The sequence below is a fragment of the Edaphobacter bradus genome (genome assembly GCF_025685645.1).
In the GTDB taxonomy this organism is placed as follows: domain Bacteria; phylum Acidobacteriota; class Terriglobia; order Terriglobales; family Acidobacteriaceae; genus Edaphobacter; species Edaphobacter bradus.
Genome location: NZ_JAGSYF010000001.1, coordinates 1 through 115,343, shown reverse-complemented (window position 1 = coordinate 115,343; position 115,343 = coordinate 1). Strand labels below are relative to the sequence as shown.

At 60.5% G+C, this 115,343-nt stretch carries 96 protein-coding genes and 1 tRNA gene; 37 read left to right on the top strand and 60 right to left on the bottom strand.

Annotation, left to right across the window (positions count from 1 at the left end; translation table 11 throughout):
* Positions 1 to 38 precede the first annotated feature (38 nt).
* The 3 genes from rpoN to OHL16_RS00475 form a co-directional block, all read right to left on the bottom strand.
* The gene (gene rpoN / locus OHL16_RS00485; protein WP_263365117.1) at positions 39 to 1,721 is read right to left on the bottom strand and encodes an RNA polymerase factor sigma-54; all 1,683 of its coding nucleotides are present in this window, start codon (positions 1,719 to 1,721) and stop codon (positions 39 to 41) included.
* 203 nt (positions 1,722 to 1,924) lie between these two features.
* Positions 1,925 to 2,653 carry an LPS export ABC transporter ATP-binding protein gene (gene lptB / locus OHL16_RS00480; protein WP_263365116.1) on the bottom strand — a complete coding sequence of 243 codons (729 nt, stop codon included), beginning with the start codon at positions 2,651 to 2,653 and terminating at the stop codon, positions 1,925 to 1,927.
* A gap of 3 nt (positions 2,654 to 2,656) precedes the next feature.
* A complete protein-coding gene (locus OHL16_RS00475) occupies positions 2,657 to 5,194 on the bottom strand; it encodes an LptA/OstA family protein (RefSeq protein WP_263365115.1) in 2,538 nt (845 codons plus the stop codon).
* Between the two features lie 79 nt (positions 5,195 to 5,273).
* Between OHL16_RS00475 and OHL16_RS00470 the strand changes: the two genes are divergently transcribed.
* Complete coding sequence (locus OHL16_RS00470) at positions 5,274 to 5,930, top strand: hypothetical protein (RefSeq protein WP_263365114.1); 657 nt, start codon at positions 5,274 to 5,276, stop codon at positions 5,928 to 5,930.
* On the opposite strand, the gene OHL16_RS00465 is transcribed toward OHL16_RS00470, so the two are convergent.
* From OHL16_RS00465 to OHL16_RS00455, 3 genes are read right to left on the bottom strand one after another with little or no spacing between them, the layout of a single operon-like run.
* The gene (locus OHL16_RS00465; RefSeq protein ID WP_263365113.1) at positions 5,902 to 6,885 is read right to left on the bottom strand and encodes a TIGR01777 family oxidoreductase; all 984 of its coding nucleotides are present in this window, start codon (positions 6,883 to 6,885) and stop codon (positions 5,902 to 5,904) included. The genes OHL16_RS00470 and OHL16_RS00465 overlap by 29 nt on opposite strands.
* A gap of 28 nt (positions 6,886 to 6,913) precedes the next feature.
* A complete protein-coding gene (locus OHL16_RS00460) occupies positions 6,914 to 7,405 on the bottom strand; it encodes an SRPBCC family protein (protein WP_263365112.1) in 492 nt (163 codons plus the stop codon).
* A 22-nt stretch (positions 7,406 to 7,427) separates the two neighbouring features.
* On the bottom strand, positions 7,428 to 8,381 hold the full coding sequence (locus OHL16_RS00455; RefSeq protein WP_263365111.1) for a catalase family peroxidase: 954 nt from the start codon (positions 8,379 to 8,381) through the stop codon (positions 7,428 to 7,430).
* A gap of 139 nt (positions 8,382 to 8,520) precedes the next feature.
* Here OHL16_RS00455 and OHL16_RS00450 point away from each other — a divergent pair, with 139 nt between their 5' ends.
* From OHL16_RS00450 to OHL16_RS00440, 3 genes are all read left to right on the top strand, one after another.
* The gene (locus tag OHL16_RS00450; protein WP_263365110.1) at positions 8,521 to 8,745 is read left to right on the top strand and encodes a hypothetical protein; all 225 of its coding nucleotides are present in this window, start codon (positions 8,521 to 8,523) and stop codon (positions 8,743 to 8,745) included.
* A gap of 260 nt (positions 8,746 to 9,005) precedes the next feature.
* A complete protein-coding gene (locus OHL16_RS00445; RefSeq protein WP_263365109.1) occupies positions 9,006 to 9,536 on the top strand; it encodes a GNAT family N-acetyltransferase in 531 nt (176 codons plus the stop codon).
* Positions 9,537 to 9,641: 105 nt separating this feature from the next.
* Positions 9,642 to 9,818 carry a hypothetical protein gene (locus OHL16_RS00440; RefSeq protein WP_263365108.1) on the top strand — a complete coding sequence of 59 codons (177 nt, stop codon included), beginning with the start codon at positions 9,642 to 9,644 and terminating at the stop codon, positions 9,816 to 9,818.
* A gap of 34 nt (positions 9,819 to 9,852) precedes the next feature.
* Here OHL16_RS00440 and glyS read toward each other — a convergent pair whose 3' ends face one another.
* Both glyS and OHL16_RS00430 read right to left on the bottom strand, forming a co-directional pair.
* The gene (glyS, locus tag OHL16_RS00435; RefSeq protein WP_263365107.1) at positions 9,853 to 11,976 is read right to left on the bottom strand and encodes a glycine--tRNA ligase subunit beta; all 2,124 of its coding nucleotides are present in this window, start codon (positions 11,974 to 11,976) and stop codon (positions 9,853 to 9,855) included.
* Between the two features lie 91 nt (positions 11,977 to 12,067).
* Positions 12,068 to 13,036 (bottom strand): glycine--tRNA ligase subunit alpha, encoded by a 969-nt coding sequence (locus OHL16_RS00430; protein WP_263365106.1) that lies wholly within the window; start codon positions 13,034 to 13,036, stop codon positions 12,068 to 12,070.
* Between the two features lie 129 nt (positions 13,037 to 13,165).
* On the opposite strand from OHL16_RS00430, the gene OHL16_RS00425 reads away from it, so the two are divergent.
* Positions 13,166 to 14,428 (top strand): glycosyltransferase family 87 protein, encoded by a 1,263-nt coding sequence (locus OHL16_RS00425; protein ID WP_263365105.1) that lies wholly within the window; start codon positions 13,166 to 13,168, stop codon positions 14,426 to 14,428.
* Between the two features lie 23 nt (positions 14,429 to 14,451).
* On the opposite strand, the gene recO is transcribed toward OHL16_RS00425, so the two are convergent.
* From recO to OHL16_RS00405, 4 genes are all read right to left on the bottom strand, one after another.
* A complete protein-coding gene (recO, locus tag OHL16_RS00420; RefSeq protein ID WP_263365104.1) occupies positions 14,452 to 15,189 on the bottom strand; it encodes a DNA repair protein RecO in 738 nt (245 codons plus the stop codon).
* A gap of 3 nt (positions 15,190 to 15,192) precedes the next feature.
* Positions 15,193 to 15,642 (bottom strand): DUF1569 domain-containing protein, encoded by a 450-nt coding sequence (locus OHL16_RS00415; RefSeq protein WP_263365103.1) that lies wholly within the window; start codon positions 15,640 to 15,642, stop codon positions 15,193 to 15,195.
* A 71-nt stretch (positions 15,643 to 15,713) separates the two neighbouring features.
* A complete protein-coding gene (locus tag OHL16_RS00410) occupies positions 15,714 to 15,974 on the bottom strand; it encodes a 4Fe-4S dicluster domain-containing protein (protein WP_263365102.1) in 261 nt (86 codons plus the stop codon).
* Between the two features lie 123 nt (positions 15,975 to 16,097).
* Entirely contained in the window at positions 16,098 to 16,973 is an 876-nt protein-coding gene (locus tag OHL16_RS00405; protein WP_263366196.1) for an inositol monophosphatase family protein, read from the bottom strand.
* A gap of 164 nt (positions 16,974 to 17,137) precedes the next feature.
* Here OHL16_RS00405 and OHL16_RS00400 point away from each other — a divergent pair, with 164 nt between their 5' ends.
* On the top strand, positions 17,138 to 17,413 hold the full coding sequence (locus OHL16_RS00400; RefSeq protein ID WP_263365101.1) for a DUF4242 domain-containing protein: 276 nt from the start codon (positions 17,138 to 17,140) through the stop codon (positions 17,411 to 17,413).
* 9 nt (positions 17,414 to 17,422) lie between these two features.
* Here OHL16_RS00400 and OHL16_RS00395 read toward each other — a convergent pair whose 3' ends face one another.
* The 4 genes from OHL16_RS00395 to lon form a co-directional block, all read right to left on the bottom strand.
* The gene (locus OHL16_RS00395) at positions 17,423 to 18,406 is read right to left on the bottom strand and encodes a VWA domain-containing protein (protein WP_263365100.1); all 984 of its coding nucleotides are present in this window, start codon (positions 18,404 to 18,406) and stop codon (positions 17,423 to 17,425) included.
* A complete protein-coding gene (locus tag OHL16_RS00390; protein ID WP_263365099.1) occupies positions 18,403 to 18,984 on the bottom strand; it encodes a molybdenum cofactor biosynthesis protein MoaE in 582 nt (193 codons plus the stop codon). Before OHL16_RS00390 ends, OHL16_RS00395 begins: the two co-directional genes overlap by 4 nt.
* Positions 18,985 to 18,988: 4 nt before the next feature.
* Complete coding sequence (locus tag OHL16_RS00385) at positions 18,989 to 19,372, bottom strand: MoaD/ThiS family protein (protein ID WP_263365098.1); 384 nt, start codon at positions 19,370 to 19,372, stop codon at positions 18,989 to 18,991.
* Between the two features lie 163 nt (positions 19,373 to 19,535).
* Complete coding sequence (lon, locus tag OHL16_RS00380; RefSeq protein ID WP_263365097.1) at positions 19,536 to 21,977, bottom strand: endopeptidase La; 2,442 nt, start codon at positions 21,975 to 21,977, stop codon at positions 19,536 to 19,538.
* 375 nt (positions 21,978 to 22,352) lie between these two features.
* On the opposite strand from lon, the gene OHL16_RS00375 reads away from it, so the two are divergent.
* Positions 22,353 to 23,816, top strand: coding sequence for a GH1 family beta-glucosidase (locus tag OHL16_RS00375; protein WP_263365096.1), 1,464 nt, complete (start codon positions 22,353 to 22,355; stop codon positions 23,814 to 23,816).
* 144 nt (positions 23,817 to 23,960) lie between these two features.
* Here the strand turns inward: OHL16_RS00375 and OHL16_RS00370 are convergent, their stop codons facing one another.
* A complete protein-coding gene (locus OHL16_RS00370) occupies positions 23,961 to 24,932 on the bottom strand; it encodes a zinc-binding alcohol dehydrogenase family protein (RefSeq protein WP_263365095.1) in 972 nt (323 codons plus the stop codon).
* A gap of 173 nt (positions 24,933 to 25,105) precedes the next feature.
* Here OHL16_RS00370 and OHL16_RS00365 point away from each other — a divergent pair, with 173 nt between their 5' ends.
* The 3 genes from OHL16_RS00365 to rimO all read left to right on the top strand — a co-directional run bounded on the left by OHL16_RS00365 (position 25,106) and on the right by rimO (position 29,399).
* Positions 25,106 to 25,744, top strand: a complete 639-nt coding sequence (locus OHL16_RS00365) for a CGNR zinc finger domain-containing protein (RefSeq protein WP_263365094.1) — start codon at positions 25,106 to 25,108, stop codon at positions 25,742 to 25,744.
* A 350-nt stretch (positions 25,745 to 26,094) separates the two neighbouring features.
* Positions 26,095 to 27,417 (top strand): DUF5666 domain-containing protein, encoded by a 1,323-nt coding sequence (locus tag OHL16_RS00360; protein ID WP_263365093.1) that lies wholly within the window; start codon positions 26,095 to 26,097, stop codon positions 27,415 to 27,417.
* A 350-nt stretch (positions 27,418 to 27,767) separates the two neighbouring features.
* Positions 27,768 to 29,399, top strand: a complete 1,632-nt coding sequence (gene rimO / locus OHL16_RS00355) for a 30S ribosomal protein S12 methylthiotransferase RimO (RefSeq protein ID WP_263365092.1) — start codon at positions 27,768 to 27,770, stop codon at positions 29,397 to 29,399.
* 16 nt (positions 29,400 to 29,415) lie between these two features.
* Here rimO and OHL16_RS00350 read toward each other — a convergent pair whose 3' ends face one another.
* On the bottom strand, positions 29,416 to 30,150 hold the full coding sequence (locus tag OHL16_RS00350; protein WP_263365091.1) for a hypothetical protein: 735 nt from the start codon (positions 30,148 to 30,150) through the stop codon (positions 29,416 to 29,418).
* A gap of 176 nt (positions 30,151 to 30,326) precedes the next feature.
* On the opposite strand from OHL16_RS00350, the gene OHL16_RS00345 reads away from it, so the two are divergent.
* From OHL16_RS00345 to OHL16_RS00335, 3 genes are read left to right on the top strand one after another with little or no spacing between them, the layout of a single operon-like run.
* The gene (locus OHL16_RS00345; RefSeq protein WP_263365090.1) at positions 30,327 to 30,563 is read left to right on the top strand and encodes a DNA gyrase inhibitor YacG; all 237 of its coding nucleotides are present in this window, start codon (positions 30,327 to 30,329) and stop codon (positions 30,561 to 30,563) included.
* On the top strand, positions 30,563 to 31,072 hold the full coding sequence (locus OHL16_RS00340; protein ID WP_263365089.1) for a phosphatidylglycerophosphatase A family protein: 510 nt from the start codon (positions 30,563 to 30,565) through the stop codon (positions 31,070 to 31,072). The genes OHL16_RS00345 and OHL16_RS00340 overlap by 1 nt, the downstream gene beginning before the upstream one ends.
* A 52-nt stretch (positions 31,073 to 31,124) precedes the next feature.
* On the top strand, positions 31,125 to 32,159 hold the full coding sequence (locus tag OHL16_RS00335; protein ID WP_263365088.1) for an NHL repeat-containing protein: 1,035 nt from the start codon (positions 31,125 to 31,127) through the stop codon (positions 32,157 to 32,159).
* Between the two features lie 10 nt (positions 32,160 to 32,169).
* On the opposite strand, the gene OHL16_RS00330 is transcribed toward OHL16_RS00335, so the two are convergent.
* Positions 32,170 to 33,558 (bottom strand): dihydrolipoyl dehydrogenase family protein, encoded by a 1,389-nt coding sequence (locus OHL16_RS00330; RefSeq protein ID WP_263365087.1) that lies wholly within the window; start codon positions 33,556 to 33,558, stop codon positions 32,170 to 32,172.
* 228 nt (positions 33,559 to 33,786) lie between these two features.
* Between OHL16_RS00330 and OHL16_RS00325 the strand changes: the two genes are divergently transcribed.
* The 12 genes from OHL16_RS00325 (at position 33,787) to OHL16_RS00270 (ending at position 48,386) form a co-directional block, all read left to right on the top strand.
* Positions 33,787 to 35,109 (top strand): Gfo/Idh/MocA family protein, encoded by a 1,323-nt coding sequence (locus OHL16_RS00325; protein ID WP_263365086.1) that lies wholly within the window; start codon positions 33,787 to 33,789, stop codon positions 35,107 to 35,109.
* Positions 35,110 to 35,237: 128 nt separating this feature from the next.
* Positions 35,238 to 35,945 carry a 2OG-Fe(II) oxygenase gene (locus tag OHL16_RS00320; RefSeq protein ID WP_263365085.1) on the top strand — a complete coding sequence of 236 codons (708 nt, stop codon included), beginning with the start codon at positions 35,238 to 35,240 and terminating at the stop codon, positions 35,943 to 35,945.
* 108 nt (positions 35,946 to 36,053) lie between these two features.
* Positions 36,054 to 36,722, top strand: a complete 669-nt coding sequence (gene alkB, locus OHL16_RS00315) for a DNA oxidative demethylase AlkB (protein ID WP_263365084.1) — start codon at positions 36,054 to 36,056, stop codon at positions 36,720 to 36,722.
* A gap of 152 nt (positions 36,723 to 36,874) precedes the next feature.
* Positions 36,875 to 37,303, top strand: coding sequence for an Rrf2 family transcriptional regulator (locus OHL16_RS00310; RefSeq protein ID WP_263365083.1), 429 nt, complete (start codon positions 36,875 to 36,877; stop codon positions 37,301 to 37,303).
* A gap of 73 nt (positions 37,304 to 37,376) precedes the next feature.
* Entirely contained in the window at positions 37,377 to 38,360 is a 984-nt protein-coding gene (locus OHL16_RS00305) for an NmrA family NAD(P)-binding protein (protein WP_263365082.1), read from the top strand.
* A 91-nt stretch (positions 38,361 to 38,451) separates the two neighbouring features.
* Positions 38,452 to 39,399 (top strand): NmrA family NAD(P)-binding protein, encoded by a 948-nt coding sequence (locus OHL16_RS00300; protein ID WP_263365081.1) that lies wholly within the window; start codon positions 38,452 to 38,454, stop codon positions 39,397 to 39,399.
* Positions 39,400 to 39,615: 216 nt separating this feature from the next.
* The gene (locus tag OHL16_RS00295) at positions 39,616 to 40,869 is read left to right on the top strand and encodes a competence/damage-inducible protein A (RefSeq protein WP_263365080.1); all 1,254 of its coding nucleotides are present in this window, start codon (positions 39,616 to 39,618) and stop codon (positions 40,867 to 40,869) included.
* 59 nt (positions 40,870 to 40,928) lie between these two features.
* Positions 40,929 to 41,540 carry a glycerol-3-phosphate 1-O-acyltransferase PlsY gene (gene plsY / locus OHL16_RS00290; protein ID WP_263365079.1) on the top strand — a complete coding sequence of 204 codons (612 nt, stop codon included), beginning with the start codon at positions 40,929 to 40,931 and terminating at the stop codon, positions 41,538 to 41,540.
* On the top strand, positions 41,537 to 42,529 hold the full coding sequence (locus OHL16_RS00285) for an NAD(P)H-dependent glycerol-3-phosphate dehydrogenase (RefSeq protein ID WP_263365078.1): 993 nt from the start codon (positions 41,537 to 41,539) through the stop codon (positions 42,527 to 42,529). The genes plsY and OHL16_RS00285 overlap by 4 nt, the downstream gene beginning before the upstream one ends.
* 45 nt (positions 42,530 to 42,574) lie before the next feature.
* Positions 42,575 to 43,498 carry a 2-dehydropantoate 2-reductase gene (gene panE, locus OHL16_RS00280; RefSeq protein ID WP_263365077.1) on the top strand — a complete coding sequence of 308 codons (924 nt, stop codon included), beginning with the start codon at positions 42,575 to 42,577 and terminating at the stop codon, positions 43,496 to 43,498.
* Positions 43,499 to 43,552: 54 nt separating this feature from the next.
* Positions 43,553 to 44,548, top strand: a complete 996-nt coding sequence (gene ftsY / locus OHL16_RS00275) for a signal recognition particle-docking protein FtsY (protein ID WP_263365076.1) — start codon at positions 43,553 to 43,555, stop codon at positions 44,546 to 44,548.
* A gap of 346 nt (positions 44,549 to 44,894) precedes the next feature.
* A complete protein-coding gene (locus OHL16_RS00270; protein ID WP_263365075.1) occupies positions 44,895 to 48,386 on the top strand; it encodes a carboxypeptidase regulatory-like domain-containing protein in 3,492 nt (1,163 codons plus the stop codon).
* Between the two features lie 479 nt (positions 48,387 to 48,865).
* On the opposite strand, the gene OHL16_RS00265 is transcribed toward OHL16_RS00270, so the two are convergent.
* The 12 genes from OHL16_RS00265 to lptE all read right to left on the bottom strand — a co-directional run bounded on the left by OHL16_RS00265 (position 48,866) and on the right by lptE (position 66,422).
* Positions 48,866 to 50,128 carry a penicillin-binding transpeptidase domain-containing protein gene (locus OHL16_RS00265; protein WP_263365074.1) on the bottom strand — a complete coding sequence of 421 codons (1,263 nt, stop codon included), beginning with the start codon at positions 50,126 to 50,128 and terminating at the stop codon, positions 48,866 to 48,868.
* Between the two features lie 151 nt (positions 50,129 to 50,279).
* Complete coding sequence (ftsZ, locus tag OHL16_RS00260) at positions 50,280 to 51,713, bottom strand: cell division protein FtsZ (protein WP_263365073.1); 1,434 nt, start codon at positions 51,711 to 51,713, stop codon at positions 50,280 to 50,282.
* A 199-nt stretch (positions 51,714 to 51,912) separates the two neighbouring features.
* Positions 51,913 to 53,292, bottom strand: coding sequence for an FAD-containing oxidoreductase (locus OHL16_RS00255; protein ID WP_263365072.1), 1,380 nt, complete (start codon positions 53,290 to 53,292; stop codon positions 51,913 to 51,915).
* Positions 53,293 to 53,354: 62 nt separating this feature from the next.
* Positions 53,355 to 54,587 (bottom strand): cell division protein FtsA, encoded by a 1,233-nt coding sequence (ftsA, locus tag OHL16_RS00250; RefSeq protein ID WP_263365071.1) that lies wholly within the window; start codon positions 54,585 to 54,587, stop codon positions 53,355 to 53,357.
* The gene (locus OHL16_RS00245; RefSeq protein ID WP_263365070.1) at positions 54,584 to 55,813 is read right to left on the bottom strand and encodes an FtsQ-type POTRA domain-containing protein; all 1,230 of its coding nucleotides are present in this window, start codon (positions 55,811 to 55,813) and stop codon (positions 54,584 to 54,586) included. The genes ftsA and OHL16_RS00245 overlap by 4 nt, the downstream gene beginning before the upstream one ends.
* A 179-nt stretch (positions 55,814 to 55,992) precedes the next feature.
* Positions 55,993 to 57,396 carry a UDP-N-acetylmuramate--L-alanine ligase gene (gene murC, locus OHL16_RS00240; RefSeq protein ID WP_263365069.1) on the bottom strand — a complete coding sequence of 468 codons (1,404 nt, stop codon included), beginning with the start codon at positions 57,394 to 57,396 and terminating at the stop codon, positions 55,993 to 55,995.
* An 89-nt stretch (positions 57,397 to 57,485) separates the two neighbouring features.
* On the bottom strand, positions 57,486 to 60,770 hold the full coding sequence (locus OHL16_RS00235) for a TonB-dependent receptor (protein WP_263365068.1): 3,285 nt from the start codon (positions 60,768 to 60,770) through the stop codon (positions 57,486 to 57,488).
* 133 nt (positions 60,771 to 60,903) lie between these two features.
* The gene (locus OHL16_RS00230) at positions 60,904 to 62,001 is read right to left on the bottom strand and encodes a YeiH family protein (RefSeq protein ID WP_263365067.1); all 1,098 of its coding nucleotides are present in this window, start codon (positions 61,999 to 62,001) and stop codon (positions 60,904 to 60,906) included.
* A gap of 6 nt (positions 62,002 to 62,007) precedes the next feature.
* Positions 62,008 to 62,133 carry a hypothetical protein gene (locus tag OHL16_RS00225; RefSeq protein WP_263365066.1) on the bottom strand — a complete coding sequence of 42 codons (126 nt, stop codon included), beginning with the start codon at positions 62,131 to 62,133 and terminating at the stop codon, positions 62,008 to 62,010.
* Between the two features lie 535 nt (positions 62,134 to 62,668).
* Positions 62,669 to 64,516, bottom strand: coding sequence for a phosphoenolpyruvate carboxykinase (GTP) (locus OHL16_RS00220; protein ID WP_263365065.1), 1,848 nt, complete (start codon positions 64,514 to 64,516; stop codon positions 62,669 to 62,671).
* Positions 64,517 to 64,680: 164 nt separating this feature from the next.
* Positions 64,681 to 65,826: a DNA polymerase III subunit delta gene (gene holA / locus OHL16_RS00215; RefSeq protein WP_263365064.1), complete on the bottom strand. Its 1,146-nt coding sequence runs from the start codon at positions 65,824 to 65,826 to the stop codon at positions 64,681 to 64,683.
* 80 nt (positions 65,827 to 65,906) lie between these two features.
* Positions 65,907 to 66,422 carry an LPS assembly lipoprotein LptE gene (lptE, locus tag OHL16_RS00210; RefSeq protein ID WP_263365063.1) on the bottom strand — a complete coding sequence of 172 codons (516 nt, stop codon included), beginning with the start codon at positions 66,420 to 66,422 and terminating at the stop codon, positions 65,907 to 65,909.
* A 79-nt stretch (positions 66,423 to 66,501) separates the two neighbouring features.
* Here lptE and OHL16_RS00205 point away from each other — a divergent pair, with 79 nt between their 5' ends.
* On the top strand, positions 66,502 to 68,196 hold the full coding sequence (locus OHL16_RS00205) for an MFS transporter (RefSeq protein ID WP_263365062.1): 1,695 nt from the start codon (positions 66,502 to 66,504) through the stop codon (positions 68,194 to 68,196).
* Between the two features lie 9 nt (positions 68,197 to 68,205).
* On the opposite strand, the gene OHL16_RS00200 is transcribed toward OHL16_RS00205, so the two are convergent.
* From OHL16_RS00200 to OHL16_RS00190, 3 genes are all read right to left on the bottom strand, one after another.
* Positions 68,206 to 69,147 (bottom strand): porin, encoded by a 942-nt coding sequence (locus tag OHL16_RS00200; RefSeq protein ID WP_263365061.1) that lies wholly within the window; start codon positions 69,145 to 69,147, stop codon positions 68,206 to 68,208.
* Positions 69,148 to 69,150: 3 nt separating this feature from the next.
* On the bottom strand, positions 69,151 to 69,342 hold the full coding sequence (locus tag OHL16_RS00195) for a porin (protein WP_263365060.1): 192 nt from the start codon (positions 69,340 to 69,342) through the stop codon (positions 69,151 to 69,153).
* Between the two features lie 453 nt (positions 69,343 to 69,795).
* On the bottom strand, positions 69,796 to 70,755 hold the full coding sequence (locus OHL16_RS00190; RefSeq protein WP_263365059.1) for a hypothetical protein: 960 nt from the start codon (positions 70,753 to 70,755) through the stop codon (positions 69,796 to 69,798).
* A 335-nt stretch (positions 70,756 to 71,090) separates the two neighbouring features.
* On the opposite strand from OHL16_RS00190, the gene OHL16_RS00185 reads away from it, so the two are divergent.
* Positions 71,091 to 73,583 carry a 2-oxoglutarate dehydrogenase E1 component gene (locus OHL16_RS00185; RefSeq protein ID WP_263365058.1) on the top strand — a complete coding sequence of 831 codons (2,493 nt, stop codon included), beginning with the start codon at positions 71,091 to 71,093 and terminating at the stop codon, positions 73,581 to 73,583.
* 183 nt (positions 73,584 to 73,766) lie between these two features.
* Here the strand turns inward: OHL16_RS00185 and OHL16_RS00180 are convergent, their stop codons facing one another.
* The 4 genes from OHL16_RS00180 to OHL16_RS00165 form a co-directional block, all read right to left on the bottom strand.
* A complete protein-coding gene (locus tag OHL16_RS00180; protein ID WP_022845525.1) occupies positions 73,767 to 73,967 on the bottom strand; it encodes a cold-shock protein in 201 nt (66 codons plus the stop codon).
* Positions 73,968 to 74,232: 265 nt separating this feature from the next.
* Positions 74,233 to 74,985, bottom strand: a complete 753-nt coding sequence (gene cmk, locus OHL16_RS00175; RefSeq protein WP_263365057.1) for a (d)CMP kinase — start codon at positions 74,983 to 74,985, stop codon at positions 74,233 to 74,235.
* Positions 74,982 to 77,024 carry a YML083C domain-containing protein gene (locus OHL16_RS00170; RefSeq protein ID WP_263365056.1) on the bottom strand — a complete coding sequence of 681 codons (2,043 nt, stop codon included), beginning with the start codon at positions 77,022 to 77,024 and terminating at the stop codon, positions 74,982 to 74,984. The genes cmk and OHL16_RS00170 overlap by 4 nt, the downstream gene beginning before the upstream one ends.
* A gap of 201 nt (positions 77,025 to 77,225) precedes the next feature.
* Positions 77,226 to 78,422: a pyridoxal phosphate-dependent aminotransferase gene (locus OHL16_RS00165; protein ID WP_263365055.1), complete on the bottom strand. Its 1,197-nt coding sequence runs from the start codon at positions 78,420 to 78,422 to the stop codon at positions 77,226 to 77,228.
* A gap of 212 nt (positions 78,423 to 78,634) precedes the next feature.
* Between OHL16_RS00165 and OHL16_RS00160 the strand changes: the two genes are divergently transcribed.
* On the top strand, positions 78,635 to 79,513 hold the full coding sequence (locus OHL16_RS00160) for a hypothetical protein (protein WP_263365054.1): 879 nt from the start codon (positions 78,635 to 78,637) through the stop codon (positions 79,511 to 79,513).
* A gap of 84 nt (positions 79,514 to 79,597) precedes the next feature.
* On the opposite strand, the gene mutL is transcribed toward OHL16_RS00160, so the two are convergent.
* Positions 79,598 to 81,589, bottom strand: coding sequence for a DNA mismatch repair endonuclease MutL (gene mutL / locus OHL16_RS00155; protein WP_263365053.1), 1,992 nt, complete (start codon positions 81,587 to 81,589; stop codon positions 79,598 to 79,600).
* A 57-nt stretch (positions 81,590 to 81,646) separates the two neighbouring features.
* Between mutL and OHL16_RS00150 the strand changes: the two genes are divergently transcribed.
* The 3 genes from OHL16_RS00150 (at position 81,647) to OHL16_RS00140 (ending at position 84,803) form a co-directional block, all read left to right on the top strand.
* Positions 81,647 to 82,198 carry a methyltransferase family protein gene (locus tag OHL16_RS00150; RefSeq protein ID WP_263365052.1) on the top strand — a complete coding sequence of 184 codons (552 nt, stop codon included), beginning with the start codon at positions 81,647 to 81,649 and terminating at the stop codon, positions 82,196 to 82,198.
* A gap of 228 nt (positions 82,199 to 82,426) precedes the next feature.
* Positions 82,427 to 83,776, top strand: coding sequence for a Gfo/Idh/MocA family protein (locus OHL16_RS00145; protein ID WP_263365051.1), 1,350 nt, complete (start codon positions 82,427 to 82,429; stop codon positions 83,774 to 83,776).
* The gene (locus OHL16_RS00140) at positions 83,769 to 84,803 is read left to right on the top strand and encodes a DUF6807 domain-containing protein (RefSeq protein ID WP_263365050.1); all 1,035 of its coding nucleotides are present in this window, start codon (positions 83,769 to 83,771) and stop codon (positions 84,801 to 84,803) included. Before OHL16_RS00145 ends, OHL16_RS00140 begins: the two co-directional genes overlap by 8 nt.
* A 64-nt stretch (positions 84,804 to 84,867) precedes the next feature.
* Here the strand turns inward: OHL16_RS00140 and pyk are convergent, their stop codons facing one another.
* The 4 genes from pyk to OHL16_RS00120 all read right to left on the bottom strand — a co-directional run bounded on the left by pyk (position 84,868) and on the right by OHL16_RS00120 (position 89,276).
* Positions 84,868 to 86,403 carry a pyruvate kinase gene (gene pyk, locus OHL16_RS00135; protein WP_263365049.1) on the bottom strand — a complete coding sequence of 512 codons (1,536 nt, stop codon included), beginning with the start codon at positions 86,401 to 86,403 and terminating at the stop codon, positions 84,868 to 84,870.
* Between the two features lie 93 nt (positions 86,404 to 86,496).
* Positions 86,497 to 87,405, bottom strand: a complete 909-nt coding sequence (locus OHL16_RS00130; protein ID WP_263365048.1) for a YihY/virulence factor BrkB family protein — start codon at positions 87,403 to 87,405, stop codon at positions 86,497 to 86,499.
* Between the two features lie 39 nt (positions 87,406 to 87,444).
* Complete coding sequence (locus OHL16_RS00125; protein WP_263365047.1) at positions 87,445 to 87,930, bottom strand: thioredoxin family protein; 486 nt, start codon at positions 87,928 to 87,930, stop codon at positions 87,445 to 87,447.
* Between the two features lie 137 nt (positions 87,931 to 88,067).
* A complete protein-coding gene (locus OHL16_RS00120; protein ID WP_263365046.1) occupies positions 88,068 to 89,276 on the bottom strand; it encodes a VWA domain-containing protein in 1,209 nt (402 codons plus the stop codon).
* Positions 89,277 to 89,449: 173 nt separating this feature from the next.
* On the opposite strand from OHL16_RS00120, the gene OHL16_RS00115 reads away from it, so the two are divergent.
* Entirely contained in the window at positions 89,450 to 90,463 is a 1,014-nt protein-coding gene (locus OHL16_RS00115) for an alpha/beta hydrolase (protein ID WP_263365045.1), read from the top strand.
* Positions 90,464 to 90,664: 201 nt separating this feature from the next.
* The gene (locus OHL16_RS00110) at positions 90,665 to 92,917 is read left to right on the top strand and encodes a sensor domain-containing protein (RefSeq protein WP_263365044.1); all 2,253 of its coding nucleotides are present in this window, start codon (positions 90,665 to 90,667) and stop codon (positions 92,915 to 92,917) included.
* A 37-nt stretch (positions 92,918 to 92,954) separates the two neighbouring features.
* On the opposite strand, the gene OHL16_RS00105 is transcribed toward OHL16_RS00110, so the two are convergent.
* The gene (locus OHL16_RS00105; RefSeq protein WP_263365043.1) at positions 92,955 to 93,683 is read right to left on the bottom strand and encodes an ROK family protein; all 729 of its coding nucleotides are present in this window, start codon (positions 93,681 to 93,683) and stop codon (positions 92,955 to 92,957) included.
* A gap of 338 nt (positions 93,684 to 94,021) precedes the next feature.
* Here OHL16_RS00105 and OHL16_RS00100 point away from each other — a divergent pair, with 338 nt between their 5' ends.
* Positions 94,022 to 94,480: an energy transducer TonB gene (locus OHL16_RS00100; protein WP_263365042.1), complete on the top strand. Its 459-nt coding sequence runs from the start codon at positions 94,022 to 94,024 to the stop codon at positions 94,478 to 94,480.
* A 121-nt stretch (positions 94,481 to 94,601) separates the two neighbouring features.
* Here OHL16_RS00100 and thpR read toward each other — a convergent pair whose 3' ends face one another.
* Positions 94,602 to 95,153, bottom strand: coding sequence for an RNA 2',3'-cyclic phosphodiesterase (gene thpR, locus OHL16_RS00095; RefSeq protein ID WP_263365041.1), 552 nt, complete (start codon positions 95,151 to 95,153; stop codon positions 94,602 to 94,604).
* 557 nt (positions 95,154 to 95,710) lie between these two features.
* Between thpR and OHL16_RS00090 the strand changes: the two genes are divergently transcribed.
* Positions 95,711 to 96,277: a DUF417 family protein gene (locus tag OHL16_RS00090; RefSeq protein WP_263365040.1), complete on the top strand. Its 567-nt coding sequence runs from the start codon at positions 95,711 to 95,713 to the stop codon at positions 96,275 to 96,277.
* Positions 96,278 to 96,318: 41 nt separating this feature from the next.
* Here OHL16_RS00090 and OHL16_RS00085 read toward each other — a convergent pair whose 3' ends face one another.
* From OHL16_RS00085 to rplA, 8 genes are all read right to left on the bottom strand, one after another.
* A complete protein-coding gene (locus tag OHL16_RS00085; RefSeq protein ID WP_263365039.1) occupies positions 96,319 to 96,855 on the bottom strand; it encodes a hypothetical protein in 537 nt (178 codons plus the stop codon).
* Positions 96,856 to 96,857: 2 nt separating this feature from the next.
* On the bottom strand, positions 96,858 to 97,259 hold the full coding sequence (locus tag OHL16_RS00080) for a hypothetical protein (protein ID WP_263365038.1): 402 nt from the start codon (positions 97,257 to 97,259) through the stop codon (positions 96,858 to 96,860).
* Positions 97,237 to 98,205, bottom strand: a complete 969-nt coding sequence (locus OHL16_RS00075; RefSeq protein ID WP_263365037.1) for a hypothetical protein — start codon at positions 98,203 to 98,205, stop codon at positions 97,237 to 97,239. Before OHL16_RS00075 ends, OHL16_RS00080 begins: the two co-directional genes overlap by 23 nt.
* A gap of 136 nt (positions 98,206 to 98,341) precedes the next feature.
* The gene (rpoC, locus tag OHL16_RS00070; protein ID WP_263365036.1) at positions 98,342 to 102,532 is read right to left on the bottom strand and encodes a DNA-directed RNA polymerase subunit beta'; all 4,191 of its coding nucleotides are present in this window, start codon (positions 102,530 to 102,532) and stop codon (positions 98,342 to 98,344) included.
* A gap of 159 nt (positions 102,533 to 102,691) precedes the next feature.
* Entirely contained in the window at positions 102,692 to 107,164 is a 4,473-nt protein-coding gene (rpoB, locus tag OHL16_RS00065; RefSeq protein ID WP_263365035.1) for a DNA-directed RNA polymerase subunit beta, read from the bottom strand.
* 662 nt (positions 107,165 to 107,826) lie between these two features.
* Positions 107,827 to 108,204, bottom strand: coding sequence for a 50S ribosomal protein L7/L12 (rplL, locus tag OHL16_RS00060; RefSeq protein WP_263365034.1), 378 nt, complete (start codon positions 108,202 to 108,204; stop codon positions 107,827 to 107,829).
* Positions 108,205 to 108,349: 145 nt separating this feature from the next.
* Positions 108,350 to 108,970: a 50S ribosomal protein L10 gene (rplJ, locus tag OHL16_RS00055; protein WP_263365033.1), complete on the bottom strand. Its 621-nt coding sequence runs from the start codon at positions 108,968 to 108,970 to the stop codon at positions 108,350 to 108,352.
* Positions 108,971 to 109,046: 76 nt separating this feature from the next.
* Positions 109,047 to 109,757, bottom strand: a complete 711-nt coding sequence (gene rplA, locus OHL16_RS00050) for a 50S ribosomal protein L1 (RefSeq protein WP_263365032.1) — start codon at positions 109,755 to 109,757, stop codon at positions 109,047 to 109,049.
* Between the two features lie 172 nt (positions 109,758 to 109,929).
* On the opposite strand from rplA, the gene OHL16_RS00045 reads away from it, so the two are divergent.
* Entirely contained in the window at positions 109,930 to 110,922 is a 993-nt protein-coding gene (locus OHL16_RS00045; protein WP_263365031.1) for a DUF4424 domain-containing protein, read from the top strand.
* 4 nt (positions 110,923 to 110,926) lie between these two features.
* Here OHL16_RS00045 and OHL16_RS00040 read toward each other — a convergent pair whose 3' ends face one another.
* Positions 110,927 to 111,523 carry a Uma2 family endonuclease gene (locus tag OHL16_RS00040; RefSeq protein ID WP_263365030.1) on the bottom strand — a complete coding sequence of 199 codons (597 nt, stop codon included), beginning with the start codon at positions 111,521 to 111,523 and terminating at the stop codon, positions 110,927 to 110,929.
* Between the two features lie 143 nt (positions 111,524 to 111,666).
* Here OHL16_RS00040 and OHL16_RS00035 point away from each other — a divergent pair, with 143 nt between their 5' ends.
* Positions 111,667 to 112,734, top strand: coding sequence for an SPL family radical SAM protein (locus OHL16_RS00035; protein ID WP_263365029.1), 1,068 nt, complete (start codon positions 111,667 to 111,669; stop codon positions 112,732 to 112,734).
* Between the two features lie 383 nt (positions 112,735 to 113,117).
* Here the strand turns inward: OHL16_RS00035 and rplK are convergent, their stop codons facing one another.
* The 6 genes from rplK to OHL16_RS00005 all read right to left on the bottom strand — a co-directional run.
* On the bottom strand, positions 113,118 to 113,552 hold the full coding sequence (gene rplK / locus OHL16_RS00030; protein WP_263365028.1) for a 50S ribosomal protein L11: 435 nt from the start codon (positions 113,550 to 113,552) through the stop codon (positions 113,118 to 113,120).
* A gap of 71 nt (positions 113,553 to 113,623) precedes the next feature.
* The gene (gene nusG, locus OHL16_RS00025; protein ID WP_263365027.1) at positions 113,624 to 114,259 is read right to left on the bottom strand and encodes a transcription termination/antitermination protein NusG; all 636 of its coding nucleotides are present in this window, start codon (positions 114,257 to 114,259) and stop codon (positions 113,624 to 113,626) included.
* A gap of 57 nt (positions 114,260 to 114,316) precedes the next feature.
* On the bottom strand, positions 114,317 to 114,574 hold the full coding sequence (gene secE, locus OHL16_RS00020) for a preprotein translocase subunit SecE (RefSeq protein WP_263365026.1): 258 nt from the start codon (positions 114,572 to 114,574) through the stop codon (positions 114,317 to 114,319).
* A 65-nt stretch (positions 114,575 to 114,639) separates the two neighbouring features.
* Positions 114,640 to 114,715, bottom strand: a tRNA-Trp gene (locus OHL16_RS00015).
* A 51-nt stretch (positions 114,716 to 114,766) separates the two neighbouring features.
* Positions 114,767 to 114,916, bottom strand: coding sequence for a 50S ribosomal protein L33 (rpmG, locus tag OHL16_RS00010; protein ID WP_013579310.1), 150 nt, complete (start codon positions 114,914 to 114,916; stop codon positions 114,767 to 114,769).
* 280 nt (positions 114,917 to 115,196) lie between these two features.
* Positions 115,197 to 115,343 (bottom strand): EF-Tu C-terminal domain-related protein (locus tag OHL16_RS00005; protein ID WP_449506057.1); only part of this gene is annotated, 147 nt, incomplete at its 5' end.

Below are 115,343 nucleotides of genomic sequence, written 5' to 3'. Positions count from 1 at the left end.
CTGCTCACCTCGTCCTGATTGCAAAACTTCTGCTCGGGTCAGCGTACACGACGTTGGTGGGTACTTGGAATCTGCATATCTTCGCGGTACTTCGCCACCGTCCGGCGAGTCACCTGGATTCCCTGTCGCTGGAGCTCTGCTGCGAGCTGGTCATCCGTCAGCGGCTTGCGCTGATCCTCTTCCTCTATCAGCTTCTTCACCTTGCGTTTCAACAGCACCAGCGGCAGATCGCCGCCTTCGGGCCCATTCACTCCCTCAGAGAAGAAGAAGCGAAGCTCGTAAACCCCCTGCGGCGTGTGCACATACTTATTGGCGACTGCTCGGCTAACCGTCGAAGGATGCACGCCGATCTCCTCCGCCACCTCTTTGATCATCATCGGCTTCAGTGCCTCGACGCCGTTTTCCAGAAACTCCGTCTGCCGCCGGACAATCACCTCGCAAGTCCGCACAATTGTATTCTTCCGCTGCTCGATATTGCGCAGCAGCTGAATCGCGGACTTGTACCGCTCCTTCACATACTCTTTGACTTCTTTCTCCGTCTGCTTCTGCTCCAGCATCTTCCGGTATCCCTGGTTCAGCCGCAGCGTGGGCATGTCCTCGTCGTTGATCAGGACCACATACTTGTCGTCGCGTTTCACAAACGCCACATCCGGCTCAATCAGCCGCGTCTCGCTCTGGTTGTAGCGCTGTCCGGGTCTTGGGTCCAGCGTCCGGATAAACTCCACCGCCGCCTGCACCTCCTCAGCCGAGCGGCCGCAGTTGCGCGTCAGCTCGCGCATATCTTTCTTCTGCAACAGTGACAAGCAGTTCGCCACGATCTGCCGTGCAATCGCGAAGACATCCATCGTCGCTGCGCGGTCCGCCTTGCGCCCTGCTCCATTCGACGAAGCAGCCCTGCGCCGCAGAACGATCGCCGCCTCGGCTTCCTGCGCATTGATCTGGATCAGCAGGCACTCGCGAAGGTCCAGCGCTCCCACACCTACTGGGTCCAAATTATTGACCACGCCCCGAGCCTCAGCGACCGCTGCCATCAGCGCCTCACGCTCCTCATCAGCCGATGCGGCAATCTCCACTTCGCCCGGCTTTGCTGCGCCATTGTCCTCATGACCTGCCTGCGGCTCGGTCCACACCGCGCTTCCCTTGCCCTTGCCGCGCTCAAAGGGAATCGGCTCTTCCCGCGGAGGAGCCTTCAGCTGCAGCAACGACTCCACCAGCTCCTCATCCGTGGCCGTCAGGTAACCGTTCTCGTCCAGGTTCCCGATCACCAACTCCGCCGCAAGGTTCACCTCCGGCGACAGCGTCAGTGAGCCGAGCTGCCACATCAGGTGATCGCTCAGCGTGCTCGGTGCCGAAAGAAAGTTCTCAAACGAGGGCTTATCGTACTCTTCAAAGTTCGACGGTACCCGGAATCCCGGATCGAGATACTCCTGGAAGTAGCTTCCGAAGTCGATCTCCTCAAACGGGTCCTTCTCCACCCTCTCGTTCTCCGCTGCGACCTCCTCGGCCGAGCGCTCGCGGTCGCCTTCGATGCCCGTCCTCTCCTCAAGCGATACGCCTGAGAGCTCCAGCTCCTCCAACACGGGATTTTCCACCATCTCCGTGTTGATCATCTCCTTCAACTCAAGCTTGTTCAGCGCAAGCACACTGACCATCTGCACCAGGCCGGGTGTCAGCACCTGCCTCTGGGCGACCTTCAGGTTTAGCTTGGGTTGCAACAACACGTTAGAGACTCTCCTGTTTCATGCTTGCGTTTGAGGGGATGCGCCGTTTCGCGCCGCTGCTGTCGCGGGGCCGCGCCGCCCCATTCTCGGTAGGCCACAGTCTACACGTCTCAAACCCTTTTCGCTGCTAAGTCTACTCTGAGTGCGTTACTCACACGCTCTCACGATGGTCGCCTCCTCTTACAACGTTAGTTGTACAGGGGTTAGTCCATCGAGAACTTGTTACCCAGGTAGATCCTCCTCACCTCGCCATCGCGCCCAAGGTCACCTGGAGTTCCCGTTCGAAATATTTTTCCTTCGTTGATGATGTACGCGCGGTCCGTCACCGAAAGCGTCTCACGCACGTTGTGATCCGTAATCAACACTCCGATTCCACTCTTCTTCAAACCAAAGATAATCTCCTGAAGGTCCAGCACCGCGATCGGATCGATCCCCGAGAACGGCTCATCCAACAAGATAAACGCTGGCTCGATCGCCAGACATCTGGCAATCTCCACCCTCCTGCGTTCGCCGCCGCTCAACGCATAGCCTCGCGTCTTGCGAACATGCCCCAGGTTCAACTGCTCGATCAGCCGCTCCGTCTTCGTCCTTCGACTCTCCCAGCTCAACTGCTGCGACTCGAGCACCGCCAGAATATTGTCCTCAACCGTGAGCTTACGAAACACCGAAGGCTCCTGCGGCAGATAGCTGATCCCGTAGTTCCTCGCTCGCAGATACATCGGCAGCCGCGTGATGTCGTGCCCATCCGCCATCACCCGCCCGCTTTCCGGCCGCACCAGGCCCACAATCATGTAGAAGCTCGTCGTCTTCCCAGCTCCGTTCGGGCCCAGCAGTCCCACCACTTCACCCTGCTCAATCTTCAGGCTGACGCCGCGAACCACCTGGCGCCCGCCGTACGACTTACCTAACTCTTCGGTCGATAGCGTCTTCATTCGTTACCGTTTCACTCGCGTCTCGGTATGGACCCTCTGCCCGCTACCGTTGTCCTCTCCATTTGAGATTACGATGCTCTCGTCCCCCGTGTGGAATCGCAGTTCCGTTCCCGTCACTGTGCCTCTCGTCTCATCCACCACTTTTGGCGGAGTCCCCGGCCCTCCCGTCAGCACAAACATCCCATCCGCGGCCGTATAAACCAGCCGCTCTCCGGTCGCGCTTCTGCCCGGCTGCTCCATCCTGATCTGTCCCGTCACAACAACTCGCTCGACGCTTCCGCCCAGCAAGCCATCCTTTCCAGCCGCTGCCCCGGCCATCTTTGCGTCCACTGGCTGCAGATGAGCCACTGCCTGCTGCCCATGCATCCTGCCGTCCGCGCTCTCCACCAGCACGCCGCCGGTAAAGTCGGCCTCTCTCTTCTCATCCGAGTACGTCATCTCGCGGCTCGCTATCCGAACCACACTTGGCCCCCGCAGCCCCGCCGGAGCCACCGACTTCACCATCGTCGCCGGAGCCTTCGTCTGCGCAGGCGTTCCGCTGCTCACAAGCACCGTATGCACTGCCATCGGCGCTCCCTGCCCCGCGCCATGGGCCACCAGACGCTTCGCCTTCTGTGAGAACTCCAGCACCGGAGCCTCGACCTGCGATCCGCCCTGCCACAGCCGCGCTGGCTGCTCCGCAGCCCCGTAGAACAGCGCCTCGTTCGCGGCCTTCTTCAGCTCCGCGCGCTGCGCCATTACATGCACAACCTCGCCCTGCGCGCTCTGCCGGTAGCTCGCCTTCACGCCGCCCTCAACCGTTGCGTCGCCCGACACTCGTTCCATCGTCGCGTGGTCGGCCCAAAGCACACCGCCGTTGTCCGAGAGCGCAATGCCTCCGGTCAGCGTCATCGTCTGCGTGTCGCCGTCATACGCGGCACGCTTCGCCGTGGCCCGCTGCGGATCCGGCGATTCTCCGGCCTTCGCAACAGGCCTGCGCGTCAGAACGACATTCCCCTGCTGCACCGCGGAAGCGATCTGACCTCCGCCCTGCACCCCTGCACTCCCCGCAGCCGCCGCGCGCCCTCGCCCCGCCTGCGCAGCGTCCTTAAACTTCACCTCCAGAGAGTCTCCCGAGCTCGTGTCCTCCACACCCGTCTCGCCCACCTGCTTCAGCGCCGTATGCCCGTCGCCATGCACCTCGCTCAGACGCTGCCGGCCATCGCCCTTCACAAAGTGCGCCGTCAGAACATCCCCGGCCATCGCGCTGCTCGTCGTCCCACTCGACGTCCCATTTCCCTTCTTCGCCGGATCGATCACACTCAGCCGTGCATCCCCGCTCGCCTTCGCATCCTTCAAGAGCGACCTACCAGCTTCATCCGAGGCCAGAGCAAGTTCCACCGTCTCGGCCTGCAGTTCGCGCTCACTCCACAGCGGCTTCGCATCGTCGGCCTGCTTCGCCGCCACGCTCTCGCGCTCATGCAATGCCACCGCGCCGCTCAGGACCACCTGCTTAATTCGCCCCTGTGCATCAAATGTCCCCCGCGCCTCCTTCGCCTCACCCTGGGCCTTCCGCTGCGCATCCTCCTCGACGTACTTCACCCCGCCGAACATCCTCCCCGACTGCAGCCGGCTCTGCTCATTCAGCAGAACATCAGCCCTCTCGGCCACCACGTGCCCCGTGTTCGCGCTCACCAGCGTCACCGCACCCTGGGCCTCCACGCGCTCGGCCGAGCCATCGTTCCGCGTGTGCACAACGACATGCTGCGCCTCGGCAGTCTGCCCCGCCGCACCCACCGAGACATACTTCGCCTGCGTCAGCACCGCACTATGGTTCAGCCTGTCCAGCTCCGCCCGCGCCGCCGTCAGGACAACCGGCCTGTCATGCTCCAGCCCATTCATCTTCACCGCCGACTGCAGCACCAGCACGCCCGAGTCCGCGTTGTACTCCGCTCCTCTGGCATGTCCCGTCAACCCGCCGTATGCAAACTCGATGTCCTGGTCGGTCGCCGCCACTCCAAGCTCCCGCATGAAGACCAGCCCGCTCGTCTTCACATGGATCAGACGCTCATCCTTCTCCGCGTCGTCCTCTCCTTTGCCCCACTCATTCCCGCTCTTCAGGTCTGCACCTGCCGCATAGTCCATCTTGCCCTTGGCGTCCGCCGCCGCCGGAGCCTGAAGATCGATATGCACCTCGCCCATCGCTTTAATCACGCCCGCGTTCTGGTCGTACTCAAACTCCTTGCCGTAGATCCTGTCCACACGGTTCGACTGCCCTTGGCCATACAGCACAATTCCCACATCATGCAGCGTGTACGCCCCGTTCTGATGCTGCACTGCCTTAGCCGCATGAAGCGTAAAGACCGTTCTGCCCTTCACGGTCTGCGACCATGTAATGGCATTGGTCTCCTGCCGGATGTCGGCCCCCAGCTTCTTCGGCAGCTCCGTCAGAAAGCGATGCGCCCGAAAGTGCCCGTACCCCAGAAAAACGGCAGTCACTCCCACCAGCAGGCCCGCCCCCGCCAGCAACCCAACCCGCAGCCTCTCGACTGAAACACGCATCGTCCGTTCTCTCTATCATCTCACCTATGGCGCAAAGCTCCCGCCGCTCCTATAATTTCGCCGGCGTACACTAATCCCTATGGCCGACCAGCTCTATCTCAGCCTCTGGTTCCCCAACTTCCGCCTTGAGACCCTGCGGATCGTACTCGCCTCCGTCATGCGGCAGTTTGCCGCCATCAGCGGAGAGAAGCGTGTCTCCGCCGCCACCGTCTACGCCCTCAGCTTCAACGAAGCCCCCGTCTACCAACGCATCTACGTCAACGACGACCGCGCACAAGCCTCCGACGCCTCTCTCATCGAAAACGCCGTCCCCGAGGCCACCGAGCAGCTCCACGACGACATGGCCTACGAATTCGAGATGAAGTGGAACCTCTGGGCCCCGGCCCCCGCCAACGGCCCCGCCGGCGAGGCCGCCCTCGACACCCTCTGGCGCCCCACCCCCACCACCGTCCGCATCATCGGTTTCGGCCCCCGGTTCGATCACGCTGCCTACGAGCAGAACGGCCACGTCCGCGTCGACTTCGGACTCGACACCCCCTGGGTCATGGACGACACCCTCGAAGAAGGCGAGCTCGACGCCGAAGCGCGGCAGCACATCCAGCAGAACGTCGAGATGCTCCTGGCCTTCACGCTCCTGGTCGAAAAGAAGAGCAACATCTCCAGCCGCCTTCTCTGGACAGAGTCCGGCGAGCCCCTGGCCGAAAAACTCATCGCCCGCCTGCAGCGTTTGAACTGATTCGGCCGCGGCTCTCGCGCCACCGCGCAACCAGTTCGCGAGCCGCAGCAGGCCACTCATCAAACTCAAACCGAAACCCGGCCGCCAGTAATCTGCCCGGCACCACGCGCCTGCTCTTCAGCACCAGCTCCGACTCCGTCCGCATCGCCCGCGTACCGATTTCAATCATCCACCACGCCGCCGGCAGCCCCACTCCGGTCCCCCATGCCTCCCGCAGTGCGCGCATAAATTCGCGATTCTGCAGAGGATTCGGCGCCGTCAGATTCACCACGCCGCTAAGACTCGCATCGGCGATCAACAGCTCAACCGCACGCACAAAATCGAACTCATGAATCCATGAGACGTATTGTGTCCCCGCGCCCATCGCGCCTCCCAATCCATGCCGCACCAGCCCCAGGAAGACGTCAAACACTCCCCCGCGATCCGGGCTGAACGTCATAGCGCTCCGCAGTGCCACCTTCCGCGTCCGCGGCGTTGCTATCGCAAAGAACGCTTCCTCCCAGCCCTTCGCCACCTCGATCGAAAACCGCCACGTATCCGGAGCGCCCGGTTCCCCTCCGCCCAGCTCTCCTGTGGTCTCATCCATCGGTCGATCCAGCGCGTGCCGATAGATCGTCGCCGTGCTTGCATTCAGCCACACCGGCGGCGGAGCCTCCAGCGAGCCGATCACCTCATTCAGCAGCCGCGTCGACAGCGCACGCGAGTCATGAATCTCTCTCCGGTTCGCTTCCGTATACCTGCAATTCACGCTGCGCCCAGCCAGGTTGATGCAGACGTCGCTCCCCTCCAGCGCCGAGACCCACGCGCCTCGCGTCCGTCCATCCCACGCCACCACTCGCCACGGAGCCTCCGTCACCCTCCGGCTCAACACCGTCACCGCATGCCCCTGCGCATGAAAGTGCCGCGCCAGGATCTGCCCTACTTGCCCACTGCCGCCCGGAATCACAATTCGCATGACGCGAGTCTACCTTGCTGTTCAGTAATCAGGAGGCATCCAGCAGATACTTCCGCCACTCATTCGACTCCGCCACCTGCTTCACCACGGCGTTCCGCTCACGCAGCAGCGTCGTCATATATTGCCTCAGCAGCAACACCTCCGCCACGCGCCCCAGAACACCCAGTGGAGCCGCAAAGCAGAACACATCCCTCATCTCCGTCGCTCCATCCGCCAGCGTCCGGAAGTGATGATCGTGCTGCATCGACTTGAACGCACCGCGGATCATAGTGTCCTGAAAAAATCGCGGTGCATCCATCGCCGTAATCTCGCTGATCAGCGTCTGACGAACCCCAAAATGCCGCGCCTGCCACGTCACTCGCTCTCCCAGCCCAACGAGGCCCGACGTGACTCCACTCAGAGCCACCGCCTGCTCACCCCAATGCCTGTTCCCTTTGACGTGAACCTCAACGCTCCGCGCCAGATCGAAGCACCGCTCCAGCGGAGCCCCGATCACCGTCACCTCTTCCAGTCTCACCATGGCGCTTGCACGCAATCGTCCATCACATCGCCTCCGGAGCAGCTCGCCGGCGCCGTCCGCTGATCAGATAAACGGCCGCCCGCAACTCCAGCAGAGGATCATCCGACGCATCAATCCCATCCACTCGCGGAATCGGATCGAAGATGATGTGCTTCTGCTCGTGGGGATTCTCCGCAACCATCTTCGTTAGAGCGATCGCGCCTAACTCAAGCAGCTTCCGCCCCTCAGGCCAATGGATCGTAGCGTCGTTTACAACATCGCCATCGTTTGCAATCTGAACCAGCAGGCGATACTTCACCGGCCCCTTCGCGATTCTCTCCGCCAGTTCATCAAAGAGGAAGTCCGCGCTCTTACCAGCCACAGCCCCGTCACCCAGATAATCGTTCCCTGCCTCGGGAAGTATCCGGTAGCGCCCAAACCCGCTTACGCCATCCTTGTTCGTAAACTTCATCGCGGTCACGCCGTAGTACGTCTCCCGCGCAAAACTCGAAGGCGTCGGCTTCGGTGCCTGCACGAACGCCAGCGCCGCCGGATGCGAGCCCAGAAACGCCTCCAGAGGCGAGCCTGCCAGGTTCGTCGGATCGCTCGCCGCCAGCGCCCTCAAGAACTCCAGAAACTCCTGTCCCGTCCGCGTCGGAAACCCATCCGTCGAATGGCTCACGATGTCCGTGTGCACATGCTCCGCCAGGTTGAATCGCACGGCCAGCCCTCGCGGATTCGCATTCGGGTCGTTGTCCGGGATCAACGGAACTCCCGTCGAGTTCGAGAACCTTACCGTCACCGGCGTCGACGAGCGTGTCATATGCGGCGCACGCGTAAGCGAAGCCGCATCCGCCGACGGAGTAAAGGTCCCCGTCACCATCACGCCCTTCGCATGGGCCGGCCGGAAGCCCGGATTCAACCCAAAGATCGCATCAAACTGCTTGATCAAATCGTTGCTGAGCGCAATCAGCTTCTCGTCGCTTGGCAGAGGCATTTGCTAGATCTCCTTTGCTAAGACACTAACCCAATCCCACAAAGCCACTACGTCTTTTTTACGAGTACCATACATCTTTTTTACGCGCGCAGGAGTGAGATAGACATCGTCGGCTGAACAACGCCGCAGGGAGAACAGATTGAAAACCTTTCGCACCCGCAGACCCATCCTCGTAAAAGCGAAACAATGCACGCATTCCACCGTCATCTTCACCGATTCCGGGGAGCGCAAAGTCCTTCCAGGTGACTGGATCATCGAAGGCGAAAACCACGAGTGCTACGTAGTCGATAACACCTTCTTCCAGCGCACCTTCGCCCCCATCCCCTGGGAGCCCGCGAACGAAGGACGCAACTACGGCGGCTAGCCGTACTGCCGCCTCTCGAACTCATCACAACCAACCTGGCCCAGCACCACCGGGAGGCCAGTGAAAGAAAAGCGCAGTGGCATATGCCCCTTTTATGCGAACCGCATAAACCTCGCACCTTGTCTCGAATCTCGCAGTCAACTCGAGACATATCAAGAGCCGGGTCTTCTCCTCTCGCCGTAACAAACAGCCGATCGACCGCTACCTTCTCGCAGTTTCCTCCCCTCCAACGGATAACGCACAAGCGGAAGAATCCATCGATGCAAATCCGCAAAGCAGAGCTGAGCGACGCCAGGGCTATCCATCGACTCATCGATAGTTTCACCTACGACGGCACTCTTCTTCACCGCTCATACCTGGAGATCTGCGAAAACATCCACACCTTCACCATCGTCGAAACAGAAGCGAAGCAGTTCATCGGCTGCGCCGCGCTCCACGTCTATGGTTCGCATCTCGCCGAGATACGCTCCATCGTTGTCCGCCCAGGCACAGCAGGGCACGGAGCAGGCAGCCTGCTCGTCCAATCACTCCTCCATCAAGCTGAGCAGGCCGGCACCAAATGCGTCTGTCTCTTCACGCGCATCCCATCCTTCTTCGAACGCTTCCACTTCCACGTGGCCGAACACCGGTTGCTCCGCGACAAAGTATGGAAAGACTGTCTGCATTGCTCAAGACGTAACGCCTGCGACGAAACCGCCATGGCCATTGGAGAGTTGCCCCCACTTCACGACTCTCCTTCAACCACACCCATCCATCCGCAACAAGGAGGCCTCGTGCAGTTACAACTTTGATCACTTGCTCGCCCAAGTTAATCGCAAGGCACCCAACAAATGTAAAGTCGGTGAAAACCTCGAACACCTCGTGCAATCGCACGAACCCCTCGAAAGGAAGAACGGATGAACTACAGCAAATTTGAAAATGACGTTTCGATCTACCAATCCAACATACGGGCCGAAGACGGACTACAGAAGCGCAGTTCCTGGAACTCCTTCTGTGAAGGAGTTCTCATCCCGGTAGGATCGCTTTTTGCAGTCTTCCTCGCGATGCTGGGCCTGATGCTGATCTGCGACTAGAGCCTGCTCAACAACGGAATGGCGCCTCCGCGGACTACCCCGCGGCCACGATCTCCGAAAAATCCGCAATCCCCGAGAAATCCCCAAGCACCCGCTCCAGCAATGCCAGCCGGTTCGCCCGCACATTCTCCTCTGGAGCCATCACCATCACCGAATCGAAGAACGCGTCCACCTGCGGCCGCAGCGTGGCAATCGCCTCCAGCGCGGCCCTGTAGTTCTTCTCCGCGCGCAGCGACTTCACCTGCCCGGCAAGCTCCCTCGAACGCTCCGCCAGCGCCTTCTCGGTAGGCTCCTTCAGCAACGCGGCATCCACACGCTCGCCCGCGGCAATGCCCTTCTCCTCCGCCTGAGCCAGAATGTTCTTCATTCGCTTGAACGCCGCGCTCACCGCCTCAAAATCAGCCGAGCCACGCTCCGACGTCACAGCCTCGGCCCTCGCAAGAGCATCGTGAACATCGTCCGCGCCAGCAGCCAGCACGGCCTTCACAACGTCGTACGCCTGCCCCCTTGTCTCGCGCAGATAGAACTCCAGCCGCTCCACAAGGAACGCCCGCACCCGCTCCGCTACGCGCTCTTCCGCTGTCGCCCGACGCGCGACCTCGTCCAGCGTCAACGGCAGCGACACCGCACTCTCCGCCAGGATCTTCACAATCCCATTCGCCCCACGCCGCAAGGCAAACGGGTCCTTCGAACCCGTCGGCTCCATCCCCAGCCCGAACATCCCGGCGATCGTGTCCGCCTTGTCCGCGATCGCGAGCAAGCAGCCTTCAACCGTCCGCGGAACCGCGTCCTCCATCGACTCCGGCTTGTACTGGTCATAGATCGCCGCCGCCGTCGCCTCGCTCAAGCCCTGAGCCCGCGCATACAGTCCGCCGACGATCCCTTGCAGCTCCGTAAACTCCTTCACCAGATCGCTCGTCAGATCGGTCTTCGCCAGCTTCGCGGCCTCATCCAGCGCAACAGCGTTTACGCCGCCGCCTCGCTCCACCAGCAGCTCCGCCAGGCCCAGCGCCAGCTCTCGCACCCGCGCCGACTTCTTCGCATAGCTGCCCAGATCTTTCTGGAACGTCACATGCTCCAGCAGCCCCACCCGCTCCTTCAGCGACACCCGCTGATCGAACTCCCAGAAGAACCGCGCATCGTTGAACCGCGCCTTCAGCACCCGCTCATTTCCATGCCGAATCACCGCTAACCCAGCTGCATCAGCCTCAGTATTTAACACCGCCAGAAAGTGCGGGGCTAGCTTGCTGTCCTTATCTTCCACCGCCAGGTACTTCTGGTGATCGCGCATCACCGTCACCAGAACCTCCTCCGGCAGGTCCAGATACTCCCGGTCAAATCCACCCGCAATCGCCGACTCGGGCGATGCCCACTCCGTCAGGTGCGTCAGCGCATCCACAAGCTCGTGGTCCTCACGCCACCGCACTCCCTCGATCGTCCTTGCTGCCGCATCCAGCGCCTTGCGAATCTTGTGCCGCCGCGCCTCCACATCGGCAATCACAAACCCACGCAGCAGCGCCGCTTCATACTCCCCGGGTACCTTCAGCGCAATCGCCTCTTCGCCAAACAGCACGCGATGCCCATACGTCACCGAGCCCGCCGTCTTGCCGCCAAAGCTCACCGGCACAACCTCGCCGCCCAGCAGCGCGACCATCCACCGCACCGGCCGCACAAACCGCTCCGGCTTGCCTGGACGCCAGTACATGTTCTTCGCCCAGTAGATCCCCGCCAGCTCCTTCGGCAACTCTTCGGAGATCACCGCCGCAGCCGCGCGCCCCTGCTTCACCGTCGTCGCCGCCAGATACTCGCCCTTCGGTGTCGTCACGGTCTTCAGCGCGGCAACCTCCACGCCCGCCTTCCTCGCAAACGCCGCCGCCGCCGGAGTCGGAGCGCCATCCTTGAACGCCACCTTCACCGAAGGCCCCACGGCCTCCTCGCTCACATCCTCCTGCCGCTCAGCCACACCGGCAACCAACACAGCCAACCGCCTCGGAGTCGAAAAACTCTTCGCCGCCAAACTCTTCGCAGTCGTACCAGCAGCCATCAGCCGTTCCCGCTCCAGCAGCGCCACAACACGCCGCTCCAGCTCCGCCTGCGCCCCGGCAATCATCCGCGCCGGAATCTCCTCCAACCCAATCTCAAAAAGAAAATCCACCATCGTCCTCAACTCGTCTCTCGTTCAACCAGACACAACTGTCCGGGTGCCCCATCCTTCGCAGCTTCATCGCGAAGGGTGGGAGTGTAGTCCGCTAACCAGCTACCACTTCCTTCGTCTCTGCCGCCAGCAACTCACCCTGCGCCGCGTACGCCTTCGCCACGCCGATCACAAGCGCCCGGATCCGCGCCATAACACCCACGCGCTCCGTCACCGAGATCGCGCCGCGAGCATCCAGCAGGTTGAAAACATGCGAGCACTTCAGCGCCAGCTCATAGGCTCCCAGTACCGGAAACCGCTTCAGCGTCAAGGCATCCATGTCCTCGAAGCCCTTCGCCTTGTCGAGCAGTTTCAAGCACTCCGCCTCATACAGGCCGAGGTGCTCCCAGAGTTTCTTCACATCCGCATAGTCGAAGCTGTATGCCGAAAATTGTTCCTCCTCGGCCAGCCGCATCTCGCCATACGTCACCTTCCGGCCCGTGTCCGGCTCCACCGCCCACACGATGTCGTAGATCGAATCCACATCCTGCAGGAAGCCGGCAATCCTCTCCAGCCCATACGTAATCTCACCGCAGATTGGGTCCAGGTCCATGCCGCCGCACTGCTGGAAGTACGTGAACTGCGTAATCTCCAACCCGTCCAGCATCACCTGCCAGCCGACGCCCCACGCGCCGCCCACCGGCCACTCCCAGTTGTCCTCTTCAAACTTGATGTCATGCTCGCGCAGGTCAATCCCAATCGCCTGCAGCGACTCAAGATAGATCTCTTGAATTCTCTCCGGTGGAGGCTTCAGAATCACCTGCAGCTGCGTATGCCGAAACAGCCGATTGGGATTCTCCCCATACCGCCCATCCGCCGGCCGCCGCGATGGCTGCGCATACGCGATCCGCACCGGCTTCGGCCCCAGCACACGCAGAAACGTATCCGGCGACATGGTCCCGGCGCCCACCTCCACGTCGTACGGCTGCTGCAGCACACATCCCTGCTCCGCCCAAAACCGCTGCAGCCTGAACAAAAGCTCCTGAAACGTCAGCGCCTGCTTCTTCTCACTCGTCGCCTGCATGTATTCCCTTGTAGGTCGTTTGTATGACTTTGCGTATACCTCCGATTCTAAATCGAGCCTTTCCCTCTTCCCCGCGAATGTATACTCCAGCCACACAAATAGCTGTCATAGAAATACCCCTGGAGCCGGATGTTCCTTACCAAGAAGCGTCTGAGACTCTACCTCGGTGGCCTGCTCATCCTGCAGGTCTTTACCTGTCTCGGCTGCCTTCCCTTTCTGCGTGGCGGCTTTATCGACCTACGCACCTTCTATACCGCGGGCTACATGGTCCGTACTGAGGACGCGGCGCACCTCTACGATTACAAGACAGAACAGCGTCTCCAGAGCAGCCTGGTCGCACCCGACGAAAGGGCGCTACCGATGATGTCCCCTGCTTACACCGCGATCCTCTTCACCCCACTCTCGTTAGTGCGTTACCGGATCGCCTATCTGATATTTCTGGCCGTCAACCTTCTTCTGCTCGCTCTTGCAATCGCCACGATGCGCCCGCATCTCGACTCACTGGCCGGCCGCTGGAAGCCACTTCCCACCCTCCTCTTCCTCTCCTTTTTGCCGGCCGGCATTGCATGGATGATGGGCCAGATCTCCTTCGTCCTGCTGCTCATCTACTGCCTCTGCTATATCGCGCTGCAAAACGAAAGGCCGTTTATCGCGGGCCTGTTCCTCTCATTCGCGCTCATGAAGTTCCAGATCGCACTGCCGGTCGCATTCCTCTTCCTTGCCTGGAGACAGTGGCAGTTCTTCGTAGGCTTCCTCGTCGGTACCGCGGGGCTAACGGCACTCTCCGCGCGCGTCATCGGCCTGGCCAATTTCATACCGTACCTGCGCTCCCTGTTCTTCATGTCGAGCACCATCTCCGCCAGTCCCTATGAACAGCTCAAATACTCGATTCTCCCCCAGCGTATGCCGAACCTCTACGGGCTCTTCTTTTCCCTCTCCGGCGGGGCGCACTGGGGACAGATCCTGACCATTTTGGCCTCCATTCTTCTCCTCGTCTGGGCCATCTTTCAGCGGCCTTCGCTCCCCTTTGCGCTACTCGTCGGCATGCTGGTCAGCTATCACTTCTATCTCTACGATCTGACCCTTCTTCTCCTGCCACTGTGTCTGATTGCGAATCGATATATCCGCGAAGATACCGATGATTCTTACCCCGAATCGAGTCCTCTCACCCGGACCGGACTGGTCAAATGGCGAAGGCTGTGCGCAGCGTACTCTACCGCCTTCCTTCTCATCGCTCCGATAGAGAGATTCCTGATCGCCTCTGACCTCATCTATCTCCTCGCGATTCCCGTCGCAACCCTCGCCCTCACTCAGGCCGAGTGGACAAGCCCTCGCAGCGGCAAGCCGCAAGCCTCCGCTGAGCCGCCCCTGGCGCAGCTCGCTCAATCCTGAGAGGTTCATAGCCGTCGGCAATCTCACGCTCGCCCCAACGCCCGCGCGCTACGCAGCCGTCGTTCCAGATGCCTCTCGAGCAACTCCACCGCGAACCTCCGCAGATCAGCCGCTCGCCCCCTCGGCCAATCCTCCTTCGCCAGCTCCCCAACCGTCACCCGGAACATCCTCCGTGCCTCCTCAACTGCGCCCGCCGCCAACGCCACGCTCCCCGCCCGCCTGTCGTCCTCGCATGTCACTCCATCCGCAGCCGCCGAATACCACACCGCACCGCTCTTCAGATCAAGTCCGCACACCCCACAGTGTCCCAGCTCCGGCATCCACCCCATCAACCGGTTCATCCACAGCGCGAAATACGTCACCGGCATCCACGCCCTGCCCACTTGCATCTCCTCCATCACCGCCACCGCCAGCCGAAACACCGCGTCCTCCGGGGCCTGGTCCGGCAGCGCCTCCTCCAGCACCTCAGCCACAAACTGCAGCGCCGCCGTCCGCATATAGTCCACCGGCTTTGCCAGCGGCGAGATCAAAATCTCGAACGCATCCAGCCGCACCAGTTCCTGCCCGCGCTTCTCCGAATACCGCGCCCGGACATACGTCATCGGCTCCAGCGCTCCGCCAAACCGACGCCGCGACTTCATCGCATGACGCGCCACGCCCTTCACCCTCCCCTGCTCGCGCGTGAAAAGGCTCACTAGCAGGTCGGCCTCCTCAAAGGGCCACGTCCGCAAAACGATCGCTTCTCCAATGTGCTGAATCATCCTCTACCGGCCGAACTGCCGCAGATGATGATCCGCATGCAGATATCCCCACCGCATCCAATCAGTCGCACTCATCGTCCCGAACATCGGATGACGCGGAGCCAGGTGCGTTCCGCTCGCCACAGCCTCCATCGTTTTGATCGCCTCGCACACCAGCTCATCAAATGTACCCTCTGAAGGCTCTTCCAGCGCGCGCGCCAGCTCTGGAGTCGTCGCTAAATTCTTTGGCCAGCGCAGGCCCGAGCGAAGCGCGACCCACTTCACCACCACCGGCGCCGGCACCTTCTGCGCCTCCATAGTCCGATCCCCCAAAGCCATCTGGCACGAACAAACCAGATGCCGCGCCATCTGTGACGCTGTCATCTTCCCCCACAGCGCCCTGTCCTCTGCCCTGAGCCGAAGCAACCGCCCTCTCATCTCCGACAGCACCTCAGCAGAAGCAAGGCTCTTCATCGTGATCGCTCCACAAAGCAAAAAGCGCGCAGCCCAACGGCCACGCGCTCTGCGCAAACTTCAGACTGAACTTACCGCCCGTAGTGGTCGGCGTTCTTCTGCTGGAAGGCCGCCCACTTCTCCGGCAAGTCGTCCCCGGCGTAGATCGCCGACACCGGGCACACCGGCACGCACGCGCCGCAGTCGATGCACTCCACCGGATCGATGAACAACTGCTCCGCGTCGCCGTGTCCGGACTCGTCCTTCTTCGGGTGGATACAGTCCACCGGGCAGGCATCCACGCAAGCAGTGTCCTTCGTCCCGATGCACGGTTCCGCAATCACATAAGCCATCTCGCTAAATCTCCCTTTTCCGCCTCTGAATCCTTGTCAGTTGTGGGGCGATGCTTCGATTCTAGCAGCAATCCTCGCCCGCTCTGCAAGCCACATCCCGCGCAAATTGCGACTCTTTCGGGCCTACTTCTCCTCCGCCGCCCGCCGCGCTGCAAACTCCGCCGGGGTCGGGATCGGCTCCAACTCCTTCCCTGCAAACATCTCCGTAAAGATGTGCACCATCTCCCCCAGAATCAGCCCATTCGTCGCCAGTACCTCGCGGCTGTCCAGCGTGAACTTGCTCCCGTCAAAGTGCGTCACCGTCCCGCCGGCCTCTTCCACCAGCAACACCCCAGCCGACGTGTCCCACGGATTCAAATTGAACTCCCAGAACCCATCCAGCCTCCCGCTCGCCACATAAGCCAGGTCCAGCGCAGCCGAACCAGCCCGCCTCACCCCATGCGACCGCAGCGTCATCTGCTGGTAGAAGTGGATATTCGGACTCCCATGCCGCTTCTGGCTGGGAAATCCTGTCGCCGTCAGCGACTCCTGCAGTGTCTTCGTCTTCGAAACATGGATCGCCCGCCCATTCAGCCAGGCCCCCTTACCGCGCTCGGCCACGAACATCTCATCCCGCAGCGGATCGTAGATCACCCCGGCCGTCATCTCGCCATCCTGATCCGCCTTCAGCCCCGCCGGCCGCCGTTCCAGCCCCAGAACCACGCAGAACGCCGGAAACCCATGCGCGAAGTTCGTCGTCCCATCCAGCGGATCGACATACCACCGATACTCGCTCTCCAGCCGGTCACGCGTCCCCTCCTCGCCATAAATGCCATGCTCCGGAAACGCAGCCTTCAGCCTCTCACGGATCAGCTTCTCGCTCGCCCGGTCAGCCTCCGTCACCAGGTCAACGTCGCCCTTGTACTCCGTCGCGACGCCCTTGTCATAAAACCCCTTCAGCAGCGCGCCAGCCTCGCGCGCAATCCCTTCAGCAGCTTGTGCAAACTCAAATTGGCTCACCGAATCCCCTTTGTCTCTCGACTCTTCTTTCTCACCAGTGTAGTTCGACACTCTCATCTCCCGGCCAACCGCGCCGCCACCCTTTTGACACGCATACACTGCACAGGCATACTCTGTCTCCGCAGCCTACGCCCACCTCAGGCACACTCCCCAGGAGAACCGAAATGCCGAAATTCCTGATCGAACGGTACATCCCCAACGCAAGCAACCTCACCCGCGAGGAACTCAACGCCCTCTCGCAAAAAGCCTGCTCCGTGCTCAAGAGCATGGGCTACGAGATTCAGTGGGTCAACTCCTACGTCACTACTGACAAGATCTACTGCATCTACATCGCCCCCGACGAGGACGCCATCCGCCGCCACGCAGCCCTGGGAGGCTTCCCCGCCAACGTCATCACCCCGATCAGCTCCGTCATCGACCCCACCACCGCCGACGCCTGATTCCACGGCCTACCGCGTATCCGCGAAGTACCCGCTGCGATGCCGCAACCCGTACTTTCCCTGCAGCGCTGTGTCTTTCATCCTCACCGCAATTCTGCGAAACGCCGTGTCCCGCACCCCCTGCGGCGCATAGTACCCCAGTACGTACTGCGTCCGCAGATCGTCCGACACATGCGCAAACGCCGGCTCCAGGTCTTTCCTGTCCTCCACGTAGTAGTACTTCCCTCCCGTGTCCGTCGACATCTGGATCAGCGCGTGCTCCCCGCCTGTATTCCGCCCCGCATCCGCCCACACCGGCACAATAATGATCGAGTAGATCATCGCCCCCGCACGCTGCGCCTGCTCCAGCGCCTCCCCGTAGCGCGTCTTCCTCTTCGTGTCCTCGCCGTCAGTGATCAGCACCATCACGCGCCGCCGCCCCGCATCGTTCCGTGTCGTGGCTAGCTTGTCCGACGCCAGATAAACCGCGTCATACAGGGCCGTCTCCGACCCGCGCATCAGATCATTCAAACCGCCCTCAATCTGCTTCTTCTGATTCGTAAACGGCACAATCTCCCGCACCGAATCCGAAAAATCCATCAGGTCCAACTCATCCTGCTCACGCAGCGTCGCATCCACAAACTTCTTCGCGGCATTCTTCTCGAGGCGCTCATCCCGCAACACGCTCTCGCTCGCATCGATCGCCAGCACAATCGACAGCGGCGTCGAAGACTCCTTCTCGAAGTAAGCAATCTTCTGCGGCTTGCCATCTTCGAGAATCTCAAAGTCCTCCCGCCCCAGCCCGCCCACCGGAGCCCCATGCTCATCCACCACATTCACCGCCACATTTACCAGCCGCGTCTGCACATGAATCGTCGGCACGTTATCCTGCGGCACCGGCTGCGACTCCTCATCCGGCTCCATAATCTTCGTCGGGGGCTTCCTCACGATGGGAGCCTGAGCCAGCAGCGTAGCCCCAAACACCCACACCGCCGCCGCACTCCTCCACCTCACGATTGCTCACCCCGCTGACTCGTTGACTCGCCAACTGGCTGTTCCGCTGACTCGCTGACTCGCTGACTTGCTGACTTGCTAACTGTCATCTCCTCCGGAAACGCCTCCCCATCGGCCGATTGCCCAACTGCCTCAGCCGCCGTCCGGAGACCGATACCCTCTGGAAACGCCTCCCCATCGGCCCAAACTGCCCCATCGACAAAGTGCTCTTTCTTCCAGATCGGCACCGTCTTCTTGAGCGTATCGATCAGCCACCGGCAGGCCTCAAACGCCGCCCCGCGATGCGCCGAGGCCACCACCACCAGCACGCTCGTCTCGCCCACCTCCAGCCGTCCCAGCCGATGCACCAGAGCAACATCCCTTACGCCAAACTTCGCCACTGCCTCATTCGCAAGCGACTGCATCTGTCCCAGCGCCATCTCGCGATAGGCCTCATAGTCCAGAAACAGCGTCTTCCGTCCGCGCGTATTGTCCCGCACAATCCCGTCGAAGACGCACACCGCCCCATCGGTCCCCGCCTTCAACCCAGCCACAATCTCCGCCGCCGGTATCACCCCGTCCGTGATCTCTACCCTCATTGCCTCACCCCGCGAAAATGATCGTCATTCTGAGCGAAGCAGCCTGCCCTGAGCGAAGTCGAACGGGAAGAACCCCCGCATTTTGCCCGAACCGCCGGCAAACCCAAGAGCGGGATTGCAGTTGCAGCTGCTCTGTACCGGAACAACCTCCACTCACCGGAGGCAGCAGCGCCACCTCATCCCCATCGCGCAGCACATCCTCCCCGCGCGCATACTCCTGGTTCACCGCCACCGCCAGCGACTCCCACAAATTCGCCGGCCCCAGCCCGCGCTCCCGAAACATCGTCAGCAACCCGGCAACACTCGCGCCCTCGGCCATCTCCACCATCTCGTTCTCGCGGCTGAAGATCTCCTTCAGCACCCCAAAGTACAACACCTGTACCCGCATATCCTCAAAAGAATACGCGACTACGGCTCTTTGACTCCCCACCCTGCAAAAACATCACCCAACAAACCCTTCCACGCAAACAAATATGGCGGCCCAGCCTAAGCTAGACCGCCGCCCTCAAAATTAATTCCGTGCTTCTCCGCGTCAATCCGCGGTCGAACCGTTAGGCCGTAGCGTGCAGCACCTCTTCACGCAGGGCCTCGTCCTCCACCGCCTCCTGCACTGTCTTCGGCAGGGCCACGGCGAGCACCTCCTCGATCTGGGTCGCATAGTGGATCTTCACGCCCTCAATCTGGTCCGGTGTAAGGTCCTCTTCCACCTGCTGCTTGCACTCCAGAGGCAGAATCACATCCCGCACTCCCGCGCGCTTGGCCGCAAGGAACTTCTCCTTGATCCCTCCCACCGGCAGCACATTGCCGCTCAGCGTGATCTCACCCGTCATCGCCGTCAGCGGATGCACCGGAGTGTTCGTCAGCAGGCTCACCAACGCAGTCGCCATCGTGACGCCCGCCGAAGGCCCGTCCTTCGGAATCGCTCCCGCCGGCACATGGATATGGATGTCCGTGTCCTTCGTGAAGTCTTCCTCCAGCCCGAACCGGCCCGCATTCGACCTGACCCACGTCAGTGCCGCCTGCATGCTCTCCTTCATCACATCGCCGATCTGCCCTGTGATCGTGAAGCCGCCCTTGCCCTTCATCTTGTTCGCCTCGATAAAGAGCACATCGCCTCCAACCGGAGTCCACGCCAGCCCGACAGCAACGCCAGCACGCTTCGTCCTCTCGGCGATCTCCGTGTCAACGCGGACCTTGATCCCGCCCAGGAACTCATGCACCACCTCAGGCGTGATCACGATCTTCTCCGTCGCGCCCTCGGCAATCCTGCGGGCCACCTTCCTGCAGATCGTTCCAATCTGCTGCTCGAGCCTGCGCACACCGGCCTCACGCGTGTAATGCCGTGCAACCAGCGCAACGCTCGCCGTCGGAAACTCGATCATCGCCGGATCGACCCCGTTCTCCTTCACCTGCCGCGGAACCAGGTACCGCTCGGCGATGTTGACCTTCTCCTCCTCCGTGTAGCCGGTCAGCTCAATGATCTCCATGCGATCGAGCAGCGGCGCCGGAATCGTGTCCAGTTGGTTGGCCGTGCAGATAAACAGCACCTTGCTCAGATCGAACGGCTGATCGAGATAGTTGTCGCGGAAAGTATTGTTCTGCTCCGGGTCCAGCGTCTCAAGCAGCGCGCTCGCCGGATCGCCCCTGAAGTCGCGTCCCAGCTTGTCGATCTCATCCAGCATGAAGACCGGGTCGTTCACCTCCACCCTCTTCAGGTGCTGAATGATCTGCCCAGGCAGCGCGCCAATATACGTTCTCCGGTGCCCGCGAATCTCCGCTTCATCGTGCATGCCGCCCAGCGAGATGCGCGAGAACTTCCGTCCCAGCGCCCGCGCAATCGACCTTCCCAGCGAGGTCTTACCCACGCCCGGAGGCCCGACAAAGCATAGAATCGGACCCTTCATATCCGGCTTCAGCCGCCGAACCGAGAGGTAGTCCAGAATGCGGTCCTTCACCTTCTTCAACCCATAGTGGTCCGCGTCCAGAATCTCCTTCGCCTTCTTGATGTCCACCTCGGTCGCTGAACTCTTCGACCACGGCAGCACCGCCAGCCACTCCACGTAGTTCCGTGTCAGGCTGTAGTCCGCCGCCATCGCATTCATCCGGCTCAACCGGCTCAACTCTTTCAGGGCGTCCTTCTTCACCTCATCCGGCATCCCGGCGGCTTCAATCTTCTCCTTCAGCTCCGCGATATCCTTCTGGCTCTCATCAATGTCGCCCAGTTCCTTCTGAATCGCCTTCAACTGCTCCCGCAGGTAGTAATCCCGCTGCGACTGCTGCACCGAATCCTGCACCTCGGTCTGGATCTTGGCGCGCAACTGCTGCACCTCGATCTCCTTCGCCAGGTGCTGGTTGATCCGCTCCAGCCGCTTCGTTATATCCGGGGTCTCCAGCAGCTCCTGCTTGTCCGTCGTCGTCAAAAACGGCACCGACGAAGCAATAAAGTCTGCCAGCCTACCCGGCTCTTCAATATTGATTGCGATCGTCTGCAGATCGTCCGACAGCGTCGGCGAGCTCGTCACAATCTGCTGGAACTGGCTGACCACATTCCGCTGCAGCGCCTCAGTCTCCGGACCCTTCTCCGGCTCCACCTCCGCGACCGCGTCGTATTCCGCCATCATGAACGGGGTCGTCTGCGAGAACACACCCAGCTTCACCCGCTCGTTGCCCTCGGTAAACACAAAGAGGCTCTGGTTGGGCATCTTCACAACCTTATGCACCGTCGCCCGCGTTCCAATCGCGTACAGGTCTGACCCCTGCGGAGCATCCTGCCGCGCATCGCGCTGCGCCACCACCAGGATCTCCTTGTCCTCGCCCAGAGACTGGATTAGCTGGATGGAACTCTCACGTCCCACCGTCAGAGGCAGCACCGCGTGAGGAAACAGGACCGTGTCGCGCACCGGAAGTACCGGAGTCGATCTCCCCCCGGAGCTTTCGCCCCCCTCATTCTTGGCTGCCGTCGGTTGAATCACGCTTACAAAGTCATTTGCCATGGAGTTTCCCTCTACCTGAGTGACTTGCTATCAAGTTATCAAACATTGGATGCAGCATACTCAGTTCCGGTCGCAATCGCCCCATCACCCAAACAATCCCCTGTGACTCGTGACCCTCAACCACATCCCATGCCCATAAGACGCCTCCGCAACCACCTCCGTCATCGGCTTCCCCTCCTTTTTCATCAGGCCACACCTCCAAAATGGACGGTTTTCCACAGAAGTCCCTATTCATGTGCCCAAACGACATAACCAACACAAAACAAACCAAATACCCACGGCCTACGCCGCAAACTTCCTTCACGGCGACGACCACGTAGAATTCAGAGTCAGAAGCAGCTAAACTTCCCTGACGTCAAAGGTGGAGATTTCCCAGTGATCAATCGTTTGTCTCGCCGCTCCTTCGCTCGCCTCTTCGGCACCGCCGTCCTCGCCCCCACAGCCCTCGCCACGCTCTCCACAACCGCGCAGGCCGAGGGCACCCCATCGACGCCAACCGCGCGGCGATTCCCGCAGGGCTTCCTCTGGGGCTCGGCGACTGCCTCTTATCAGGTCGAAGGAGCGGCCAACGAAGACGGCCGCGGTCCCTCCATTTGGGACACCTTCTCCCACACCGCAGGCAAGACCAACAACGGTGACACCGGCGACATCGCCGACGACCACTACCACCGATACAAGGAAGACGTGCAGCTCATGAAGGCCCTCGGCCTCAAGACCTACCGCTTCTCTGTCGCCTGGCCGCGCGTCTTCCCGCAGGGCACCGGAACCCCCAACCCCAAGGGCCTCGACTTCTACAACCGCCTCGTTGACGAGCTCCTCGCCAACAACATCCAGCCCTACTGCACCCTCTTCCACTGGGACCTCCCGCAGGCCCTCGAAGACAAGGGCGGCTGGCAGTCCCGCGACACCTCCGAGGCCTTTGCCAACTACGCCGGCTACGTCGCCCAGCATCTCTCCGACCGCGTCAAGCATTTCATGACACTCAATGAGATGAAGTCCTTCGTCGACATCGGCTACCGCGACGGCCGCCACGCCCCCGGCCTCACCCTCTCCGTCGACAAGGTCAACCAGGTCCGCCACCACGCCGTCCTCGCCCACGGACTAGGCGTACAGGCCATCCGCGCCCACGCCAAGCCCGGCGTCAAGGTCGGCCTGGCCGAAAACGCCGAGGCCTGCGCTCCCATCATCGAAACCGCCGAGCACATCGCCGCCGCGCGCAAGGCCATGCGCGAGGAGAACGCCGGCTACCTCACAGCCATCATGGAGGGCAAGTACACCGACGCCTACCTCGCCCACCACGGCGCCAACGCCCCGAAGTTCACCGTCGCCGACATGAAGGCCATCGGCACGCCCATCGACTTCGTCGGACTCAACAACTACACCACCACCTGGGTCCGCGCCGACAACTCTTCGAGCGGCTACGCCGTCGTCCCTGCCCCAGCCTCCTATCCGCACATGATGAGCCCCTGGCTCCGCGTCGGCCCGCAGGGCCTCTACTGGGGCCCCAAGCTCATCGCCGAGATCTGGGGCTTCAAAGAGATCTACATCACCGAAAACGGCGCCTCCTCCACCGACACCCTCACTCCCGACGGCCACGTCTACGACTCCGACCGCGTCATGTACCTCCGCAACTACCTCACCCAACTCCACCGCGCAGTCTCCGAAGGCGTCCCAGTGAAGGGCTACTTCTGCTGGTCCTTCATGGACAACTACGAGTGGGCCGACGGCTACGCCTACCGCTTCGGCCTTCACTACGTCGACTTCCAAACCCAGAAGCGCACCCCAAAACTAAGCGCCCAGTTCTACAAAGAAGTCATAGCCCGCAACGGCCTCGCCTGAAGCGGAACAACAATCCATCCTCAGCCTCTTTTGAGGATGATGGTGATGAAGACGGCGAACGCGCCACCAGAGATTGCTGCTAAATGTTTGGCGTAGTCTTCTTCATCGCCATGACCCCTCCCTCACAACGGTTGCGACTGGTCGTCAGAGCTTGACGACCAGCTTTCCGTTGGCCTCGTTGGCCTCCATCACGCGATGTGCCTCACGAATGTCTTCGAAGCGGAAAACTCGTGACGGTTTCGCATTGAACCTGCCTTGCTCCACCTTCTTCGCGATCTCCTGCAGCGGAACATCCGAAAGAGGAAAGCCCGGCGTTCCAAAGACGAAGCTGCCAAAAAAGGTGAGGTAGACGCCGCTTGGCATCTGCAATAGCGGGTTGAAGTCCGCGATTGGAGCCAGGCCTCCCAGCCATCCGGCGAGACAGGCTCGTCCTCCGCGGCGCAATATCCGGAGAGAATCGAGGATCACGCTGTTTCCGACGAGGTCGAGAATCGAGTCGATCTGCTTGGCCTCGGCGATGCGCGTCGAAAGATCCGGCCCCTCCAACTCCACCCGGTGAGCGCCCAGATCTTCCAGCTGTTTGAATCGATCCTTGTTGCGGGTCGTGGCGATAACCTTTGCGCCCGCATCTACCGCCATGTTGAGCGCAGCGCGGCCGAACGCTGACGTGGCGCCGCGAATGAGCAACGTCTGGCCCTTCGCAAGCTCCAGATTGCGAAAGAGGCACGTCCAGGCTGTGGCGTAAGACTCGGGAAGCGCCGCGAGCTCCTCCCAGGGAAGGTCCGACTCGATCTGCGCTACGCCGCCGACAGTGGCGCGGGTGTACTCGGCATAGCTGCCATTGATCGTCCTCCCCAGTCCGCCCATCAATGCGGCCACCTTGCTGCCGACTGCAAACTCCCCGCCGGGGCACGACTTCACGATACCAACGCATTCTATTCCGCTGACCGGCATTGATTCGGCCCATTCTCCCTTGCGCATGTGCGTCTCGGCATGGTTGATCCCGAAGGCTTTCACCTGAATGACTACATGGCCGGGCAACGGCTCAGGTTCGGGAATTTCCTTAATGACCAGGGCGTCCAGGCCGCCAAAGTGGTCGATTACGATAGCTCGCATATGATTTCTCCTTTTCTATTCGGCGTATTTGGGAACGCCGGTTGACCGTTTGATTCTTGCTCACGACTTTGGGGCCGCGTGCGCTTCTCTTGTTCATGAGATTACTCAACACCTGTAAAAGTTTCAATAACGGTGTTATTATTTTATGGGACGGTCTGTGCAGAGGGGGTCTTATGCGGGCAACGGCTCAAGAGGCGAATGAATGGGTCGATGGGTTCCTGTTCATTGCAAATAGGACGATCCTGGATTTTCTGAACACAAAACCGGAACTGGCGGCAGGACTTACCGAACTGTTGCCGGACGCTCACGCGCTTGAAAGATGGTTGATCGCTGCGGGGATTGTGTCTTCGCCTCGCGCTAAGACGCTGGTGCGGGGCTGGCGGGATTCTGCCGAGGCAGCGTCTTTCCTCAAAGAACTAACGGCCTTCCGGGAACGTCTGCGGACGGCTGTTATGCGGATAGAGGACGGTTCTTTGCCGTCCGATGCTTTCCTCGCCGAAGTCAATTCGCTCTTGCGTAAATACCCTCGTCATACGTCGCTCAATAAGCGCGACTCGAAGCTCGTCAGGGAAGCGGTATTCGAGCCTCGCAAGCCTACAGATCTTTGGGCGCCGGTCGCTGATGCCACGGCCGACTTGCTTACAGAAAATGAACCTTCGCGTATTCGCAAATGCGAGTCCTGTGTCTCTCACTTCTTCGATACGAGCAAGAAAGGCTCGCGTCGGTGGTGCAGCATGAATATCTGCGGTAATAAATTGAAAGTGGCCGCTTATCAGCGAAGACGACGTGGCACGAGCGCCTCGACAGACTAGCCTTAGGAAATGCGCGTCGACCGATGAACAGCGGGAACCTTCTAAAGTTAGTACCGCGAATGTCGGCATAAGGGAAGCGTGCAGGTTCTCACATCGCCACCCAAAAGCGAACCCCCAAACTAAGCGCCCACTTCTACAAAGAAGTTATCTCCCGCAACGGCCTCGCCTGAGCACTCAACAGTCGGCTGAAACTCGGGGTGCCCCATCTTCGCGGCCGCAGGCCGATAAGGTGGGCAATCGCGCTCTGCGCGATCCGTTTTCCTCTGAGTCCATCAACGCCGGAAGATGAGCAGGTACATACGTCGATTTCTCTTGTCCAACACCAGTGTCCCCTTTATCTTCGGGGACATATGGTTCGTCCCCCTGCTCTGCTTGCAGTTTTCTCTGCCCTCATCTCTATCTCTTCCGCCACAGCCCAGATGCCGGAGCCAGACCCCGCAGTCGACGGGTACGTAACCCGCGCCTCCTCCCTCACTGACTTCGACGTCAACGGCTATCGCATCTTCACCAACGCCAAAACTGTGTTCAAAACCACTCTCAACGGTCCCGAACCTGCCACACGGAGCGGCGGCAATGCCTTCTTCGGAGAAGCCGTCGCCGTCTTTGGCAAGATCGACGATCGCCACCACACCATCACGGCAACAGAGGTCCTCTTCCGCCAGCCCCGGGACCATCGGCTCAGCGGCTTCGCCGTCATCGACCGCATCCTCGCCACCAAGCAAGGAGAGCTCCTTGTCCGCGCAGACGGCTACCTCATCCGAATCAACGCCTCCACCCAAACCACCTTCCAGGCGCCGTGCACCTCGCTCGCTGAGGTCAAACCCAACGTCTGGCTGAAGTATCACGGCACCCTGCACTCCGACGGTGTCCTCGTAGCTGACGCCGTCACTTTCCAACCCAACGTCATTTCCGATAGCGAGGACAAACTCCTCGCCAAAAACGACTACGACCCCTCAACAGTTCCCGCAGACTCCAAACAAAACGTAGTCAAGAAATATTTCCTCGGCATCGATCCCAAAAAAATTCCTCCCTACAAGGACCCCGTCATGCAGGCGCGCATCAACCATATCGGCGCCAGCCTCATCCCCTCCTTCCAGCGAACCCTCGCTAAGGACGACGAGTCCCGAATCTTCTTCCAGTTCCAGCTCATCGATGACCAAAAGTTCCACGACGCCCTGACGCTGCCCAATGGCATCATCCTCGTGCCGTATCAAATAATCAGCCGCCTACAGAACGATTCGCAGGTCGCCGCTGTCCTCGCCGACAACATCGTCCAGGCCATCGAAAAACAGAACTACCGTGCAGCACCAGAAAGAAAGAAGCTGATAGCGGCGGAGATCGCGAGCGGAGCCTTCGGCCTGAGCGGGCTTGGCATCGGAGCCTTGGTGAAGGACCGGGTCACTGCTTCAATGCAGCGTGATGCCGAAGACCAAAGCGGTCGAGTCAGCCTCGGTCTCCTCCACGATGCTGGCTACGACATACAGCAGGCGCCCGTTGCATGGTGGCTGCTCGCTGCAAAACCAAAGAAAGCCCTAACCAGCACACCCCTTCCACCACGCGCGTCCAATCTCTACCGAACCATCGGCCTCGTCTGGCAAAACTACCCGGACACCACCCAGACCCAATCCTCCCCATCGGCGACAGCGTCGCCAGCAACCGCGCCCACAAGCTAGCCGCCCGTTCCGCGACGAGGTTTTCCCGAGGCTTGACCCTTGTCAAGTCTTTTCACCCTGCATCAAAGCTCAAGAATCACGACAACACAAGCAAAAACAATCATTTGCGCGAAGAAAATAAACTACGGCAAAGTGGCATAACAGTTCCGCTCAATCACGTAAAATAGAACCTGAAGAAGGAGATAAGGCCGGGACAAAAGCCCGGCCTTATCTCTTATGAAATGAAGACTTTGCGGGAAGCAAGCACGAAATAACAGGACTTTAGCGGCAGGACCAACCGGAAGTCCAAGCCTAACTCGCAACGAATGAGTACTTTGCACAAAATACACGGGGTGGAGGGGAGGGACCGAATGCGAGCCGTACAGGCCACAGAACTGGTAAACTATGAGACTGTGACTCCCCCCGCTACAACAGAAACCACAGGTGTGCTCGAAGCCGCTCCTGCAAGGCCAAAGATCGGCTTCGTCTCCCTCGGCTGCCCCAAGAACCTCGTCGACTCCGAGGTCATGATGGGCCTCCTCCACAGCGCCGGCGGCGAACTCACCCCCAGCGCCGAAGACGCCGAGATCCTCGTCGTCAACACCTGCAGCTTCATCGACTCGGCCAAGCAGGAGTCCGTCAACACCATCCTCGAGATGGTGCAGCACAAACAGGCCAACGGCGGACGCGCCCAGCGCCTCATCGTCGCCGGCTGCCTCGTCGAGCGCTACCGCGACGAGATCCAGAAAAACATCCCCGAGGTCGACGCCGTCGTAGGCACTGGCGAGCTCGAAGCCATCCTCAACGCCGCCGGCCTCTCCCCCAAACCCGCGTCGCAGCCCAACTCGCCCTTCAACATCCTCCCGCAGTCGCTCGCTGCCCGCGCCCACAGCGCCGTCCACCAGCACTCGCGCCCTGAAGACGCCGCACCACAGCTCCAGATCGAACAGGCAACAACCTCCCGCCCCGAAGGCGACCTCCGCCAAAAACAAGGCCGCTTCTCCCGCGACGCCTGGGACGGAGCCACCGCCGCGCTCCCCGAGTACCTCTACTCCGACGACACCCCGCGCATCCTCTCCACTCCCCGCGCCAGCGCCTATATCAAGATCGCCGAAGGCTGCGACCACCCCTGCAGCTTCTGTATCATCCCGCAACTTCGCGGCAAGTTCCGCTCGCGCCGCATGTCCTCCATCGTCGCCGAGGCGGAAAACCTCATCGCCCAGGGTGTCCGCGAGATCACCCTCATCGGCCAGGACACCACCTGCTACGGCGAAGACCTCGGCCTGCAGGACGGCCTCGCCCAGCTCCTCGAAGCCCTCGCCGCCCTCCCCGGCCTCAGGTGGCTTCGCTTCCTCTACACCTATCCCAACAAGGTGACGACGCGGCTGCTCGAGACGATGGCGAAGCACGACAACATCGCCAAGTACCTCGACGTCCCGCTGCAGCACGCCAGCGCCAGCGTCCTCAAGCGCATGAAGCGCGGAGGCAACGCGCAGATCTTCCTCAACCTCATCGAGCGCGCCCGCCGCATCGTCCCCGGCATCGTCATCCGCACCAGCTTCATCGTAGGCTTCCCCGGCGAGACCGAAGCCGACTACAAGGAACTCGAAGCCTTCATAACCGCCGCGCAGATCGACTGGCTCGGCGTCTTCACCTACTCCGACGAAGAGGGCGCCAAGGCCTTCGAACTGGCCGACGAGCTCAAAGTCCCCACACGCACTATCCAGTCCCGCCGCAACAAGCTGATGAAGCTCCAGCAGAAGATCAGCGCCAAATCCAAGGCCGCCTGGGTAGGCCGCGAGATCGACCTCCTCGTCGAAGGCGAATCCGAAGAGACCGAACTCCTCTGGGAGGGCCGCACGCTTCTCCACGCCCCCGAGATCGACGGCAAGGTCTTCATCAACGACTTCGGCCCCCACGAAGAGCTAGTCCCCGGAACCTTCTACCGCGCCGAGATCACCGAGTCCCACGACTACGACGTCGTCGCCCGCATCATCGAGTAAAGCCGTTCGGCTCCTACTATCGGGCAAGAACCTCAAGCAGAAGGTTATCCCCATTACGAATCGCGAGATGCTTCTCTGGACTCGTGACGGTGATCAATCCTCCGGACGACTCTAAAGTTGCCCCCGGATCGTACGCATAGAGCCCCTTAGCTGTAGTCGAGAAGACCCCCATAGCCAGCGGGACCTTCTCACCGTCGATCTTTACCGGCAGGCTGTAGACCCCGTAATAGTCGGCGTTGCCAACTTTATGCGTCGTCACATCGTTCACATCGCCGACCCAACCGGAACGGTATACTTCATCTCCTCCAACCTGCCTCGTCGTCCAGTTCGTCGCGGTGAAGTTTCCGCAGTCTGCGCTTCCTGTCGCAGGCACATACGTATACTCCACCGCCATAAGATTGGCGATTGCAATTGCCCTCGTCACCAGCGGGACTGTCTTCCCTCGATAGTTCAGCGCAGTAAATCGAATCGTCAGCATGGAAGGATGTGCCGCCGTCCCATCTCCGGCGGCTGACGCCACGACCTCGCCGCGAACTTTGGCGCCTTTGTTGAGATAGGAGGTCTCAGAGACAGGAACTCGTTGCGTTGTCTTGACCACGAAGACAGTTCCGGGTTTCGTCTTCCCCGCGCGAAGCGTTCGCCCCATCTGCACTGGCAAAGTAATTCCCGCTGGCAGCGGCTGCAACTCCGATACGCCGGAACTTCGCTGCCAGGCCCTTGATGCTTCGGCCAAAATAAAGAGAAAGGCCATCAACAAACTGGTTCTACACCAGAAGCTCATCGTTCTACATGGAGTCGGTGCTACGAGCATAAGGCGGCCTTCACCTTTGTTTAGACGTAAGATATCCGCTGGCTGCTACCAGCTTCTTATCTTCCGAAATCTCGGGTGTGCGTCGTCTGCACAACAACGATTAAAATGGACTTGTCATGGCAAAGAACTCCACACCTAAAGCGAAGACCCTCCGCTGCCCCACCTGCCGCACCCTCGTTCTCGAACAGAACGAAGACTTCCCTTTCTGCAGTGACCGCTGCCGCCGCATCGATCTCGGCAAATGGGCCAGCGGCGACTACAAGGTTTCCACACCAATTCAGGACCCTGATCTTCTCGAAGAACTCGCCCGCTCCAAACGCACTAAAACCAACAACGACGACGAAGTGAACTAGTGGCAAACTCCGGCACGCAACTCCACCCGCCGTCGGAAAAGAAGACCCTCTGGGCCTGGACCCTCGGAACCTTCTTCGGCTCCGGCCTGCTCAAGCCCGGCCCCGGAACCTACGGCTCCATCACGGCGCTGCTGCTCTGGTACGGAGCCGCACACACGCTCAATCCTTCGCCAGTCGCCCTCGCGATCGGCACCGCAATCGCAGCCATCGCGGTCACGCTCATCGGCATCCCCGCAGCCACCATCGTCGCCCGCGAATCCGGCCGCAAAGATCCCGGCCACGTCGTCATCGACGAGGCCGCCGGCCAGCTCATCGCCCTCATCGCAATCCCGGCCGACTGGAAGCACGCCGCACTCTCGCTCCTCCTCTTCCGCGCCTTCGACATCCTCAAACCGCCGCCCATCCGACAGCTCGAACGCCTCCCCGAAGGCACCGGCATCATGCTCGACGACGTCGCCGCCGGCCTCCTCGCTCTTCTCTGCGCACAGATCGCTCACCTCTTTTTCTAGCCAGCAAATCATTTACACACTCCACCGCCAGCGCATACCTTAGTAGGAGCGCATGAGCCTCTTTCGCAATACCGACGCCTCCCCGCACATCGAGCATCTCTCTCCCGCCGCAGCCATGCCCGGCGGCACCATCGAGCTCCACGGCTCACATCTCGATCCTGCCGGCCACCGCATCCCCCACGCGACAATAGGCGATACCTTCGCGCCCGTCACACTCAGCCGCCACACGAGGGCCACTGTCCAGGTTCCAGACGGTTCCATCTCCGGCGACCTCATCCTCCACCGCAACGACAGCGCCAGCAACCCGCTCCACGTCCGCATCGCCGTCCCCATGGCCGAGAACCTGCACCCCGTCGCTAATCCGGCCGTAGATGCCACCGGCCAAGTCTTCGCCACGCTCTCCGGAGGGCGCGGCCAGGCCGTTCCCGTCTCCATCTTCCGCATCCAGCGCGACTTTCAGGTCACTCCTTTCGTCCGCGACCTGCTCAACCCCACAGGCCTCGCCTTCGACCGCGAAGGCTACCTCTACGCCAGCTCCCGCGCCGAAGGGACCGTCTACCGCATCTCTCCGCTAGGCGAGATCTCCACCTACGCCGAAGGCATGGGCATCGCCACCGGCATCGCCTTTGACGACGTCGGCAACCTTTACGTCGGCGACCGCTCCGGCACCATCTTCAAGATCAACTCCAACCGCGAGATCTTCGTCTTCGCTACTCTCGAGCCCTCCATCGCCGCCTACCATCTCGCCTTCAACAGCGAGGGCACCCTCTTCGTCACCGGGCCAACGACCTCCAGCAATCAGGCCGTCCACGCCATCGACCGGGACGGTGACACGACCGTCTTCTACCAGGGCCTCGGCCGTGCGCAAGGCATCGCGTTCGACGTCGACGACAACCTTTATGTGGCAGCCAGCCTGCGCGGCCAGCGTGGCATCGTCCGCATCACGCCCGCGCGCGAAGCATCGCTCGCCGTCTCGGGCAACAACCTCGTCGGCCTCGCCTTTCTGGAAGACGGATGCGCCGCACTCGCCACACGCGACTCTCTCTACCACGTCGATCTCGGCATCGAAGGCCGTCCGCTCATCTAAGTCCGCTCATCTAGGCCCGCTTGGGGATTGCAGAGAGCAGCGGCACAAATGCCTCACTTATCGTCGGGTGCGTGAAGATCATCTCCCGCAGCACGGGATAGGATACCCCCCCGTTCATCGCAAGCTGCACTGTTGGCAGTAGCTCACCTGCTTCTGCGATGAAGGCCGTGAAGCCGAGGATGCGGTCATCAGTCGCTCCCACCACAACCTTTAGAAATCCCCTCGTCTCACCAAGCGTTCTCGCCCGCAGCACAGCCACGGCCGGAATCTTCGCCGTCCTGCACGCAATTCCCTGCTGCTTCGCCGCGCTCTCATTCAACCCAACTCGCGCCAGCTCAGGATCGGTGAACATACACGACGGCACGAGCCTTCCCGTCGTCGTGCGCTTTGCTCCGTGCAGGTTGTCCCGCACAATCCTGAAGTCGTCGAACGCAATGTGCGTAAAGAGAGGGCTCCCCGCACAATCGCCGAGTGCCCACACATTCGCGGCGGTCGTCTCCAGCCGATCATTCACCTGCACGAATCCTTTCGCCGTCGTCTTCACTCCGGCGAGATCCAGCCCAATGCCATCTGTGTTCGGCGTTCGCCCTGTAGCCGCGAGGAGATGGGATCCCTCCAGGACGGCTCCGCCCGCAAGCCACACCTTCACTCTCGCGCCCGACCGCCCTTCAACGCGCTCCACGTGCGCGTTCATCACAACCTCGATCCCCTCATCACGAAACAACTGCAGCAGGGCCTCCGAGACATCTTCATCTTCGCGAGGCAACAGCCTCGCGCTCCGCTCCAGCACCGTCACGCGGCTGCCAAACCGCCTCATCGCCTGCGCAAGCTCGAGCCCCACATATCCGCCGCCCAGCACGATCAGATGCTCAGGCACAGCCTCCAGATCAAGCGCCTCAACATGCGTCAGCGGAGCAGCGTCCGCCAGCCCTGGCGTCTCGATCCGCTGCGCCCGTGACCCCATGTTGAGGAAGACCATCTCTCCCTCGATCACGCGAGTGCCGCCCGCCTGCAGCGCGACCTCCAGCCTGCGCTCGCCGACGAACTTCCCCGAGCCCATCAGCAGCTCCGCGCCGCTCTTCGCAAAATTCTCACGGTGCATCTCAATCAACCCATCAACCATCTTCCGCTTGCGCGCGTACACCTCCGCCATATCAACGCGCCACCCATCGGCGACCACCATCCCGAACTCCTTGCTCCGCTGGAGATACTTCGCCACCTTCGCGCTCTGAACCTCATTCTTGCTCGGCAGGCACGCAATGTTCGGGCACGACCCGCCCACATATCTCCGCTCGATCACCACTGCCCGCTTGCCCTCTTTGGCCAGCGTCCATGCAATAAATTTGCCGGCTTCACCGCAGCCAAGCACCACTACGTCGTAACGCTCAATCGCCGCCATCTTCACCTCCAGCGCGTTCAAATCAGGGTAGTTTTGAAGGAGGGACCGCAATCCGGGCCGACACGCATTTACTATACGCTCAGCCCTTTGCCCTTGAAAAAACGCTTTTGCACTGGAGAATTGTTGTGCTGCTCGTGTACATTATCTTCGCGCGGGTAGAAGCCCTTGTTCAGGGAAGCAGCCGCCCTATTAGGACAAAGATCGAACTAACTCCTCAGGAGGAGAGACGTGATAACCCGACGTGAATTTCTCGACACTCTCGCGGTAAGCGCTGCAGGCTTAGCCGTCAGCTCAACCGCCAAAAGCTATGCCCAGATCATGGGGGCGAACGACCGCGTCAACTTCGCCGTCGTCGGCCTGAACAGTCGTGCCTACGCCCATCTCGCTTCGCTCAAAGCGAATGAGAAGGACATACGCATCACGCATGTCTGCGACGTGGACACACCTATCCTCGAAAAGTTCTCTGGAGCGGTCGAGCAGAAGCTCGGCTACAAGCCCGCCACGGACAAAGACTTTCGCAAGGTCCTCGCCTCAAAGGACGTCGATGCCATCACGATTGCCACCCCCGACCACTGGCACGCGCCGATGGCGATCGCCGGGCTCGAAGCAGGCAAGAACGTCTACGTCGAAAAGCCCTGCAGCCACAACCCCGGGGAAGGCGTCATGCTGGTTGCCGCCCGCGACAAGTACAAGAAGCTTGTGCAGATGGGAAATCAGCGCCGCTCGGCCCCACATATCATCGAGATCGTCGGCAAGATCCACGAAGGCCTGATCGGCCGCGCCTACTACTCGAAGGGCTGGTACAGCAACACCCGCAAGTCCATCGGCACAGGCAAACCTGTCGCAGTTCCCGCCACACTCGATTGGGACCTCTGGCAAGGTCCCGCGCCGCGTAAGGCCTACATGTCCAACTACCACCCCTACAACTGGCACTGGTTCAAGCACTGGGGTACGGGCGAGACGCTCAACAACGGCACTCACGAGATCGACGTCTGCCGTTGGGCCCTGGGGGTCGACCTGCCCAATCATGTCTCAGCCTCCGGCGGCCGCTATGCGTACAAGGACGACTGGCAGTTTTACGACACTCTCGTCACCAGCTTCGAATACGACGATAAGACGATCTCGTGGGAGGGACAGTGCTGCAACGGGATGAAGCAGCACAACCGCGACCGCGGCTCAGTCGTGGTAGGTACGAACGGGTCGGTATTCGTCGATGGCGGCAGCTACGAGGTCTATGACCTCAAAGGCAACAAGATCGACGAGCGCCAGGCCGGCAGCGCTGCCCACGGCTCCGCCGATCTTACTGGCGCCGACAACATGACCGATCTCCACTTCGCCAACTTCATCGCCGGTATCCAGAAGGGCGAGAAACTCAACTCGCCCGTCGAAGTCGGCAACGTGGCCGTCACGATGCTGCAGCTCTCCAACGTCGCCTGGGAGCTCAACCGTGGCCTCAAGCTCGATCCAAAGAATGGCCACGTCCTCAACGACCCCGAGGCTATGAAGTACTGGGATCGCGAGTACGAAAAGGGCTGGGAGCCCAAGGTCTAACCGCTTCCCATCAACTGCACCACCGAAGCTGCTCTTCCATTTTCCAGGGAGAGCAGCTTCTTCATTTGTCCACACATCTGCGAACAAACCGGAGTGTCTCCTCCTGCATATCCTGAAAGAGTCAAGACATGACCACGCAGGAACAGATCAGATGTCTCAACTGGGACGAGCTCCAGACCAGCCTCAACGAACGCGGCTACGCTACCACCGGTCCGCTGCTCACTCCATCCCAGTGCTCCGAACTCGCCGAAGGCTACAACAACGCTGCGCAGTTTCGCAGCCGCGTCATCATGGCCAAACACGGCTTCGGACGCGGAGAATACCAGTACTACAGCTACCCACTCCCGTCCCTCATCCAGACACTCCGCGACAATCTCTACCCGCCACTCGCCCGCATCGCGTCTCAGTGGAGCCGCGACCTCAACAGTCCCATCGACTACCCACCCACGCATCAGCAGTTCCTCGCTCAGTGCCACAATGCTGGGCAAGATCGCCCCACGCCGCTGCTGCTGAAATACCAGCCCGGCGACTACAACTGCCTCCATCAGGACCTCTACGGCGATCTCGTCTTCCCCATCCAGGCAACATTCCTCCTCAGTGCACCATCCACCGACTTCACCGGCGGCGAGTTCGTCCTCACCGAGCAGCGCCCCCGCATGCAGTCGCGCGTCGAGGTCGTCCCGCTCCATCAGGGCGAGGCCGTCCTCTTCGCCGTTAACCACCGCCCCCAGCGCGGCACGCGCGGCGTCTATCGAGTAGCCATGCGTCACGGAGTCAGCCCCATCCGCTCCGGCCAGCGCTTCACCTTAGGAGTGATCTTTCACGATGCACGGTAGAACACTGTCAAAATGAAGCATGTGTCATCCTGAGCGGAGCGCACCGGGGTCCCCAGCGAGCTTGCTCGTTGGGGTGTAAGCGGAGTCGAAGGATCTGCGGTTTGCTTAATGGTGGCGAAGATTCACGACATGAACCCACTCTGGCCATCCGAAACCGCTCCCACCATCGACCATCCCGCCGGAGGCGTCACCCTCCTGCGCGCCTTCTGCCTGCAGGAAGCCCCAGAACTGCTTCGCGCGATTGAAGCCATCACCGAATCCTCGCCCTTCCGGCGCATGATCGTCCCCAGCGGCCACACGATGTCCGTCGCCATGACCAACTGCGGCGCACTCGGCTGGACCACCGACCGCACCGGCTACCGCTATACCTCGCTCGACCCCATCGTCAACAAGCCGTGGCCCGCCATGCCACGAATCCTCCAGCACCTCGCCACACGCGCCGCGACAGCAGCGGGCTTCGCGCACTTCACTTCCAACGCCTGCCTCATCAACCGCTACGAGCCCGGCACGCGCCTCTCGCTCCACCAGGACAAAAACGAGCGGGACTACACCCAGCCCATCGTCTCTGTCTCGCTCGGCCTGCCCGCTACCTTCCTCCTCGGAACCCTCCGCCGTGCCGACACTCCCCGCCGCATCCGCGTCGAGCACGGCGACGTCTTCGTCTGGGGAGGTCCCGCGCGCCTCATCTTCCACGGCGTCGCGCCCATCGCCGCAGGCACGCATCCCCTCACCGGCGAATGCCGCATCAACCTCACCTTCCGCCACGTCGCACTCTAACCGCAACGATCCTCCGCGCTATTGGGCCATCAGGTCAATATTTGTCTGAGGCTTCCAGCACGTGAGATCCCCCGCGACCACTTCCGGTCGATTGGAAAAAGCTTGCAACCGAATTGTGCTAATCAACATCACATATACTGTGAGGAGGTCCGATGCCCGCGAAGAGCGTTCAGTTCACGGTTGCAGCCCATATCATGGCCCTGCTCGGTCGTTTTCGCGACAAGGAAATTTCTTCGGCAGCTCTTGCTGCAAGCGTGAATGCAGACCCCACATTCGTGAGGAAATCGCTTTCGAAGCTCTCCAATGCTGGTCTGATCACCACTACGCGCGGTAAGAACGGCGCGAGCACCCTTACGCGTTCTCCTGAAGCGATAACGCTACTAGACATTTATCGGGCCAGCGCGGCGCCACCGACATTCGCGATTCATAACTATCCTGTCGAGAAGAGATGCCCGGTCAGCCGCAACATTAAGGGGTCTATGTCGTCGGTCCTGAAAAAAGCGCAGAAAAGTTTCGAGGATAGTCTCGATCGAATAACCCTCGCCGATGTCGTTGAGGAAATTCGTCAGGCGAGCCAGTGAGTTTTTTTGACCCAATATGTGCTTATTATCATCACATAAACAGAGAGACATTCGAGAAGGGGAGATAGCATTTATGAGTTCAAAAATCCTGGTTACTGGGGCAGCCGGCGGTACTCAAGGAGCCACTGGCAATCGTTTAACCCGTTTACTACGGGAAAAGGGCGTCCCGGTTCGAGCCTTCGTTCGCAAAGTGGACGAGCGATCCGACGTCCTGCACGAGATGGGCGCGGAAGTCTTTGCGGGCGACCTTCTCGACATTCAATCCGTTCGCCAAGCCTTAAAAGGTATCGAAAGCGTCTATTTCTGCTATCCGGTTCAGGCCGGTCTTTTGGAAGCCACGGCAATCCTGGCTCAAGCAGCCAAGGAAGCGGGCGTGAAATTCATTTTTCACATTTCTGCGGGAGCATCCTCGGATCAAAGCCCCAGTCCTTGGGGTCGCAAAAATTGGCTTTCTGAACAAATCCTGGAGTGGTCTGGAGTTCCGAGCTTCCATCTTCGTCCGGCCCTGTTTTTTGAAAGCCTACTCCGCCAATCCGCAAAGGCTATTAGCCAAGACTCTGAGATCCGAGCCCCGTTCGGATCGGGTGACGGAAAAGTACCATCCATTGCGGCAGAAGACGTTGCACGACTCGCATTGAAAGTGCTGCTGAACCCCGAGCCGTTCATTGGAAAGGCCTACCAGCTTTTCACCTCAAACCCGAGTCTCAATGAACTGGCGCAAGAACTGACGAAGCTTCTAGGGAGGCCCGTCCGCTATCGCGAAGTTACGCCCGATCAATGGATCAAGGAATCGATCGATCGCGAAGGTTCGGCAAATCAAGAAGGAACGGATTACCTCAGCAGACAATGGGAGAACTTTCTTAACTTGAATCGGGACCGAGAATTTATGGCTCGCATGGCTAAAGGATACGGCCTGTTTAAGATGATGACCGGCGAGTCACCCACTCCTCTGATCGAATGGCTGAAGCTCAATCAAACGGCCATCGAAGGCGATGGGCCCTTCCAAGCGAGTCTCAAGCGGGTGAATTCGGCGTTGATCGATACCATCGTCCAATAGGCCGATCATCATCCGAGTAATCAAATCAAGTTGGGCGGAGACATTGTTCACGTTCACTATTCATTTTGCTCGTTAATACAAGGAGAAAATCATGTCCCAAGAAACCATCTTCGTCACCGGCGCCGCCGGCGGCGTCGGCTCGACCGCGCACACGGCCATCGCGATCCTGCTTGAACAAGGCCATCACGTACGCGCCATGGTGCGCAAGCTGGACGGCCGTGCCTACAAGCTGCGTGACATGGGATCCGAAATCGTTGTGGCCGACATGCTCGACATCATCGCTGTGCGCGCGGCCATGCGAGGTTGCTCAGTGGTGTATTTCACGATGTCGATCTCGCCCACCTACCTGGAAGCGGCCACCAACATCGCGGCCGCGGCCAAAAGCCTGGGCGTGAAGGCCTTCGTCAACCTGTCACAGATGACGGTGTCGCAGATGAGCGAGACAGAGACCACAAGCAGCCCGCAACAGAAGCAGCACTGGCTCGCAGAGCAGATGCTGCGCTGGTCCGGCCTGCCGGTGGTGTACCTGCGTCCCACCGCTTTCTTCGATGGCATGTTCCTGGTGCAGGGCGCCAAGGCCATCCGCGACGACGATGCCATCCGCCTGCCGTTCGCCGACGGCAAGACCGCGCTGATCGCCGGCGCCGACGTAGGGACTGCCGCCGCTGCCGTGCTGGCCAACCCGGAACCGCATATCGGTAAGGTCTACGACCTCACCGGCCCCCAGTCGCTGACGATGACCCAGTATGCGCAGGAGTTCAGCGGCGCTCTGGGCCGTACCATAAAATACGTCAACGTGCCGCCACAGATCTGGGAAGCCAAGCTTCAGGAGGCCAAACTACCCGCGCATCTGATCGCACATTTGAACACCATGGGCCAGTTGCATCGCGAGAACCGCTACGACCGTATGACCGACTCCTTCGAGCAGTTGGTCGGCCGTGCACCGATTTCCGCCGCCGAATTTGCACGCCGCCATGCGGACGTGTTCACGCCTCAAAGCGAGCGATCGAACGTGCCAACAGGAGGAGGACGGATATGACCCTATCGCTGCAGGCTCCCACCCACTCACCTGAACAAAGCCACCCTTGACACCCCTGATATCCTTAAATCAGGAGAATAGAAAGCCCGGCAACCTGCCGGGCTTTCTGCTTAAATGGAAAATGGCATAAGACGTGCATCGGAAAGTCCAGACTTAACGTTTCTATTTTGAAGACTTTGCCTACTTCCAGTAGGGGAGGGGGACTACTACCGCACCATGCAAGCTGAGATCATCGCCGTCGGCTCCGAGATGCTCACGCCGCACCGGCAGGACACCAACTCTCTCTACCTCACCGCCGGCCTCAACGACCTCGGCGTCACCGTTGCCTTCAAGACCATCGTTGGCGACAACCTCCAGCACCTCACCTCCGCCGCGCGCACAGCACTCTCCCGCGCCGACATCGTCATCTTCTCCGGAGGCCTCGGCCCCACCGAAGACGACCTCACCCGCGAGGCTGCAGCCGCCGCGCTGGGACTTCCCCTGCGCTCCGACCCCGCCGTCATCGAAGCCATCGAAAATCGCTTCGCCGCGCGCAAGATAGCCATGGCGCCCAACAACCGCAAGCAGGCCGACGTCATCGAAGGCGCCACGATCCTGGCGAACATCAACGGCAGCGCTCCCGGTCAGTTCCTCGACACGACGCACGACGGCAACCGCAGAATCGTCCTCCTGCTCCCCGGCCCACCCTCCGAGCTCAAGCCCCTCTTCGATCAGGCCGTCAAGCCGCGGCTCGCCGCCACGCTCCCGCCAAACTTCCTCGCCCGCCGCATGCTCCGCATGGCGCTCATCCCCGAGTCGCAGGTCGACGCCCGCACCGCGCCCATCTACCAGCAGTACACCGACGTCGAGACCACGATTCTCGCCGGCAGCGGCGAGATCCAGCTCCACTTCGTCTGCACCAAGCCCACCCTCGCCGAGGCCCAGGCCCGCGTCGACGAACTCGTCGGCCGCATCGAGGCCGAGATGCAGGACGATATCTTCTCCTCGCAGGGCGAATCGCTCGAAGAGATCGTTCTCCTCATGCTTGGCATGCGCCACCTCACCCTCGCCGCCGCTGAGAGCTGCACCGGCGGCCTCGTCGCCGAGCGCCTCACCGAAGTCCCCGGCAGCTCCCGCACCTTCCTGGGCGGAGCCGTCGTCTACACTGATGCCCTCAAGACCACCTTCGCCGGCGTTCCCCCTGATCTGGTCGCCACTCACGGAGCCATCAGCGAGCCCGTCACCCGCGCACTCGCCGAAGGCATACGCGCCCGCACCGGGGCCTCCCTCGGCGTCGCCATCACCGGCATCGCCGGCCCCACACGCGGCACTGGCCTCGACGCTGAAAAGCCCATCGGCCTCGTCTACATTGCTCTCGCCGACGGCCACCAGACCCGCATCAAGCAGCTCAACATCGTCGGCGACCGCGACCGCATCCGCCTGTGGGCCAGCCAGCACGCGCTTGAGCTCATCCGCCGCGCCCTGCTCTGACGCTCGCCGTATTTCGCTGCTCCTGGCCAAGTTGATAGACTCAGAGTTCGACGAACGACATGAACCCCTGGATCCCCTCCATTACGATCGCCTACCTCCTTGGCTCCATCCCCTTCGGCTATCTGCTCGTAAAGACCTTCCGCCACCAGGACATACGGGCCACGGGCAGCGGCAACATTGGAGCCACGAACGTCGCCCGCTCCGGAGCCAAGGGCCTCGGCCTCGCCACACTCCTGCTTGATCTCCTGAAGGCGTTCGTCGCGGTTAAGATCGCCCAGTATCTCGCTCCCGGCAACATGGACCTCGCCGTCGCGGCAGCCGTCGCCGCCATCCTCGGCCACGTCTTCCCCGTCTGGCTCGGCTTCCGCGGAGGCAAGGGAGTCGCCAGCGCACTCGGAGTCTTCCTCGCCCTCACTCCCCTCTCCGCGCTCTCGGTTCTGGTCATCTTCATCATCATCTTCCTGATTACCCGCTACGTCTCGCTGGCGTCCATCCTCGCCTCGGCAGCGTTCCCCTTCATCGCGCTTCACTTCATCACCGCACGAACCCCCATCGTCCTTGGCGGCCTTATCTTCATCCCGCTCCTCATCATCGTCAAACATCACCAGAACATCCGCCGCCTGATCTCAGGCACTGAAAGCCGCTTCGGCTCCCGCAAGGTGGCCGCTTGAGCCGCATCAGCGTCCTTGGAGCCGGCGCCTGGGGCACGGCCCTCACACTCTCACTCGCCCACCGCGGCGGACACGACCTCTGCCTCTGGTCACACTCGCCCGTCCACGCGAAGCGGCTCGACAGCGCTCGTGAAAACCTCACCTACCTTCCCGGCTTTCCCATTCCGGCAGACATCCAGATCACCTCCGACCTGCCTTCCGCCGTCCTCGACGCTGACGTCCTCCTGTGCGTCACTCCCTCGCAGCATCTGCGCGGCATCATCGCCCAGATCGCGCCGCTCCTCACTTCCCATCAAGTCATCCTCACCGCGAGCAAGGGCATCGAAGAGACGACTTATCTCCGCATGTCGCAGGTCATCGCCTCCATCACGAGCAACCCCTGCGCCGTGCTCTCCGGCCCGTCCTTCGCGCAGGAGGTCGCCGCCGGCGCGCCCACAGCGATCGTCGCCGCCGCCCACGATCCCGACCTCGCCCTCGTCCTCCAGCGAGACTTCTCTTCCCCCTCGCTCCGCCTCTACACCAACGACGACGTCACCGGCGTCGAGCTCGGCGGAGCCCTCAAGAACGTCATCGCGCTCGCTGCCGGAGTCGTCAGCGGTCTCGAACTCGGCCACAACTCCGCCGCCGCGCTCATCACTCGCGGCATCGCTGAGATGACGCGCCTCGCCGTCGCCTGCGGTGGCCGCCGCCAGACCCTCGCCGGACTCTCCGGCGTCGGCGACCTCATCCTCACCTGCACCGGCTCTCTCTCGCGCAACCGCTCCGTCGGCATCGAGCTGGGCCGCGGCCGCCGTCTCGACGACATCCTCAACGGTATGGGCGGCAAGGTCGCCGAAGGTGTCCGCTCGACCACCGCCGCTCTAGGCCTCGCCGCACGCTACGGCGTCGAGATGCCCATCACCGAGCAGGTCGACGCCATCCTCCACCACGACAGGAGCCCCAAAGACGCCATCCGCGAGCTCATGTCCCGCCCCGGCCGCGACGAGTAATCTCCCTCGCATCTAAACCGCTCAGAAGACGTACAGGAGGCCAGCATGAAGATTCTCGTTGTCGGCGCAGGAGCCGTAGGCGGCTACTTCGGAGCGAGGCTTGCGCAGACAGGCCGCGACGTGACATTCCTCGTAAGACCCGCGCGCGCCGCGCAGCTTCAGCGCGACGGCCTCCAGATCCTCAGTCCTCACGGCAACCTCACCTTCAAGCCACAGACCATCACCGCGCAGGAGATCCACGAAACCTACGATCTCGTCCTGCTCAGCGTAAAATCCCTCGCGATCGATCGGGCCATCGCCGACATGAAGCCGGCCATCGGCCCCGAGACCATGATCTATCCCGTCCTCAATGGCATGCGGCACCTCGACACCCTCTCCCGCGTCTTCGGAGAGCGCGCCGTGCTCGGCGGCGTCTGCATGGTCTCCACCGACATCGACGAGCAAGGCCGCATCGTGCAGCTTCACGAGACGCAGAAGCTCGTCTACGGCGAGCGCAGCGGGGAGATCACCCCTCGCATCAAAGCGCTCGACGAAGCCATAAGCAACGCGGGCTTCGATACGGAACTCTCCCCCGGCATCATGCAGGCCATGTGGCAGAAGTGGGTCTTCATCGCCACTCTCGGCCTCGTAACCTGCCTGCTCAACGGCTCCATCGGAGAGATCAACACGGCCCCCGGCGGCGAAGCCACCGCTCTCCAGTGTCTCGACGAGTGCGTAGCCATCGCCGACGCCTCAGGCTTCCCCATCCCACAGCCGTTCCTCGATCAGATCAAGCCGTACTACACCGCCAAAGTCTCCAAACTCACCTCTTCCATGTTCCGCGACATGCAGCGGGGAGCCAGCGTCGAGGCTGAAGCTATTCTGGGCGATCTTCTCAAGCACGGCCAGTCCCACCAGTTGAAGACGCCGCTGCTGCAGGCTGGCTGCGTCCGCATGCGCGTCTATCAGAACTCCAGATCCGCCTCCTGAATCGCCTACCCGTGCGCTCGACCAGCCCGCTGGATTGGATAAACTAGACCCAGCATGGTCTTTTCTTCTCTCTTCGGAAAGCGCGACAAACCCGAATCCCTAGCCGAATCTCCGGTCGAGGAGTCCCCCGCTCCAAAGCTCGGCCTCTTCGACCGCATGAAGCAGGCGGTCACCCGCACGCGCGAGTCCTTCTCCGAGTCCATCAGCTCCGTCATCGCGCTCACCCGCGAGATCGACCAGACCTCGCTCGACCATCTCGAGCCCATGCTGCTGGCAGCCGACATCGGCAGCGCCACCACAGCCATCATCATGGAGAACCTCCGCCAGCGCGCCCTCCGCACCGGCATCGAGAGCGGAGCGCAGCTCAAGCGGCTCCTCAAGGCCGAACTGAAGCAAATCCTCGACGGCGTAGCCCACCCCATGCAGCACCCCGCAGCACCTCCCGAGGTCGTCATGATGGTCGGGGTCAACGGCACCGGCAAGACCACCACCACCGGCAAGCTCGCCGCCTTCTATCGCAATCAGAACCGCAGCGTCCTGCTCTGCGCCGCCGACACCTTCCGCGCCGCCGCCATCGAACAGCTCGAAGTCTGGGCCCAGCGCTCCGACGTCCCCATCATCAAGACCAAGCAGGGCGGCGACCCTTCGGCCGCGCTCTACGACGCCTGCACCGCCGCCAAAGCGCGCAACATCGACGTCCTCATCGCCGACACCGCCGGCCGCCTCCACACCAAGACCGATCTGATGAAGGAGCTCGACAAGATGCGCCGCACCGCCGAGAAGTTAGTTCCCGGCGCACCACACCAGACCTTCCTCGTCATGGACGCGACGACAGGCCAGAATGGCCTGCAGCAGGCCCGCCTCTTTACCGAAGCCGCCCGCGTCACCGGCATCATCCTCACGAAACTCGACGGAACCGCCAAGGGAGGCATCGTCCTGGCCATCGCCACCGAACTCAAGCTCCCCGTCATCTATGCCGGGGTCGGCGAAAAGATCGAAGACCTCATCCCCTTCGACAGCAACTCCTTCGTCGACTCGCTCCTCGACTAATGCGCGAACGTCAAATCTCCGCATTTTTGTAGCCGGAATCTTTCCCCCCTACAAAACAGTAGAAATGCGTAACTAAAGAAAATGCGAGCAGGCGAGCGACTGCTCGGAACAAGCCTGCTTTCAAGCATCTAGCCAACGCTCCCTGCCAATACCACATTGGCACTAAACTTGCAACTTAAATCAAGTGCTCGGTCGTCCTTTTCCGCTGAGGCTGCGCGGTCAAGACTGAGTACGAGTGCGCTTCTGCATCCATCCCCTCCGGGTCGGGCCGCAAGTAATGAGTAGGTAATCGGACATGCCCACCCCGCATGGACGCTTGCAGTCAATGCTTTTGAGGAGGTTCCATATGAAACCCCTGATCAATCTGCTCAGTAAGATGAGTCTTCTTTGTGGCATAGCGATACTTCTTGCTCTATCTGCTTCCCATCGGTCTGCATTCGCCCAGGAGGCCGGACAAATCACAGGAATCGTGAACGACCCCAGCGGTGCGGTCGTCCCCAATGCCACCGTCACGGTCAGGAACATGGGCACAAATGCGATTCGTTCCGTAACGGCCGGCAAGAGCGGTGAATTTGTGGTCCCGGGTCTGGAGCCTGCCACCTATGAGGTCGTTATAAAAAGCAGTGGCTTCCAGCCTTTCACGGCACGCGTTGAGGTCACGGTTGCAGCCAAAGTAGCGCTGGATGCCAGGTTATCGGTGACGGAAGCCACCAGCGTCGTAGAGGTGACCGCTGCGGGTGGCGCACAGGCAAATACGCAGACACAGGAGTTATCGCAGGTCATCAACTCAACCCAGGTCTCGCAAATGCCGAGTCTTACCCGCAACCCCTATGACTTCATTGCCCTCGCGGGCAACGTGTCCGCTGGAGACAGCACAAACAGCGGCGATTCGAGAGGCGTTTCAGGTGGCACCAGCGGAAACCAGCAGAACGCCGCCACTCGTGGCGTTGGATTTAATATCAACGGTCAGCGCTCAAGCGGAACCGAGATCCTTCTGGACGGCGTTGAAAATATCAGCGTCTTCACCGATGGCATAGGGGTCTTCGTGCCGATCGATGCTACCCAGGAATTTCGCGTCCAGACCAGCAACTTTGAGCCCCAGTACGGCCGGGCATCCGGCGGTATCATCAACGTGACGACCAAGAGCGGAACCAACTCGTACCATGGCACCGTATGGGAGTTCAACCGTCTCTCCGAATACACATCGAATACGGTGCTAAACGCCCAGAGTGGCCAGCCCAAAGGGCAGTACACACGCAACCAGTTTGGCTTTGCGGTGGGTGGCCCAGTCCTCAAAAACAAGTTGTTCGCCTTCGGCAGCACGGAGTGGACACGGGTTCGCAGTACCGGCGTCGCTTTTGCCGGCGTTCCCACGCCTCAGTTTCTCGCCCTTTCCGCGAAAAACACGCAGGATTTCTTTAACCTTTATGGGGGCGGGACGAACTTCAACTTCACGAAGATCTACACCGCCAAGGATATGGGCATTACGGGGATTCCGGACAGCACCCCAGCTTTCGGTACCGTGGCGTATAGAGCAGCGATAAATGCCGGCGGCAGTGTCCCGCAGAACACCCATAACATCGTCCTGCGGGGGGACTTTAACCTGAGCGACAAGACCCTGATGTTCTTCCGCTATGCCGACTATCAGGAATCAGATTTCAGCGGCACAGCGTTCGCGTCGCCTTACTCTCAATACAATGTAGGCGCGGCCAACAGTGCCCGGGCCTATCTCTACAGCTTATCGCACGTGTTCAATCCTTCCATAGCCTCCAGCACAAAGCTCAGCTTCAGCAGGTTCATCGGTCCGCAGACCTTCGACACGAAATTGCAGAACGTCCCGACGCTGATCGTCATCCCCAATGCGCAGATACCTAATACCAGCACGTTCATTCAACTGCCGGGCTTCTACGACTTCAACCCGGCGCTCGGCGGCCTTCCGTTTGGTGGGCCGCAGAATACGATCCAGTTCAACCAGGATTTAAACGTCCAGAGGGGGCGACATTCCATGCAGTTTGGTGGACAGATCGTCAACATCCAGTCCAATGAAACCTATGGAGCGTATGCGCAGGCCAGCGAGCAGATTGGCAGAACCCGGCCGGCCGGACTGCAGGCTCTGCTCACTGGCGATCTGTTCCAGTTCCAGGCGGCGGTGAATCCCAAGGGGGCATTGCCCTGCGTACGCAACCCCTATACGGGCGCGTTGACGAAGGTCCCTGGCTGCTTGATCAGCCTGCCGGCAGGCCAGCCCTCCTTTGCGCGCAGCAACCGTTTCTGGGACTGGGCCGTTTACGCGCAGGACGCATTCAAACTGAACCCGAGGCTTACCCTGAACTATGGCGTGCGCTATGAATACTATGGCGTTCAGCACAACAACAGGGCCAATCTGGAATCGAACTTCTACTATGGCTCGGGCGCAAATCTCTTTGAGAAGATTCGCAACGGCCAGGTATATACCACTCCAAACAGTCCTATTCGTGGACTATGGAACCCGCAATGGGGCACAGCTTCTCCGCGTGTCGGCTTCGCATTGGACATATTCGGAACAGGCAGGACTGCACTTCGCGGCGGCTACGGCATCAGCTATGAACGCAACTTCGGCAATGTGACCTTCAACGTGATTCAGAATCCTCCGAACTATGCTGTCATCGTAATCAACGATGTGAAGATCACTACCTCGAATAGCGGTCCGATAGGGGGAGGCTCGGGCACTGTTCCGTTGCCGCCCACCAGCCTGCGTCACGTGGATCAAAACATCCGCACGGCGCAGACGCAGTTCTGGAGCGGGGCGCTGGAGCAGCAGCTGGCACACAACACGGTGGTGTCGTTGCAGTATGCCGCCGCCCGAGGGGTCCATCTGTATGACATCAAGAACATAAACACTCTCGGTGGAGGCAATGTGCTCCTCAACGACCCGTACCACGATACCGTCAGTGGAAAATCCGGGCTCACAAGACTGAACAGCCAATACGGCAACACCAATAACCGGGGTTCCAATGGCGACTCGTACTACCAGGCGATGAACATTCAATTCCAAAGCACGAATCTCCACAACACAGGGCTGAGCTTGGTAGCAAATTACACGCTTGCGCATCAGTTGGACGATCTAAGCACGACTTTCTCTGAGGACAATGACTCCCAAACGCTTGGATATCTGGAGCCATTCAATCCCGGCTTCGACCGAGGCGCTGGTTCCTTCGACATCCGTCATCGTCTCGTCATCGCACCCATCTACCGGGTGCCCTACTTTGCCACTGGCCGTGGCTTCAAGACACAGGTACTCGGGGGCTGGCAGGTTACGGGCATCTATACCGTCCGTGCGGGTACGCCGTTCACCTACCTGGACTCCACGAACAACAATAGCGGCTACCAAATAGCCCGCTACGTGCCGGCCGCGGGCGTAGTCCCAAAGCACACATTCAGTTCGATCCCGGCGAGCGCTAAGGTTAACCACGCACCAAACAGCTATGTCATCGGCACCCTTCCAGCAGCCTTTTCCCCCGGTAATGCCGCGCTTGGGGGCATCTCCGATTGGGGTCCGTTCCCTTCGACCATGGTTGCTCGCAACAACTTCCGCGGACCTGGCGCATGGACCTTTGATGCGTCAGTCAGCAAGATCTTCCCCATTCATGAGCAGATCAACGTTGAGTTCCGCGCAGAAGGCTTCGATCTACTCAACCATCACAATCTCTTTATCCAGCAAAGCCTGAATGATGTGGCCAACATCACCGCTGCTAACCCTCTGCCGACGATCACGGCGTCCAAGGGAGGCATCGGCAACAACAGTGGCGCAAACGACGAACGGCGCTTCGGCCAGTTCGCCCTGAAGATCAACTTCTAACCAACCTGGCTCGAGCAAGCAGACGGGAGGGCAATAGCCCTCCCGTTCTGCTTGCGCTCTCCCAATGCACATGGGCTACTGTACGCGGTCGCCTAAAGAGCGACTACAGATACGCCGCTGGAATCGTCTACAACCACTTCCATGGCCTGAACCACCAATAAAACAACCATCATCGAAACCGCGGCCGCAAGCGTCGTCGGAATTCGTTTTCCGCAGAAAATCCTGTCAAGCCCTAAAACCACGTAAGCCGCACAAAACAAACCAGATCATCGTGGCAGAGTAGTTCCACTCAATAAGCTAGAATAGAACCAGACAGAAACAAGAAGGCCCCGGCTTATCCGGGGCCTTCCATTTAGCCGTAACTCGCCTGTTATGAATACTTTGACCGTAAACCATTTGAATGGAATACCTTGCACATAAGTCCAACGCTAAACGTAATGCAATGAAGACTTTATACAAAAACGGTGGAGGGGGTGTACTTACTCCGAAGCCGCAGTCACACCAACCGTCGCCACAGGTTGCGTCTTGGGAGCGAAGTAGCTCTTGTCCCACAGCGCCCGGTAGAACTGCCCAGTAAGCTCCGCCGCCTTGGGTCCGAACGTCGGCCGTCCTCCCTCAAGGAAGAACACCGTAACGATCCGGCCATTCGGAGTATCGGCAAACGACGCAAACCAGCCGAAGCGTGTTCCGTCGTTCGAGCAGGTTCCGGTCTTACCCATCACCGGAAACTCGGTGAAGTTGGCCCGGAGCGACCGCGCCGTACCGTAGTCCACCGCCGCCTGCATGCCGTCCAGGATCTCAGGAATCAGCGGAGCGATGTTCAATGTGCGCTTGACCTTCGGGCTGAACGCCGCGACGTCCATCTGAGACTCAGGATGCTGCAGGTAGTAGAGCGTGCCGCCATTCGCAATCGCTGACACCAGCGCGCCGAGCTGCAGCGGCGTCATTGAGACGCTCTCGCCGAACGAGCACATCCGGCCCACGCCGCCCAGCTTCGCCGGCAGCTCCTGGTCGGGATAGACGCCAAGCTGTTCGCCATCGATGTTGTAGCCAGCCAGCTCGCCGAGGCCAAACTCGTTGGCGTAGTGCTTCACGCGCTCAAAGCCGAGTGAGCGGCCCAACGTCTCGAAGTACTGGTTGTTCGAGTGAGCCAGCGCCTCAGTCATCGTCATGTGGTAGTGGCCGCCCAGGTTCACCGGCGTGTCCTTGGTCACAATGCCCTCTTCGAGCGCTGCCAGCGCGACCGTCAGCTTGATTGTCGAGCAAGGCTCGGCGCCGCGCGAGAGCGCGAGCTTCTGGTTCACCATCGCCAGAATGCGACCGGTCTTCGGATCGATCGCGACCGCCGTGCCATTCATGTTGCCCAGCGCTTCGATAGCCGCCGAGCGAACCACCGGATCCTCGCCGTCCGTCACGTCGCCCAGCGTCAGGTTGTCCGCGAAGGAGCTGGCAGTGAAGTGCTCGTAGTACCGCGACCGCCGGGTCCGCCGAACCGCCAGCCTCGCCCGCGCACCGCGTCGCGTCGAGGTAACCACACTCCCGCCCTCCGCGTGGCTCGCCGAGCTCGCCCGAGTGGTGCTGGTTCTGCCTGCGTGCGTACGAACATGCGCTTTACCATGCGCCGCGGCTCGCACCGTGCCGGCAGAATGATGCCGAGTGCTGCCGGAGGTCGTGGCGTTCGCCTCGTAACCGAGAACCAGACTGAAAAGGATTATGCCAGCTATTCTAAAAAATATAGACACGACGCCCCTCATACCACCAGATTCAACTTGCTTCAGATACACGACCGAGATATGTGCAATCCAACCGCCACTCTGCTCAGCAAATCCTCAAAACACTCTCACGCCGGAGAGAATAACTCTATTTCTCCATTATATCGTTCCGCCCGACTGCTCAGTTCCCTCTGCGCAGAAATGCCGGAATATCTAGCTCATCCGCCTCTGGCTCGGCCTGCGCCACTGCTGCTCCGCCAAAAGCCGCACGAGGAGTGATATCTACTGGTGTGGCCTCAGGTTGGACGTTCGCCGGAGCCGCGAAGTGAGCCTCAACCCGCACAGAATCGTCGATCGAATGCGACGGCACGAAACGTGGAGGAGCGACCTTGAAGAAGTCGTCGTCAAACACCGATGCCGGAACCGGAACCAGCTCCGGCTCGCGCTCAGAGGGCGCCTCGAAGACGGCTTTGCGCGCCTCGACGGCCGGCTCCTGCCTTACCTCGTGAACTTCATGCACTTCCCTGAACTGCGGGGCGCGAGAGCTTTGCACTCGGGGCTGTACTGGAACGTCGTACCGTGACGTAGGCAGAGCTGACTCCGAGAGCATCTTCTCACGGCGCGCAGGCATCTCCTGCTGCTTGAACCCGGTCGCGATCACGGTGATCTTCACCTCTTCGCCCATCGACTCGTCCTGCACCGCGCCGAAGATGATGTTCGCGTCCTCGTGCGCAGCGTTCTGAATAATCGTCGAGGCCTCATTGACCTCGTTCAGCTTCAGGCTGCTCGAGCCCGTGATGTTGATCAGAATGCCGCGCGCTCCGTCGATCGCGCCCGACTCCAGCAGCGGCGAAGCCATCGCCGCCATCGCCGCCTCAACCGCGCGGTTCGGGCCTGAGCGCATCGCCGTGCCCATTACCGCGTAGCCCATTCCGGCCATCGTCGTCTTCACGTCGGCAAAGTCGCGGTTGATGACGCCAGGAATCGTGATGATGTCCGAGATACCCTGAACGCCCTGCCGCAGCACATCGTCCGCGATGCGGAAGCTCTCGAAGAACCCCGCGTCCTTCGCCACCGCAAGCAGCTTCTCGTTAGGAATGACAATGACCGTATCGACTGAGTCCAGCAGCTCCTGCAGCCCGCGCTCGGCCTGCATCATGCGGCGCTTGCCTTCGAACCCAAATGGTCGCGTCACCACCGCAACTGTCAGCGCGCCCATCTCGCTAGCCAGGCTAGCTATCACCGGAGCCGCGCCGGTGCCCGTTCCGCCGCCCAATCCGGCAGTGACGAACACCATGTCCGCGCCCTCGAGCGCCTCGATAATCTTGTCGGAGTCCTCGAGCGCCGCCCGGCGCCCGACGTCGGGGTTCGCGCCCGCGCCCAGGCCGCTCGTCAGCTTGACGCCGAGTTGGAGCTTCACCGGAGCGTTCGAGACCGTCAACGCCTGCACATCCGTATTCGCAGCAATAAACTCGACGCCCTCCACGTGGGCGGCGATCATGCGGTTCACGGCGTTGTTTCCACCGCCTCCGACGCCGATCACCTTGATCTTCGCGCCGCGCGGGATCTCGTCGTGGTAATGAATGCGAATATCGTCTTCAGGCAGATTGGGCATGAAATCAGTGCTCCTTTTTCATCTCAATTCTCCCATCATCCAGACCCGCGAGACACGCGGGTTTTCCACCACCCGTACCACCGATGGTTCCAAAACCGCGCCCGGAGGCCCTCGCAGCGGCAAGCGCCACCCAGAAGTGCAACCTCAGGCTCTCTCGCAAAGGGTCTCGCTGCAATCCCCCAAAAGCAGGAGACTCTGTCTACTGAAGCGGCCTCAGGTCTCCTAAGACCGTCGGAATCAGTTCCGAGACGGTGGGATGAATGTGCACGGCACGCTGGATCGTCGTATATGGCGCCCGCGCGTACATCACATCCACAATGCAGTGAACTGCCTCGTCCCCGCCTACACCGAGGATCGAAGCCCCGAGAATCTGCTTCGTTTCGGCGTCCACCAGCACCTTCATGAAACCTTGGGACTCACCCTTCTCGACTGCGCGGTTTACCTTGGTCATCGGCCGCGTTCCTATCAAAGCAGGCCTGCCCGATTTGCGAACCTCACGCTCTGTCATCCCGACCCTCCCCAGTGGAGGGTCGGTGAAGAGCCCATAGATGGGCAGCCTGTCGGAGACCCGGCGCGGGTCGTTGTCCAGCAGGTTCGCAGCAACGATCTCGAAGTCGTTGTATGACGTGTGCGTGAAGGCTCCGCGGCCGTTGCAGTCGCCCATCGCCCATATTCCGGGAACGTTCGTGCGGAGCTCATCATCGACGAGGATGTAGCCGTCTTCGTCGGTTTTGATACCAGCCTTCTCCAAGCCAAGATCGTCCGTGTTCGGCCGCCGTCCCATCGCCAGCAGAACATGCGAACCCACAACCACCGGATCACCGGAGACACAGTTCACGCCAACCGCAACATTCTGCCCGTGCGGTTCGAAGTGGATGCACTCTGCATTCACGCGAACCTGGATGCCTTCGTTCTCCAGAATCTCCTTCACCGCGTCGGAGACATCCTCGTCCTCGTACTTCATCAGGCGAGCCGACTTCTCGACGATCGTGACCTCGCTGCCAAACCGGCGGAACATCTGCGCGAACTCGACCCCAATGTAGCCGCCTCCCACAATGACAAGGTGCTTTGGGAGCTCTTCCAACTCCATAATCCCCACGTTCGTCAGATACTTCACCTTATCGACGCCTGGCAGCGGAGGAACGGACGCGCGCCCGCCGACGTTCAGGAAGAACTGCTCCGCTGTCAGCAGCTCATCGCCTACCCGAACCTCGTGCGCCGACTCGAACTGCGCGTGCCCGGTAAAGACTGTACACCCCTGCATGCCGCGCAGCCAGGCCTCAATATTGCCTCGCGACTTGCCGAGGATCGCGTCCTTGCGCGCCTTCACGGCCTTCATATCGACCGCAATGTTGCCGCCGATCGTCACACCATACGACGCCGCGCGCCGCGCCAGCTGCGCTGCATACGCGCTGGCAATCATCGTCTTGGTCGGCGTGCATCCGGTATTCACGCAGGTACCACCGAAGAGCTTCCGCTCGATCATGGCGACCTTGCGTCCTGCCTGGGTAAGCCGTCCGACCAGCGATGGGCCAGCTTGCCCAGCCCCGATTACGATCGCATCAAAACGAGTAGCCATATGGCACCAGCGCAGTGAGATGATCTGGGTACGTCAGGTGATATCGACCGGCGAGCCTGCCCTCAAAAACTTCCTGCAAAGATCGACTTCAACTTGGCCCGCAAGCCCTGCTCTTCGCTCGCCTTCCGCACCTGCGTCCGATGAGTATAGAGAAGCATCCCGATCGCCGTCGAGAACTCCGGCCTAGCCAACTCCTGCGGCATCCGCGACAACGGCACCGGGTACCCAACTCGCGCAGGGACGCGCAGCAGACTCTCTGCGTTATCCAACAGACCAGACATCAGCGCGCCTCCGCCTGTCACGACGCATCCAGCTCCCAGGGCCTCCAGCACTCCGCCCTGCCGCAGATTATCACGGAGCATCGTGAACAGCTCGCGCGCTCTCGGCTCCAGAATCTCGGCAAGAAATCTCTGCCGCACCATGCGCGCCGGCTGGCCGCCTGAGATGGCAAGGTTGCCCCCCACCTCAATCTCATTCAACTGAGGAATCGCCGTCACCACGCAATGCCCGTAAGTCTTCTTCAACTCCTCGGCCTCTTCGACGGTGACATGCAGTCCAACGGCAAGATCGTTCGTGAAGTGGTCGCCGCCGATCGGCAGCACCGCCGTATGCGCGACCGATCCCTCAAAGAACACTGCCAGCTCCGTGGTGCTCGAACCGATGTCCGCGATGCAGACGCCCAGTTCGCGCTCGTCGGCCGAAAGAACCGACTCCGCCGAGGCGATGCCTTCGTACACCGTATCGATCACCTCGAGCCCGGCACGATTGGCGCACGTAATCACGCTCTGTGCGACGCCCCCGGAGCAGGTCGAAAGGTGCAGGTTCACCTCGAGCTTGTTCCCTACCATGCCGATCGGATCATGAATCCCCGGCTGATCGTCCAGGATGAACTCCTGCGGCAGCAGGTGCAGCACCTCGCGATCTGGAGGCAGGGCCACGCTGCGCGCTCTGTCTACGGCGGCTCGAACCTCCTCGCGCGTGATCTCCCGCATCCGGCTGCCCAGGCTGATGCCGCCGCGCGAGTTGACCCCGCGCACATGTGACCCACCAACACCAACAACTGCAGTCTCGATTGCTGCCTTCGTCGTTCGCTCGGCCGTCAGCGCCGCGCGGTTGATCGCCTCAGCCGCCGGCCCAAGCTCTGCGATCAAGCCTTTGCGCATGCCACGCGAGGGCTCCACGCCGTGGCCGCGGTACCGCAGCACGCCATCCTGAAGCTCGGCGACGAGCACGCAGCTTTTTGTACTTCCGGCGTCCAGCACCGTGATGAGATTGTCCGGCTTCTGTGTCTTCATGGGTGGACCACCTGAGGCGGATGATACAGCGTGCGCGGCGCCGGAGCATGCCGGACAGGTGCCTTGGGATGAACCATTGTGCCTGCACTACTCTTCTTTGCCTGTGGCTTGTGCGCCCCGGCATGGGGAGCCGGATGTTGCCCGGGCTTGGCCGGAGAGTGTTCTGCAGGCGCCTTCACAGGCGGAGCGGGCTTGGCGGAAGACGCAGGCATTGCCGACTCTGAGGAAGGAGAAGCGGGCGCAGAGACCTCCGCTCCGGCCACAGGGACTGCGCTTCCCGGCTGCATCTGCAGCACCACTTGCTGCTCGTAGCGCATATCGACGGAGGCCAGCTTCGGGTACTGCGTTCTCCACTCCGGCAGATGCTCTTCAAACTTCCGGTATCGCTCCAGGAAACTGTCCTCGCCAAAGTGCACCAGCACCTCGCTTGAATGGTCTGGAATCAAGGCCCGCACGTCCTCGGGGTTCGACAGATCGACTTCGCTCAGGCTCCGCGAGATCTTGTCCCCGCCGCTGTCCAGGTCGCTCGTGAACTTCTCATAGATCTTCATCCTCGCCGCCCGCACCGACAACGGATCGTTTGGCGAAATACCAGTTACAACCGGAAAGGAATAATGCGCGTTCGCCTGAACATCGGTAGGCATATCCAGCAGCACGCCGTTCGCGTCCACCAGACCGATATGGTTGCCCTGCCGAACGAATGCAACCGGCGTCCGCTCGACGAGCGAGACCCGCAGATGATTCGGCAGCAGGCGCATCACCGTCGCGTGCTCCACCCAGGGTAGGCTCTCCAGCGCGGCCTTTCGCTCATCCAGTGGGACCCTGAAGATATTCCGTTCCACGTCTTCTCCAAAGATGCTCAACAACTGGGCCCGCGTTACATGCTCATTTCCCTGGAATTCAATTGCAGACGAAGACGGAATCATGAACCGATCATCGTGCATCAAGGCATTGCGAGCAACCATCACGGCTCCGGCGCACATGGCGGCAAACACCAGTGCTGCAACGCCAGTTGCGATGCGGCCCCATCGCGTGCGTGGCAGACCACCACGCAGACGCAGGCGCACGCCACCGCCCGCCCTGCGCGGCCTCGGTGCATCCTCGTCTGAGAACTCTCCGCCGAAATCATCTTGAAAGTCGCGACGCATACGTCTGGCCGGTGACGGCGAGCCCCTGCGTGAAGCCGCGAACTCCGAGGCATGCTCCTGCGCGGGCGCTTCCAGCACCGGGACTCCACGCTTCGAAGATGCATCGCTAGTTCGCAAACCCGAGCAAGGCCGCGAGAACCGCCCTCCTGACTATATCCCGGAGGCGTCCCCGTCTAACTCCTCAACTTTCAAGCGTACCCTTTGAGGAACGCACCAACAACCTAACCCCGTCAGTCCCTTCACGTTGCGAGTCGTTGCTAAGGTCTCTCCTCAAGGCCTTCCAGAATGGCCGCGCCTGCCTGCGAGACGCTTCCCGCTCCGAGCGTCACAATCACGTCGCCGTCTCTCGCCTCTTTCACGAGAGCGCTCACGCCATCGGCCATCGAGCGCGCGTACCCCACGCTCTTCGTCCCGATCGCCCGAACCAGCGTTTCAGAACTCACACCCTCGATCGGCTCTTCGCTCGCGGCGTAGATATCCAGCACCTCAACCCGGTCGGCATCTTTGAAGGCTCCGGCGAACTCGGTCATCAGGTCCCGCGTCCGCGAATACCGGTGCGGCTGAAACAGCACCAGCACCCGCTTATACCCACACTCTCCTGCGGCCTTAAGCGTCGCAAGAATCTCCGTCGGATGATGCCCGTAGTCGTCCACTACGGTCACACCGCGCACGACGCCCTTCACCTGGAACCGCCGGTCGACTCCGCGAAAGCTGTCCAGCCCGGTCACGATCTGCTCCGGCGCAACAGACAGTTGCACGCCAATCGCCACCGCCGCCGCCGCGTTCAGTACGTTGTGCCTCCCCGGAACATGCAGCCGGAACGGCCCCAGCCTGGTCCCGTTGTAGTGCACGGCGAATCGCGAGAAACAGTCCGTCTCCCGCTCCAGGACCTCGACCCTGAAGTCTGCCTCCGCGCTCTCGCCGTAGGTATAGAGCCGCCTCCGCACTCTCGGGATCACTGCTCGCAACAGCACGTTGTCCACGCATGCCGTTGCTGCGCCGTAGAAGGGCACGCGATCCATGAACTCCACAAACGTGCCCTCAACGTCCGCCATATCGCGGTAGCAATCCATGTGCTCACGGTCGAGGTTCGTTACCACAGCCAGCACCGGCGAGAGCTTCAGAAACGAGCGGTCGCTCTCGTCGGCCTCCGCCACCAGGTACTGCGAGTTCCCCAACCGCGCATTCGATCCGAGAGCGTTGACCCGCCCGCCCACAACCACGGTGGGATCGAGCCCTCCCGCTGCGAGCACCGCCGCGACCATCGAAGTTGTCGTGGTCTTGCCGTGCATCCCTGCCACGGCGATCGCGTACTTGAGCCGCATCAGCTCGGCCAACATCTCCGCGCGCTGAATCACTGGAATCTTCCGGGTCCGCGCCTCCACCACCTCCGGGTTGTTCGGGCTCACCGCAGAGCTTGTCACCACGACATCGCTCGCCGCTGCGTTGGCCGCAGCGTGCCCCTCGAAGACTCTGGCGCCCATCCCCACCAGCCGGTCCGTCACCGCGCTCCGCCGCAGATCGCTCCCCGAGACGGGATACCCCATCGTCAGCAGGATCTCCGCGATCCCGCTCATCCCGATTCCACCAATTCCGATGAAGTGAACTCTCTGTGAGGGCGCAAACAGAAAGTGACCAGAAGGAGCGACAGGAACGTGCATAGTCACCACTCTAGCAGCGCCCAATCACAATACGAAGCGGGCCTCCCATGGAACAGCGATGACGGTCCGGCTTCCCTTTTGTTTCCGAGTTAGAAGAGCAGCTTTAGCCCGAACTGAATCTGGCGCGAGGCCGTCGCTGTCGCTGTAATCACCCCGGCCGTCGGGCTGGCGACCGCCACCGCCGTCTGGTTCGCTGCGGTTCCCTGTATTGGCCCGGACGAAAACACGACCGGGTTAGGCGTCGCGAAGTTCGTGTGGTTCAGCACGTTGAAGAACTCCGCGCGAAACTGTGCATGCACACGCTCACCAAGCTGTGTGGACTTGAGCAGCGAGAGATCAAGGTTCGCGAGCCCCGGCCCCGTCAGCGTATCGCGACCCAGATTGCCAAACGTCCCGTACGCCGGCGCCGTAAACGCAGTGGCGTTGAAATACTGCTGCGGCCTTCGCGGGTATAGATTGCCGTGGAAGTCAGGGTTCAGGTTCGGGCGCACGGGATTTCGTGTATCGCCGTTGCCCGTCGGGTTGTAGCCAAGCTGCGGCGAGAACGGAAAGCCCGACTGCAGCGCCGCGATTGCGCTCAGCGTCCATCCACTGACCGCCTTGTTTGAAAAGCCACTCAGGTTCGACCCAACGTAGTGACCGCTCCCGAACGGCAGATCGTAGGTGCCGTTGATCGCGGCCAGATGCCGGATGTCCGTCGCCGCCCGGCCGTAGTCGAGACTCGGCTGCGACGGATACAAGACAAACGCAGGAGTGTTCGCGCTGACACTCGTGTTCCACGCCGATCCATCGTCGAGGTTCTTCGAATACGTGTAGTTGCCTCGAATCTGCAACCCTCGTGCGAAGCTTCGCCGTACATCCACCTCAAGGGCGTTGTAGTTGCTCACTCCCTGCGAGACCCACGATGTCGTGTTCGCCACATTCGGATTCGCTTTCGCAGTGGTGTTGAAGTACACGGTGCCCGCAGAGAGCGCCGCGGGGCAGGCCGGGTTGGGGCACACGACCGGCGTTGGCTCGTTCTGGTCTTCAGAGAGAATCTGGTGATATCCATGCGAGCCGACATAGCTCACCGTCAGCGACGTATTCGGGGCAATCTGCTGCTCAACATGCAGGCTCCAGGAGAGCACCGTAGGCGTGGCGATGTCGGTCTGCACATTCGACGGCGAGATCAGGTTTCCTGCAGATGCCGTCGTCCTCGAATTGATGTTGAGGCTGGAGACAGCGACGTTCGAGAGCGAGAGCGTCGTATTGAACGGAGCGGCCTGATCCAGCCGGTAGTCGAGGTTGTCGAGCAGTGAGTGATGTACACCGAAGCCCGCGCGGATCGAGGTCTTCCCCTTTCCTCGCGGGTCCCACGACAGACCAACGCGCGGCTCCGGCAGGAACTTCGCGCGATTGCTGGTCAGCGCCGAAGCGCTCACTGTCGGATTTGTGTTGATAACTCCGTTCGTGAAGCCGTAGTTCGCCGCTCTCCCCCGCGACTCATTCCATCCGTTCGTCGACTCAAACCGCAGCCCTGCGCGGACCTCGAGCCGCGGCGTGAAGCGGATCGTGTCCTCGACATAGCCGGCTCCCATCCACGAACGCCAGCCCAGTTCCGTCGGATTTGGTACAACTGTGAACGTCTTCACGGTTCCCTGCAGGAACGTGGTGAGCGATGCAAACGAGGCCTGTCCAAATTGGTTCTGGGCGAGGTTGTCGTTAGATTGCAGCCGTTGAATCCAGCCGCCAGCCTCGATCTGATGCCGTCCCTTCGTCCAGAAGATGTGGTCGTCGAAGGTGAACAGGTTGCGCGTCGTGGCATTGTTGCTGCCCACGTTGCCACCGGCTCCGGTGATCTGCGAGGAGCCATTCGAAGCCGTCGAGCCGGCAATCACGATCGCTCCAATCGGCTTACCGGCCACCCAACCCTGCACGCTTACAGGCGTCGAGCCCAGGAAGTAGAACGATGCGCGCGAGAAACCGAATCGAGCCGTGTTCAACAGGCGCGGCGAGAAGACATGCTGCTCCTGAAGGCTCAACACCTGCTCACGCAGGCTCTCGTCGATGGTCGACAGCGGATTCTGCGTCGGCGTGCTGGCCACGGAATCATCCACCGTGTACACCGCGAAGAAGAGATCGCTCGGGCTGACGTTATAGTCAAAGCGCGTGGTTCCAAAGTCCTCGCGGATATGCTGGATTGGATTTGAGTAAGCAAGCCCGATTCCGGTCGGGTTGCCGTTTCCATCCAGCAGTTCCGGGCCATTTTGCGCGGGCCACAGGTTCAGCAGAGGACCAACCCCGCTGGCTACGCCATAGTCTTTGAGCGGCCCGCTGGGGTTCGATGGATTCGGCAGATACCCCCGACGCGCCTGTTTATCCGGCACAAACGTGACGTCGGAGAGGCCCAGGTTCTGACGATACCCCTCATAGTTCGCAAACAGCAGCAGCTTGTCGCGGCGGATGGGACCACCCAGCGAGCCGCCAAAGTTGTTGCGCTGAAACTCCGGAACATGCGACTGGTCAAAGTAGTTCCGTGCATCGAGCGCCGAGTTCCGGAGAAACTCATACACCGATCCATGCAGATGGTTTGTGCCCGAAGCAGTCACAATTGATATCTGGGCTCCCTGTCGCTTGCCGTAGCTCGCTGAGTAGGTATCGGTCACGACATTGAACTCGCGAACCGCATCCACCCCCAGAAGCTGCCCGCTCGTTCCACCTGGAGTCACATTGATCAGCGAAGCTCCCGTGTACTCAACTCCATTCAGCAGAAACAGATTATCCTGCGGCCGCCGTCCGGAGATCGCAAACGAATTGCCGACGGAGGAGTTCGAAGTCCCAATCGAACCCGAGCGCTGGCTCGTATAGTTCACCGTCGCAGGGTTCAGGGTAATCAACTGGTCGTAACTGCGCCCATTCAGTGGAAGCTGCTTGATCTGCCTCTCATCGACCAGTCCCGACGTCTGCTGCGTCGAAGTGTTTACAACCGCCGGCGTGTCTTCCACCGTGATCTGCTGCTGTACTGCGTTGACCGTCAGTTGTAGATCGATCTGCTTGCTCTGCCCGACCGTCAGCGGAATCCCGGTGCGCCGCTCACCCGCAAAACCATCCAGCTCGGTAGAGATCGTGTACATCCCCACAGGAATGGAGGGCGCGGAATAACGTCCCTCTGCGTCCGTGGTCAGACGCCTCTCCGTGCCGGTTTCCTCATTATGGACAGTCACGTTAACCTGCGCGAGCGCTGCGCCTGTCGCATCGGTGACGCTTCCTGAGAGCGTTCCACCGACGACTTGAGCGTGTGCGCTAAGCGCAGTCAGCGCGAAGAACAAGAGCAGCGCGCCAAAGACAATCAACTCGGCGAGTGAAGGAAAAGACTTGTGGCTAGGGCCTTGCATAGTGGCTCCGGAAAGATGTGCAACGGCAACTCACTCTCCGGCGAGCTGCATGCGTTATTGGTTTGTCGGAAAAAGGGGCTGGTTCTCGCTTAGGGGCGACAACGACAGCGGAAAGGATGGACACGCATCAGGGTCATCGCGCGACTCCGTGCCCGTAGCTCCAGTAGACGAGCCCCAGCGTAATCAGCGCGATAAAGATCTCGCCGAGGATCCCCACAATCAGCGGACGCCACCCCTGGCTCGTCAGATCGCGAAGATTCGTGCGCAGTCCTACGCCTGCGAAAGCAGGCAGGAAGGCCCACTTCGAGAGGTTCGCCAGGCTCACAAGCTGTCCCTTGGTGAAAAATCCTGCAGTCGCAAGCACCGCGAGCGCGATGAAGCCAAGGATGAACTTGGGAAACTTACGCCACAGGAAGTGCGCCTTGTTCGGCACATCCGGCGCCAGCCCTCGCGAAGACCAGTACACCGCATACGCAAGGACAACGAAGCCGATAAACCCCGAACGTGCCGTTTTCGCCAGCACTGTCCACCGACCGGCCTCGTCGCCATAGAGCGCACCTGTCACAAGCGATTCGGCGGTGTTGTCCACGGCAAGCCCGGCCCACATGCCATAGCCCTGCTGGCTCATATGGAGCACGTGCCCAATCGCCGGAAAGGTAAACAGCGCAATCGCACCCAGCGTCAGAATCGCCGCGATGGCTGTCGATGTGTCCTCTTCTTCCGGTTCAATGGCTCCCTGCGCAGCCATAATCGCGGTCACACCGCAGATGCTCGATCCAATCGCCAGCAGCGAGGTCAGCTTGGGCGGCAGCTTGAACACCCTTCCCAACAACGTCATCACCGACAGTGACAGCATCAGTTCAACAGCCACCAGCGCCAGGGAGAGGCCGCCGATGTGCAGGATATCCTGCAGGAGAAACCGCACTCCCACCAGCACAATCCCCAGCTTCAGCCACAGCTCATAGGTGGCGACCCCGGACCGAAAGATCTCCGCAAGCCCGAGCGTATTGCTGATACCGAGCCCGAGAAGGATTGCCCAGAGAACATACTCCAGGTGCGGAAACGGCACTCCCGGATGCGAGTGCCTCAATTGCGTGAACGTATGCTCCAGCAGCTTGCCCAGCAATCCGATTCCAAACAGCAGCGCCACCCCCGGCAGCGCGCGCACGAGTCGCGCCGCGGCCGTTGGCGCGGGAACAACAACCGGATTCGTAATCGTGTGAGCGGACATTCGTCTCTAGAAGGAGATCGGAGGAAGTACGTTGAAGCGGATCAGCGCAGCAAGAGTCAGAGCAATCGCAACGGCGATCAGATCAATATTGATTCGCGCGGCGGTTGCAGTGCGGTGATTGAGGGGTGCCATATAGCTCCTTAGTTAGGGATATGCTGTTCTAGTGCCAAAAAGAAAAACCCACGTATCGCGAACTAGCGCTGATACGTGGGTTCCTGAAGGTCGTCTAAGCTCGAGCTCTCAGTAAAAACTGATTCGATAGCTTAGGTGAGGAGAGATCCAACGCAGCAGCAACCATCGCCCATACAACAGGGGCAACAGGTACAAAGCGCGTTGCGCATCAATCCCATGCTTCGAGACTAGAGGGTTTGCCGCCGTGAGTCAACACATCCCACAACAAATGGCTCAAGACGACGCATTAAAAAGGAAACCCACGCAGCGCGGTGGGGGCTGTTGCGTGGGTGTTCCCGTAAAGCAACGAAGTGGGTGGACTTCGTTATGACCGACTCAACCCGAAGGGAGTCCTGTCACTCCTTTAAAATACGTCCTTATATGGCCCGAAGTCAAGCGATTTAGGTCATAAAATCAGGCTCGTTTTGCTTGTCCCCATCTTCCTAAACCACGAGGAATGTGCATCTTGCTGCATTCTTCCCATCTCAGGGTAGCCTCATAGCCGACAGATCAGGAGCTCCCGCTCGTAGATCATCTCCGGCGGCAAGTGGTCGTGCAGGGCCAGAAACAGCTCCTCATGATCCATGACTTCCCTGCGCCAGGCCGCACGGTCCACCGTCTGGAGTTCATCGAAGAGCTCCTTCAGCCGCTCACGGGTAATCTTCAGCCCGGCCCAGTTGATGTCTTCGAAGTGCGGCGTCCAGCCGATCGGCGTCTCCTTCCCTTGCGCCCGCCCGCGGACGCGGTCGACGATCCACTTCAGCACGCGCATGTTGTCACTGTAGCCCGGCCAGAGAAACTTCCCGCTCGCGTCCTTCCGGAACCAGTTCACGTGGAAGACCCTCGGCGTCGCGGAAAGCGACCGCTGCATCTTGAGCCAATGACGGAAGTAGTCGCCCATGTGGTACCCGCAGAAAGGCAGCATCGCCATCGGATCGCGCCGGACCTTGCCCGTCGCTCCGGCAGCGGCGGCCGTCGTCTCCGAGCCCATCGTCGCCCCCATGTACACCCCACCCGACCAATTGAACGCCTGGTAGACCAGCGGCATCGTCGTGCTGCGCCGTCCGCCAAAGATGACCGCCGAGATTGGCACTCCGTTCGGGTCCTCCCACGAGGGATCGATCGAAGGGCACTGGCTCGCCGGAGCCGTAAACCGCCCATTCGGATGTGCTGCCGGCTGCCCCGTCGTCTTGCCGATCTCCGGCGTCCACCGGTTACCGCGCCAGTCCAGCAACTCCTCCGGCGGAGCCTCCGTCATCCCCTCCCACCACACACCACCCTCTGGGGTCAGCGCGACATTGGTGAAGATCGTGTTCTTGCTCAGCGTCGCCATCGCATTCGGATTCGTCTTCGGGCTCGTCCCCGGCGCCACTCCAAAGAAGCCCGCTTCAGGATTGATTGCGTGCAGCTGGCCATTGGCATCCGGCTTGATCCAGGCGATGTCATCGCCCACCGTCCACACCTTCCACCCATCGAATCCTGCCGGCGGAATCATCATCGCGAAGTTCGTCTTGCCGCACGCCGAGGGGAACGCAGCCGCGACATAAGTCTTCTCCTTCGTTGGCGATTCGACTCCGAGGATGAGCATGTGCTCCGCCATCCAGCCTTCATCGCGCGCGATGTTCGAGGCGATCCGCAGGGCAAAGCACTTCTTCCCCAGCAGCGCGTTGCCGCCATAACCTGAGCCATAGCTCCAGATCTCTCGTGTCTCCGGAAAGTGCACGATGTACTTCTCGTCGTTACACGGCCACGGAACGTCCTCCTGCCCCGGCTCCAGCGGAGCGCCGACGGTGTGCATGCACGGCACAACGCGCTTCTCGTCCTTGTCGATCTCGGCGAACACCGCCTTGCCGATCCGCGCCATGATGCGCATGTTCACAACCACATACGGCGAGTCAGTCAGTTGCACACCGATCTGCGACATCGGCGAGCCAACCGGCCCCATGCTGAATGGCAGAACATACATCGTCCTTCCGCGCATCGCACCTCTGAAGAGCTCCTTCAGTTTGCGCCGCATCACAAACGGATCTTCCCAGTTGTTCGTGGGCCCGGCGTTGTCCTTCGAGAGCGAGCAGATGAACGTCCGGTCCTCCACTCGCGCCACGTCGTTCGGAGCCGACCTCGCATAGAAGCAACCGGGCCACAGCTTCTGGTTCAACTTGATGAACGTCCCACCATCCACTAGTTCCTGGCAGAGCCGGTCGTACTCAGCCTTTGAGCCGTCGACCCAGTAGATGCTCTCCGGCTGGCACAGCTCCGCCATCTTTTCAACCCAGCGGATGAGGTGCTTGTTCGTTGTCGGAGGACTCATCTGCGCGTGATTCGAAACCGTAGCTGTCTTCATAATTTGAGGAGCTGCTTCCTTCGCGTGAAATGGCAAAAAACTAGTCTTCGCCTCCCACGCAGGAGCTGTCAATCAATCTGTCCTATTATCGACCATAGCTAGTCGAATAACGCACAAACCATATGGAGGTCCAACCAATTATGGGCCGACCAAGTCAAAGCGCCCTAAAGCTCCATCGCAAACTGCAGCGACGGCTCATACCGGCTCGGCTTCGGCTCGGTGCAAAGGTCGAGAACCAGCCGCTCCAGCACCAGCAGCTTATTGGCCGGCGAACTCCGCAACTCAAGGTCTGCCCGCGCCACCAGGCGAATCGCCCGCGTAAGCTCGCGTCGCGACTTGTACCTGCGTGCCTGCTTGATCAGGTCTTCGGCGGCAAACGGCGGCATCCGGAACCCCTGCCACAGGACCTGCCAGATCGCCCGCGAATCGCGGACATTCTTCTCCGCGATAATGAGCATCTGCCGGAACGTGCGCGCAAGCATATACAGGTGCCCGATCGCCGCGTCTTCGCCGCCATCGGACGCATTCAGCAGTCCGTGCAGCAGCGCCAGGGCGCGCGGCCTGTCTTTCGCGCTGATCGCGTCCGTCAGCTCATAAAGCGAGCGCTGCTTGGCCGCCAGCACCATCGTCTCGACGTCGCCCAGCGTCACCCTGCCCTTGCCTTCGACGTAGAGCAGCAGCTTCTCAAACTCGCTGGCGATCATCATCATGTCCGCGCCCAGAGCATCTACCAGCTCGCGCGCGGCGTCCTGCTCAAACCGCACTCCGCGCGACTCGGCTGTAGCGGCGACCCACCGCATCGCGTCGCCCTCCTCAACGCGGGCCAGCTCCACCATGCCGCACCACTCGCCCAGAGTCTCGCGGATGCGCTCGTAACGCTCCTTGTCCTGGTAATCCATCTTGCGCAGGTCCGCCGGAATCCGGAGATGATCCGCGACAAAGAGAATCAGAGCCTGCGGGTTTGGCGAGCGGAAATAGGCATCGATGGCCGCAAACTCTTCCTTCTTGCTCCCCCGCCCATAGAGCCCCTTCAAGCCGCGCACAAAGAGCACCTGAAACGGCGCCATCAGCGAAGGAGTCTGCGCCCGGTCGAGCACCTCGAAGATGCTGGTCTCTGCCAGGTCCAGGTCATGCAGCGCAAAATCTCGCGCCCCCTCCGGAACCAGCGCCGTCAGCACAGCCTTGCGGCAGCGGTCATACAGAAACACCTCGTCCCCAGCCAGAACGTAACCCGGCCGAATCGTAGACGGAGAAGCGATCTCTGTTACGAAGCGGTCCGTTGCGGCAAAGCTGCGAAGTGAGGTGGGCATAAACACACGACCCCTTCGGAAAGGGGGCTCTCTCTACTATGAAGCCTGCAGACAAATTCGCCAACAGGCTTGCACCATAACTAGAACGACTCCAGCAGATCGCTCACCACAGCTTGGGCAAAGTCACGCGACATCCGCGTAATCGCGGGCGAACCCTCCTGAATAAACCCATTCAGGTCCTGCGTCGATTGGTACTGTTCGCGGAAGGTGATGGCGTCATTTTCATAGAGCACCCTGCCATCGCGTTCCGTAAGCACCACCTTCGCCGTCACCGTCACCATGTAGCTCGACGACTGGCTCGTCGTAGCGTCGTAGGTCAGTGGCGCAATCGTCTCGGAGAGGATCGTCCCTCGTAGCGTCGCGTCCGCATCGGCCGTGTCGCTGGTAAGCACCCTGTACCGCGTGCGTGTGTTCAGTTCATGCACTACAGCCTGAGTAAAAGCCATCTCCGTCCGGTAAGCCTGCACATGTGTTGCGAATACGGGCACCCCAACCGTGGCGACGTTGGGCGGAAGGTGAGTCGCCGAACCGGCCTGGTGGTAGCCACATCCCGTAAGGGTCGTTAAGAGCAGCAGCGTAAGAGCGCGAAGCGTCATGCGAGTTGTCTCTATTGTCGCACTCGCTCTCGAGCTTCCAGGCGGGTCTCTTTGCTGCATCTCGTAAACTGGAACAGGAATGCCCTTCGAGACCCCAAACACAGGCCCAACGGTTGCAGTCGCCAACCCGGCCCCGAGCGGCTTCGCACCCCTTCGCATCCCGCTCTTCCGCGACCGCTGGATCGCCTCCACCGTCTCCTCCGTTGGAACCTGGATGCAGGACACAGCTGGAACCTGGCTGATGACCTCGCTCACCGCCTCGCCTCTGCTCGTCGCCCTCATGCAGACCGCGGCCAGCCTGCCCGTGCTTCTGCTCGGCCTGCTCGCCGGAGCCACGGCAGACATCTTCGACCGCCGCAAGCTGCTCATCTTCTGGCAGGCCTGGATGCTGATTTCAGTGGCGGTCCTCGCGCTGCTCACCTTCATTGGCTACATCACTCCCTGGGCACTGCTCGCCTTCACCTTCCTACTGAACATTGGCTCGGCGATGAACAACCCAGCCTGGCAGGCCATCGTTCCCGAACTCGTCCCCCGCGAGCTCATCCCTGACTCGGTCTCGCTCAACGCCGCTTCCAACAACATCGCTCGCGCCGTCGGGCCCGCGCTCGGCGGCCTGCTCGTCGCAGCCTTTCAACGCGTCTACTTCGGCGCAGGAGCGGTCTTTCTCCTCAACGCACTCTCGTTTGCCGGCGTCATCTGGGTTCTCTTCAACTGGAAGCGCACGCCGCTCTTCAAATCGGCGTTGCCTTCGGAGCGCATCGCCGGCTCCATCCTTACCGGGCTGCGCTACGTTCGTTACGCGCCGGAGCTGCAGGCCTCGCTCGCCCGCGCCTTCACCTTTCCCTTCTTCATCTCGGCCATTTGGGCGCTCCTGGCCGTCGTCGCTAAGAAAGATCTGAACCAGGGCGCGCTCGGCTACGGCATCCTCAACGGCTCCCTCGGCGCAGGAGCGGTCATGGGCGCCATGCTGCTGCCGCGTGTCCGACGACGCTTCACTGCCGACCAGATCATCGCCTTCGCCACCTTCTACGACGTCATCACATTGCTGATCCTGGCCTTCGCGCACTATCCCTCAGTCATCATCCCGGCGCTCATCCTCTCCGGTTTTGTCTGGACCAGCACCATGTCCACGCTCAACACCTCGGTTCAACTCTCCGTGCCGGCCTGGGTGCAGGCACGCGCGCTCGGAACCTACCTGATGACCTTCCAGGGAGGAATGGCGCTCGGCTCCGTCCTCTGGGGATACGTTGCGGAACACACCTCAACCTCGGTTGCTCTCGCGGTTTCGGCTATTGGGCTCGCGATCACCTATCCGCTCACTCGCAGCTTCCACATCCTCAAGGGTCCTATCCCCGACCACACGCCTTTCCCGGCAAGACGCCCCGCACCGCAACCCGCATTCCCCGATGGCGACCCTCAGCTCGCCGACGACCCCATCCACGCCGGCCCCGTCCGCATCTCCATCGACTACTGCATCCCGGCCGAGAACTACGCCGAGTTCACCCACGCCATCCACCAGCTGCGCAAAGTCCGCCTGCGCGACGGAGCCATCCGTTGGGGAATCTACCGCGACGCCATCAACCCCGAGCATCTCAACGAAACCTTCATCATGGAGTCATGGCTCGACTTCCTCCGCTCCCGCGAGCGCATCACAGCAGCCGACGAAGCCATTCGCGCCCGCGTTCGCGCCCTCCACAAGGGCGATGAATCTCCCAGAGCCACCTACCAGATCTACGCGAAAGAGATCACCCCTCACGCTCCTGACCATTCGTAGCCGTAGCAGCTACCACGCTCCCTGCTTGCCCCCATACCACCAGACAAGCCCCACCGTAGCCGTAGTCTGATGTGCCGCGAGCACGTTCGGCTTGTTCGTCAAGAAGAAAGGCACGTTCGTCCAGTCGCGCCGGTACTCCAACCGAGTCATAAGCCCCTCCGTCACCCTGTACTCATACGTCCCGGTGAACTCCTTGAGTGCCTGCGTCGTTCCGCTAAACAGTCCACCACGGTCTGAAAGATACTCCGTCCTTGCGGCCAGGGCCTGCTTCGGCCTCCACTGATACCGCACATATGCCGCGCCTCCGTCCACGTGCGATGGCGCAGACGACATCCCTGGCCCGGCAGTCCCCCACTCCCGTGAGATGACGTAGTCTCCTTCCAGCGCAAACGACAGCTTCTCCGACGGATTCCAGGTCACATAGCTGTCGAAGATATGCTGCTTGCCATCCGGAGCAGGACTCACTGGCGTCAGGCACAACCCCGGCTGTACCGGCGTCGTTCCGCAGTTCGTTGCAGGCAACGTGTCAGGATGCTCCTGACCCAGGTAGTAGTTCATTGTCCATGCGATCTTTGGAGTCGGCGTATACACATACCCGAACAGCTCATCCTTGAACGAGTTCGTCGGCTCAGACTGCTGAGTTCCATTACGATCCAGTAGTTCACGGCGAGCTTGCCGTTCATCTTGAAGTTCGCCCTGACGCCCGTATGGTAGAAGGGCAGGTAGTCGTAGTAGAACGAGCGCGTGTAGTTCATCTGGTCCTTGTGTAGTTCCCTTCGATCCCGATCGAGTCGACCACTTCCCCACATCCACTGTCAGCCCGCGCTTAAGCGGAAAGATGTACGTCCCATACACCTGGAAGAGGTTCCGGTAGATCTCTGGCCTCGGCTCGTTTGCAGGATTCCCCTGCAGCGTCTCGGTCGCCTGTCCGAATTGCAGGTCCAGCCGCACTCCTTAGCGCCGCCCATTGGCCACATCCGGATCAAGCGCCAGCACCACATCCGCCTGATTGACACTGAACGCATTGCTCAGCACGTCATACGCGCGCAGATACTGCACCCTTCCCAGTGGATGGTTGAAGTCGTACCCATAGTAGCCGTCAAACAAGTAGTTCAGTGTCGCCCCACCCGGAAGCTGCGTCGGCACCGGCAGTCTCTGCGCATTCGCCGTTGCAGTTTGTACCGGATGGTCGACCACCACCCCCCGGCGCCTTCGCCCCACCGCCCCGCCCTACCTCGGCAACGCTCTCAGCCAGAGCCGTCGTCGCCTGCGTCGCAGCCGAACTCTCCGGCAGCATCGCCATCCTCTGCGCCTGTTGTTCCCTGAGCTGCGCCTCGAGTGCGCGACTCGCTGCGCAAGCTCATGCACACTCTGCCGCAACTCCCCCATTCCCGGCGTCTCTTCCTCCAGATGGACTCTGGGCCCAGGCTGCGCGCCCGACCATAGCCGGCGCAAGCAAGACCAAGCAAAAAACATGCAAAGACAAGGCCGATCGACTCGATAAGCGCATGACAACCTCGCAGATTTCTCAGAAAGACAACCACACTTCCCGTGAGAGCCGTAAAGACCGATTCCGGTTTTGTATTCTCGTCCTACTGATTACTGCGGTAAAGCCTCTTCCCCCGGTTCCACCTTGCCAATCCCTGGCAGAATCGTCGCCGTCGCCTTGAACTTCCTGTAGTCCGAGTCCACCCCGCGGACCTTTCCGTTGAAGTTGAAGAACAGCATCGCCCGCACCGCTCCTTCGCCATCCCAGCGCACCGGCAGCCATGCCTCGCCATTCACCTTCTTCTGCTCGAAAGAAAAAGTCGTCCCCTGCTTGATGTTCACCAGCATGCCCGCACCAATCTTGAACGCCTTCTCAAACCGTCCTTCGACCCTCGCAATCGTGCGGTCCTGCTCATCGATCCACACCGTCCCCGCCAGGTCGCGGATCAACTCTTCCGTCCTGTTCCGCGTCTTCGCCTTCGGATCGCCCACAAAATCCACCGTAATCGTGTCGCGCCCATCCATCGTCACCCGCCGCGGATTCGAAAAGCTTCCCAGCGTCAGCAGCCTCGACACCGTCACCTCCTCATTCCCGTGCGAGTCCGTCTCCTCTCCCTTGGCATCGGCCTTGCTCCGCCTCTCCTTTGCCTTGGCGACCTGCTTGTCGATCTCCTCATCCTGTTTCTTCTGCTCCTCGGCCGTCAGCTCCTTGCCATCCTTCTTCACCAGCTTGTGCACCTGGACTCCGTTCAGCCAGAAGATGTCGTACTCATTCGACTGCGTCTTCTTCGCCGCACCGTGACTGTCGTCCTTCTCCTCCGTCACCACCTCGCGATACAGGTAGTCCTTCAGCACCGCCTCCGAAGTCCTCTGATTCGTCTCGACAGCATGCATCAGCGCAGCCACATCCGGCAGCGGACGCTCCTCGCTTCCCGCCGGTAGACTCTGCCCCGCAGCCTCACCCGCCGCTTGTCCACTTTCGGGCGTCTGCCCCCACGCCAGGGTGCCCGCCAGCAAGGCGACCATCATCCCCACAAGCCGCCACGGAAACCTGCCCCGCGTAACTGTCATGCCTCAACTATAGAAGCCGGAGCCTCATCTTCACCCAGATGCTCGCCATGGCTTCCGAATCTCTTACCCGCAGCGAAGTCCTGGCTTAGCCGGAGCCGGCCCCTAAGCCGCTATCATGGAATATCTTGCGCGATTGCGCGAAATGCCTTCTTCCTGGCAGCCGATGGCGATCGAGGAACATGCAGCCGATAATCGGCGCCCTGCGCTACGTAGGGGATGCCACATGACTCCGAAAGGTCTAGCATAAAAAGTGACGCATCGGATCGCGAAGATCAGCGCGAAGACCGTTGTAATTCAGACCGCGAACCAATGACTGTTCGCACATAGAGGAAGAAATGGCTACAAAGGCAGAGCCGCTCCAGCAGGCAACCGCAGTTGAACAAAATGAACGTGAAGTCATCTTCGATATCTTTCGCCGCTGGGGATACCTGCAGGCCTCACTTGATCCGCTTGGCCAGTACCTTCCGCCCGAGCCGTTTCCCACGCCCACGCCTGAAGGCGAACTGGCCGCCGAAGCGCGCAGCTACTACTGCGGAACCATCGCCGCAGAGTTCATGCACATCGCCAGTCCCGAGCAGCGCCAGTGGCTCGAAGAGCAGATGGAGCGCCAGCCCGCGAAGGAGAATCAGAAGCACATCCTCACGCAGCTCATCCATGCCGATCTCTTCGAGCAGGTGATCCAGTCGCGCTACCTAGGTACCAAGCGCTTCTCGCTCGAAGGACTCACAGCGCTGATCCCCTTTCTCGACCGCGTGCTCGAAGTCAGCTCCGGACTCGGCGTCGAAAAGATGATGATCGCGATGAGCCATCGCGGCCGGCTCAACGTGATGACCAACACCGTCGGTCGCGCGCCCTCTGAGATCTTCACCAAGTTCGAAGACGTCGATCCGCGCAGCACCATGGGCGGCGGCGATGTGAAGTATCACGTCGGCGCAACCGGCGACTACACCTCGCCCGACGGCAAGGTCATCAACATCCATCTAGCCTCGAACCCGAGCCACCTCGAAGCCATCGATCCCGTTGTGCTCGGCCGCACGCGCGCCAAGCAGGAGCGCATCGGCAAGGGAGGCAAGCGGGCCATCCTTCCGCTCATCATCCACGGCGACGCGGCCTTCGCCGGCCAAGGCGTCCTCGCCGAGACGCTTAACATGGCAACCCTGCACGGTTACAACGTCGGCGGAACGATTCACGTGATCGTCAACAACCTTCTCGGATTCACCGCGATCCCCGAAGAGTCCAACTCCTCGCGTTTCTCTACCGACATCGCCAAGCGGCTTCCCATCCCGATCTTCCACGTCAACGCCGAAGATCCCGATGCCGTCGTCCGCGTCGCCGCCATCGCCACCGCATATCGCCAGCGCTTCCACTCCGACATCGTCGTCGATCTCGTCGGCTATCGCCGCCACGGACACAGCGAGGTCGACGACCCGACCGTCACGCAGCCGCGCCGCTACGCCGTCATCAAAGACCGCCCGCCGCTCTACCAGCTCTACGCGAAGAGCATCGGTGTCGATCCCACCGAAGAGGCGCAGGATGTCCAGAAGGAACTGCTCGACGACCAGAAGGCTGCCACCAAGGCAGACCACAAGCCGAAACTTCACGAGCTGCCCAGCTACTGGGATGCCTATAAGGGCGGCGAGTTCGACCCCACCGATGAGGTCACAACCGGCCTCTCCGCTGAACGCGTCCTCGAACTCACGAAGCGTCTCACTGCTTACCCTGAGGGCTTCCACATTCATCCCAAGGTGAAGAAGCTCCTCGAGCAACGCCTCGAGATGGGCGAGGGCAAGCGACCCTTCGACTACGGCATGGCTGAGCTCGTCGCCTTCGCCTCCCTGCTCGAAGCCGGGACTCTGGTGCGCCTAACCGGCCAGGACTCGCAGCGCGGAACCTTCAACCAGCGCCACGCCGTCATGGTCGACACCGAGACTGAGCTCCGCTACATGCCTCTCTCGCACCTCACCAAAGATCAGGCACGGTTTGAGGTCTACAACTCCCTGCTCTCCGAGGCCGCCGTTCTCGGCTTTGAGTACGGCTTCTCGCGCGACTATCCCGAGGCCCTTGTGCTCTGGGAGGCGCAGTTCGGCGACTTCGCCAACGGCGCGCAGATCATCATCGACCAGTTCATCGCCGCCAGCGAGGCAAAATGGGGCCTGCTCTCCGGCGTCGTCCTGCTGCTTCCGCACGGCTACGAGGGCCAGGGCCCGGAGCACTCGAGCGCGCGCATCGAGCGCTACCTGCAACTCGCGGCCAACGACAACATCCAGATCTGCCAGCCGTCGAACGCCGCGCAGTACTTCCACCTGCTGCGCCGTCAGGCGATGCGTTCATGGCGCAAGCCACTCATCGTCTTTACGCCGAAGAGCATGCTGCGCCACCCCGACGCCTCATCAACGCTCGCTGACTTCGGGCGCGACCGCTTCCTGAACGTGCTTCCCGACAACGAGGTTGAGAACCCTCGCCGTCTGCTGGTCTGCAGCGGCAAGATCGGCCACAATCTCCGCGTCGAACGCGAAAAGCGCAAGGACAAGAGCGTCGGCATCATCTTTCTCGAGCAGATGTATCCGTGGCCCGAAGAGGAGCTGCAGGCCGCGCTCGACCAGCATCCCAACGCCGAGGAAATCGTCTGGGTCCAGGAAGAGCCGGCCAACATGGGCGCTTTCTTCTACGTGATGCCGCTTCTCCGCCGTGTCGCCCGCGACCGCGCTGTGCTAAGCGTCAAACGCAGCGCCAGCGCGACCCCTGCCACCGGCTCGGCCAAGGCACACGATATCGAGGAGAAGACCCTGATCGACGTCGCACTCGGTACAGCCGGCTCCGACGACTAAATCAGATCGCCGATGGCTCGGGTTGGTAATCGGCGAAAACTCTCTCCGCTGGTAACACGTCAAAATAATGGCTTAAATGAGCAAAGGGACGGAAGCCGTCCCTTTGCTCGAACTTAGGTCGAGCTAGCCTCGAAAATTTGAAATAAAACAGAACTTCAGAGGAAACTGACGGTTGACTGGAACTTACAGAGGCTGAACGTCGGACGCCTGCCAGCCCTTAGGTCCCTTGACCACGTTGAATTGAACTGCCTGGCCTTCCTGGAGGCTCTTGAAGCCGCTCGAGTTGATCGCCGAGTAATGCACAAACACATCCTCGCCGTTCTGGCGGCTGATAAAGCCAAACCCCTTGGCATCGTTAAACCACTTTACCGTTCCCTGTTCCATGATGTTTCTTTTCCTCGTTTACTGCTGAGATTGCCGCTAGATCCAAATCGGGGTTTCGCATATGCCGAGCGTTGCAGAAAACCAATCTGTTTCAAACGATGTGTGAAGGTTAGCATAACCGGCAAGTTTTTTCAGAAATCTTTTGATTTGCACTGTTTATGTTGCAATTCCGACCCAAAGTTAACTTGATAGTAAAGGGTTTGAGGGCACTTCGGCCTCTGGCGAGCCGCATAGGGGAATATCTTTCCCACGCTATGCCTCCACGCTATGCAAGATGCGAACGGACGATCTCCTCGGCACGGGCGAGAACCTCCTCCAAAGTCATCGTGGTCGAATCGAGGACAACGGCGTCCGGTGCCGGCTTGAGGGGCGATTCGACACGGTTGCGGTCCCGTTCGTCGCGCTCTTTCAGATCACGAAGAATTGCCTGCTGAGCCGCCTCAGCCCCTGGAGTTCGTTGCATAGCCGGCCTCTCCAGAGCGTTCGATGGTGAAATAACCTGGCGATAGCGGCGGTCGCCACGAACCTCGGGCGAAGCGTCGAGGAAGATCTTGACCTCGGCATCGGGGAAGACAGCGGTCCCGATGTCACGGCCCTCCATAACTACCCCGCCGGCGGCGCCGAGTGCTCGCTGCTGTTCGACCATCCAGGCGCGAAGATGCGGATGGACAGAGACGCGGGAGGCCGCCTCAGTCACGTCGGAGTCGCGCACGCGGCGCGAGACGTCGATGCCATCGAGCACGACGCGATTGCCCTCGAACTGCGGCTCAAGCGAGATTCGCGTGTATGCTGCGAGATCAAGCAAAGGCGCTTCATCGTCAAACGAGAGATCGCTCTCGATGGCCTTGAGAGCGAGCGCGCGGTACATCGCGCCGGTTTCGAGGTTCAGGAATCCGAAGCGGCGTGCAAGATGAGCGGCGAGCGTGCTCTTGCCTGCGCCCGCAGGGCCGTCGATTGCAATTACGGGACGCTGGCGCTTCGTGTTAGCTGTCGGTGAGGCTTGCGGCGTTGAGGTCATTCAGGTCTCGGCTTGCGCTTGGCAAAGGGTTTCTTCTCGCCCATGAACTTCTGGAACGGACCGGACTTGCCTGCAGGCTTGTCGCTCCCGGGAGCAGACTTACCTCCGGACTTGCCGAATGGCTTTTTACCATACGGCTTCGCTGAGGAAAACCCCGGCTTGCCCTTTTCTCCAAACTTCTTCTTGCCGCCAAAGCTCTTCGGCTTGCCGGCGAAGCCGCCGCCGGATTTTGCGAAGGGCTTCTTCGCGCCGAAGCTGCGGCGTGGAGCTTCCGAATCACCTTGAGCCGCAAAACGTGTCGGGCGCTCCGACGCCTCGCCTGAGGGCGCGCGATCAATGTCCTTGCCACGAGGAGCAAATTTGCGAGCCGGACGATCCGAGCGAGGACCAAACTCCTGCCGCTCGCCACGGCGGGGCGAGAAGGCAGGCTTCGAGCCACCGAAGTCACGACGGGGCGGACGCGACTCTCCAAAGTCCCGCCGAGGAGGACGTGACTCACCAAAGTCGCGGCGAGGCGGACGCGACTCTCCAAAGTCCCGCCGAGGAGGACGTGACTCACCAAAGTCGCGGCGCGGCGGACGCGACTCTCCAAAGTCCCGCCGGGGAGGACGTGATTCACTGAAGTCGCGGCGCGGCGGGCGCGACTCTCCGAAATCACGGCGGGGAGGACGTGACTGACCGAAGTCTTCACGCTTGCGCGGGGAACCTTCGCGGCTGGAAAACGGCTTCTTGAAGGGCTTGCGCTCGCCGGATTCGCTCTCTCTGTCGTCGCGGCGGAACGACGGCTTGCCGCCAAATTTTCCTGCGGCTTTCGATCCGAACGAGGGGCGCGAACCGTATGGCTTGGCTGGGCGATCGAACCTGCGCGGGCGATCCGAACTCTCCGTTCCTATACCTTCTGAATCGGTTGGATTGAACGGGCGAGCTGCTCGCCTAGTCTTCTCTTCGTCCCACGGTTTGGTGTAATCGGGCTTCGCTTCGCGCCGGAAAGGCCGGCGCTCGCGGTCTGTGCGATCGAAGGATCGAGCCGCTGGGCGCGACGCGAATCCGCCCTGATCGCGACGTGGCTTCGGAACGAACTTGCCGATACGCGGACTCTGCGGCACTTCTTCCTCAGTTGTGGCGACGATAGCAGACTCGGCCTCTTCAGGCGCCAGAACTGCGACCGGTTCGAATGTCGGGAGTTCGCCTGTGATGTGGAGAGCGGTCTTGCCCTCGATCACAATCGTTTCGAGTTGGCGCGCGGCGACCAGCGCGTGGACGACCTCGCGGATGCGAGAACGTGCAGTGAGAGGCGAGAGGAAGGTCTCAACTTCTTCTTCTGTAGGAAGAATCGCCTGGCCGAGGTAGAGAGAGATGAGCGCGGAGAGCGCGGTAGGCTGTCCGGCGTTGGCTCCGGCTTTAATCTGGCGGGTGTAGCGCGTCGTGGTGAGCTCCCATAGCGTGGCCGCGCCGTCGGGCTGAAGAACCGGGAGAACACGAAGATGCTGCCAGAGTTCGGTGAGCGCGCGGAGGACGGCGGTCTCAGTGACCTCCTTGCCAAGTTCAGTGGCAAGGTCGTAAGCCGAGAGCGTGACCTTTTGCGCGAGCAGGTTGTAGGCAGCGAGAGCCAGCGGCGAGACCTTTGTAGCCCCGCTGGTCGCGGGAGGCTGCTTCCAGGCCTTGTCGCCGCGCAGGGTGAAGATGAAGGAGAACGCCGCGGGCGAGACGAGGAAGTCCGGCGTTTCGCTTCCGCTCTGCGTGCCGAGCAGGCTGAGCGGAATCACGGCTCCCTCGGCGATGAGCCGGGTGAGGAGGCTGCGCGGCTCTTCTGTCTCCGCGAGCGTGGGAGCTGCGTTTGCTGCTCCCAGAACGGCCTCGACGAAGCTGGGCGCAGGCGTGGGGAGTTGCTGAGCGCGTGGCGCGTAGAGAACGAGGCCAGAGACGCTGATCCAGTCGCGCAGGGCCTCGAGGGTCAGCAGCGGCTGGGCGTTCTGATGCCAGTGCGCGAGGCGGGTTGCGGCCAATTGCCAGGCCGTGGGGGAATCTGAGTTACTCAAAGTATTGCCTTCCTGCTGGGCGATTCGTCCGCGCGACAGCACTCCGTCAGCCTGGGCTGAGGGGGATCTTGATGGGGGGACGCAAGACGCTCTTTGCGATCAAACCAAACGCACGTCCTCTCAAAGGATAGCAGCAAAAGCTGCGACGGACCTCGTGCAGGACCAGGAGACCGGACTTTTCCTATCTTCTACCAGAGCAAGTCATACGACCACGCCGTCGCGGCGTGAGCGGAGCGGTGGCATCTCGTTGAAGGCGGCGGCAGGTGTGTCCATCGCCTTCTTGAAGGAGGTCTTGAAGGCCTGCATCTCCGACGGCAGGCCGACGGTGACGCGGACGTAATTCGGCCAGATCGGCCAGCTACGGCCGATGTGAACTCCGTCCTGCGCCATAAGGTTGCGAATCTGCGGACCGGGGCGCTTGACGTCGATCATGAAGCAGTTGGTCTGCGAGGGGATGAACGAGTAGTTGTTGGCCCTGAGCCAGGCAAAGGCGTCGTTGCGCGTGTCGGCGATGAGCTTCTTGCGCGCAGTCACGAGGTCGGAGTCCATAAGGCTGGCCTGCGCGGCGATCATGCCGGTGATAGGCATCGGCGAATTGCCGTAGTCCATAAGCTTCTTGAGCAGGTCGGGGCGGCCGATGGCGAAGCCGCAGCGGATACCGGCCATACCGTAGATCTTGGAGAATGTGCGGAGGATGACGACGTCCTTGCCGGCCTTGACGTGATCAATGGCCGAGGTGGCGTCGGAGAGATGGATGTAGGCCTCATCGACCAGGATGACTGCGCTGGCGGGCTTGTTGGCGACCAGCCAGTCGATGTCCTCTTTACTGGTGATGGTTCCGGTGGGGTTGTTGGGGTTGCAGATGTAGATGAGCCCGGCGTTAGGGTCGGCTTTGGCCATGACGCGGACGTCATGGGAGTAGTCCTTGGCGAGCGACACGGCATGGATAGGAGCCTTGGCGATCTCGGCGGCGCGCTGGCCTGCCTCGTAGGTTGGGTTGGCGCAGACAAAGCTGCGTGTGGGCGAAGTGAAGGAGAGCACGGTGAAGTGAAGCGGCGCGCTCGAGCCATCGTAGACCTGCACGTGGTCGACGGGGACTCCCATCTGCTCGGCGTAGAGCTTCATGAGATCGAAGTAGAGAGGAGGCGCGTACCGTCCGCCGTTGGGAATGATGTCGGCGATGGCCTTGCGTGCGGCTTCGCTCGGGCCGAGGGGGTTCTCGTTGGCATCGAGGTGGATGCCCTTCATGGAGAACTCAGGGACGGCTGCGTCGAGGGCGGCGGCGCGGGCGAAGTGTGCCTCGGTGAGGATGGGGCCGACGGCGAGCACAGCAGAGGCAGAGCGAAGGAAAGAACGGCGCGTGAAGGAACTACAGGAAGAGAGATCGTTCAAGTGCATGACGGCTCCTGTAAGACATCTTTGATGTTGTAGGCCGGTGGGAGACGGACGAGTGGCAGGCGCTCGTTCGTCTTCAATGTAGTTCCGCAGAAGCGCGTTGACAAGGGAATTAATGAGCAACAGCACCGCAACAGTTTGCGTCCTACTGCGTTAGCAGGATTGGGCTCGTGAATCCATGAGTCCGAATTTAGTGTCACCGGAGGCAGTCAGCGATGAAATATCTTTCAGTTCTCCCCATTGCAATTTTTTCAATTGCGCTACAGGCCCAGACGGTAGGTGCGTCAGGAGCAGCGAGCACAGCAGCAAACGCCGATGCTGGGCTGTCCCGTGCCGCTGTCCAATCAAGCAGTGCAGCGGAGGCAAACGCGGCCACGACGGCGGCTGCGCAGGCAGGACAGGCCTCTGCTTCGGCTTCACAGGCTACGAATCTATCTGCTGAGCTAACAAAGAAGATTGACACCAGAAATGCAAAGGTAGGAGATGAAGTAGAGGCAAAGACCACGAGCACTGCAAAGCTGATCGACGGTACGAAGCTGCCGAAGGGTACGCGGCTGCTGGGTAAGGTGACCGAGACTCATGCAAGGTCGAGCGCGGACAAGAGCTCGCATCTTGCATTCAGCCTTGACCGGGCCGTGTTACACGACGGGCGCGAGCTGCCCGTGCACGCGACGTTGACCTCGTTGGCGCGACCAACGGCTTTGACGGCGAGCACGGCTGACGATATGTCGATTCAGTCATCTGGAGGAGCGACGGCGGGTGGCGGAAGCCGCAGTGGATTGCTGGGAGGCGTTGGCCGCACGGCTGGCGGTGTGGTTGGCGGCGCTTCCAATTCGGTTGGGGACGTAGGCGGGGCAGTGCGGTCGGGCGCCAATTCTGTCGTGGCGGACACGAGCGCAGTGGGCAGCAATGTTGCGGCGAGCGCAGGCTCTGCCGTCGCGCTGGACCATGTCCCCGTTGCGAATATGCCGGGCGTGACGCTCTCAAGCGCAACCAGCGCGAGCAGCTCGGGCTCGCTCGACGCGGCGGGCAGGAACCTCAGCCTGGATAGCGGCACACAGATGACGTTGAATGTCTCTGCGGGCCAGCAATGACAACCGCTAAGATGGTTGGTTAACGTGACGAAGAAAGCGGCTTCGAGGTTCGAAGCCGCTTTCCTCTTTTGGAAGTGACAAAGCTCAGATGCGCTGGAAGGCGCGTTGAATGTCCCTGTGGGAGTAACGCAGCGCAATAGGCCGGCCATGGGGGCAGGCGGTGGGGTGTTCGGTCTTGGCTAGTTCGTTGAGGAGCCACTCGATTTTGGTGGGTTCGAGGGGCTGGTTGATCTTGATGGCCGCGTGGCAGGCGATGGAGGCGGCGATGCGGCGACGGCGGGCCTCGGCATTTTCAGCCTGCTGGTTACGATCGGGAGCTTCGAGGACCTCCTGTAGCATCTGCTCGAGTTCCCTGCCTTCGAGGCCTACGGGCGCGGCCTTGACGGCGAGTGTACGCGGACCGAAGGGCTCGACCTCGAAGCCGTTGCGTTGCAGCTCGTCGGCAATCTCGGCGAAGGAGAGCATCTGCGCGGGGAGGAGGTCGATGAGCAGCGGCATGAGGAGGCGTTGCTTCTGCACCTGCTCCGTTGTTCTCTCGCGGAGGACCTTTTCAAAGAGGATGCGCTCGTGCGCGACGTGCTGGTCGATGATCCAGAGGCCCTCTTCGTTGACGGCAAGGATGAAGGAGTCGCGAAGCTGGCCGAGCGGCTTTAGCGTCGAGAGCGCGTAGAGCGTGTCCGTCTGTTGCGGCGCGCCGTTGGTGCCTGGCTCGTGAGTCGCGGGCGCGGTGGCCTCGTAGCCAACGGGGATGGAGTGGCCGGGATAGGCGAAGCGTCCGGGCGATGGCGGAACGATGGGTGCGGCGAGGGTGAAGCTGGGAGATTTTGCCGTCGTGAAAGGAACAGTGTCGGCAGCGGTAGGCTCGGGTTCGGATTGCGGGAAGGTGGCGGGCTCGCGCGTGGGATCGAAGACCGGTGGGATTGGACCGTCGGGGAGCGGGCTTACGTCGAGCAGCAGTGAGCTCTCCGGTCCGTACCGGCCGTTGTTGAGCGCGGCGGCGAAGCTGGCGGCTGGGCGCGCCTGCATCAGCACAGTGCGGACCGTGTCGCGGACGAAGTCGTGCACGAAGGCCGACTGGCGGAAGCGGACTTCGGTCTTCGCGGGATGCACGTTGGCGTCGACCTCTTCGGGAGGCATCTCGAGGAAGAGGAGGACGACGGGAAATGACGTCGGCGGAATGATGTTGCGGTAGGCCTCGGTGAGTGCGTGGAGGATGAGCTTGTCGCGGATAAGGCGATGATTGACGAAGACGTAGATGGAGTTGCGATTGAGCTTCTGCAACTCGGGCTTGGAGATGAAGCCGGCGAGGCGAAGATGGCCCGGAGCGGGCGGCTCGTAGTCGGGTTCGCGCTTCCATGGCGGAGGTTCAGGCAGGCCGGCGTGCGCGAAGTCCTGCTCGGCAGCGATGGGAAGCATGTAGCCGGTGGTGTCCTTGCCGAAGATCTGGAAGAGGCGGTCGGCGGCGTTGGGCACGGACGGCGCGGTGAGCAGCGCCTGCGTCGCCGAGTGCAGTTCGAAGTGCTTCGTTGGGTTGGCTAGCGCGTAGTGGGTGACGAGCGCGGCGATGTGCGAGAGCTCAGTCTGCTCGGTGCGGAGAAATTTGCGGCGCGCGGGTGTGTTGAAGAAGAGATCGCGGATCGTAATGGTGGTGCCGGCGGGAAGGCCGGCGTCTTCCACACGGAGGATGTTGCCTCCCGCGATCTCGAGAACGGTGCCAGCTTCGTCAGCGGGGTCGCGAGTCTCGAGCGTAAGGCGCGATACGCTCGCGATGGACGGCAGCGCCTCGCCGCGGAAACCGAGGGTGGCGATGGAGAGGAGATCGTCGGCGGTGCGGAGCTTAGAGGTCGCGTGGCGCTCGAAGGCGAGCAGAGCGTCGTCGCGCACCATGCCGTGGCCATTGTCGGAGATGCGGATGAGCTTGCGGCCGCCGCCTTCGATCTCGATGCGGATGCGAGAGGCTCCTGCGTCGAGGGAGTTTTCGAGTAGCTCCTTGACGACTGAGGCCGGGCGCTCGACGACTTCACCGGCGGCGATCTGGTTCGCCACGAGGTCGGAGAGGATGCGGATGCGGCCCATTAGGAGATTGTAAGGGCAACCGCGACGTGCCTCTGGCGATGGTGGTCTAATGGCACTGTGCCCGTGTATGCCTACACCATCGTGATTGCGGGAGTCGTGCTCTGGCTACTGCCCTTTGCGCTGACCGGATGGAACATGAGCGCTCCGCAGAGCCTCGACAAGCGTGCGCGATGGGGCATGCTGCTGGAGTTGGTGGGATACACGGTGATGCTGCAGAGCCGCTTCTGGGAGGCGTCGCCCGGGCTTTGGCGGGTTGTGGCTTCGACGCTGCTTCTGGTGTCCGCGAATCTGCTGTCGTGGTCAGCAACTCGTGTGTTGGGACGGCAGCACCTCCGGCTCGACGCGGCGATCGACGCGAACCATGAACTGGTCCGCCAGGGACCCTACCGGCTGGTAAGGCACCCGATCTACGCATCGATGCTGTGCGCGCTGTGGGGGATCGGTTTCATGGCCGCTTCACCGCTGCTGTTCGTCGTGGCGACCGCAATCTTCCTGGTGGGCACGGAGATTCGTGTGCGGGCCGAGGATCGCCTATTGGAGGCGCGGTTTGGGCAGCAGTTCCTGGAGTATCGGCGCTCGACGCGCGCCTATGTTCCGCTGTTGCGGTAACCGCATTGGATGTACCACTGCTCCATCTCCACCTGACAAGCCTCATAATTTCGTTGAAATATAAGGCGTTGCATGGCGATTTGTTTGCTTACCGAACCATTTCATTTCTTGGTGGCCAGACCTCTTGCAACTTTTGTACACTTCGCTCGCCACGGTTCAAGCAGCGAACTCGTTTTCGTAACGAGCCAGGGCTGCGCCATTCGGCAGATAGACCTCGAGGAGCGAACGATGGGATTGCAGGAGACGAGTCGGCGGGAGTTCATCAAGATGGGCGCAGCAGTCGCGGGGACGGTTGCAACGTGGAACGCGACCAGTTACGCAAAGATCATTGGAGCCAACGACCGGGTGCGCGTTAGCGTGGTGGGCTGCGGCGACCGCATGAAGCAGGCCCTGATTCCTTCCTTCCTGCAGCACTCGAAGGAATTGAACTTCGAGTTCGTGGCAATCTCAGATCTCTGGAGCCGCCGGCGCGAGGACGGTGTGGCCTACATCGAAAAGCTTGGCGGGCCGAAGGTGGAGACGGTTCGGAACAACGATGAGTTGTACGCACGCAAGGACGTCGATGCGGTATTGATTGCAACCGCGGACTTTCAGCACGCAAAACACGGAGTGGAGGCAGTGAAGGCCGGGCGCGATGCATACGTCGAGAAGCCGCTGGCCCACACGATGAAGGACGCACGGGCGATTCGCGAAGCGGTGCACGCGAGCGGGCAGGTTGTGCAGATCGGAACGCAGCGGCGCAGCACGCCGAGCTATCAGAAGGCGTACGACTACATCAAGTCCGGCAGGTTCGGCGACATCAACATGGTGGAGATGACGTGGAACGTCAACCAGCCGGGGCGCTGGCGGCGGCCCGATGTGGTTCCCCTGCTGAAGGAGCAGGACACGGACTGGAAGCGCTATCTGATGGACAATCCGTCTGAGCCGTTCGATGCGCGGAAATATCTTGAGTTCCGGCTCTTCTGGCCGTATTCGTCGGGGATTCCCGATCAATGGCTGGTGCACCAGATCGATACGGTGCACTGGTTCAGCGGATTCCCGCATCCGCGGAGTGTTGTAGCCAACGGCGGAATCTACCAGTGGCACGACGGACGCAAAAACTGGGATACGCTGACGGCGGTCTTCGACTACGGTCCGCTGGATGATATGTCGAAGGGCTTCCAGGTGCTCTACTCCTCGCGGCAGACGAACTCGGCCGGCAGCGTAAAGGAGATCTACTACTCGAATGGCGGCTCGCTGGACATGGACAAGCAGGTGGTGAACGCCACGGGCGGCCTGACAGCGAAGGCGGCGGCGGAGATGGGGATGAAAGCGAACCTCCTGGGAACGTTTTCGCTCGGCGAGACGCAGGAGGTCTCGACTGCGGCCAACACGGGCGCCGATCCGCAGACCTCGGCCAACATACGCAACTGGATGGAGTGCGTTCGCTCGCGCAAGCAGCCGAATGCAAACGTGGATGCAGGCTACAGCCACTCGGTAGCGTTGTGCATGACGATTGCGGCGATGCAGACGGGCGAGCGCGTGACCTTCGACGATAAGACGCAGCGGATTGTGGCCGGAGGAAAGGTCCGTGCGTAGTCTGCTGTTAGGTTGTGCGCTGATGATAAGTGGACCGCCGGTGGCGAGCGCAGCTGCCAAGGGTGTTCAGGTAGTTCCGGACGAGGGGCATCAGAGGGTTGACATCACAATCGACGGCCAACCTTTCACCTCGTACACGTGGCCTTCGACACTGAAGAAGCCGGTTCTCTTCCCTCTTATCGCTGAGGATGGCGTGACGGTAACACGAGGCTATCCGCTTGCGCCGCGCGAGACGGAGCGGGTAGATCATCCGCACCACGCTGGCATGTGGTTCAACTACGGCAACGTGAACGGCTTCGACTTCTGGAACAACTCGGATGCGATCAAGGACGCTGACCGCGGCAAGATGGGGACGATCAATCATACGAGGATCGTCTCCACCAAAAGCGGCAAAGATCGCGGCGAACTGGTGGTCGATTCGGTCTGGGTGACGGGCGCGAACAAGGAGATCCTGAAGCAGACGACGCGGTACGTCTTCTCGCAGAAAGGAGATTCGCGCGTGATCGATGTGACAGCTACGATGACCGCACTGGACCGCGCGGCCTTCCGCGATGACAAGGAGGGTGTGCTGGGGATTCGCGTGGCACATTTTCTGGAGTCAGCGACCGAGAAAGGCGGGACCTTCGCCGATGCGAGCGGGCGGCCGACGACGGTGGGCGCGCCAACCGCGGGGGCCACGGGGGTCTACCTGACGAGCGAGGGCAAGCAGGGCGATTCTGCGTGGGGAACGCGCGGACGCTGGTGCGAGCTCGTAGGCACAACGGGCGGCCATACTGAGACGGTCGCGGTCTTCGACCACACTGGCAATCCCGGGTATCCGACCTACTGGCACGCGCGCGGGTATGGGCTGTTTGCGGCGAATCCACTGGGCCGAAGCATCTTCGATCCGAAACAGGCACCGTTTAACTACACGCTGGAGAAGGGGCAGAGCACGACATTTCACTACAGCGTGATGCTGTTCTCGCATGCGGCGTCAGCGGATGAGATGAACCGTGCGGCGGATGCGTTCAACGCCGAATCGAAGTAGATTCCTCCTTCAGAAAGAGAAACGCCGCCTCAAACGGGGCGGCGTTTCATTCCATGGAGTCAGCTCAGCGCTTCTTCTTAGTGGCATTCTTCGCAGGCTGCGGCTTCGCTGGTTCGGTGTCGCGGTCGCCGATCATGTGCAGGCGCATGAAGTTCGTCGCGCCGGACTTAGTGCGGGTTCCGGCGACGATGCCGACGATCTGGCGCTCGTGAACATGGCCGTGTTCTTCGAGCATATCCTCGGCCATGCGGACCAGACTGTCGGTGTCGTGGAAGCGGCCACAGAGAATCGGATACGTCCCCCAGAGGAGCACTGACCGATTGATGACGTTCTCGAAGGGAGAGAGCGCGAAGATCGGCGGGTCAGGGCGGTACTTGGAGAGCAGGCGGGCTGTCGCGCCGGACTCCGTGAAGATCGCGATGGCTGCGAGATCGAGGTCTTCTGCGGAGTGCGCCATGCACTCGCAGATAGTCTCGGCAACGGAGAGCTGAATCCCTCGCGGATGGCGGCGCGTCGACGGCGGGTCGAGGCGGATCTGCTGCTCAGTCTCAGCGACGATCTTGGCCATCATCGCGACGGCTTCGACGGGATATTTGCCGACGGCGCTTTCGCCTGAGAGCATGACGGCGTCCGAGCCGTCATAGATGGCGTTGGCGACGTCGGAGGCCTCGGCGCGCGTGGGGCGAGGATTCTCGATCATCGACTCGAGCATCTGAGTCGCGGTGATGACGGGCTTTCGGTACTCCGCTGCGCGGCGAATGATGTGCTTCTGTATGGCGGGAACCTTCTCGGGCGGGACTTCGACTCCGAGATCGCCGCGTGCGACCATGATGGCGTCCGTGACGTCGAGGATGCTGTCGAGATGTTCGACGGCCTGCGGCTTCTCGAGCTTGGCGATAATCCATGCGTCGGATTTGAGCGCGGCGAGACGCTTCTTGACGTGGCGGATGTCATCGGCCGTGCGAACGAAGGAGACGGCGATGGTATCGACGCCCTGGCCGATGGCGAAGGCGAGATCTTCTTCGTCCTTCTCGGTGAGCGAGGGGACCTTCACTGGGATCCCGGGCAGGTTGATGCCCTTGTTCTCGCCGAGTATGCCGCCGTTGACGATCTGGCAGACGACGTCAGCACCCTTGACCTGCTCGACGCGAAGCTCGATGAGGCCGTCGGAGAGAAGGATGCGCGAGCCGGGCTCGAGGTTCTCCGCCAGCGTGGCGAATGTCGTTCCGACCATGGACGCGGTTCCGGCGATCTCGCGCGGCGTGATGGTGAGCTTGTTGCCAGCGACGAGTTGAACGGGCTTGTGGTCCTTGAGCTTGCCGGTGCGAATCTTCGGACCCTGCAGATCGGCGAGGATGCAGATGGGCTTGCCCTCTTCGCGCGAGACCTGCCGAACCATGCGGATGAGCTCAGCCTTCTGTTCGTGGCTTCCGTGCGAAAAATTCAGGCGGGCAACGTCAAGGCCTGCGCGAACAAGTTGGCGAAATACATCGATGGAACTGCACGCAGGGCCGAGGGTGGCGACGATCTTGGCGCGACGGAGACGCCCGGATCCGCGGAAGCCGGAGTCTGCGGGGGGCTGGTTCGGGGATTTCGTCATAGATTGCTTCATCAGATCGTTTGTCTTGCCCTCTTTGTATCTTTGCGGAGCCGCTTGCGCGGTCAGAAGCAGAGTCAGTCTCCGTTGCTCATTCTAAACGCGAGGAGCCGTGCGTGGGACTGAAGCGTTTGAATTGGGTGTTACAACCGGGGCATCATTATGGATGTGTCGGTTCACCTGCGCGTTGAACTCTGCACCACAGAGCACGCTGAGCGAGACGATGTAGAGCCAGAACAGAAGCGCAATGCCAGCGCCGAGGGAGCCATAGACCTGGGCGTAGTTGGCAAAGCGGGTGACATACCATCCGAAGACCAGAGTTGTGAGAAACCACATTGCTGTGGCCGTAATGGCTCCTGGGACGACGCGCTTCCACGGCTGCCGCAGCGGGGTTCCCATGTGGTACAGCACGGCGATAAGGCCGACGCTGCCGGTGAAGGCGATGAGCCAGCGAAGAGTCAGCGCGATGAAGTAGACCTGGACGCTAATCTCAGGGTCAACATGGAAAGCGATCCAGACAGTGAGATAGTGTCCGAAGACTACGAGGGAGCTGGCGATGGCGAACGGAACAAGGCAGAGAGGAACCAGAACATAAGCGCGGAGGCGGCGTCCCCAGAAGGTCCAGCAGTCGTAAGGCAGGCCGTGAGCGCGGCGAATGCCCTCCATGAAGGTAACGATGACGCCGGAAGCCCCCGTTACCGAGAAAAAGAATGCGACGATAAGGGCATTGGCCGATCTGTAGTGCGAGGAAGCCGGAGCGAAGTAGCCTGCAAGCAGAGGGATGACTTCGGGCGGAAGAAGTCGGCTAAACACAGTGCCCACCTGTCCACGAATGTGCGTCGCGCCAGGCAGCAGCGCAATAATGGACGCCGCAAAGATGAGCGCCGGGAAGAGCGACAGCATGGCTGAGTACGCAGCCGACTGTGCCAGATTGAACGCATCATGGTCCGCAGCGCTGAGGGCGGCGCTGTGGAACACGACCGGGATGCGAAGGAGCTTTTTCACGGGGTATGCCCGCAAGCATACATGGTCGAGAGGAAAACTCTAGGCCTTCCAGCGATTGAGGAAGTTGGTGACGTCCTGGGAGTTCATGTTGCGCATGTTCTCAAACTCCTTGTTCTTCTGCGAGTAGAGGAGGTTTCCGTGCGCGTCGAGAACGGCGAGAGCCGGAACGCCCTTATTGATCGGCACCTTATATCTGTCGGCGACGTTGACGTTGTGGTCCATATGGCCGATGTCGATGTGCACGATGACAAAGTGTTTCTCGAGCAGCTCGGCGTTGGGGCTCTGGTGCATGTAGATGTCGAGAACCTGGCAGTCACCGCACCAGTCACCGCCGAAGTCGAGAATGACACGCTTGTGCTCGGCACGAGCCTGTTTGAGGGCGGCGGCGATATCGGCGTTGGGGTCGGCTGTGGTGGAGTAGAGATGCTTTTTGATGAACGGTGGCGCCATCTGAGCGAAAGACGGGGTGAGCGCCGCTAGAGACATGGCCAGGATGCCGGCGGCAACACGGGTTTGAAGTCGCATAAAATCTTCCCTCTGGAACGATCTGAGCCGCTCCTATTTGATGATGCGCTAGAGACGCGCCAGGTCGCAAAACAGTGGCCGGCGGGTCCTCCCTATAATATCAGCGGAAGCGGCGTATCTACCGAGTAAATCAGCACTTACTTGCCGATATAGTAGCCGCCGCGGGTCTGGACGTAGAGATCCTTCTTCTTCGTAGCGAGATCAACCTGATGGTAGCCTTCGGCTGCGGTCGCCGGGTCGAGGGTGTAGCCGAGGCGGTACTGGGCGCGAAGCTCCTCGGCGATCTGTGTATAGATCTGGGCGAAGGTCTGCTTCTTGTTGACCTCGAAGAGGCGGCCGCCGGTCTCGGTGGCCATGCGCTCGAGGATCTTCTTGCCGTCCGCGTGGCTCGTTCCCGGGTTGCCGCCGCCGCGACCCCCACCGCCGGGATAGCCTCCGCCACCGCCAGGATAACCGCCCCCGCCGCCGCCAGGATAACCACCACCGCCGCCTCCAGGAAAAGGACCACCCCCAGGGTAGCCTCCGCCCGGGAAGCGTCCGCCGCTGCTCCGCTGACGGTCGCCGAAGTCCTGCGGCTCCTCGCCCTTGAAGTAAATGGCGTAGATGACGGTGTCAGCCCGCTGGGCGGTCTCGATGGACTTGGCCAGCGACTCCTTCGAGCCGTTGTCGACGCCGTCGGAGAGGATAATGAGGGCCTTGCGCCCCTTCTGCTTCACCATCAACTCGTCGGAGGCGAGGAAGTTGGCGTCATATAGCGTGGTGCCTCCGGAGCGATAGCGGCGGCGGCCGCTATTATTGCCGTTGTTACCGCCGGAGCTACTGCTTGAGTCGTCGGGATCATGGGCGCTGGAGCCGGTTCCGGGGGTGTCCAGCTCCTTGAGGGCCTCCTGCAGCTTCGGCCGCGAAGAGGTCAGGTCCTGCAGCAGTTCGGTCTGGTGGGCAAACTGGATGACGAAGGCCTGGTCCTTCGAGTTGGTCAACATTTGGTCGAGGAAGGCGCTCGACGCTGTGCGCTCGTCGTCAATGGCCTTGCGCTGGGAGAGGCTGGTATCGACCAGCAGGCCGAGGGTGAGCGGCAGGTCCTTGTCGATGTCGAAGTAGCGGATGGTCTGGGGATGACCATCCACCTGCAGGGTAAAGTCGTCTTTGGTGAGGCTCTGGACGAGCGCGCCCTTCTTGTCCCGCACAACGACCGGAAGGTTGACCAGGCGGGCGTCGACCGAGATGGTGGCAGCGGATCCAACGGGTTTCTGATCCGCGGCGGCTTGTTGGGCGTGGAGAGAGACCGGAAGCAGCAACAGCAGGCCGGCGAAATGCGGTAGCCGGATGGAACGAAGGTCCTTCATATCGACTTAGACGAGATCGCGTTGCGGTGGTTTCAACGGGCCAGCGGTAGCTTCAACTCTGCAGTCAGGCGGAATTGCCTGCTATTTCAAAGAATTTGCGTGTATTCTGACGGCAAATGAAGTATGTGGTTGCAGCTCTTGTGGGACTTGTCTGTGTGTGTTCGGGGAGCGGCTTGCCGGCTGCCCGCGCGGAGGTTGTGCCGCCGGCGAAAGTGGTCAAGCCGCCAACGGGATTCTCGCGTACCGTGGTTCTGTGGCCCAGGGGAGCGCCGGGCGCGCTGGGGACTGGCGAAGGCGACATTCCCAGACTCTATGTCTATCCGGCAACCGGCGAAGGACTGCACTCCGCCGTCATCGTTCTGCCCGGGGGCGGCTACAGCAATCTCTCCACCGAGAAGGAGGGCGCGGAGGAGGCTCGATGGCTGAACCAGCGAGGCGTGACCGCGTTCGTGTTGGTCTACCGGCTCGGCCCGCGTTATGGATTTCCGCTGCCGATGTGGGATGGCGCTCGGGCCATTCGGTATGTGCGGAGTCAGGCGGCGGAGCTTGGCATCGATAAACACAAGATCGGGGTCTGGGGATTCTCAGCGGGCGGCCACTTGGCGGCATATCTGGCAACAACCCACGACGCCGGAGAGAAGAACGCCGCCGACCCGATCGAGCGCGAGAGCGACCGGCCGGACTTCGCGATCCTGTCGTATGCCCGGCTGAGCATGGACCCTGCGATTCCTCGCAGGACGAGCCTGGAGGCGCTGATTGGCACGCATCCCACGTCGAAGCTGATCGATGCCGTCAACCTGGAGCAGCATGTGACGAAGGACACCTCACCGTGCTTTCTCTTCTCGACGACGGGCGACCAGACCGTGAACTCCATGAACTCGACGGCCTTCTACGACGCGCTGAAGCGTGCTGGCGTGCCGGCGGAGTTGCACATCTTTGAGCGCGGAGAGCATGGCTTGGGAATGGCGCAGGGGCTTGCGCATCTGCCCGAGTTAGCGATTTACCCGACGCTGGTTGAAAACTGGATGCAGATTCACGGTTGGATGCAAGAGGACGCAGCGGATCACCACACAGAGGAGTCGCGGGAAGCGAGATCGCTCGACGGATCGAAGCGGGAAGGAGCCCAGGGAAAGGATCGACTCAAAGGAATAAACAAAGGGGAGGGCTTTGCCGGAAAACCCCTTTGAAAAGAACGTGACGGATGATAGGTTTCAAGCAACAATTAACTACCGGAACACGTTTGCTCTGATATTCGAACGATTGTTACCAGATGTGCACGATTGAGGTACTTGTTTGAGGACTTGGGTGTTCGATCGTCCACGGCCATAAGTATGAAATTCGGCCCGGTGTTCGCACCCGTTTGCCTTGGATTGTGGTTTTTTTGGCGCATGAATCATGGTCCTCAACTCGTTGCACTGATCGCCGTTGTCATGGCGGTCGTGGGAGTCGGCGCGGCCCTGTGGGCGCTGTGGCACGAGCATGACCGAAATATAGAACTCCGCAGCGCCCAGCAGGCGCAGTTGAAGTTTCTGGCCGCCGCCGAGGCCAGCCTGGATGCCTTCTCGATCCTGGAGTCAGTGCGCAACAGCGCCGGCGAGATCGTTGACTTTCGGATCCAGTACGTCAACGCAAACTCAGAGACTCTGACCGGGAGACCCCGCACGGCCCTCGTGGGCCAGCTGCTGTCCGCGGTGACACCCTTCCCACCGGAGCCCGGTATCTTTGGCAAGTGTTGCGAGGTTGTGCGCACAGGCGCACCTCTCAACGAAGAGTTCCCTGTCCCGCCGGGGAGCCTGCATGCCAGCTGGGTGCGGTTCCAGGTGATCAAGCTAGGAGATGGAGTGGCGATTACCTGTAGCGACGTCAGCGCACAGAAAGTGACCCAGGAACGCTACGAACACCTGGTCGAGTTTACCGACTCGGTCTTCCAGAACGCTCCCTTCAGCATCATCGCCACTGATACAGAGGGTACGATCACCGCAATGAACGCCGCTGCGGAGAAGCTCACGGGCTACAGCCGCGAGGACCTTGTCGGCAAAGCCCCGCTGACGCTCCTGCACGACGAGAAGGAACTGGCCGCGTTGGCCGCAGGCGGCGACCGGATGGACACGCCCGAGCAGACAGGGTTTGGGGCTCTGACTGCGGGCGCGGCCGCAGGTGAGATGGACGAGAAGGAGTGCACGCTGATCCGCGGCGACGGAACCCAGGCGCCGATCAGCCTCGCGATGCGTGCTGTGACCTCCGATACAGGCGAGGTTACCGGCTTTGTCGGAATCGCCATCGACATCACCGAGCGGCGCCAGATGATGAGCTACGTGACACACCTGGCGACGCACGATCAGCTGACAGGGCTCCTGGGACGCTCTCTGCTGCGCGACAAGACGGTGGAGGCCGTGGAACGGGCGCGGCGCTATGGGACCAAGGTCGCAGTATTCATGATCGATCTTGACCAGTTCAAACGGATCAACGACTCGCTCGGTCACTCGTCAGGCGACTACATTCTGGTCGAAACAGCCAACCGGCTGCGACGTTCCGTGCGCAGCACCGACATTGTGTCGCGGGTGGGAGGGGACGAGTTTATCGTCGTCATGCCCGACATCACCAGCGTCGCGGACGTGGAACAGTGCGCAGCCAACCTCGTCGCGAAGCTTGCGCCGGAGATTGAGGTTGAGAGCCACCTGGTGAATGTCACCGCAAGCGTCGGCGTCTGTATCTACCCTGACTTCGCGCCCGACGCGAAGCATCTTTTGAAACGCGCCGACTCGGCCATGTATGCGGCCAAGGAGAATGGGCGCAATCAGCACCAGATCTTCAGCGAAGACATGCTGAAGGTGACTGCCGACCGGCTCTCGATGGAGCATGGACTCCGGCACGCGCTGGCAAACGGCGAGCTTCATCTTCGCTACCAGCCGCAGGTCTCGCTGTCGACCGGAATGGTGACTGGCATGGAGGCGCTCCTGCGCTGGGACCATCCCAAGCTGGGATCGGTTCCGCCGTCGCAGTTCATCCCCCTGGCCGAGGAGACGGGCCTGATCGTGCCGATCGGCGAGTGGGCCATCATAACGGCGTGCCGCGAGGGCAAGGCGCTCCAGGACGAGCTGGGCTCCGATATGACGGTGTCGATCAATCTGTCGCCGCGTCAGTTCCAGCAGAGAAACCTGGTGCAGGTTATCGAGCACGCACTGGTCGCGAGCGGGCTCTCGGCTCGGAGCCTCGAGGTCGAGATCACCGAGAGCATGTTGATGGTGAACTCCGGAGACAATCTGGACAAGTTGCAGAAGATTCGCGAATTGGGCGTGCGAATCTCGATCGATGACTTCGGCACCGGTTTCTCCAGCTTCTCCTACCTGCTGCAGTATCAGGTCGACCGGTTGAAGATCGACCAGAGCTTCGTGAAACAGACCGGCACCGACCCGAACGCAGCCGCAGTGGTAAGGACGATCATAGCGATGTCGCACGGGCTGGCTATTCGCGTGGTGGCGGAAGGCGTCGAGACCGACGAGCAGTTGCGCTTCCTGCAGCGCAGGAAGTGCGATGAGGCACAGGGAAATTTCATCGCCGGGCCGGTACCCGCCAAGGACTTCATCGCTGCGGTCCGCGAGTGCGGCAGCATCAGTCTCTTGCAGAGCGTCGCTCTCTAAACATTGTTGAGCCGGTTTTGTCGCACCCGCAGCCAGCTCAGCGCTTGCTGCGCGCCTTCTTCTTCGAACCAGCTGCCTGCGGCTCCTCCGGCTGGAAGAGCACCTTCAGCTCGTCGGCGTTCTGCCACAATCGGAGACCTCCTTCGATGGCGTTGCTGTTCGAACCGAGAATGACGTGGTGCGGAAGCCCCTTCATCAACTTGGCGTTGCCGCCGCCCAGCAGCACAGAATCGCAGATCAGCGCAGCCTTCAAGAGATCAATGATGTCCAGAACAGACTCTCGCCACAGCTTCTTGCCGCGGCGCTCCAGGCCTTCGAGGCCAATGTACTCTTCATAGGTACGACCTTTCCTGTAGGGCAAGTGCGCCAGTTCGAGAGGAATGACGTTGCCGTCAACGATCATCGCGGAGCCGAGGCCGGTGCCGACGCCGAGAAAGAGCATGCGGCCTCCCCGGTAGCCGCCGAGCGCCTGCATCGCCGCATCGTTGATGAAGCGGATGGGCTTGCCAAAGGTCTTCTGATAAGGAAAGTCAATCCAGCCGGGAGCGAGGTTGTGAGGCTCAGCAAGAGGGTGATCGTGGAAGACCGGTCCCGGATAGCCGATCGAGATGCAGTCGTAATCCCAGCTCTTCGTTACCGCAAGTACCTCCCGGGCCATGTCCGCGGCTGTCATCGTTGGGCCTGAGAGAATCTTGACGGGAACCCGCTGATCGGTGGAGGCAACCTTAACGTGAGTGCCGCCGATATCGATGATGAGAATTTTCATGCCGAGCAGAATACAGCGTTCTCCAGGCTTCGTGACAATCCCTGGGCTCCTGAGGACGAAAAGCGACGCCCTCGGTTACATCGACGAGCGCTTCTACCTCTTCGGTTTGATCTCTCAACCTGCATACCTTCGTAGAGCAACCCGCGCAGAATGAAAGCGTTGCACCTGTCTTATCGGTTACGGCTCCGACGCGGATATTTCTTTTCCGGAAGCCTCGCACTCAAAATAAGGAACACAAAATAAACAGGATACATGTTTAGCTAATATTCTTATTGACAATCGTACTTCTTTATTACTATAGTGGTGATGGGTACTTCTAAGCCCGGAGGATGACATCAATGCGCAGATTTCTTGCAGCCGCCCTTGCCCTTTCCCCCGCCTTGCTTCATGCCCAGGCAAATTCGCCTGCTCAACCCCAGACTTCTGCTACGGTTCTCGAATCCAAGCTGACAGCGCCTGCAGAGATCACCGGCGCAGCTGAGACCGCTGCAACGGCCCCCGTTCGCGTCACCACCGGTGTTACCGCACCTAGGCTGATCCACACCGTTGCCATTTCGTCGTCCAGTGAAAGCCTGGCTTTCCGCAGCGGAATCGACCGGCAGGCCGTCGTCTCGTTGCTCGTCGACGAGAAGGGCGTTCCTTCGAACCCGAAGATCGTTCTCTCGGCCGGCGCGGACATCGACAACAACGTTCTCGAAGCAGTGAAGCAGTACCGCTTTCAGCCTGGCTCCTTGAACCATCATCCCACAGCCGTTCCCGTAAATCTCCATATCACGATTCAGAACGGACTTCAGTAGTTCACTGCCCTGCTGCTTTTCTCAACTAAGGGTGGACCTCTTCGGTTCGCCCATTTTTCTTTGGGGGAAGCGAGAATCGGACACGCACCGAAGGGCGTCGTAGATAGGGCACCCCAGCCGATTAGCGAATGTCGCTTCGCGCTGAACCGCTGTCTGCCATCTTCTGGCTGAGAACTGTATAGCGCGAGCCGCCCGGGCCTAAGTCGCTGCGGTAAAGATTGACAGTCTCCACGCTGAAGGTGCGCCGCATCTGCGACGGGAGCGCGCTCTGGCCCCTATTGAACCGCAGCGGTGAGCGAAAGCGCGCGAGCGTGATGTGCGGATGGTACGGGCGCTCCTCCGGAGCAAAGCCGCAGCGAGCCATGCGCTCGACGACCTGCGCCTGAAGATGGAGAAGCCTCGGGGCGGGTTCGACCTCGGCGAAGAGAACGCCGACCCGCGGGAAATTGCCCAGGCTGGTCAGCTTTATCTGGAAGGGCGTGAACTCCAGCCCAGCCAACTCACGCTCAATAGAGGCAAGCCTGTCTTCAGCGACCTCGCCGAGAAAGACAAGCGTGAGGTGAAGGTTCTCCGGCGCAGTCCAGCGAGCCTTTGGTATCGCTATCGCTCGCGCGAGCCGGGCGAGGTTCTTAGCTAATTCGGCTGGGACGGGCAAGCCAACGAACAGGCGCATGGATTTTGGATGCGGTGAACCAACAGGAGCATTCCACACCCCTCCCCCTCCCCCCATGTGGGCTATAAATTCAATCAGCACAGCGATTTGGCAGGTTTCAACAGGCTAAAATATTCCATCTAAATGGGTTAGATGTCAAAATCCTGATTCTAAAAGAGATATGGCCCGGTTTATTGGACCGGGCCATCGGTTCTCTTGTCTCTGGTTCTATTTTATGAGATTAGGTGAAACTGCTCTGCCAGTTCTGCTGAGAATATTTCTGCGACCTAAATGGTTTGCTTTCTGCGGATTGATGGACTGGCCTTGAATTTTGACGACCGCCGGAGGGCTTGACATGCGAATTTGCAGGGATTGTAGGTGGTTAACTCTCTCCACTCCCACCCTTCGCAAAATGCGCGAAGGATGGGGCACTCGATCATTTGTGGCTGGTCGGGGAGTGACAGCAGGGTGGACCACCCGTCCTACTCTCGTCGGATCGTCACCGCTACGGGTGTTGACAGTGTTTCAAATCGGCCTTCAATATTTGACGGACGATGGATCATATGAAGGAGTCCTTTATGATTGAACCTACATCCGCTGAGGCGTCGGGCGATGGTGTGCGCGGATCTCAAGCGAACACAGGTAACAAACTGCAGGCGAAGAGTGTTCTAACAAAGATTGCAGCGTTTGTTGCAGATCGAAATATCGCTTTCCTTGTTTGCAGCATTGGAATGATCGTGATGTTGCTGTGGGCAGGCAAGTTCAAAATGACGGCACCCGGAGCAGAGGGCATCATCCCGCTCGTCAGTAACAGCCCACTTACCAGTTTGCAACTCAAGGTCTTTGGACCATATGTTCTGGGGGATATGATCGGGGCCACTGAATGGACAGCGGCAATCCTACTGATCATTGGCTACTTTAGACCTAAAGCAGGCATTGTGGGCGGGATCATTCTAGTCGGCATGTTCTTCACCACAAGCTCCATGTTGATCACGACTCCGGATGACACCATCGTGGTTCACGGCATCCATTACATGAACAATCTCGGCCTGTTTCTCTTCAAGGACATTATCTCTTTCGGAGTTGCGTTCTATCTGATCAGCTACTATGGCCGAAAAGCGATCATGGCTGAGAATCGCAGATGATGGTCTGCGGGCTTCCAACGGACCACCCGCCACGTACAGGTTTATTTTGAGGCGCCCTCGTCGCTCGCATCTTCTGCTGCAGCCGATATTGTCTTTGTATCTGTTTCAAAATCAGCTACCGGTGCGTTTGACGTCGATGGGGGAAGTCGTACGCGCGCTGAGGGTTTCGCTGAAATTCCATTCGGCTTCAGACCGCCCGTGAGGAGGCTCACTGCGTGACCGACGACCCCAGAAGCACCCTCTTCACTTAGGCGGCCCAGTACAAGAAGACCGAATGCGGCCACTACAAGGAAGACAGCCACCGCTGCGATGATTGTCTTAGAGACGGGCAGAGCGGGAAAAAAGAATTCGACAGCAGCCACGCAACAAAAGAGGACGACGAGACAAACCGTAAGAGTCACAAGTACGCGAGCCAAACCATAGTGGGGTTTGGCGATTCTCAGTTTCTGTCGTTCCTCCTTTAGATCATGGGCGTAATAGCGGTCGAGCGCTTTTCCGATCCGGTCTTTCAACGCAGGATCTCTCTCGGCTGCATATTGGGCCTGAAGTGTCTGAGCCTTGTCGAACGAAGTGGGCATTCTTATGCGGCCGCTTTCATCCGACGGGAGAGCTTCTCATGGCCAACTACGAAATAGAGCTCTGCCTCCATCGTCCCGTCTCGCAAGGACACTTCCTCGTCGCAACTAGGGCAGAGCGAGATTTCGGGTAGCTCATCACCGAGTTTAAACTCATCGAGAGGAACCGAGTCGCGTTTGCAAAACGTTCCGTATCGAGGAGAAGCGATACCTTCGTCTTCGAGGATACTGAAGGCCGCAAGGACCGCCGCCTCCGATTCGTGTACGGCGGCAGCAACGACCTGCGGATAGAAAACAGTTTGCTCCGGTCGACTTTGCAAATAAACGGAGACCTTCCGAACTACCTCTTCAGTCCTCGGCGAGGTCTTCTGGATTGCGCTTCCTCTAAACCAAGTGCGAAAGGACATAGTTAATCTCCGCCTCGTGGCATGCAGCGTCAAAACGAACAAAACTCGCTCTTCCATCAATATGAGTGAACACGCGTCGAGAGAGGGCAGTCTTCGAAGGGGCCGAGAGCCAGTTCAGGCTCTCGACTTCGTGTGTTCTGACCGGAGCGCCATACTTCGCCATCGCGTCCCAGTCCTTTCCACTCCTTATGTCCTTTCCTTTCACTTTCGATGACACTTTGATGATGAGGCCGTCATCGGTAAGTTGCTCGTTAAGAGCTACCTCCACAAGAGTTGGCTTCGCGTTGATAATCTTGTCCAAGCTCGGTCTTAGTTCTACCGCATCAAGGGTGATTCCAAACATCGCCTCAACGACGTTTTTGAAGTGCAGAAAATATTCGTCTTTCGAAGGCCGCCCGTTTGTTCCGTGCGGGTGTCCGCGTTCCGGTTTGTCGTAGCGTAGCTGCACAACGCCGGTTTTGCGGTTGTAGTCAAGAACCACGATCTTTATCGGATGTTCGGTCCGATAGGAGAGCAGTGGCAATTGAGAAACATACTTCGTGTGCTTTTCTGCCCATTTCGCGCGAATCGTGATGCCGTCATCAGTAATGTAAACGAGCTTCGTACCAGTAACCGAGGATGGAGCATGTACCCTAACCGCGCTGAATACGACTGATAGTGAAGTCATCTGCTTTTGAATCGTCTTATGATTTTTCGACGTCGGCTCGATTCGGAATAGATGAATACGCTTCCCACCACATTCCTCAATTTCGAGTAGACCGGCCTGCAATTGTGATTCGGAGATCTTCCCGTCCTCAAGGACCTTGAGAACCCGTTCTGCCAGTGCATCTTTGGTATTCGCTGTAAGAGTAATGCCCTGTGATACGAGCCAACTCTTGATAGACGCTATGCTGGGTTTCGCAAGCATCTTCTTAACTTCTTCAAAACTGATAGGTGGATTTTGCATTAAGCTCCTCAAGAATGCAAAGCGCGGGCCGGAATTAGCTTAGTCTGTAAATGGTTGATTACCAAGCAAATATTTAAGAAAAGATAACGGCAGGGCCGAAGCCCTGCCGTTATGGTATTGCGGCCTGCAGCTACGCTTATTCGGCGGCCATTTCTTCCTGTTCGCCTTCCATGCGCATGGCTTCGAGCTCGCGCTCTTCGGCGTCGTGCGCTTCCTGGACCTCGGCCTGGACCTGGGCTGCCGCTTCTTCGAGCTCCGGTGAGAGCTGGACGTTGCGGTAGTACTCCATGCCAGTGCCGGCGGGGATGAGGCGGCCGACGATGACGTTCTCCTTGAGGCCGCGCAGCGTATCCATCGAGCCGTTGATCGAGGCTTCGGTGAGGACGCGGGTGGTCTCCTGGAAGGAGGCTGCCGAGATGAAGGAGTCGGTCGAGAGCGACGCCTTGGTGATGCCGAGCAGAAGCGAGCGGCCAATCGCCGGACGTCCGCCCGTCATCAGGACGCGCTGGTTCTCCGCGTTGAAGCGGAAGCGGTCCGTCTGCTGGTCGATGAGGAAGTTGGTATCGCCGACCTCCTCGATCTTCACCCAGCGGAGCATCTGCCGGACGATGGTCTCGATGTGCTTGTCCGAGATGGCCACGCCCTGCAACCGGTAGACCTCCTGGATCTCGTTGACGAGGTACTGCTGCAGTGCACGCTCGCCGAGGACTTCCAGAATGTCGTGCGGGTTGCGCGGACCGTCGATGAGCGCATCACCGGCGCGGAGGCGTTCACCTTCCTGCACGTTGATGTACACACCACGCGGTACGCTGTACTCCTCTTCCTGACCGTTGTCGGCGGTGACGTAGACCTTGCGCTGGCCCTTGGAGACCTCGCCGAAGCGAACGACGCCGTCGATCTTCGAGATGATTGCCGGGTCGCGCGGCTTGCGGGCCTCGAACAACTCGACAACTCGCGGCAGACCACCGGTGATGTCCTTGGTGCGCGTGGTTTCGCGCGGGATCTTGGCAAGGATGTCGCCGGGGGATACCTCGTCGCCGTCGGCCAGCATAAGGTGAGCGCGGCTCGGCATCAGGTACCGCTTGTTGCCGGTAGCCGACTTGATGACGATGGTCGGCTGACGCTTCTCGTCGGGCGAATCGGTGACGACGAGACGCGAGAGGCCAGTGACCTCGTCGATCTCTTCGTTCAGCGTGACGCCCTCCTGCAGGTCCTTGAACTGGACCGTGCCGGCGATCTCCGTCAGCAGCGAGAACGTGTAAGGATCCCACTCGCCGAGCTTGTCGCCAAGGGCGACGGTAGAGCCGTCCTCAACCTTCAGCTTGGCGCCGTAGACGATCGCGTAGCGCTCCTTCTCGCGGCCCTTCTCGTCGACGATGGCGACCGAGCCGTTGCGGTTCATCGCGACCAGGTCGCCCGACTTAGCGCGCACGGTGACCAGGTTGATGAAGCGCACGGTACCGGCGTTCTTGGCCTCGATGTGCGAGGCGTCGGAGACGCGCGATGCCGTTCCGCCGATGTGGAAGGTACGCATCGTGAGCTGCGTGCCGGGCTCGCCGATGGATTGCGCCGCGATGACGCCGACGGCCTCGCCCATCTCCACCATCTTGCCCGAGCCGAGGTTGCGGCCGTAGCAGAGGATGCAGACGCCGCGCTTGGACTCGCAGGTCAGCACGGAGCGGATCTTCACCCGCTCGATACCGGCAGCCTGGATTGCGCTGGCGAGGTCTTCGTCGATCTCCTGATTGATATCGACGATGGTCTTGCCTTCGTAGTCCTTGAGCTTCTCGAGCGAAACGCGGCCAATGATGCGGTCGCGCAGGGGCTCGATGGTCTCGCCAGCTTCGATGATCGGCGTGACGTAGATGCCCTCGACGGTGCCGCAGTCGTTTTGCGAGATGATGACATCCTGCGCGACGTCTACGAGGCGGCGGGTGAGGTAGCCCGAGTCCGCGGTTTTGAGTGCGGTATCGGCCAGACCCTTACGAGCGCCGTGCGTCGAGATGAAGTACTGCAGCACGGTGAGGCCCTCGCGGAAGTTCGCCGTGATGGGGGTCTCGATGATTTCACCCGAGGGCTTGGCCATCAGACCACGCATGCCGGAGAGCTGGCGGATCTGCTGTTTGGATCCGCGGGCTCCGGAGTCGGCCATGATGTAGATCGGGTTCATGGCTCCTTCCTTGTCGGCGCGCTTCATGTTGTTGAACATCTCGTCGGCGACCTTTTCGGTCACGGCAGACCACATCTGGATGACCTTGTTGTTGCGCTCACCGTTGGTGATGGCGCCATCAAGGTACTGCTGCTGGACGTTGATGACCTGCTTCTCGGCGTCACCGACGACGGTGTACTTCGACTCCGGGATGACCATGTCGTCGAGGCCGACGGAGAGGCCGGACTTGGTGGCGTAACGGAAGCCGAGGTCCTTGATCCTGTCGAGGGTCTTGACGGTGGTCTCGAGGCCGAGGTTGAGGTAGCAGTAGTTGACGAGCTGGCCGATTCCCTTCTTCTTGAGCAGGCCGTTGATGTACGGCATGCCCTCGGGAAGCGCATCGTTGAGGATGGCGCGGCCGACCGTGGTGTTGATGTACTGCTTGTTGAACTCGACCGGCTCGGTGTGCGTGATGTCCTGATCGTCGTACGCCGTGGTCATGTCGAGGACAGGGCCGGTGTGGCGCAGACGGATAGGCGTCAGCGTCTCGACCTGGCCTGCTTCGAGCGCCATCAGCACCTCTTCGATATTGGCGAAGACGCGGCCTTCGCCCTTGGCGTTGACCTTCGCCTTGGTGAGGTAGTAGAGGCCGAGCACGAGGTCCTGCGTCGGCACCGTGATTGGCTGGCCGCTCGCGGGCGAGAGGATGTTGTGCGAGGCGAGCATCAGCACGCTGGCTTCGATCTGCGCCTCAGGCGAGAGCGGGATGTGCACGGCCATCTGGTCGCCGTCGAAGTCCGCGTTGAAGGCGGTGCAGACGAGCGGATGAATCTTGATCGCCTTGCCTTCGACGAGCACAGGCTCAAAGGCCTGGATGCCGAGGCGGTGCAGTGTCGGAGCGCGGTTCAGCAGCACCGGGTGGTCCTTGATGACCTCTTCGAGGATGTCCCACACGATGGGCTCCTGCAGCTCCACCATCTCCTTGGCCTGCTTGATGGTCGTGCAGTGGCCGGTCTGCTCGAGCCGGTGATAGATGAACGGCTTGAAGAGCTCGAGCGCCATCTTCTTGGGAAGACCGCACTGGTGCAGCTTCAGCTCAGGTCCAACGACGATCACCGAGCGGCCGGAGTAGTCCACACGCTTGCCGAGCAGGTTCTGGCGGAAGCGTCCCTGCTTGCCCTTCAGCGTGTCGGAAAGGGACTTCAGCGGACGGTTGTTCGCACCGCGCAGCACGCGGCCACGGCGACCGTTGTCGAACAGCGCATCGACGGCCTCCTGCAGCATGCGCTTTTCGTTGCGCACGATGACCTCAGGCGCATGAAGGTCCATGAGCTTCTTGAGGCGGTTGTTGCGATTGATCACGCGGCGGTATAGATCGTTCAGGTCCGACGTAGCAAAGCGGCCGCCGTCCAGAGGAACCAGCGGGCGAAGCTCAGGCGGAATGACCGGAATCACGTCGAGGATCATCCACTCCGGCTTGTTGTCGGACTTGCGGAAGGCCTCAACGATCTTGAGGCGCTTCGAATACTTGAGCTTCTTCTGCAGCGAGGCCTCGGCTTTCATGCGCTCGCGCAGCTCGATCGCCAGCTCGGCGACATCGACGCGCTTGAGCAGCTCCTTGATGGCTTCGGCGCCCATCATGGCCTTGAAGCCCGTGGGGCGGTACTGCTGGTCGAGCTCTCGGAAGCGGTTCTCGTCCTTGATGACCTCGCGCTCCTTCACCGGAGCGTCGCCTGGATCGACCACGACATACGACTCGAAGTAGAGCACTGCCTCAAGCTCGCGCAGCGAGATATCCAGCAGGTGGCCGATGCGCGACGGCAGGCCCTTGAAGAACCACACGTGCGAGCAGGGGCTGGCGAGCTCAATGTGACCGAGGCGCTCACGGCGGACCTTCGACAGTGTGACTTCGACGCCGCACTTGTCGCAGATGACTCCGCGATGCTTCATGCGCTTGTACTTGCCGCAGAGGCATTCCCAGTCGGTGATGGGGCCGAAGATGCGGGCGCAGAAAAGGCCGTCGCGTTCGGGCTTGAACGTGCGGTAGTTGATGGTCTCGGGCTTGGTGACTTCGCCGTGCGACCAGCTGCGGATCTTCTCCGGGCTGGCGAGCTGAATCTTGATCGCGTCGAAGTCGGCGATAGGGCCGGTCAGTTCAAATGGGCTGGAGCGGAACATATGTTTTTGTCTCTCCTGGCGGCTTGGCTGGTTAGCCTTCGCTGCCTGTTTACTGCTGCTTGTCTTCTTCGCAGCCGATGGTGCGCTGCATCAATTCAATATCCCTGGCGGCTTCGTCCCGCCAGTCTCCGCAATTGGCGAGAGGCTGGCGGTCCGGAGCTAATCGGCTGCCGCGATTGCGGGCAGCGGCTGCTTCTTCTGGTCGCTTTGCTTGATCAGTTCCACGTCAAGGCAGAGCGACTGGAGCTCGCGGATGAGCACGTTGAACGACTCCGGAACACCGGGCTCGATCGCTGCCTCGCCCTTGACGATGGCCTCATAGATCTTCGTACGGCCAAAGACGTCGTCGGACTTGGCGGTGAGCAGCTCCTGCAGGATGTAGGCGGCGCCGTAGGCTTCGAGCGCCCAGACCTCCATCTCACCGAAGCGCTGTCCGCCGAACTGGGCCTTACCTCCCAGCGGCTGCTGGGTGATCAGCGAGTACGGCCCGATCGAGCGAGCGTGGATCTTGTCGTCGACAAGGTGCGACAGCTTGAGCATGTAGATGTAGCCCACAGTTGCAGGCTGCTCAAACGCGTCGCCCGTCATGCCGTCGAAGAGCTGGCTCTTGCCCGAGGTCGGCAAGCCCGCGGCTGCGAGCAGTGCCTTGATCTCGGTCTCGCGCGCGCCGTCGAAGACTGCCGTGCCGAACCAGATGCCGCGCTTCATGCCGGCGGCGACGCGCAGAGTCTGCTCGTCGTCCAGCGCCAGAAGCTGCCTGAGAGCTGCAGTGTTGGCGAAGCGCGCCTTGAAGAGTTCGCGGACTTCGCTGGCCTTGTCGTGCTGCGCAGCGAGTTCGGCGACCTGCTTGCCGAGTTCGTGTGCAGCCCAGCCAAGGTGCGTCTCGAGGATCTGCCCGACATTCATACGCGAAGGCACGCCCAGCGGGTTCAGAACGATCTCGACCGGCGTTCCGTCCGGGAGGTACGGCATGTCCTCTTCCGGCAGAATGCGAGCGATGACGCCCTTGTTGCCGTGGCGGCCGGCCATCTTGTCGCCGACCGAAAGCTTGCGCTTCATCGCAACGTAGACCTTCACCATCTTGATGACGCCCGGAGCGAGTTCGTCGCCCTTCGACATCTTCGCAATCTTCTCGTTCGTAATCTTGCGCAGAACGTCGATCTGGCGCGAGGTCATCTCTTCGATCTCATCGATCTGCTCGTTGACGCGGGGGTCCTTGTCGGCGTAGCGAATACGCTTCAGGTTGCGCGTCGAGATAAGCTCGATGGTGTCGCGGTTCAGAACCTCGCCCTTCGAGAGCAGCTTCTTGTTGGTGCGCTCGTCGTGCAGATCGGCCTGAACCTCCTTGCCACCGAGGATGGCCTCGAGGCGCTTCAGGCGCTCATCGGTGAGAATGCGGATCTCATCGGCGAGGTTGCGCTCGAGCTTCTCGATCATCTCCTGCTCGATCTGCTTGGCGCGCTCGTCCTTCTCCTGGCCCTTGCGGGAGAAGATGCGGACGTCGACCACCGTGCCCTCAATGCCCGGAGGGCATGTGAGCGAGGCGTCGCGAACGTCGCCGGCCTTCTCACCGAAGATGGCGCGGAGCAGCTTCTCTTCAGGAGTGAGCTGCGTCTCGCCCTTCGGCGTCACCTTGCCGACGAGGATGTCATTGTGACCGATCTTGGCTCCGATGCGGATGATGCCCGACTCGTCGAGGTCACGCAGAGCATGCTCCGAGACGTTCGGGATGTCGCGCGTGATCTCTTCCGGTCCCAGCTTCGTGTCGCGGGCCTCGATCTCGAACTCCTCGATATGGATTGAGGTGTAGTAGTCCTCGCGGACCAGCTTCTCCGAGATCAGGATCGCGTCCTCGAAGTTGTAACCGCGCCACGGCATGAAGGCCACCAGCACGTTGCGGCCGAGACCAAGCTCGCCCTGCTCCGTGCACGGACCGTCAGCGATCACCTGCCCCTTCAGGACGCGGTCACCCTTGCGGACGATCGGCTTCTGGTTGATGCAGGTGTTCTGGTTGGAGCGCTTGAACTTCGTGAGCTGGTAGATGTCGCTGCCGACCTCACGCGAGAGCTGCGTCGGATGATGCTCACCCTCGACGCGCACGATGATGCGCTCGGAGTCAACCGAGTCCACGATGCCGTTGCGCTTGGCCAGGATGACGGCGCCGGAGTCGCGAGCGGTGACGCCCTCCATTCCCGTGCCGACCAGAGGAGCCTCGGAGACCAGCAGAGGAACCGACTGGCGCTGCATGTTCGCACCCATCAGAGCGCGGTTCGCGTCGTCGTGCTCGAGGAATGGTACAAGCGATGCGGCAACTGAGACAAGCTGCTTCGGCGAGACGTCAACGTAGTCCACCTCGGACTTGTTGACGAGAACGAAGTTGCCCTGGCGGCGGGCATCGACGATGTCCTGCACGATGTGCTGGCTCTCATCGAGCTCGACGTTCGCCTGAGCGATGGTGTGGCGGTCTTCTTCCCAGGCCGAAAGGTAGAAGCTGAAGGGAGCAAGATCCATGGTGCGCTTCTTGTCCTTCTTCAGGTGGTCGTTGAGCTTCTTCGCCTCGTTGATCTCGAGGGAGTCTCCCTGACGCAGACCACTCTCGCCGGCATTCGTCACCGAGACGTAGTCGAGAACCTTGCCGTCCTTCACCTTGCGGTAGGGCGACTCGATGAAGCCGTACTCGTTGATACGCGCGAAGCACGACAGCGAAGAGATCAGACCGATGTTCGGGCCTTCCGGCGTCTCAATCGGGCAGATGCGGCCGTAGTGCGTCGGGTGCACGTCGCGCACCTCGAAGCCCGCGCGCTCACGCGAAAGACCACCGGGCCCAAGGGCCGACAGGCGGCGCTTGTGCGTGATCTCTGAGAGCGGGTTCGTCTGGTCCATGAACTGCGAGAGCTGCGAGGAGCCGAAGAACTCGCGGATCGCGGCCATCACAGGCTTCGCGTTGATGAGGTCGTGCGGCATCGCCGTCGACATCTCCTGGTAGACCGACATCTTCTCCTTGATCGCGCGCTCCATGCGAACCAGGCCGATGCGGAACTGGTTCTCCATGAGCTCACCAACCGCGCGGACGCGACGGTTGCCAAGGTGGTCGATGTCGTCCACGACACCGATGTTCTTCCGCAGCTTGAGCAGGTAGCGGATCGTGCCGTAGAAGTCCTCCGGCGTCAGCGTGCGCTTGTCGAGGCCTGTAGCGTCCTGGTTCTCGTAAAGCTTGATGTTGAACTTCAGCCGGCCCACTCGCGAGAAGTCGTACTTGCGCGCATCGAAGAACATGCCTTCAAAGAGCGAAGTCGCCGTATCGAGCGTCGGGGGGTCACCGGGACGCAGCTTGCGGTAGATCTCGATCAGAGCCTCTTCAGGCTTGCGCACCGAGTCGCGACGCAGCGTGTTGCTGATGATGTTGCCAACATCATCGCGCTCGGGGAAGAAGACCTCGAAGCTGGTCACGCCCGACTGCTGGATCTTGTGCAGCTTGTCGGCGGTAAGCTCCTGGTTGGCCTCGTAGAGCAGCTCGCCGGTTGTCAGATCGACTACATCGGCCGCGATCATCGCGCCGTCGAACTCGCTGGTCTCAACATCGACCTGCTCGATCTTGTGCGAGCGCAGGCCCTTGAGTGAGTGAGCTGAGATCTTGCGGGTGGCCGGAGCAAGCTCCTCACCCTTGACCACAACAGCCGCGGCCGGACGCGTGCCCTGCAGGTTGGTCGGCGTGCCCTCAGGCGCGACCTTCCAGCTCAGCTTGCCGTCCTTCACGTTGATGGTGTCGACCGTGTAGAAGGTCTTGAGGATCTCCTCATCGGTGCGCAGGCCAAGCGCGCGCAGGAAGATGGTGCCGAGGAACTTGCGCTTGCGGTCGATGCGGACGTAGAGGGTGTTCTTCTGGTCGTATTCGAACTCAACCCAGCTGCCGCGGTACGGAATGATCTTGCCGAGGAAGTAGGTGCGGTTGTTCGCCGTCTCGAAAAAGACGCCGGGCGAGCGGTGGAGCTGCGAGACGATGACGCGCTCCGTCCCGTTCACGATGAAGGTGCCGTTTTGGCTCATCAACGGAATGTCGCCGAAGAAGACCTCCTGCTCCTTCATGTCCCGGAGGCTCTTGACTCCTGTCTCCGGGTCCTTGTCGTAGATCTTCAGGCGGATTGTGACCTTCAGCGGAGCCGAGTAGGTCATGCCGCGCTCTTCGCACTCAGCCTGGTCGTACTTCAGCTGCAGCCCAACGGGGTCACCGCACTTGGTGCAGAAGTCAGGAGTGTTTTTGTTGTAGGTTCCGCAGAAATTGCAAAGCACGTCGCCCGGGTGGAAGGGGTCAGTGATAACCATATGGCCGCAGTGCGTGCAGGCCGTGCGCAGGTGGTTGAGACCCTTAAGATAGCCGCACTTGCACTCCCAGTTGCCGATTGAGTAATCGACAAACTCAAGTTCAGAGACGTTGCGGAAGTCGGTGATCGGGAAGACCGAGGTAAAGACCGACTGCAGGCCGTTGTCCTCGCGCTCTTGCGGGAGCTTGTCCATCTGCAGGAAGCGCTCATAGCTGCGGCGCTGAACTTCGATGAGGTTGGGGATTTCAATTGCGGTTGGAATCTTGGAAAAATCTAGACGGCTGCGGATCGCGCGCGTTTCGCTGGACATGCTCTCTCCTGAAAACTCACCTTCGAGGCCTCCCAACCCTGGCTGCCCGCATCGAAGCACTCTGATGCATCTCGGCTGCCCGGTCGTTCGGGGAGGGCTCGGTGCTGCCCTCCGGTGTGATACTGTGTGCGCAGTCTGTAAATCGTCGGGTCCCGCCGTCCCTCGATTGCGGCAAGCCCGTGCGCAGAATGTCTTGCCGTCTCGTGCTTCCCGGCCCCGTAAAACTTCAAGCTTTTACTGTCGACTCGCGCCCTTAAGCTGCTATAAAGAACGCGTGCTGCCGTTACCTGACCGCTCCAGGAGCGGAAACTAGGCGCAAACACGGCAAAGCGCTCACAGGGACAGCGCGTCCCATGAGCGCAAAAGTCGACTTGTGCACTGTTTCTATAGTAATCGTGTAAATGCCTGCCGCCATTTGAGGCTCGCCTGCCCCAAAGTTGCTGCCGCTTGCTCTAAAGCCCATTGCACCACGCACTTCCGCCGCTCGAAGCACATAATGGCCGGCCCCTTAACCTGCACCCTGCCAGGATGGACCGGAGTACAACCCCTAAAGTCTTTCGCCTAAACCATTTGCCCGCCAAATAGCACGCCGGAGCGGAAACGAATCTTTATCTCCAGATAAAGAATATCGCGTTCCGCCCGGCGATGCAACTGGTTGACGACTACTTGATCTCAACAGTCGCGACGCCCTCGAACTTCTTGGCGATGGCAGCCGCGTCTTCCTTCGAGACGTTCTCCTTCAGAGGCTTGGGAGCGCCGTCGACCAAGTCCTTGGCTTCCTTCAGCCCAAGGGCGGTGACTTCGCGCACAGCCTTGATGGTGTTGATCTTGTTCGCGCCCGCATCCTTCAGGATGACGGTGAACTCGGTCTTCTCCTCGACCGCAGGAGCAGCCGCGCCGCCACCGGCCGCCGGAGCAGCAGCAACCGCTGCCGCCGCCGCCGAGACGCCGAGACGCTCTTCGAGCTTCTTGACCAGAGCCGAGGCCTCAAGGAGGCTCAGGCTAACGATTGAATCTTCCAACTGCTGAATGTCCGCCATTTTTCTTTCTCCAATTCGAAAAATCTAAACTCTGTATTGCCTATTGCCTGCCCGAAGCCCTCTTGAGCCTCGGGTGCCTGATCTCTCCCGGGTTTCCGTTGCGCCCAGACATGGCGCACCCGGCAGCGGTCAGACGAAACTTGTTTTACGCCTCTGCCGCGGGAGCCTCTGCAGCAGGGACCTCCGCCGCCGGAGCCTCGGCCACCGGTGCCTCAACTGCCGCCACCGGAGCCGCTGCGCCGCCAAACTTGCCCTTCTCCACTCCCTGGTTGACAACCACAGCGAGATCGCGGCCAGTCGCATTGATGACGGTAGCCAGACGCTGCGCCGGAGCGTTGATAAGGAACAGAAGCTTCGCAAAGAGCTCTTCCTTGCCCGGCATCGTCGCCAGAGCAGTAATCTCCTCGACGTTGAGGACCTTGCCATCAACGATGCCAAGCTTGAAGGTGAACTCCGAGTTATCCTTCACCCAGGTCGAGAGCGCCTTGGCCAGAGCCACGGGATCGCCCGCGGTATAAGCCACAGCGTTGACGCCCTTTAGGCCCTTCAGAGCGGCCTCGATCTTGGTGCCCTCACTGGCGCGTTCGGCCAGCTTGTTCTTGACGACGTGGTAGCTGCCGCCTGCATTACGAATCGTCTTGCGGAGCTCGAAGTCCTTCGACGCGGTCAGTGCGCTGAAGGTGCCGATGATCGCCGAGCTCGAGCCCTCAAGCTCGCCCGCCAGCTTCTTAATCTTCTCCGACTTCTGTGATCTGGACAGTGCCATAAAAACCTAGCCTTTAGCTGCTAGCTCTTAGCTGCTAGCTGAAAATCGCGCCACGTGCGCGGCTGAATCGAAAAACTTATGCCTTGCCTGCTGCCTCGGCAGCCGAGTAGTCAAGCTGAATCCCAGGGCCCATCGTCGAGCTCAGCGTCACGCTCTTGATGTACTTACCCTTGGCCGCCGAAGGCTTCGCCTTCACCACGCTCGTAATTACGGTGGTTGCGTTGTCGATCAGCTTCTGCGGATCGAACGAGAGCTTGCCCACGGGAACGTGAACCAGAGCCGTCTTGTCCGTGCGGAACTCGACCTTACCGGCCTTGATCTCCTTCACAGCGTCGGCCACATTCGTCGTCACCGTGCCGGTCTTAGGATTCGGCATCAAGCCCTTCGGTCCAAGCACCTTACCCAGACGGCCAACTGACTTCATCATGTCGGGAGTCGCGATCAGCGCATCGAACGCCGTCCAGTTCTCCTTCTGGATCTTCTCGACCAGCTCTTCGCCGCCGAAGAACTCAGCGCCCGCCGCCTCGGCATCGCGAACCTTATCGCCCGAGGCGATAACGGCCACGACCTTGGTCTTGCCCAGGCCATGCGGCAGAACCACCGTGCCACGCACCATCTGGTCGGCATGCTTGGGATCCACACCAAGACGCATCGTCAGATCGACGGTCTCGTCGAACTTCGCATACTTTGCTTTTTGGAGAAGCGGAACCGCGTCCGCGAGAACGTAAGGACGGGGCTCAACGAGCGCACGCGCCTTCGCCAAATTCTTCGAAATCTTCCTGGCCATCTTTCCTCATCTCCCACCCCATCGGAGCCTGTTCCCTCCGGGCGTGGTCATCGACTGCGCTCAACGGCAAGTTGAGACGCTCTTTTGAGTATGCCGGAAATCGATGGTCGCGTCAATGATAATTGCCTTAACTTAGGCAACTCTCGTGCGTGCAAGAATGTAGCTATCGCCAATGCAAATCATCAGAAGAGTTCTTCTCGTCCTTTCCTCAGCCCTTTACATCTCGTGTCCTGTTCGCGCGGATGATGGTGCGGCGTCAATCGCAGCAGGAGGCATAGTGATGAAGCGGGAAACCCGCATCTCCATGCAAAAAGAAGTTTTGCGGATCAGCCCCAGGAACGTTTCGGTAGATTACGTATTCAGAAACGATACCAATGAGGACATTACGACTGAAGTTGCATTTCCGGTGCCGCCTTACGAGATGGATTGGACTCATTACTCGCCTGCTCAACAGGGGTTTGATGATTTTCGCCTCACTGTCGAAGACAAGCCTGTGAAATTCAACGTGGAAGTGAAGGCAAAGTTGAAGGGGCGCGATGTATCACCCATTCTCCAAAAATATGGCGTCGACATCGCAACCTTTGGTCACCTCGACAACGACACGCCGCGTGCCAAAGACATTCGCAGGCTCTCTAGTGCCCAGAGAGCTTCAATGGTTCATGCTGGACTCATCGACAACGAAGCAGACATGGACGTAGCCCAGTGGGCAGTTGAAAAGAAGTATTACTGGCAGCAAACCTTCCCTGCACACTTAACTATCCGCATATCTCACAAATACACGCCGGTTCTAGGATTCACAAACAGCGTGAGCTACGGCCTGAATGGTGAAGATCCCGAAGCTACGAAAGAAATTGGGAGCCTTTGCCTCGACACAAGGTTAACGAAATCGCTTTCAGTGCTTGCTGCGGATCAGAACAACGGCGTTCCCTTCTCCTACGTGGATTTCATCCTCACAACCGCAAATACCTGGAAGACACCGATCGAAGACTTCACGCTTATTGTCGAGCGTCCGCACGAGAAGAATGCCTCACAGAACTTCGTTAGCTTCTGCTGGGATGGTCCTGTTACCAAAATCGACGCTGACCACTTTATGGCTCACAGCACGAATCTGGTTCCGAAAAAGGAACTCCGCGTCGGTTTCATTACGGTCTACAAATCTCGGTAACAACCTATTCCCACACACGCGCCATCACCAACTCAAACCCTGCCACAACCCCACTTCCCTGAACCGAAGTCGGATGATAATGCATCTCCGGAGAATCACCCCGGCGGTAGACGGAAACCGCCTGCGCAATCGGATCGATCAGCCACGCAACCTCAACCCCATTAGCGATCCACCGGTCCATCTTGGCCTGAAGCTCAACGAGGCTATCGCTCGGGGACCGCAACTCGATAATGAACTCAGGGCAAATGTGTGAGAAGCGTTCCTTCTCTTCTTCGCCGAGAGCATCCCACCGCGCCTTTTTCACCCACGCAGCATCGGGACTGCGCATCGAGCCATCGGGAAGGGTGAATCCGGTGTTCGAGTCGAAGACGTACCCTCGGCCATCGATCTCCGCCCACGCGCCGAGGGCCATGATAATCGCCGCGTTCATTCGCCCCGTACGGTTCCCTGCAGGCGTCATTACAAGAATCTCTCCATTGGCATCGCGCTCCACCCGCAGGTCATCGTTGGCCGCGCAGAAACGCATCAGTTCCTCATCGCTCATCGGCGTCTCAGGCCGGAAGCGAAGCGGAAGCGGCATCTCTGCGAGGTTGAAGTTCATAGGCGAAGTGTACTAAATCCTCTCTCTGCAATGACCACATCCTGAGTCGACGTGTCCGATCCAAGTCCAAAATCGAACTATTCAAAACTTCCCCTTGACGCCCTCCCAAACCCGTCCTATTCTCATTCCAGAAAGGCGAACAAATGGCGAAACTAGACACCTCGCGGGACGCCTCCCTTTTTCCCATTCTTGGGCAGTCCTCGGAGCCCGCCCGGCTCAACGGAATCGCCCGCCTCGCCGCTCACGCCCCGCACTCCGACTCCGGACACCTCGTCGAGTTCCGCGCCCTCAACGTCCGCAGCATCCTCAACAAGACCGCCTCAAAGCGTCTTGTCTGGATGGCCCACAGCATCAACCCCTACCGCGGCTGCGAGTTCGGCTGCAAGTACTGCTACGCCCGCTACACCCACGAGTTCATGGAGCTCCGTGACCCGCTCGCCTTCGAGCGGCTCATCTTCCTCAAGCAGAACGCCGCCTGGCTGCTTGAGCAGGAGCTCCGCCATATCGACCCGGCCGACGAGATTGCCCTAGGCACCGCCACCGATCCCTACCAGCCCATCGAGCGCCGCGCCCGCATCACCCGCAGCATCCTCGAGGTCTTCGCCCGTCACTCAGGCTTCCACCTCGGCATTGTCACCAAATCGCCTCTCATCACGCGCGACATCGACCTCCTTACCGAGATCGCCCGCCGTAACCGCCTCGTCGTCCACCTCACCATCACCACGCCCGACGCCGCCCTCGCCCGCCTGCTCGAGCCTCGCGCCCCACGCCCAGATCTCCGCCTCGCTGCCGTCAAAGAACTCCGTCAGGCCGGCATCGCCACCGGCATCCTCTGCTCGCCGCTTCTGCCGGGCATCACCGACACCGAAGAGGCCATCGACCGCATGGCCCGCCTCGCCGCCGAGGTTGGCGCCAGCTTCTTCGCCGCCAACCCACTCTTCCTCAAGCCGTGCTCACGTCCTACCTACATGAGCTTCGTTCGTGAGCACTTCCCCTCCCTCGAGCCCGAGTACGCCCGCCGCTTCGACCACGCCGACTTCGCCGCCGCCGACTACCGCCGCAAACTTTCCCAGATCGTCGAACGCGCCCGCCTTCGCCACAAGATCGGCCGACGCTTCAGCGACGACGACAGCCTTCTGCCCAGCCCAGGCTCCACCAGAAAGCCATCGCTCAGCGCCGAAGGCCCGCCGCAGCAAAGGCTCTTCGCCTGAGAGCGACCTGCCTCGAAACGGAGCGTCCCGAGAGATTTCCACAGAGAACCTTGTCAAGTCCCAAAGTCGGCATGGAAAGCGCCATCAACTACACAAGTAGCACACAAACATAGACTTATCCGATAAAAATAAACCTCAGAAAAGTGGCAGAGCAGTTTACCTCCAGTGCGTAAAATAGAAGCAGGTGGATAAAAGAGATAAGGCCAAGCGAAATCGCCTGGCCTTATCTCTTTTGAATTCAATATTTTGACCTCTAACTCCCCTGAATACAATATCTTAGCGGAAGAGTTTTCGCTATCTCGTTGCATTCATGAGACATAGAAATGGGGTACCCCCCTGGGGGTACCCCATTTCAGAGAACCTCGACAGCAGCTGCTATAACCTTAGGCAACAACATCGATGCCCATCGAGCGGGCGGTGCCACGGATTGTCTTGGCCGCTGCCTCCACGGTGGCTGCGTTCATGTCCGGCATCTTCTGCTTGGCGATCTCGAGGATCTGCTTCTCAGTCACCTTACCCTTCTTCTCCTTGTTCGGAGTGCCCGAGCCCTTCTCGATGCCGGCGGCCTTGAGCAGCAGCACGGGAGCCGGAGGCGTCTTCGTGATGAAGGAGAAGGTGCGGTCAGCGTAAACCGAGATGACGACCGGAATCGTCAGGCCCGCCAGATCGGCGCCCTTGGTGCGGTCGTTGAACTGCTTGCAGAACTCCATGATGTTGACCTGCGCCTGACCCAGCGCGGGGCCGACCGGAGGCGCGGGCGTCGCCTTACCTGCCATGATCTGAAGTTTGACGTATCCAGTGATCTTCTTCGGTGCCATACGAGTAAATCCTCTTTATGCTTCTAGCGGCAGGCTGTACCCGCTGCTGATTTTGATGTTCCTGAACCTGCTTATTCGACGATCTTGTCCACCTTCGAGAACTCGATCTCAACCGGCGTGGAGCGGCCGAAGATGCTGACCATGACCTTGAGGGTCTGCTTGTCCTCGTTGATCTCGTCCACCGCGCCGGTGAAGTTGGCGAATGGTCCTTCGTTGATGCGAACCTGCTCGCCCTTGTCGAACTTGATCTTGAGCGTTGGCTTGTCCTTCGAGACGTCGGAGCGGAAGAGGATCGAGCTGACCTCCTGCTCGGAGAGCGCAACCGGATTGTCGCCCGTACCAAGGAAGCCCGTGACGCGCGGCGTGTTCTTGATCACGTGCCACAGGTCGTTGTCGAGGTCCATCTCCACCAGGACGTAGCCCGGCAGGAAGACCCGCTCAATCGTGTACTTCTTGCCGTTGCGAACCTCGGTGACCGGCTCGGTCGGGATCATGATGCGACCGATCTTGTTCTGCAGGCCGAAGGCGGCGATGCGGCTCTCAAGCGACTCGCGCACCTTGCGCTCGAACCCCGAGTAGGCGTGGATGATGTACCACTTGAAGCTCTCATTGACCGGTGGGGCCAGCTGCTCGGCCGGCGCCTGCTCGCCACCGGCGTTGGACGCCTCAGGCTTGTGCTCTTCCGGGTTCTGCTCTTCTGCCGCCATGATTCTGCCTTCTTCACGCATCGTGTGTGTTTCTTTCTGATCGCCTCTGCTGCTTGTCTACCGGGTAAGCTCGTGCAACACGGCCTGAACGCCTCGTCCGATGATGCTATCAACCACCCAGAAGAACGCCGCGAAGATGAAGACGGTCACGATCACCACGGTCGTCGTCGACTGAACCTCAGAGCGCGACGGCGTGATCACCTTGCGCATCTCGCTGCGCACGTCCTTCAGAAAACTGATGATCCGGGCAGGCTGCCCCTTCAACTGCTGCACGCTCGTGCTGGACTGTTCCGCTACCGCTAATGTCTTGGCCATAGTGCCGCCTCAAAGTCTTCGTCGTACTGCTGGTTCTGCGCCCACCATCCAAGGCTGGGCAAAACTGGCGGGGGAGCTCGGATTCGAACCGAGAAGTTCGGTTTTGGAGACCGACAGTTTAACCGTTGAGCTTACTCCCCCGGTAAAGCTGCTAGCTCTTGGCTCCGGCAAGGCCGGGGTTACGGCTAACTCTTACTTCGTCTCTTTGTGGTCCGTGTGCTTGCGGCAGGTATTGCAGAACTTCGAGAACTCCAAACGGCCCGTGGTTGTCTTCTTGTTCTTCGTGGTTGAGTAGTTCCGGTTCTTGCACTCCGGGCACTGGAGTGTGATGATCTCGCGCATAGTCGTGTTCTCCTTCTAACGTGGCCAGCCACTTCGGCTGGCAAGCAGATTGTCAGGCTTTGTCTCTTGCGAGAAATCCGTCCGACACGCCGCAACGCAGGGGTTATGGTCCCTGCAACCAGAATCCTGAGTTGTAGTTCGGAAGAGAGGAGCGGTCAGGCCACGCTCATCCTCCACTATTATCCACTAAACCTGGGGAGAAAGAAAGCTCCCGGTTTGATGAAATCAGCGGCGACCGCAAGGCCGCCGCTGATCAGGTAATGAATACGTTGAGACCGGCTTACTTGATGATCTCGGAGATGGTACCGGCGCCGACGGTGCGTCCGCCCTCGCGGATGGCGAAGCGCAGGCCCTTCTCCATGGCCACCGGGGTGTGCAGCGTGATCTCCAGCGCGATGTTGTCGCCCGGCATCACCATCTCCGTGCC

Excerpts from the sequence above, each read along its gene's own strand:
- lptB (WP_263365116.1), bottom strand. The coding sequence starts at position 2,653 with ATGAAGACGCTATCGACCGAAGAGTTAGGTAAGTCGTACGGCGGGCGC.
- OHL16_RS00475 (WP_263365115.1), bottom strand. The coding sequence starts at position 5,194 with ATGCGTGTTTCAGTCGAGAGGCTGCGGGTTGGGTTGCTGGCGGGGGCG.
- OHL16_RS00470 (WP_263365114.1), top strand. The coding sequence starts at position 5,274 with ATGGCCGACCAGCTCTATCTCAGCCTCTGGTTCCCCAACTTCCGCCTT.
- OHL16_RS00465 (WP_263365113.1), bottom strand. The coding sequence starts at position 6,885 with ATGCGAATTGTGATTCCGGGCGGCAGTGGGCAAGTAGGGCAGATCCTG.
- OHL16_RS00460 (WP_263365112.1), bottom strand. The coding sequence starts at position 7,405 with ATGGTGAGACTGGAAGAGGTGACGGTGATCGGGGCTCCGCTGGAGCGG.
- OHL16_RS00455 (WP_263365111.1), bottom strand. The coding sequence starts at position 8,381 with ATGCCTCTGCCAAGCGACGAGAAGCTGATTGCGCTCAGCAACGATTTG.
- OHL16_RS00445 (WP_263365109.1), top strand. The coding sequence starts at position 9,006 with ATGCAAATCCGCAAAGCAGAGCTGAGCGACGCCAGGGCTATCCATCGA.
- OHL16_RS00440 (WP_263365108.1), top strand. The coding sequence starts at position 9,642 with ATGAACTACAGCAAATTTGAAAATGACGTTTCGATCTACCAATCCAAC.
- glyS (WP_263365107.1), bottom strand. The coding sequence starts at position 11,976 with ATGGTGGATTTTCTTTTTGAGATTGGGTTGGAGGAGATTCCGGCGCGG.
- OHL16_RS00430 (WP_263365106.1), bottom strand. The coding sequence starts at position 13,036 with ATGCAGGCGACGAGTGAGAAGAAGCAGGCGCTGACGTTTCAGGAGCTT.
- OHL16_RS00425 (WP_263365105.1), top strand. The coding sequence starts at position 13,166 with ATGTTCCTTACCAAGAAGCGTCTGAGACTCTACCTCGGTGGCCTGCTC.
- recO (WP_263365104.1), bottom strand. The coding sequence starts at position 15,189 with ATGATTCAGCACATTGGAGAAGCGATCGTTTTGCGGACGTGGCCCTTT.
- OHL16_RS00415 (WP_263365103.1), bottom strand. The coding sequence starts at position 15,642 with ATGAAGAGCCTTGCTTCTGCTGAGGTGCTGTCGGAGATGAGAGGGCGG.
- OHL16_RS00410 (WP_263365102.1), bottom strand. The coding sequence starts at position 15,974 with ATGGCTTATGTGATTGCGGAACCGTGCATCGGGACGAAGGACACTGCT.
- OHL16_RS00400 (WP_263365101.1), top strand. The coding sequence starts at position 17,138 with ATGCCGAAATTCCTGATCGAACGGTACATCCCCAACGCAAGCAACCTC.
- OHL16_RS00390 (WP_263365099.1), bottom strand. The coding sequence starts at position 18,984 with ATGAGGGTAGAGATCACGGACGGGGTGATACCGGCGGCGGAGATTGTG.
- OHL16_RS00385 (WP_263365098.1), bottom strand. The coding sequence starts at position 19,372 with ATGCGGGTACAGGTGTTGTACTTTGGGGTGCTGAAGGAGATCTTCAGC.
- lon (WP_263365097.1), bottom strand. The coding sequence starts at position 21,977 with ATGGCAAATGACTTTGTAAGCGTGATTCAACCGACGGCAGCCAAGAAT.
- OHL16_RS00370 (WP_263365095.1), bottom strand. The coding sequence starts at position 24,932 with ATGCGAGCTATCGTAATCGACCACTTTGGCGGCCTGGACGCCCTGGTC.
- OHL16_RS00365 (WP_263365094.1), top strand. The coding sequence starts at position 25,106 with ATGCGGGCAACGGCTCAAGAGGCGAATGAATGGGTCGATGGGTTCCTG.
- OHL16_RS00360 (WP_263365093.1), top strand. The coding sequence starts at position 26,095 with ATGGTTCGTCCCCCTGCTCTGCTTGCAGTTTTCTCTGCCCTCATCTCT.
- rimO (WP_263365092.1), top strand. The coding sequence starts at position 27,768 with ATGCGAGCCGTACAGGCCACAGAACTGGTAAACTATGAGACTGTGACT.
- OHL16_RS00350 (WP_263365091.1), bottom strand. The coding sequence starts at position 30,150 with ATGGCCTTTCTCTTTATTTTGGCCGAAGCATCAAGGGCCTGGCAGCGA.
- OHL16_RS00345 (WP_263365090.1), top strand. The coding sequence starts at position 30,327 with ATGGCAAAGAACTCCACACCTAAAGCGAAGACCCTCCGCTGCCCCACC.
- OHL16_RS00335 (WP_263365088.1), top strand. The coding sequence starts at position 31,125 with ATGAGCCTCTTTCGCAATACCGACGCCTCCCCGCACATCGAGCATCTC.
- OHL16_RS00330 (WP_263365087.1), bottom strand. The coding sequence starts at position 33,558 with ATGGCGGCGATTGAGCGTTACGACGTAGTGGTGCTTGGCTGCGGTGAA.
- OHL16_RS00320 (WP_263365085.1), top strand. The coding sequence starts at position 35,238 with ATGACCACGCAGGAACAGATCAGATGTCTCAACTGGGACGAGCTCCAG.
- alkB (WP_263365084.1), top strand. The coding sequence starts at position 36,054 with ATGGTGGCGAAGATTCACGACATGAACCCACTCTGGCCATCCGAAACC.
- OHL16_RS00310 (WP_263365083.1), top strand. The coding sequence starts at position 36,875 with ATGCCCGCGAAGAGCGTTCAGTTCACGGTTGCAGCCCATATCATGGCC.
- OHL16_RS00305 (WP_263365082.1), top strand. The coding sequence starts at position 37,377 with ATGAGTTCAAAAATCCTGGTTACTGGGGCAGCCGGCGGTACTCAAGGA.
- OHL16_RS00300 (WP_263365081.1), top strand. The coding sequence starts at position 38,452 with ATGTCCCAAGAAACCATCTTCGTCACCGGCGCCGCCGGCGGCGTCGGC.
- OHL16_RS00295 (WP_263365080.1), top strand. The coding sequence starts at position 39,616 with ATGCAAGCTGAGATCATCGCCGTCGGCTCCGAGATGCTCACGCCGCAC.
- plsY (WP_263365079.1), top strand. The coding sequence starts at position 40,929 with ATGAACCCCTGGATCCCCTCCATTACGATCGCCTACCTCCTTGGCTCC.
- panE (WP_263365077.1), top strand. The coding sequence starts at position 42,575 with ATGAAGATTCTCGTTGTCGGCGCAGGAGCCGTAGGCGGCTACTTCGGA.
- ftsY (WP_263365076.1), top strand. The coding sequence starts at position 43,553 with ATGGTCTTTTCTTCTCTCTTCGGAAAGCGCGACAAACCCGAATCCCTA.
- OHL16_RS00270 (WP_263365075.1), top strand. The coding sequence starts at position 44,895 with ATGAAACCCCTGATCAATCTGCTCAGTAAGATGAGTCTTCTTTGTGGC.
- ftsZ (WP_263365073.1), bottom strand. The coding sequence starts at position 51,713 with ATGCCCAATCTGCCTGAAGACGATATTCGCATTCATTACCACGACGAG.
- OHL16_RS00255 (WP_263365072.1), bottom strand. The coding sequence starts at position 53,292 with ATGGCTACTCGTTTTGATGCGATCGTAATCGGGGCTGGGCAAGCTGGC.
- ftsA (WP_263365071.1), bottom strand. The coding sequence starts at position 54,587 with ATGAAGACACAGAAGCCGGACAATCTCATCACGGTGCTGGACGCCGGA.
- murC (WP_263365069.1), bottom strand. The coding sequence starts at position 57,396 with ATGCACGTTCCTGTCGCTCCTTCTGGTCACTTTCTGTTTGCGCCCTCA.
- OHL16_RS00235 (WP_263365068.1), bottom strand. The coding sequence starts at position 60,770 with ATGCAAGGCCCTAGCCACAAGTCTTTTCCTTCACTCGCCGAGTTGATT.
- OHL16_RS00230 (WP_263365067.1), bottom strand. The coding sequence starts at position 62,001 with ATGTCCGCTCACACGATTACGAATCCGGTTGTTGTTCCCGCGCCAACG.
- OHL16_RS00225 (WP_263365066.1), bottom strand. The coding sequence starts at position 62,133 with ATGGCACCCCTCAATCACCGCACTGCAACCGCCGCGCGAATCAATATT.
- OHL16_RS00220 (WP_263365065.1), bottom strand. The coding sequence starts at position 64,516 with ATGAAGACAGCTACGGTTTCGAATCACGCGCAGATGAGTCCTCCGACA.
- holA (WP_263365064.1), bottom strand. The coding sequence starts at position 65,826 with ATGCCCACCTCACTTCGCAGCTTTGCCGCAACGGACCGCTTCGTAACA.
- lptE (WP_263365063.1), bottom strand. The coding sequence starts at position 66,422 with ATGACGCTTCGCGCTCTTACGCTGCTGCTCTTAACGACCCTTACGGGA.
- OHL16_RS00205 (WP_263365062.1), top strand. The coding sequence starts at position 66,502 with ATGCCCTTCGAGACCCCAAACACAGGCCCAACGGTTGCAGTCGCCAAC.
- OHL16_RS00190 (WP_263365059.1), bottom strand. The coding sequence starts at position 70,755 with ATGACAGTTACGCGGGGCAGGTTTCCGTGGCGGCTTGTGGGGATGATG.
- OHL16_RS00185 (WP_263365058.1), top strand. The coding sequence starts at position 71,091 with ATGGCTACAAAGGCAGAGCCGCTCCAGCAGGCAACCGCAGTTGAACAA.
- OHL16_RS00180 (WP_022845525.1), bottom strand. The coding sequence starts at position 73,967 with ATGGAACAGGGAACGGTAAAGTGGTTTAACGATGCCAAGGGGTTTGGC.
- cmk (WP_263365057.1), bottom strand. The coding sequence starts at position 74,985 with ATGACCTCAACGCCGCAAGCCTCACCGACAGCTAACACGAAGCGCCAG.
- OHL16_RS00165 (WP_263365055.1), bottom strand. The coding sequence starts at position 78,422 with ATGCACTTGAACGATCTCTCTTCCTGTAGTTCCTTCACGCGCCGTTCT.
- OHL16_RS00160 (WP_263365054.1), top strand. The coding sequence starts at position 78,635 with ATGAAATATCTTTCAGTTCTCCCCATTGCAATTTTTTCAATTGCGCTA.
- mutL (WP_263365053.1), bottom strand. The coding sequence starts at position 81,589 with ATGGGCCGCATCCGCATCCTCTCCGACCTCGTGGCGAACCAGATCGCC.
- OHL16_RS00145 (WP_263365051.1), top strand. The coding sequence starts at position 82,427 with ATGGGATTGCAGGAGACGAGTCGGCGGGAGTTCATCAAGATGGGCGCA.
- pyk (WP_263365049.1), bottom strand. The coding sequence starts at position 86,403 with ATGACGAAATCCCCGAACCAGCCCCCCGCAGACTCCGGCTTCCGCGGA.
- OHL16_RS00125 (WP_263365047.1), bottom strand. The coding sequence starts at position 87,930 with ATGCGACTTCAAACCCGTGTTGCCGCCGGCATCCTGGCCATGTCTCTA.
- OHL16_RS00120 (WP_263365046.1), bottom strand. The coding sequence starts at position 89,276 with ATGAAGGACCTTCGTTCCATCCGGCTACCGCATTTCGCCGGCCTGCTG.
- OHL16_RS00110 (WP_263365044.1), top strand. The coding sequence starts at position 90,665 with ATGAATCATGGTCCTCAACTCGTTGCACTGATCGCCGTTGTCATGGCG.
- OHL16_RS00105 (WP_263365043.1), bottom strand. The coding sequence starts at position 93,683 with ATGAAAATTCTCATCATCGATATCGGCGGCACTCACGTTAAGGTTGCC.
- OHL16_RS00100 (WP_263365042.1), top strand. The coding sequence starts at position 94,022 with ATGCGCAGATTTCTTGCAGCCGCCCTTGCCCTTTCCCCCGCCTTGCTT.
- thpR (WP_263365041.1), bottom strand. The coding sequence starts at position 95,153 with ATGCGCCTGTTCGTTGGCTTGCCCGTCCCAGCCGAATTAGCTAAGAAC.
- OHL16_RS00090 (WP_263365040.1), top strand. The coding sequence starts at position 95,711 with ATGATTGAACCTACATCCGCTGAGGCGTCGGGCGATGGTGTGCGCGGA.
- OHL16_RS00085 (WP_263365039.1), bottom strand. The coding sequence starts at position 96,855 with ATGCCCACTTCGTTCGACAAGGCTCAGACACTTCAGGCCCAATATGCA.
- OHL16_RS00080 (WP_263365038.1), bottom strand. The coding sequence starts at position 97,259 with ATGTCCTTTCGCACTTGGTTTAGAGGAAGCGCAATCCAGAAGACCTCG.
- OHL16_RS00075 (WP_263365037.1), bottom strand. The coding sequence starts at position 98,205 with ATGCAAAATCCACCTATCAGTTTTGAAGAAGTTAAGAAGATGCTTGCG.
- rpoC (WP_263365036.1), bottom strand. The coding sequence starts at position 102,532 with ATGTTCCGCTCCAGCCCATTTGAACTGACCGGCCCTATCGCCGACTTC.
- rpoB (WP_263365035.1), bottom strand. The coding sequence starts at position 107,164 with ATGTCCAGCGAAACGCGCGCGATCCGCAGCCGTCTAGATTTTTCCAAG.
- rplL (WP_263365034.1), bottom strand. The coding sequence starts at position 108,204 with ATGGCGGACATTCAGCAGTTGGAAGATTCAATCGTTAGCCTGAGCCTC.
- rplJ (WP_263365033.1), bottom strand. The coding sequence starts at position 108,970 with ATGGCACTGTCCAGATCACAGAAGTCGGAGAAGATTAAGAAGCTGGCG.
- rplA (WP_263365032.1), bottom strand. The coding sequence starts at position 109,757 with ATGGCCAGGAAGATTTCGAAGAATTTGGCGAAGGCGCGTGCGCTCGTT.
- OHL16_RS00045 (WP_263365031.1), top strand. The coding sequence starts at position 109,930 with ATGCAAATCATCAGAAGAGTTCTTCTCGTCCTTTCCTCAGCCCTTTAC.
- OHL16_RS00040 (WP_263365030.1), bottom strand. The coding sequence starts at position 111,523 with ATGAACTTCAACCTCGCAGAGATGCCGCTTCCGCTTCGCTTCCGGCCT.
- OHL16_RS00035 (WP_263365029.1), top strand. The coding sequence starts at position 111,667 with ATGGCGAAACTAGACACCTCGCGGGACGCCTCCCTTTTTCCCATTCTT.
- rplK (WP_263365028.1), bottom strand. The coding sequence starts at position 113,552 with ATGGCACCGAAGAAGATCACTGGATACGTCAAACTTCAGATCATGGCA.
- nusG (WP_263365027.1), bottom strand. The coding sequence starts at position 114,259 with ATGGCGGCAGAAGAGCAGAACCCGGAAGAGCACAAGCCTGAGGCGTCC.
- secE (WP_263365026.1), bottom strand. The coding sequence starts at position 114,574 with ATGGCCAAGACATTAGCGGTAGCGGAACAGTCCAGCACGAGCGTGCAG.
- rpmG (WP_013579310.1), bottom strand. The coding sequence starts at position 114,916 with ATGCGCGAGATCATCACACTCCAGTGCCCGGAGTGCAAGAACCGGAAC.